General features: G+C 54.2%; 78 protein-coding genes and 1 pseudogene (2 of these 79 running past the window's edge). 36 read left to right on the top strand and 43 right to left on the bottom strand.

Going from position 1 to position 115,343, the window contains the following annotated elements:
* Together R3C20_17280 and R3C20_17275 are read left to right on the top strand one after the other, a co-directional pair.
* Nucleotides 1-2,272: the 3' portion of an NPCBM/NEW2 domain-containing protein gene (locus R3C20_17280; protein ID MEZ6042259.1), read on the top strand. Its footprint begins 1,169 nt before the window's first position; 2,272 of the gene's 3,441 nt are visible here — the last part of the coding sequence; its start codon lies beyond the left edge, outside the window; its stop codon occupies nt 2,270-2,272.
* A gap of 125 nt (nt 2,273-2,397) precedes the next feature.
* The gene (locus R3C20_17275) at nt 2,398-3,351 is read left to right on the top strand and encodes an ABC transporter ATP-binding protein (GenBank protein ID MEZ6042258.1); all 954 of its coding nucleotides are present in this window, start codon (nt 2,398-2,400) and stop codon (nt 3,349-3,351) included.
* On the opposite strand, the gene hflX is transcribed toward R3C20_17275, so the two are convergent.
* Nucleotides 3,348-4,778, bottom strand: a complete 1,431-nt coding sequence (gene hflX, locus R3C20_17270) for a GTPase HflX (GenBank protein ID MEZ6042257.1) — start codon at nt 4,776-4,778, stop codon at nt 3,348-3,350. The genes R3C20_17275 and hflX overlap by 4 nt on opposite strands.
* Before the next feature lie 332 nt (nt 4,779-5,110).
* Here hflX and R3C20_17265 point away from each other — a divergent pair, with 332 nt between their 5' ends.
* Nucleotides 5,111-5,509 (top strand): GlsB/YeaQ/YmgE family stress response membrane protein, encoded by a 399-nt coding sequence (locus tag R3C20_17265; GenBank protein MEZ6042256.1) that lies wholly within the window; start codon nt 5,111-5,113, stop codon nt 5,507-5,509.
* A gap of 184 nt (nt 5,510-5,693) precedes the next feature.
* Here R3C20_17265 and R3C20_17260 read toward each other — a convergent pair whose 3' ends face one another.
* From R3C20_17260 to R3C20_17225, 8 genes are all read right to left on the bottom strand, one after another.
* Nucleotides 5,694-6,773, bottom strand: coding sequence for a hypothetical protein (locus R3C20_17260; protein ID MEZ6042255.1), 1,080 nt, complete (start codon nt 6,771-6,773; stop codon nt 5,694-5,696).
* 15 nt (nt 6,774-6,788) lie between these two features.
* Nucleotides 6,789-6,947 carry a hypothetical protein gene (locus tag R3C20_17255; protein MEZ6042254.1) on the bottom strand — a complete coding sequence of 53 codons (159 nt, stop codon included), beginning with the start codon at nt 6,945-6,947 and terminating at the stop codon, nt 6,789-6,791.
* 765 nt (nt 6,948-7,712) lie between these two features.
* Entirely contained in the window at nt 7,713-8,453 is a 741-nt protein-coding gene (locus tag R3C20_17250; protein MEZ6042253.1) for a DUF2071 domain-containing protein, read from the bottom strand.
* Nucleotides 8,454-8,813: 360 nt separating this feature from the next.
* Entirely contained in the window at nt 8,814-10,202 is a 1,389-nt protein-coding gene (locus R3C20_17245) for a DUF1501 domain-containing protein (protein ID MEZ6042252.1), read from the bottom strand.
* Between the two features lie 390 nt (nt 10,203-10,592).
* The gene (locus R3C20_17240; protein ID MEZ6042251.1) at nt 10,593-10,925 is read right to left on the bottom strand and encodes a hypothetical protein; all 333 of its coding nucleotides are present in this window, start codon (nt 10,923-10,925) and stop codon (nt 10,593-10,595) included.
* A gap of 473 nt (nt 10,926-11,398) precedes the next feature.
* Nucleotides 11,399-11,788 carry a hypothetical protein gene (locus R3C20_17235; protein MEZ6042250.1) on the bottom strand — a complete coding sequence of 130 codons (390 nt, stop codon included), beginning with the start codon at nt 11,786-11,788 and terminating at the stop codon, nt 11,399-11,401.
* Nucleotides 11,789-12,406: 618 nt separating this feature from the next.
* Nucleotides 12,407-12,928, bottom strand: a complete 522-nt coding sequence (locus R3C20_17230; GenBank protein ID MEZ6042249.1) for a hypothetical protein — start codon at nt 12,926-12,928, stop codon at nt 12,407-12,409.
* A 185-nt stretch (nt 12,929-13,113) separates the two neighbouring features.
* Nucleotides 13,114-15,219, bottom strand: coding sequence for a redoxin domain-containing protein (locus R3C20_17225; GenBank protein MEZ6042248.1), 2,106 nt, complete (start codon nt 15,217-15,219; stop codon nt 13,114-13,116).
* 225 nt (nt 15,220-15,444) lie between these two features.
* On the opposite strand from R3C20_17225, the gene R3C20_17220 reads away from it, so the two are divergent.
* The gene (locus tag R3C20_17220; GenBank protein MEZ6042247.1) at nt 15,445-19,602 is read left to right on the top strand and encodes a mechanosensitive ion channel; all 4,158 of its coding nucleotides are present in this window, start codon (nt 15,445-15,447) and stop codon (nt 19,600-19,602) included.
* 356 nt (nt 19,603-19,958) lie between these two features.
* On the opposite strand, the gene R3C20_17215 is transcribed toward R3C20_17220, so the two are convergent.
* Nucleotides 19,959-23,510 (bottom strand): PAS domain S-box protein, encoded by a 3,552-nt coding sequence (locus R3C20_17215; GenBank protein ID MEZ6042246.1) that lies wholly within the window; start codon nt 23,508-23,510, stop codon nt 19,959-19,961.
* 254 nt (nt 23,511-23,764) lie between these two features.
* On the opposite strand from R3C20_17215, the gene R3C20_17210 reads away from it, so the two are divergent.
* Nucleotides 23,765-24,982, top strand: a complete 1,218-nt coding sequence (locus tag R3C20_17210) for an argininosuccinate synthase (GenBank protein ID MEZ6042245.1) — start codon at nt 23,765-23,767, stop codon at nt 24,980-24,982.
* Between the two features lie 475 nt (nt 24,983-25,457).
* Nucleotides 25,458-27,422: a hypothetical protein gene (locus R3C20_17205; GenBank protein ID MEZ6042244.1), complete on the top strand. Its 1,965-nt coding sequence runs from the start codon at nt 25,458-25,460 to the stop codon at nt 27,420-27,422.
* A gap of 233 nt (nt 27,423-27,655) precedes the next feature.
* Here the strand turns inward: R3C20_17205 and R3C20_17200 are convergent, their stop codons facing one another.
* On the bottom strand, nt 27,656-27,910 hold the full coding sequence (locus R3C20_17200; protein ID MEZ6042243.1) for an HAD-IA family hydrolase: 255 nt from the start codon (nt 27,908-27,910) through the stop codon (nt 27,656-27,658).
* Nucleotides 27,911-28,382: 472 nt separating this feature from the next.
* On the bottom strand, nt 28,383-29,519 hold the full coding sequence (locus R3C20_17195; GenBank protein MEZ6042242.1) for a TIGR03364 family FAD-dependent oxidoreductase: 1,137 nt from the start codon (nt 29,517-29,519) through the stop codon (nt 28,383-28,385).
* Nucleotides 29,520-29,769: 250 nt separating this feature from the next.
* Here R3C20_17195 and R3C20_17190 point away from each other — a divergent pair, with 250 nt between their 5' ends.
* Together R3C20_17190 and R3C20_17185 are read left to right on the top strand one after the other, a co-directional pair.
* Complete coding sequence (locus tag R3C20_17190) at nt 29,770-31,056, top strand: DUF5690 family protein (protein ID MEZ6042241.1); 1,287 nt, start codon at nt 29,770-29,772, stop codon at nt 31,054-31,056.
* Between the two features lie 153 nt (nt 31,057-31,209).
* Nucleotides 31,210-31,704 (top strand): annotated as a pseudogene (locus R3C20_17185) (alcohol dehydrogenase catalytic domain-containing protein).
* 680 nt (nt 31,705-32,384) lie between these two features.
* Here the strand turns inward: R3C20_17185 and R3C20_17180 are convergent.
* Both R3C20_17180 and R3C20_17175 read right to left on the bottom strand, forming a co-directional pair.
* The gene (locus R3C20_17180; GenBank protein MEZ6042240.1) at nt 32,385-33,773 is read right to left on the bottom strand and encodes a DUF4339 domain-containing protein; all 1,389 of its coding nucleotides are present in this window, start codon (nt 33,771-33,773) and stop codon (nt 32,385-32,387) included.
* Between the two features lie 206 nt (nt 33,774-33,979).
* A complete protein-coding gene (locus R3C20_17175) occupies nt 33,980-34,528 on the bottom strand; it encodes an HD domain-containing protein (protein MEZ6042239.1) in 549 nt (182 codons plus the stop codon).
* A 431-nt stretch (nt 34,529-34,959) separates the two neighbouring features.
* On the opposite strand from R3C20_17175, the gene R3C20_17170 reads away from it, so the two are divergent.
* From R3C20_17170 to R3C20_17135, 8 genes are all read left to right on the top strand, one after another.
* Nucleotides 34,960-36,141: a protein arginine kinase gene (locus R3C20_17170; protein ID MEZ6042238.1), complete on the top strand. Its 1,182-nt coding sequence runs from the start codon at nt 34,960-34,962 to the stop codon at nt 36,139-36,141.
* Between the two features lie 134 nt (nt 36,142-36,275).
* The gene (locus tag R3C20_17165; protein MEZ6042237.1) at nt 36,276-38,372 is read left to right on the top strand and encodes a UvrD-helicase domain-containing protein; all 2,097 of its coding nucleotides are present in this window, start codon (nt 36,276-36,278) and stop codon (nt 38,370-38,372) included.
* Nucleotides 38,373-38,723: 351 nt separating this feature from the next.
* Nucleotides 38,724-41,813, top strand: coding sequence for a hypothetical protein (locus R3C20_17160; GenBank protein MEZ6042236.1), 3,090 nt, complete (start codon nt 38,724-38,726; stop codon nt 41,811-41,813).
* 350 nt (nt 41,814-42,163) lie between these two features.
* Nucleotides 42,164-44,077: a molecular chaperone HtpG gene (gene htpG / locus R3C20_17155; GenBank protein ID MEZ6042235.1), complete on the top strand. Its 1,914-nt coding sequence runs from the start codon at nt 42,164-42,166 to the stop codon at nt 44,075-44,077.
* 363 nt (nt 44,078-44,440) lie between these two features.
* Nucleotides 44,441-45,889, top strand: a complete 1,449-nt coding sequence (locus R3C20_17150; GenBank protein MEZ6042234.1) for a Gfo/Idh/MocA family oxidoreductase — start codon at nt 44,441-44,443, stop codon at nt 45,887-45,889.
* 245 nt (nt 45,890-46,134) lie between these two features.
* The gene (gene metK / locus R3C20_17145) at nt 46,135-47,274 is read left to right on the top strand and encodes a methionine adenosyltransferase (GenBank protein MEZ6042233.1); all 1,140 of its coding nucleotides are present in this window, start codon (nt 46,135-46,137) and stop codon (nt 47,272-47,274) included.
* A 505-nt stretch (nt 47,275-47,779) separates the two neighbouring features.
* On the top strand, nt 47,780-49,180 hold the full coding sequence (locus R3C20_17140) for an aspartate aminotransferase family protein (protein ID MEZ6042232.1): 1,401 nt from the start codon (nt 47,780-47,782) through the stop codon (nt 49,178-49,180).
* 56 nt (nt 49,181-49,236) lie between these two features.
* Nucleotides 49,237-50,691: a PhoPQ-activated protein PqaA family protein gene (locus R3C20_17135; GenBank protein MEZ6042231.1), complete on the top strand. Its 1,455-nt coding sequence runs from the start codon at nt 49,237-49,239 to the stop codon at nt 50,689-50,691.
* 143 nt (nt 50,692-50,834) lie between these two features.
* Here the strand turns inward: R3C20_17135 and R3C20_17130 are convergent, their stop codons facing one another.
* Both R3C20_17130 and R3C20_17125 read right to left on the bottom strand, forming a co-directional pair.
* Nucleotides 50,835-52,304, bottom strand: coding sequence for an aldehyde dehydrogenase family protein (locus tag R3C20_17130; protein MEZ6042230.1), 1,470 nt, complete (start codon nt 52,302-52,304; stop codon nt 50,835-50,837).
* A 165-nt stretch (nt 52,305-52,469) separates the two neighbouring features.
* On the bottom strand, nt 52,470-53,624 hold the full coding sequence (locus tag R3C20_17125) for a GDSL-type esterase/lipase family protein (protein ID MEZ6042229.1): 1,155 nt from the start codon (nt 53,622-53,624) through the stop codon (nt 52,470-52,472).
* A 256-nt stretch (nt 53,625-53,880) separates the two neighbouring features.
* Here R3C20_17125 and R3C20_17120 point away from each other — a divergent pair, with 256 nt between their 5' ends.
* From R3C20_17120 to R3C20_17110, 3 genes are all read left to right on the top strand, one after another.
* The gene (locus tag R3C20_17120; protein ID MEZ6042228.1) at nt 53,881-57,522 is read left to right on the top strand and encodes a DUF5682 family protein; all 3,642 of its coding nucleotides are present in this window, start codon (nt 53,881-53,883) and stop codon (nt 57,520-57,522) included.
* On the top strand, nt 57,519-59,363 hold the full coding sequence (locus R3C20_17115; GenBank protein ID MEZ6042227.1) for a hypothetical protein: 1,845 nt from the start codon (nt 57,519-57,521) through the stop codon (nt 59,361-59,363). Before R3C20_17120 ends, R3C20_17115 begins: the two co-directional genes overlap by 4 nt.
* Before the next feature lie 568 nt (nt 59,364-59,931).
* Nucleotides 59,932-60,681 carry a DUF374 domain-containing protein gene (locus R3C20_17110; GenBank protein ID MEZ6042226.1) on the top strand — a complete coding sequence of 250 codons (750 nt, stop codon included), beginning with the start codon at nt 59,932-59,934 and terminating at the stop codon, nt 60,679-60,681.
* 103 nt (nt 60,682-60,784) lie between these two features.
* On the opposite strand, the gene R3C20_17105 is transcribed toward R3C20_17110, so the two are convergent.
* Nucleotides 60,785-61,384, bottom strand: coding sequence for an isochorismatase family protein (locus R3C20_17105; GenBank protein MEZ6042225.1), 600 nt, complete (start codon nt 61,382-61,384; stop codon nt 60,785-60,787).
* Between the two features lie 339 nt (nt 61,385-61,723).
* On the opposite strand from R3C20_17105, the gene R3C20_17100 reads away from it, so the two are divergent.
* A complete protein-coding gene (locus R3C20_17100) occupies nt 61,724-62,413 on the top strand; it encodes a hypothetical protein (GenBank protein MEZ6042224.1) in 690 nt (229 codons plus the stop codon).
* A 17-nt stretch (nt 62,414-62,430) separates the two neighbouring features.
* Here R3C20_17100 and R3C20_17095 read toward each other — a convergent pair whose 3' ends face one another.
* Nucleotides 62,431-63,333, bottom strand: coding sequence for an alpha/beta hydrolase (locus tag R3C20_17095; protein MEZ6042223.1), 903 nt, complete (start codon nt 63,331-63,333; stop codon nt 62,431-62,433).
* Between the two features lie 256 nt (nt 63,334-63,589).
* Between R3C20_17095 and R3C20_17090 the strand changes: the two genes are divergently transcribed.
* Both R3C20_17090 and R3C20_17085 read left to right on the top strand, forming a co-directional pair.
* A complete protein-coding gene (locus R3C20_17090; protein ID MEZ6042222.1) occupies nt 63,590-64,684 on the top strand; it encodes a 3-deoxy-7-phosphoheptulonate synthase in 1,095 nt (364 codons plus the stop codon).
* 84 nt (nt 64,685-64,768) lie between these two features.
* Nucleotides 64,769-67,837, top strand: coding sequence for a c-type cytochrome (locus R3C20_17085; protein ID MEZ6042221.1), 3,069 nt, complete (start codon nt 64,769-64,771; stop codon nt 67,835-67,837).
* 364 nt (nt 67,838-68,201) lie between these two features.
* Here R3C20_17085 and R3C20_17080 read toward each other — a convergent pair whose 3' ends face one another.
* The 3 genes from R3C20_17080 to R3C20_17070 all read right to left on the bottom strand — a co-directional run bounded on the left by R3C20_17080 (nt 68,202) and on the right by R3C20_17070 (nt 71,138).
* Nucleotides 68,202-69,050 (bottom strand): hypothetical protein, encoded by an 849-nt coding sequence (locus tag R3C20_17080; GenBank protein MEZ6042220.1) that lies wholly within the window; start codon nt 69,048-69,050, stop codon nt 68,202-68,204.
* A 203-nt stretch (nt 69,051-69,253) separates the two neighbouring features.
* A complete protein-coding gene (locus tag R3C20_17075; protein ID MEZ6042219.1) occupies nt 69,254-70,147 on the bottom strand; it encodes a hypothetical protein in 894 nt (297 codons plus the stop codon).
* A gap of 145 nt (nt 70,148-70,292) precedes the next feature.
* On the bottom strand, nt 70,293-71,138 hold the full coding sequence (locus R3C20_17070; protein MEZ6042218.1) for a hypothetical protein: 846 nt from the start codon (nt 71,136-71,138) through the stop codon (nt 70,293-70,295).
* A gap of 877 nt (nt 71,139-72,015) precedes the next feature.
* On the opposite strand from R3C20_17070, the gene R3C20_17065 reads away from it, so the two are divergent.
* Nucleotides 72,016-73,668: an arylsulfatase gene (locus tag R3C20_17065; GenBank protein MEZ6042217.1), complete on the top strand. Its 1,653-nt coding sequence runs from the start codon at nt 72,016-72,018 to the stop codon at nt 73,666-73,668.
* Nucleotides 73,669-74,018: 350 nt separating this feature from the next.
* Here R3C20_17065 and R3C20_17060 read toward each other — a convergent pair whose 3' ends face one another.
* On the bottom strand, nt 74,019-74,945 hold the full coding sequence (locus R3C20_17060) for a sugar phosphate isomerase/epimerase family protein (GenBank protein ID MEZ6042216.1): 927 nt from the start codon (nt 74,943-74,945) through the stop codon (nt 74,019-74,021).
* A 410-nt stretch (nt 74,946-75,355) separates the two neighbouring features.
* On the opposite strand from R3C20_17060, the gene R3C20_17055 reads away from it, so the two are divergent.
* From R3C20_17055 to R3C20_17030, 6 genes are all read left to right on the top strand, one after another.
* Nucleotides 75,356-75,658 carry a histidine triad nucleotide-binding protein gene (locus R3C20_17055; protein MEZ6042215.1) on the top strand — a complete coding sequence of 101 codons (303 nt, stop codon included), beginning with the start codon at nt 75,356-75,358 and terminating at the stop codon, nt 75,656-75,658.
* 146 nt (nt 75,659-75,804) lie between these two features.
* Nucleotides 75,805-76,851, top strand: a complete 1,047-nt coding sequence (locus R3C20_17050) for a DUF3500 domain-containing protein (protein ID MEZ6042214.1) — start codon at nt 75,805-75,807, stop codon at nt 76,849-76,851.
* Nucleotides 76,852-76,926: 75 nt separating this feature from the next.
* Nucleotides 76,927-77,886, top strand: a complete 960-nt coding sequence (locus tag R3C20_17045; GenBank protein ID MEZ6042213.1) for a sugar ABC transporter substrate-binding protein — start codon at nt 76,927-76,929, stop codon at nt 77,884-77,886.
* Between the two features lie 22 nt (nt 77,887-77,908).
* Nucleotides 77,909-79,336: an FAD-binding oxidoreductase gene (locus R3C20_17040; protein ID MEZ6042212.1), complete on the top strand. Its 1,428-nt coding sequence runs from the start codon at nt 77,909-77,911 to the stop codon at nt 79,334-79,336.
* Nucleotides 79,333-80,676, top strand: a complete 1,344-nt coding sequence (locus R3C20_17035; GenBank protein MEZ6042211.1) for a heterodisulfide reductase-related iron-sulfur binding cluster — start codon at nt 79,333-79,335, stop codon at nt 80,674-80,676. Before R3C20_17040 ends, R3C20_17035 begins: the two co-directional genes overlap by 4 nt.
* 51 nt (nt 80,677-80,727) lie before the next feature.
* Nucleotides 80,728-81,282, top strand: a complete 555-nt coding sequence (locus tag R3C20_17030; GenBank protein ID MEZ6042210.1) for a TIGR00730 family Rossman fold protein — start codon at nt 80,728-80,730, stop codon at nt 81,280-81,282.
* Between the two features lie 106 nt (nt 81,283-81,388).
* On the opposite strand, the gene R3C20_17025 is transcribed toward R3C20_17030, so the two are convergent.
* The 18 genes from R3C20_17025 to R3C20_16940 all read right to left on the bottom strand — a co-directional run bounded on the left by R3C20_17025 (nt 81,389) and on the right by R3C20_16940 (nt 103,962).
* Entirely contained in the window at nt 81,389-82,522 is a 1,134-nt protein-coding gene (locus tag R3C20_17025) for a redoxin domain-containing protein (GenBank protein MEZ6042209.1), read from the bottom strand.
* Between the two features lie 179 nt (nt 82,523-82,701).
* On the bottom strand, nt 82,702-84,471 hold the full coding sequence (locus tag R3C20_17020) for a DUF6798 domain-containing protein (protein ID MEZ6042208.1): 1,770 nt from the start codon (nt 84,469-84,471) through the stop codon (nt 82,702-82,704).
* Entirely contained in the window at nt 84,452-85,261 is an 810-nt protein-coding gene (locus R3C20_17015; protein ID MEZ6042207.1) for a polyphosphate kinase 2 family protein, read from the bottom strand. The genes R3C20_17020 and R3C20_17015 overlap by 20 nt, the downstream gene beginning before the upstream one ends.
* A 64-nt stretch (nt 85,262-85,325) precedes the next feature.
* Nucleotides 85,326-86,327 (bottom strand): 6-bladed beta-propeller, encoded by a 1,002-nt coding sequence (locus tag R3C20_17010; GenBank protein ID MEZ6042206.1) that lies wholly within the window; start codon nt 86,325-86,327, stop codon nt 85,326-85,328.
* A gap of 303 nt (nt 86,328-86,630) precedes the next feature.
* Nucleotides 86,631-87,401 (bottom strand): SDR family NAD(P)-dependent oxidoreductase, encoded by a 771-nt coding sequence (locus R3C20_17005; protein ID MEZ6042205.1) that lies wholly within the window; start codon nt 87,399-87,401, stop codon nt 86,631-86,633.
* Between the two features lie 156 nt (nt 87,402-87,557).
* Nucleotides 87,558-88,403, bottom strand: a complete 846-nt coding sequence (locus tag R3C20_17000) for an RNA polymerase sigma factor RpoD/SigA (protein ID MEZ6042204.1) — start codon at nt 88,401-88,403, stop codon at nt 87,558-87,560.
* A 357-nt stretch (nt 88,404-88,760) separates the two neighbouring features.
* Entirely contained in the window at nt 88,761-90,374 is a 1,614-nt protein-coding gene (groL, locus tag R3C20_16995; GenBank protein ID MEZ6042203.1) for a chaperonin GroEL, read from the bottom strand.
* A 57-nt stretch (nt 90,375-90,431) separates the two neighbouring features.
* Nucleotides 90,432-90,743: a co-chaperone GroES gene (groES, locus tag R3C20_16990; GenBank protein MEZ6042202.1), complete on the bottom strand. Its 312-nt coding sequence runs from the start codon at nt 90,741-90,743 to the stop codon at nt 90,432-90,434.
* A 330-nt stretch (nt 90,744-91,073) separates the two neighbouring features.
* Complete coding sequence (locus tag R3C20_16985; protein MEZ6042201.1) at nt 91,074-91,994, bottom strand: glutaminyl-peptide cyclotransferase; 921 nt, start codon at nt 91,992-91,994, stop codon at nt 91,074-91,076.
* Nucleotides 91,963-92,565, bottom strand: a complete 603-nt coding sequence (locus tag R3C20_16980) for a hypothetical protein (protein MEZ6042200.1) — start codon at nt 92,563-92,565, stop codon at nt 91,963-91,965. The genes R3C20_16985 and R3C20_16980 overlap by 32 nt, the downstream gene beginning before the upstream one ends.
* Before the next feature lie 353 nt (nt 92,566-92,918).
* Nucleotides 92,919-94,556: a type II secretion system protein GspK gene (locus R3C20_16975; GenBank protein MEZ6042199.1), complete on the bottom strand. Its 1,638-nt coding sequence runs from the start codon at nt 94,554-94,556 to the stop codon at nt 92,919-92,921.
* Nucleotides 94,553-95,458, bottom strand: a complete 906-nt coding sequence (locus tag R3C20_16970; GenBank protein ID MEZ6042198.1) for a prepilin-type N-terminal cleavage/methylation domain-containing protein — start codon at nt 95,456-95,458, stop codon at nt 94,553-94,555. Before R3C20_16970 ends, R3C20_16975 begins: the two co-directional genes overlap by 4 nt.
* Nucleotides 95,455-95,961 (bottom strand): hypothetical protein, encoded by a 507-nt coding sequence (locus R3C20_16965; GenBank protein MEZ6042197.1) that lies wholly within the window; start codon nt 95,959-95,961, stop codon nt 95,455-95,457. Before R3C20_16965 ends, R3C20_16970 begins: the two co-directional genes overlap by 4 nt.
* Nucleotides 95,958-96,566, bottom strand: a complete 609-nt coding sequence (locus R3C20_16960) for a prepilin-type N-terminal cleavage/methylation domain-containing protein (protein ID MEZ6042196.1) — start codon at nt 96,564-96,566, stop codon at nt 95,958-95,960. The genes R3C20_16965 and R3C20_16960 overlap by 4 nt, the downstream gene beginning before the upstream one ends.
* A gap of 146 nt (nt 96,567-96,712) precedes the next feature.
* Nucleotides 96,713-97,198, bottom strand: a complete 486-nt coding sequence (locus R3C20_16955) for a type II secretion system protein GspG (protein MEZ6042195.1) — start codon at nt 97,196-97,198, stop codon at nt 96,713-96,715.
* 316 nt (nt 97,199-97,514) lie between these two features.
* The gene (locus tag R3C20_16950) at nt 97,515-98,723 is read right to left on the bottom strand and encodes a type II secretion system F family protein (GenBank protein ID MEZ6042194.1); all 1,209 of its coding nucleotides are present in this window, start codon (nt 98,721-98,723) and stop codon (nt 97,515-97,517) included.
* Between the two features lie 88 nt (nt 98,724-98,811).
* Nucleotides 98,812-100,497, bottom strand: coding sequence for a GspE/PulE family protein (locus R3C20_16945; protein ID MEZ6042193.1), 1,686 nt, complete (start codon nt 100,495-100,497; stop codon nt 98,812-98,814).
* Between the two features lie 81 nt (nt 100,498-100,578).
* Nucleotides 100,579-103,962 (bottom strand): secretin N-terminal domain-containing protein, encoded by a 3,384-nt coding sequence (locus R3C20_16940; GenBank protein ID MEZ6042192.1) that lies wholly within the window; start codon nt 103,960-103,962, stop codon nt 100,579-100,581.
* Between the two features lie 385 nt (nt 103,963-104,347).
* Between R3C20_16940 and R3C20_16935 the strand changes: the two genes are divergently transcribed.
* The 7 genes from R3C20_16935 to R3C20_16905 all read left to right on the top strand — a co-directional run bounded on the left by R3C20_16935 (nt 104,348) and on the right by R3C20_16905 (nt 112,644).
* Nucleotides 104,348-105,490 carry a hypothetical protein gene (locus R3C20_16935; GenBank protein ID MEZ6042191.1) on the top strand — a complete coding sequence of 381 codons (1,143 nt, stop codon included), beginning with the start codon at nt 104,348-104,350 and terminating at the stop codon, nt 105,488-105,490.
* Nucleotides 105,491-105,694: 204 nt separating this feature from the next.
* Nucleotides 105,695-106,711, top strand: coding sequence for a hypothetical protein (locus tag R3C20_16930; protein MEZ6042190.1), 1,017 nt, complete (start codon nt 105,695-105,697; stop codon nt 106,709-106,711).
* A gap of 253 nt (nt 106,712-106,964) precedes the next feature.
* A complete protein-coding gene (locus R3C20_16925; GenBank protein MEZ6042189.1) occupies nt 106,965-107,570 on the top strand; it encodes a 5-formyltetrahydrofolate cyclo-ligase in 606 nt (201 codons plus the stop codon).
* 74 nt (nt 107,571-107,644) lie between these two features.
* Entirely contained in the window at nt 107,645-108,571 is a 927-nt protein-coding gene (fhcD, locus tag R3C20_16920) for a formylmethanofuran--tetrahydromethanopterin N-formyltransferase (protein MEZ6042188.1), read from the top strand.
* A gap of 218 nt (nt 108,572-108,789) precedes the next feature.
* Nucleotides 108,790-111,141 (top strand): DUF1343 domain-containing protein, encoded by a 2,352-nt coding sequence (locus R3C20_16915; GenBank protein MEZ6042187.1) that lies wholly within the window; start codon nt 108,790-108,792, stop codon nt 111,139-111,141.
* A gap of 153 nt (nt 111,142-111,294) precedes the next feature.
* A complete protein-coding gene (locus tag R3C20_16910; protein ID MEZ6042186.1) occupies nt 111,295-111,789 on the top strand; it encodes a hypothetical protein in 495 nt (164 codons plus the stop codon).
* Between the two features lie 144 nt (nt 111,790-111,933).
* The gene (locus R3C20_16905) at nt 111,934-112,644 is read left to right on the top strand and encodes an FKBP-type peptidyl-prolyl cis-trans isomerase (GenBank protein ID MEZ6042185.1); all 711 of its coding nucleotides are present in this window, start codon (nt 111,934-111,936) and stop codon (nt 112,642-112,644) included.
* Between the two features lie 154 nt (nt 112,645-112,798).
* Here R3C20_16905 and bioD read toward each other — a convergent pair whose 3' ends face one another.
* The 3 genes from bioD to R3C20_16890 all read right to left on the bottom strand — a co-directional run.
* Complete coding sequence (bioD, locus tag R3C20_16900) at nt 112,799-113,542, bottom strand: dethiobiotin synthase (protein ID MEZ6042184.1); 744 nt, start codon at nt 113,540-113,542, stop codon at nt 112,799-112,801.
* Nucleotides 113,539-114,009: a hypothetical protein gene (locus tag R3C20_16895; protein ID MEZ6042183.1), complete on the bottom strand. Its 471-nt coding sequence runs from the start codon at nt 114,007-114,009 to the stop codon at nt 113,539-113,541. The genes bioD and R3C20_16895 overlap by 4 nt, the downstream gene beginning before the upstream one ends.
* An 80-nt stretch (nt 114,010-114,089) precedes the next feature.
* Nucleotides 114,090-115,343, bottom strand: partial view of a CAP domain-containing protein gene (locus tag R3C20_16890; GenBank protein ID MEZ6042182.1) — the 3' portion only. Its footprint extends 720 nt past the window's final position; only the last 1,254 of its 1,974 coding nucleotides appear in the window; its start codon lies beyond the right edge, outside the window; the stop codon is at nt 114,090-114,092.

The following is a 115,343-nucleotide window of genomic DNA, read 5'->3' as shown; positions in this document are numbered from 1 at the left end:
AGGAGTTCGAATCAACTACGTGATGGAGTACGGCAACTACGGATACAAGGATGAGATCTCAGGCGCCGGCTGGCGTGAAGCTCGAACCAATCTGGAGAAGGAAATTCCACTTCAACACTGGCACCTGAATGATCCGGGTGTCGTACCGAACCTGTTGCAAACCGGAGCAGGATCACCGACCGGCATGATTTGTTATGAAGGCGACAGACTCCCCGAACGATTCATCAACCAGCTCATCCATTGCGACGCTGGTCCAAATGTCGTCCGCAGCTATTCGGTAAACAGCAATGGTGCCGGGTACTCGGCCAGCGTCAATGATATTCTCGTCGGGACTCGGGATCAGTGGTTCCGGCCGTCTGACGTTTGCGTCGCTCCTGATGGCAGCCTGATCGTAGCCGATTGGTATGATCCCGGTGTCGGTGGCCATCGACAGGGCGATGTGACTCGCGGTCGACTGTTCCGTGTCTCACTTCCCGGGCAGCCCTACTCCGTTCCAAAGCATGACTTCAGCACAGTCGAGGGTGCCGCTCGGGCGTTGAAGAGCCCCAATGTTGCGACTCGATTTTTGGCATTCACAAAACTAAAGGAATCTGGTGTCGCAGCTGAATCAACATTGCTGAAAATGTTCCAGTCCGATCCCAACACTCGGTTCCGAGCCAGAGCATTGTGGCTCCTTGGTCAAATTGCTGACCGCACCCAAAAGTACGTCGACCTTGCCATCGCCGACGACGAGAGCGACATTCGTATCGTCGGCCTTCGACTCGCCCGCCGAACGGGCATGCCCGTTTTGCCTCTGATTGCAAAACTCGCTGACGACTCATCGGCGCAGGTACGAAGAGAATGTGCGGTTGCTCTTCGCAACGAGAAAAGCTCGCCAGAGAAGACGAAGCTGTGGGTGGCACTCGCTGGCGGCTACGATGGAACGGACCGTTGGTACCTCGAATCTCTTGGCATTTCTTTGACAACAGAGCAGGAATGGAATTCTGCGTTGCCGTCACTTCAGAAGTCAGCCCCTTCCGAAGTATTTCTTGACCTCGTCTGGCGTGGCAGAGGTAAGGTCGCTGCCGGCCTGAAGATGGCTGCCATCACCGATCTTGCAAAGCGGGATTCCCTCGACACCGCTCACGAAAACTTATTGCGATACTTTCGTTCACTCGATTTCGACAGCCGTGAAGTCGTTTCGGGGCTCTGTCTGAAGCTCCTTCAGCCAGACAGGATCCGGTCTTACCCGCCAACGACGTCCGAAATGATCATTGCAGAGTCATTAGCTCGATTGTCAGGCACCGATGCAGAATCGAGCGATGCAAAATCCGCGTTAGCAACTGTGTTGAAACAGACCATCGGTACCTCACAATTTGTTCGACTCGTGGAAAGATTTCAAAGTCAGCAACATTACGCGGAATTGCTTCAACTGGCTCGACGACATCCTGCGGAACAGATCGGCGTGGAAGCCATCTCCGCCCTGCTGAGTCTGAAACAATGGCAGCTCATCAATGAGGCACTGCGAGGTGAAAACACCGAAGCAGCAATCGCAACAGCAGAAGCCATGGGTAATACGCAAAGTGGAGCCATCAGCGGACCTTTGCTTGCCGTCATCAGAAACGATCAGGTCAACATTGAGGTGCGTCGTGCGTGCGTTCGCGCCGCGGCAAAGGTGAACAACGCGGCGATGGAACTCGTCAAGTCTGTTGAAGAAGACACCATCGATCCGGAATTGACACAAGCCATAGCCGCAGCGTTGCATGCGTCACCATCTCGAAACGCGCGGGAGCAGGCTCAACGATTGTTTCCATTACCACCATCAAAAGATGATAAACCAACTCCACCTGTCAGCGAGCTCATTCAGATGCGTGGGGACGCACAGAACGGCCGACTGGTGTTCTTTACCACTGGCACTTGCCACAAATGCCATGTTGTGGATGGAATGGGACGTGAGATCGGCCCGAATCTCTCGGAAATTGGCAGCAAACTCAGCCGCGAGGCGATGTTCGAATCCGTCCTGTTTCCAAGTGCCGGCATCAGCCACAACTACGAAGCCTGGACTGCTGTGTTGACATCCGGCACCACGGTTTCGGGATTATTGACGAGCACTACTGATAACTCGATCAGCATTAAGGGGGATGATGCGATTATCAGAACATTCAAACGTTCAGAAATTGAAGAGTTAGTGAAGCAAAAATCCTCGCTAATGCCCTCCGATTTGCAGAAGATTATCTCTGCTCAGGAACTGGCCGACCTCGTGGAATTCATGCAGACATTGAAGAAGAAATAGTCAGATAAGTTCGGAAGGGCGAAGCAATCGACACGCCGCCAGCGGGCCAGGTGACTGGTGCTGGTTGGCTTCGCCCTTCCGAACGGTTTCTTCCGGTCTTCCCCCTTTCAGGTCACCAATTACTAATGCCGTCTCTTCTCGAAGTGCATCAACTTCACAAGACCTATGGCGATCGCAGAGTCGTTGATGGGCTCTCTTTCAGCGTCAACGCGGGTGAAGCGTTCGGATTGCTCGGCCCCAATGGAGCCGGTAAGTCAACGACAATGATGATGATTGCAGGCGTCCTCGATGCCGATTCCGGGACCGTCACGCTTAACAACCGTCAGATGCTTCGCAATGATCTGGAATCACGCAGACCACTGGGAGTCGTACCGCAGGATCTTGCCATCTATTCCGACCTGACCGCGCGTGAGAATCTCTCGTTCTTCGCACAGCTGTATGGGCTTCGCGGTGAAACTCTGCGCGAACGTGTGGACGAAGCTTTAGAACGAGTGGGACTCACAGGTCGTGCCGACGATTATGCCGGAACGTTTTCCGGAGGTATGAAAAGACGCCTGAACTTTGCCGCTGCCATTATGCATCGTCCAATGCTTCTGGTACTCGATGAGCCAACTGTGGGTGTGGACCCGCAGAGCCGTGCTCATCTGCTGGATTGCGTACGACATCTGCAACAGAACGGAACTGCGGTCATCTACGCCAGTCACTACATGGAAGAAGTTGAGGCCGTTTGCGCACGGGCAGCAATCATCGACCACGGCAAACTTCTGGCGTGCGACACCATCGACAGACTGCTGCTGCAGATCCCGTTTGAAGTTGAACTCCGGCTCACCCAACCCATCATACCCGATGAGCTCGGGCTGGCGTCGAATGTCATTGCCGAAACCGGAATCGACGGTTCTGACGCCATCTTAAGAGTGCGGACATCTGATACATTTTCAGAAACTGCGCTCCACACGGAGGTCACAAACCTGCTGAAAAGCCTTGCCGATCATTCTGTCACTGTGCGGTCCATCCGAACACTGGAACCGAATCTGGAACGGCTGTTTCTGAATCTCACGGGCAGTCGACTTCGCGATTAATGTTCTTCACCGGATGAAGTCAGAGGGTCGCTTGACACGACAGCGGCCTCGGCGTGAGCGTTACGCTGCCTGAGGAATTCCTCGAATTCGTCTGCAGCAACTTCGATGACAGCTTCACCATCGATCACCAGTTGTTCCACATCGTTTTTGGGCATCACTCTGACGAATGGTCGAGGAATCTGACATTCAATTTTTACGCGTGCAGCCGATTCATCCGTGTATGTGCGGGTACTTTCTGTTGCGTGCTGCGACAGCCACGCGAAGAGTTTCCCGTTACCGCTACCCGTTTCAAAACTGACGGTGCAAAATCCCCCGGAAAGCCGTTCCGCGACAACCGCAGCCAGTCGGTCCGTGCCAGCCCCCGTCGCAGCGCTGATTGTAACCGTATCGACGTAGTGCCGACGCAGCACATCCACAAGCGATTGATCTTCGATTCGATCCACCTTGTTTAATACCAGCAAGACATTCGAACATTCAATCCCGATCTCTTTCAGCACCTGATAAACGGTGTGAATTTGCCGTTCCGCCTCCGGGTTACTTGCATCCACGATATGCAGCAATAGGTCCGTATGGCGAGCCTCTTCCAAAGTTGATCGGAACGATGCGACAAGATGGTGTGGCAGATTGCGAACGAAACCAACCGTATCGCTAAGCAACACTTCCCCGAAGCCAGGCAGGCTCCAACGTCGGGTTCGGGTATCCAGCGTTGCGAACAACTTGTCTTCAACAAGGACATCCGCGCCCGTCAGCTGCCGCATCAGTGTACTCTTGCCAGCATTGGTATACCCCACCAGCGAGACCGTCGGCAGATCGCGGCGCAATGAGACAGTTCGCTCCCTGCGCTGCTCAACCTCTCTCAACTTACGTTTCAGTTCTGAGATTCGTTTATCGACCAGTCGACGGTCTGTTTCCAGCTGCTTTTCGCCCGGACCACGGCCCGCGCCAAGACCACCAGTGCCACCGCCGCCAATGCGTTCAAGGTGAGTCCACATGCGTTTCAGGCGAGTGCGAAAGTACATCAGTTGAGCAAGTTCGACCTGCAGCATCGCTTCGTGCGTTTGCGCATGGGTTGCAAAAATGTCCAGGATCACTTCACTGCGGTCAACAATTGGTTTTTCCAGCGCCTGCTCAAGGGCACGGCCCTGAGACGGAGTCAGGTTGTTGTCGAAGATCACAACCTGAGCATCCGTGGCTTCAACCAGTTGCTTCAGCTCCTCCAGTTTCCCTGTGCCGACACAATGTGAGGTATGAGGAGTATCGCGCATCTGCACCATTTCCCCTACGACCTCAACGCCCGCGGTCTTGACGAGACCGCGAAGCTCTTCAAGAGCGTCCTCCCGAGTGAAGCCTTCATCGGGCGAGAAAACTCCGACCAGGATGGCCTTCTGGCTCGAAACGCTCAATTCTTCTCGTTTGGGATCGCCCAAGATAGTGCCTTTACAAATGTGTTCTTCTGTCATCCGAAGCCGAACGGACTTCAATGAGTCGTCGCCGACAACCGCATTTTCGCAAGCCAGCGCAGGAATGAGAAGCCTGAATTCTCGACACGCGGGACTTACTGTCGGTTCGATGGGATCGCCAGAACCGGCTCAAATCATAGAACCGAAAATGCCGACACCTTGGTAGGGGACCAGAATTCCGTTCAGGGTTCCTGTTGCGCGCAAAGAAAAACAGGCAATCCCCGGCAAGCCGACACCCGAACTGGCTGGATTCGCCGAACCGCCAGCGTCGTCTCATGGATGTACTCGGAGCCAAATCTATGTCCGAAGTCGATATGATGGAGATCATTCGTTCAAGCCTGAACGAACTGCTTCGTTGGGTGGGCTTTGGGACGCTCACGGGGTTAGCTGCGAAGGCCGTCATGCCTGGACGCGATCCCGGCGGCGCAGTCGCGACGATGCTGATGGGGATTGGAGGCAGTGTCATCGGCTGTGGCACGGTCCTGTTTTTCTTCCGTGACGCGTCAATTGATCCCATCAGCGGCAAGGGTTTCTTCGCCGCGGTGTTTGGAGCATTCACCCTGTTGTTCTTCTACCGATTACTTGCAGGCTCATTCTTCACCGAAACCAGTGGAGCCGAAGACAAAGATCTGCACAAAGCACGCAAGAGGACACGGCGACGAAAACTGGTTGACGAAATCGTCAGAGATGCAGCCTGAGCTGAAGATTCGAAGATTCCTTCTTAGCTTAGAAGCCTGTTGAAACACGGGACTGGCTCGAGCGGAAGACATGAAAACACGACGTTTTTGCAGCCGTCCAGCGTGCCTGTCCTGATTCTTCAACGGACAGTGAGGTGAGGTGAAGACGTCGAGTTACCTTTGCCGTCGTTCTTTCCACCGCCAGTCAGCTCATCATTTCATCGATTCGTTTTCGTTCTATCGCTGCAATGTTCTCGTATTCCCTGGCCTTTTCAGCGAGGCCACAACGGCGCGCTGCCGTTGCCCCCGCCTCCAGGCCAACGAGGGCAAGATTGCGACTTCGCTGAAACCAGCGGTCAGCCAGCCAGAAAGCGCGAGACGCGTCGGCTGCATCAGGATGCGAAATCGACAACTCGAATACCTCATGAACCACCATTCGGCCAAGGCCAACTCCTACCCAGTCTTCAAAGGTGGCCAGAGTCGCATCCAACTGCTCCGCGTTATTCAATGACAGGGAGAATTCACCAGCTTGTCGGTACAGGCTCACCAGGTCGCACAAAGCGGAAGCTCTGTCCCAGGAATTGTCGCTATGATCCAGGATGCGGGTTGCAATTTGTGCCGCCATTCCGAATTCGCCGATTCGAGCATACTCAAATTTCAATTGCTGCCATTTCGCACCTGAATCGGGTTCCTGTACATCCCACAATTCAAGACAGCGTTGTGCACGGTCCCGGTCGTCATACGCAAGGGCTCTTTCGTAGAGTGCAAGCAATTGTTCATCTTCCTCGGAATCCGGGTAATTCTCAATCATCGTCTGCCACCATACTTCAAGCTCGTCGCGGCCAACGGTGAAATCAAACGACTGCAATCGGATCCAGAGTTCCGGACGATTCGCCTGAAGATAGTCGGCTGTTTCGTCTCCGCCTGCAAAGAGCATGAATTCCAAAGGGAAACCGCAGACGGTATCGAAGTTCGCCAACTTTGCGCGAGCGAACAATGGAGTATCGCTTACATCGCGAAACCGCGCCAGAAGGAACGCCGCCAATGTCAGCGCATGTCCGCTTCCATGAAAGCTATCGTTTTCCGCCGCGATAATCTCGTTCGTAAACAGATACCGGAGCAGGTCAACATCCGATTCGCGACGGTCGTGCTGAAGCGCAAGAAGCACTTTCAGTCGGGCTCGTTCATTGTTGTCGAACGTTCCTCGCTCGTCTGTGCTGGAGGCGGCAAAAGCAACGCTCGCCCAGGAAGTCCGATCGATCCGTAGTTTCTCCAACTCGTCCATGATCTTCACATTCGATTAGTTTACACCTGACCGGATTGGACCCGCCGAGTTGATTTTCAGATTTGTTGCAGCATCCACGTCCACCATGATCGTCAACGGATGCAGAGCGGTGACATTGTCCGGGCCATAACGATTGCTCTCTCGCCGGGCGACTACGCTTCGGACGTCACTCATCTGGTTTATCCATGACTGACGAAGTCTACCAATCCCAGCGACGAAAAATCGCCATGGCCTCCGATCTCGAGCCGAGCAGCCTGTTGAAAAACGGAACTGGCTCGAGCAGGAGACCTGAAAACAAGACGGTTTCCAGTCGTCCTGCGTGCCTTTCCCGGTTTTTCAACGGACAGCTAGCGGCCCATCTTCCGATTACATGCACGCCGGCAATAGCACTATGAACTGGGCAATAAACAGTGCAGCCTCAGCAACGAAAGAATTGAAACGAACAGTCGCGGTAAGGTTCGCACGGAACAACTGTGCTGAAACGACGATCGGACACACCCACGATGCAATGGCGGACAGGACGAACAGGAAACCACAGTAATCCAGAAAGAATCGAGATAACGAGTGCGACACGAGAAGGCCTCGGTCTGCCAAAGTGAACATCAGGAAGATCACGACCGCGGCGAGATGGCATAGAATGGCCAGACGAATCAAGGTTGCAGGCTGACTCTTACCAGAATCCTGTGTAGCCGGTCTCTTATGTGGCGAATCGTCAGTCATGGCGGATGAAACCATATCCCCTCGTGACATAACAACTACAATCACCGGATTTGGGGCCAGCGACGTTGATTTCCGGTTCGGCCGCACAGAAACTCCGGTGTACAGCAACTCCGATGCATGCCTGTCGAAAAACGGGACTGGCTCGGGCAAAAGACCTGAAAACACGACTCTCTACAGCCGTCCAGCGTGCCTGTCCGGGTTCGTCAACGAACAGTTAAGTTAACCCCCGGTCTTCTCTGTACAGCACAGATCGGGGCGACCATGCCATTCGTGAGCAATATCCCGCATGAGCAGCGCGCAGTCAAATTCAACCGAGCCACGTGGGAATCGCGACTGATCCTCGAAGTAGCTGGATTGAATTCTGTCAATGTTCAGTGATTCAACCTGCCAATTCTCGCATTGCAATTCGATGCCATCAAATTTGCCGATGGTATTGGTGTCCGAGTATCCAAGTGCTCCCAGCTCAAAGAAGTCAGCGGCAGACTTGAGAGAAGCAAAAACGGAAGAGTCCGCGAACTTCGACGTGACGGAACCGGCAACATGCACCCTGGCGACTCCATCGTCACTTGCCATCGTCACAGAATAGTCATGGTCTTTTTCAACCACGGTGAATTTTGCACGGTGATGCACTCCGGGAAAGATTCTTCCACCGGCCAGGGAATTCAGCATTGAGTTGGTATCGCGTCGAGGAATGTAAACACCCTGCATTGTTTGACCGCTCGACTCCCATTCAACCGCAATTCGATGCGCCGCATTCTCCGAACCAATTCCCCACGGAATAGGGAGCAGTTTCGGTCGAACGCGTTTCAGGCGAATCAGGCAGATCCCACCGATCGCGTATCCATTGACGATTTTCGGCCGAAACGGCGCAGGCAACGCAGCTGACATACAGGCAGGATCAACGCGATAGTTTGCAAGAATGCGTCGGTCGATGATTCCGCTGATAGCTGGTAGACGCATTCAATTCTCCTGGGACCCTGCGACCCAATCTGCAGACTTCGGAATCGAAACAAACACCGGTGCGATCAATTGTTGTACAATTCATTTTGTCGCAGCTGGACTGCAACTGCCCGATTAGCGGAAGCTGAGTCTATACACTCGGGGTGTCAGTCCGGAAGCCATCACTGCGATTCTTTTTGCGGCCTGAAATTCCCGCGGATTTCTGAATCCAATCAGGGCACACACCAGCTGAGTATGAACTCGATCTGGAGGAGATTGACTAATGTGGCATGAGCCATGGTCTGCAATTCTCCGGAAACTGTTGGTTGAGGGATTCAACAAGACGAGGGCCGTGATGATCTTCGCAATTTGAAGTGGCCCCTACGCCGAATAGAGGGGGCTAATCACCTCGCCATTGAGCAGGTAATTGGGCCGCTGCAGCGGGTCCATTACAACAGCGCTGTGCGGAACACCCAGCGATTCAAAGATCGTCGTACAGACGTCAGCGGGGCTCCAGCCGCGCGTCACCGGATAGGCCGCATGCTCGTCCGTTTCGCCGATTGCCTGGCCGCCGCGCACTCCCGCCCCGGCAAACAGTCCCGAATACGCATGCGCCCAGTGGTCGCGACCGGGAATGCTCTGCCCCGGCAGCGTGGAGATTCTTGGCGTTCGACCGAACTCTCCCATCACGATCACCAGCGTCTGATCCAGCAGCCCGGTTCCGCTGAGATCATCCATCAGAGCTGCCAGACCCTGATCCAGCTGGGGCAGAAGTGTGTTCTTCAATCGACCCCAGTTATCAACGTGAGTATCCCATGTTTGAACGATGCCCATCGTCGCCTGCACGATAGGGACACCGGCTTCCACCAAACGTCTGGATAGCAACAACGACTGACCGAACTTATTGCGACCGTAGCGGTCACGGTCCGCATCAGACTCATTTTGGATTTCAAACGCATTGGCAATCCTTGCCGACGTTAATAAAGAGAATGCCACGTCCTGCTGTTCAGCGAACGCATTCAATCGATTGTCACCGGCCAGCACTGAACGATCTCGATTTAGTCGATCGAGCAACTGCTGCCGCGAACCAATTCGACCGGATGTCACGTCGCCTGGCAGCGTGAGCGAATCCACCTTAAAATCGGCCGCGTTTGGATCATGATTGATCTGCCACGGATCATGCCTCGCCCCCAGAAATCCGGCATGCTGTCCGGGCCAGGTGAGCGGACCTTCGATCATGTAATTCGGCAGGGAAACGCCCGTTGGAATACCGTCTGTTCGCGGCCGAATAAAATCGAGCGCCGCAGCGAAGTTCGGAAAGTCGTTCCGCGACTCCACGCGATCCAGATCACTTCCGCCGCGCGGAAGCGGTGTGGGTCGACCGGTTAAAGCCACGTGAGTTGCCAGCAGGTGATTGTGCTCCACGTGAGCCATCGTGCGAAGGACGCTCCATCGATCCATCTGAACAGCCAGTCGCGGCATGTGTTCACCAATGGAGACGCCGGGAATGGCAGTATCGATCGCGGAAAACTCCCCCCGAATTTCTGCGGGAGCATTCGGCTTCGGATCCCACATGTCCAGCTGACTTGGCCCGCCGCTGAGCATCACGATTAAAACGGACTTCGCTCGCTGCCCAGCACTTTTGCGAGAACCTGATTCATTTGCATCAACTGTCTGATCAACCGCCATAGGCAGACTGCACGCCGCGACTCCGCCGGAAACCACCTGCAGCATCCGACGGCGATTGATGAAGAACTCGGGTAACGCCATCAGCAAAACTCCATCACAGTCAACCAGAATGACTCGATCATAATACAAGCATCAAGCGTATGCCGGAATCCACGCCGTGTCCACGGTAGTTTTATGCACCCGACCTTGTCAGCGGGTTCAAAACAGTCGCAGGTAGGCAGATTGTCTGCAGTCGGCATGGTTTCAGTGGACGACCGACTTTAGCGAGCGATGGCCCAGGCTTCGTTGAGGATGTCGGCGAACTTTTCCGGGACGGGAACGGCGGTGCGGGTGCCGTGAGGGTCGGCCAGGGACTCCAGGTGGGGACGCAGCCAGGCGGCAGCAACGGAGTCGCGGAGGTCGAGGGCGGTGCGGGCGGGAGCCAGTCTACAGCTCCCGTGCATGTGATGGTTCGTCGATCTTCATTGAGTGTCATCTTACTGTACCCGACTGTCCGTGCCGGTAGTCAGCCCCCAGCGAAGCAATATACGATGATACAATGCGATGCGCCGATTGTGCCTGCTCATCAGCGACAAAGTTAACGACACGCAATTCGTGGTTCGTCAGATACTCGTAAAATGGATAAAGCTCGTCGTCGGTGTCGGTTTCTTCTGTTGTCGGCAGTGGTAAAAATCCATCCGGCTCGACATCTGCAATGGCACTCACGTCGCATTGTTGCGCAGCCGTCAGTGAATTCCACCAACGCAAGACGGCAGCAAACTCGTCTGCGGGTAAGGAATCGCGCAAACCATCAGGCAGATTCATCTGAACCCTCTTTGGCTGAGGAGTGTAGGTGTCGGCACGGCATCTAACGGCAAACTCCGAAGTACACGGGTATCACGGTATCAACATGCCTGAGGGGGTGTCAATTTGAACGAACTCGTCATGGGTGCAGGTCTTAGGACCTCTCCGAGTGAGATGGAGGAATTGGCAAACAGCAGTGGCCTGAGAAGGAGTGACGCTCAGTGGCCAAAATGGGGCACGCCAATCCGCATTTCTATTTGATGGTGCCCGGCGGTGGCTTGACATGGCACGGCAAGTGCAAGTCGCCGGGGCCCGGATTCCGTGCTCCGGTGCATCTGTTGTCGAAACGGCTCCGAATGCCCAACAGCGTACCGCATCACCGCGTTGTCGTCTGCAGCGCACCAGCTTCAGAACCGCAGCGCATACAACTTACGTGCGTATCAACGTTAGGTGAACCTTTTTGGCGAAATAGATCCGAAGACCAGAGAAAGCCTCTATTTTCCGGGATACGCCTCGACGGCTTTATTCAGACGAGTCGACACGACAACAAACGCAACTGGCAGAATAAACAATAAGAAATTACCCAACACAAAGGCCAGAAATCCAGAAGCGAATGCGAGAAAGAAATTCAGAGGGCGAAGAATTTGAATCAGGATCAGCTGCTTTGTAATTGCCAGCAGCCCCATTAAGAACAGGATGCCGGAACACCCGAGCAATCCGGTGAAAATCTGACGGTGCCGATCGGGATCAGAGGGGGCTTTGTCCATGAAATAAATGGCGCTGCCGAGTCCTGCAACTATGACCGCCAAACCCATAAAAAAGCCCGTAATTTCGACGGCATGGCTATCGAACTCCTGAAAAGCTGCAGGATGGGACTCGCGCAATGAACGCTTGCGTTTTTTGGGGTTCGTTGGCGATTCGGATTCTGAGTACTCGTCGTAGTCGTAGCTACTGAATTCATTGAGAATTTGATCGTCGTATGGGTCTGGCGCGGGTTCTCGGCGCGGAGCCCTGTGCTTTAACGGTTGCGAGGGCTCTCTTCGACGCCGGGAAGGATTTGCGGAGTTAGCTGGCGCTCTGAGAATGTGGCCGCAACTATTGCATTTGAATCGCTTGCCAGCCAGGTCGTCGCGGATACGAAGAGTCCTGGTGCATTGGCCACAAGTAACTGATATGGGCATACGGAAGGCTTGGTTGAAGGGGCCGGTAAACGCGACGGAATCAGATACACTTTGCGAGCTTCGCATGAGTGCGAAGTGCGAGCCCGGAGTCAGCAGTCCAGGGACACTTCAGCAGACAGAACCCGAGTTTGACTCAAGGCATCGTCAACAAGTGCAAATCCATACAGAACAGTATTCGCCCACTGATCGGCAAGCTAACAGTAGACGAGCTAACAGGCAACGAGAAACAGAGGCCTGACAAACACCAGAAGACGTCGTGACCACAGCAACCGTTGCGATGGCGCTGCACATCTCCAGTGCATCCTATTGCTATGTGATTCGTTACTGCGAGCCATCCTTCAGGCCGGGAGAGTCGCTTTGAGATGGTTCGATTGGCACTTTCCGGATCGTTACGACGTGGTCAACATTCACCCAGGTTCTGCTCGTTTCGATCTCGACAGATGCACGAGCCCGTAACTGTTCAAGACGGGCCCTCCCGTCCTCGGTAGACTGCAGCGCGGCGATCGACTGCGGAGTCAGCGATGCCATTGCGACCCGTTTGGCATTCCACTTCGTTGCATCATCGATCTCTTTCGGATGCTCGACAAGAACCCATGAGCCACCAGCCCTGGACACGATGGTGAACACCTCAATGGCCAGTTGCTTCGTACGACGACCGCCGTTTCGCTCAGCCTGGTCGGTCCCCACGGAAATACGAACCGACTTTTCAAATGGTGACGGCCCTGCAAACTTCATCACATAGTCCTGCCCGGGCTGAAGAAATGCGGGGATACCTGAGCTTTCCCCGCGCACGGGCCCCGTTAACAGAAGACTAATGAGCAGACAGAAACTGCCATTTCGCATGCGAGAATCTCCGATCCGTTGGTCAAAGCATTACGACCGCAATCATCCGGCAGGAGAGAGCGACATTTGTAGTGGGTGTGGCATGGCCACCAACTCGATGTGCAATGCATTGTTATGTCGCTCTCCGGGCTATTCAAGCGTGTCCATCCATGCAGTTGAAACAGAGCCTGACGGTACGACGTGCGTTACAGTTTCTTGTCTGCAAGTTCTCGCAATTCCTCTCTGGTGGCACGCTGGTCACCATCCAGATCAAATCGCCAGAACTGATTGCGCAGGGCGATTGGAGCTTCTTTGCGATCAACGACTCCATCGTTGTTAGCGTCCAGGCGGGCGAAGAAGTCATCCACGAACTTCCGGACCCGTTCCTCATGCCGCTGTTCAGGCTCGTTCCCAGACGATTCAGGCATTGACGGCTTGCGTTCTGTTCCAGTGACTCTGGTTTCTTCTTCGCTGCCGGATGCCCTGGGTGCAATCGGTTCAGCGACTTCCAGAAACACCACCGCCATTTCTTCCCAGGTCTGGTCTCCCCAGTTCACCCATTCGTCCGGGTCCGGATTGAATGGATTTTGGGCCGAGTTGTCGAAAGTTGCTTCAAAGTGAATGCCATCAAGATCTTCAATTGGAAGAGGTGGCTGAAGGACGTAGTTATGTTGCCAGTTAAAGTCATACTCCGGAACGCTCAGCAATGGTTCACGAATTCCATTCCGTTCAGCTGTGAGGACGAAACTCTTGCCCCGGACATGCATATGAGGTGCGACAGCAATCAGTTGGCCCTGTTTTGGCATCCACCGCACTTTGCCAGTGACTTTGTGATTTGCGGCACGAGGAGGAATCTCGAACTCCTGATCAATACCGATCAGGGTGATCAGTTGATGCGTAACCCTGGAAGCATCGCAAAACTGAATCGCCAGCTTCGTCAGATCCTCTTGTGGAGATCCATTAGCGGTATAGTGCATCTGGAAGACGAGTTTTGATCCCGCTGGAATTCGGCGGGCGAATCCGGGTGGCATGTCAACCAGACGCTGTCCCGGCACATAGGCCGTCAACCAGCCAATGCCCCGGAATTCGCTGCCGTCCGGCGGGCGAATGAACACAATTGCGTGATGCACGACGGATCGATTCCCGGGAATGATCTGAGCGGCAGTCACCCACTTGTCTTCTTCAAATCCGGGGTCAACAACAAAATACTGGTACTCAATTGTTCCTTCTGCTGCGACAGAATAAGGGCGATTTCGCATGGCGACTTCGAAATCAGGTTTATCATCCAATTGCCATCCGGATTCTCGTTGCTGCCGCTGGGGCATATCCGCCTGGTCCCCCTCTGGCATCCCCTGTGCGATCCAGTCTCGTAACACCTGCCGATCGCGTTCCGGCATATGGCGAGCATTTGCGAAATGTCCAATCTCCGGGTCAGCGTTCCACGGAGGCATCCGCCCGTTGTCGATGACCTCAAGTGACGTTTCGGCCCAGCCAACAGCATCCTCGTAATTATCCAGTGAGAACGGCCCGATTTCTCCACTGCGATGACACTCAATGCAGTGCTGTTCGAAGACTCGAATCACCTGATTACAGAACGTGACAGAGTGTTCCGATACCACCGGAGGCAGCGTCATTGTTCGTACGCGACCAATCAGACATCCGGACACTTCGGTTTGCGGAACGCTGACCGGCTTGCGTGCGATGGCTTCATCAAGTGCCTCCTGCAGATCCAGACGAGTAGGCGCGTTGCGACTCACTCCCGGTTCGTACTGGTCATCGACACGTCCCCGATAAAGGATTTCAAGGCTGGAATTCAGGAGATAGACTTCCGGAGTTCGTTTGGCTTCGTACGCATCCGCAACAAGGTTGTTGATATCACGAACGAGCGGGAAGCTCAGCGAGTGTTCCATCAGATACGCGCGAATATCAGCTGCCGAGTCCTGCCGATTGCTGATGACCCCAACAATGCGAACTCCCTTCGCAGCATAAGTTGCCGCCAGACTATTCAAACGCCCGGTATAGAGCTTCGCCAACGGACACTCAGTGCCCAGAAAGCAAACGACGGTAAATTCTGAATCCGACGACGGCTGCACGGAAACACTTTCGCCGTCCACGGTTTTCAGGGTGAACGCGAGCCCAGAGGAAACTGGTCTCCCGAATTCTGTTCGAGGATCAGCGGCTGAGCCGTCCGTTGCAGAAACACGTACCGCCGCGGCGACTTCGGAGGTCTCGTCAGCGCGGACGGAGCAGGTCGACGTCAGGGCGATGCTTGTCATAACCACCGCAACGCCTAGCATCAGAATGGATTTCATAGTCACTCATCCGTGGATTTGGAAACTGCCGGGTGGTGAACGTTGATCACGCCGACGGTCACTGTTTTGACTCACCTGCGAAGCCCCTGCCACCTGAGCAGGCGGCAACATCTGCCGGTAGCCGCCATTCGAACCAATTGGGCCAGGGTGCGTCGTCTTAAACTGGTACACCGTATTGAAAGCCCTGTTGTAACAAACAGCCAGACATCGTAGACATCGTTTATCATGATTCACAGGCATAAAACACCGGACGTTTTCAGCCAGCCATGCGCAGGCACAGCAGGAAGCATTCATCGGACGATGGGAATTCTGGCGATTCGCTGCGCCACAGGCATTGTTGGAATGCTTCTGGTCGGTTTTCCTTCCAGCCCGCTGACTGCCGATGATTCCACCCCACAATTGCGGTGGAACATTCCCGTTGAGGCCGCGAGCGACCAGACGTCGCTGGCTGATGCGGATTCCGGATCGGAGTTTTCATTCCGGAAAAACCTCGCCGGGAATCCTTTTGATACGGATAAGGCGTCTTCGGATAGTTTCGGAGACTTCCGACTTCTGGGAGGCAACCCCGAAGCAGGGCAGTCTATCCAAAGAGTGTCTCTGATCTTATTGAGCATTCAGGCGGAGCCGGGGTCGCAGCTGGCGTCACCGCCCGATTCAAAGGCTCCCACGGAGACGGTTGACCAGCCTCCCGGAAATGTGATGTTGCTGAACACGCCCCCTCCTTCGCCAAGACGAGTTCCGGCAGAGGGTCAGACGGAGAGACCCGGCAATCGCGTGGCTGCCAGGCGACAGGCGGATGAAGGCCGGGGGACTCAGGAGCGATCCGGACAGGCTCAGCCGGACGAGGTCCTGCGACCGGTTCCATCGCCAACAACTCCCGGTCGGGCTGCTGACCCGCCACAGGCTCCAGCAACAGGTCAAACGCCGTCTCCCGTTACGACGGGCGATACAACGCCGGAGATTCAGGTGACGCCGCCGCTAACGGCAGAAGTTGTAGCCAGTCGCCGTACTGCGATGGAGCAACGCACGGATCTTTCTGAAGAAGTGAAATTACAGGCCCTGAAGAATTATCAGCAGGCCATTGAACTACTGTCCCAGAAAGCCGACGCCGACAAGCGTTATGCCGAACAGAAAAACCAGAAAGAGACCGGACCTGCGCTCATCGCAGACGTCAAAGCTCAGCTGGAACAGCCAGCGATCCGACCGGAGCCTGATTTCCCTCCCGATTCCAGCGTAGCCGAACTCGACCAGTTGCGTCTGGCTGATGAAGAATTGGCTTCCGAAGCCAGACGAGGGCTGGAAGAGTGGGAAACGAAGGCGAAGATCCGCGCCGAACGGCGACCTCAGATGCCCGCTCTGATCGAATCAACCCGCAAGTCCCTGGAGGAAGCAGAGAAAGCATTTCGCAGCCCCGCTCCGGAAGGTGAAAATCCGGTCCTGACTCAGTCCCGACAGACTCAGCAGGAAGCGATGGTGATGCTGTTGAAGTCACAACTGGAACAATATCGTGTCGAACAAATGCGATACGAAGCCCTGAATGAACTGTTTCCACTGCAAAGAGACCTGTTGCTTCGCAACCGGAATGCCTACGAGAAGCGGCTTGAGAGCTGGAAGGCAATCCTGACAGAGGCCCGTCGTGAAGAGACCGCCCGGCAGGCGCGAGAAGCACGTGAGAAACTTCAGAATGCCCATCCTCGATTACGGAGCCTGGCCGAACGGAATGCAGAACTGGTTGCACGTCGGCGTGCACTGCAGGAATTCCTGACAGAAAAATCGACCGACCTGACTGCCATCTCCGGCAAGCTGACCTCCGTCGAGGAGCAATTTGAAAACGTCAATAAGAAGAACCGCGTTCGACTAACCACGGCGCTCGGGGTCTTGCTGCGTAATCAGAGAAATCAGCTGCCTGACGCTGATGACTACTACGACATACGGCTTGAAGCCGAAGAGGATCTCGTTCGGCTGCAAACCGAACAAATGCAGCTGACGGACGAACGAAACGATCTGGGAGATATTGAAACACAAGTGAGCGCTGTTTTGGCAGATCAAACCAATCTCGCCGGGACAATCGAACAGCAACAGGTTTCCACCGATGGTTTCGCCAGTGAAGACCTGCGTCAGATGGCGTATGAATTGCTGACCGATCGTCGTAAATATCTGGATGATCTGCTTGCGGACTACTCCACGGGGCTGCAGACGCTGGGTGAAACGGACGTCGCATGTCGCCGCCTTGAATCATTAATTCAGCAGTTTGAAGCTTACATCGACGAACGAGTTCTCTGGATACGAAGTGCCAGCGCAGTGGGTATCGGTTTCCCGGCGAAAACAATCGAGACAGCACGCAGCTTCATCTGGCATCCCGAGTGGGTGCCGCTGATAATGTTTATCATCAGCGACGCTCAGGAATCATGGATCGAATACGCCTTGCTGCTGGCCGTGCTGGGGGTTCTGGTGGGATTTCGACGGCGGATGAAATCCACGATCGCAACGCTGGGCGTGACAGCCCAGAAGCAGACCGGCTCCGGCATTCCTCAGACGCTGCTTGCGACACTATTAACAATCATCATGGCATCCGTCTGGTCCGTGATTCTCTGGTTCATCGGCTGGCGGCTGGGCAAATGCGATCTGGATCTGGCTTCGGCGATGTCGGACGCCTTTCAGTTTGCCGCCCGGTGGCTCTGGAACGTGAACTCGTTTCGGGGACTTTGTCGGCAGAACGGTGTCGCACAATCGTTTCTGGAATGGCCCGAATCGATTGTTCAGAGCCTGAAACGCAATTTACTGCTTTATATCGCAGGAGCATTGCCGCTTGCGTTTATTGTTGTGGCATCCGACAAGGTCGATCAGGGGACCGCTTCAGATTCGGTCGGCCGCCTTGCATTTGTTTTGTATTCCCTCCTGCTGGCTACAATCCTTCGACGGCTTGTCAATCCAAACGGGTCTGTGATTGGAGACTTGCTGCGTTCGCGACCTGGTTCACTCATGTACCGGCTTCGGTGGTTATGGTACCCGGTCGCCATCGGCGCACCGCTTTGTCTGGCTGTTCTGGCCCTCATGGGCTACCAGTACACGGCCGAAGAATTAATGATGCGTCTGCAGATGACGATCGGGCTTTCGATTGTTCTGCTGATAATATACACCATGATGATGCAGTGGATGCTGGCGGCTCGTAGAGATCTCGCGATGAAACAGGCCAAAGCCAAACGAGCCGCTGCCATTGCCGCTCGGGAGAGCGAATCCGAAAACAGTGCCGGTACAACGCTGCCGCCCATTGAAGAACCCCACATCGACCTCAGCACCGTCAATCAGCAAATGCTTCGCCTTGTGCGAGCCACGCTGATCGTTATTTTCTTCGGATCGTCCTGGGCCATCTGGGGACAGGTTCTGCCCGCCCTTCAGGTCTTCAGCCGCTTCGAGCTGTGGCAGGTGGTTGTGGAATTCAGCGAAACAATCGACGACGGTGTTTCCACACCAACCGTTCAGGAAATATCCCGTGTCGAGAGCATTACTCTTGGACACATGCTGCTCGCCGTGATCGCCCTGATTGGTGCCGTCGTCGCAGGACGGAACGTGCCAGGGCTGCTGGAACTGGCTGTACTGCAGCGACTTCCAATTGACCAGGGTGGCCGGCATGCAATCACAACGCTTTGCCGTTATATCATCATGCTGTCCGGGATCATCTTTGCCAGCAACACAATCGGAGTCAGCTGGGGAAGCGTGCAGTGGTTGGTTGCAGCGTTGACGGTTGGTCTTGGCTTTGGCCTTCAGGAGATTTTCGCCAACTTCGTGTCGGGGTTGATTATCCTCTTCGAACGCCCCGTTCGAATTGGCGACGTTGTGACGATTGACGGAGTCAGTGGATGCGTCACTCGAATTCATATTCGAGCGACGACAATTACAGACTGGGACCGCAAAGAATACATCGTTCCCAACCGCGAGTTCGTTACAGGAAAACTGCTGAACTGGACTTTGTCGGACAAGACCAACCGCATTGTGATTAACGTGGGTATTGCCTACGGAAGCGACACTGAGCAGGCACTTGCTTTGTTGCTGAAAGTCGCAGAAGACCATCCCTTGATTTTGAGTGACCCTCCCCCCGTGGTTGCATTTGAGGGGTTTGGCGACAGCTGTCTGAATCTGGTACTGCGGTGTTTTCTCCCAAACCTCGACCAGCGATTAGCTGTGATTTCTCAGCTGCACGTGGATATCGATCGTGCGTACCGCGCTGCGGACATTGAGATGGCGTTCCCACAACGCGATCTCCACATCCGATCCTTACCAGCGGGACTTGAAGCTGCAATTGCCGCTCGAACGGCCAGGCCTGTCATCGATATTCAAACGGCCGCTTCAGACTCAGTACCGGAAGATAAGCCTCAGACTTAGCTGTCCGTAGAAAAACCGGGACAGGCACGCAGGACGACTGGAAACCATCGTGTTTCAAGGTCTCCTGGCTGGCAAAAGCTGCATTCGAGAATTGCCTTCGATGATTGAAGGCTCAGAGAACGTACGCTTGGAGAGTGATTCGCGTTGGATAACAATAGAACAGCGGCACGCTGATCTTGTCGTCGAGGGCTGAGAAAGAGCATCCGCTCGATGACAAAGGGTGCACGGACTTCTGCTATCCGAACGAAGCGAAGCAGCCTTCGGCCCCACAGCTGCACCATACACAGGTCTATGCAATACACAAGTCTATGCAATGTGAAGGTCAACGCCGGTCACGAATTCTCATCAAGGTGCGTTTACCCTGGACCGCTTGATTCTGCCCGGTTCAGTGCAAGCCGAATGGCCGCGGCCAGGGTCTGAATCTCAAATGGTTTTGGAATTACGGGGATATCGTCGTGTAGAAATTCGCTGCCGGGTGGTAAGTCAGGCAGGTAGCCGGACATGAGCAGGCAGGGAAGATCCGAGCGAAATCTTCGCAGACTTGAGATCAGTTGCCTGCCGCTCATTTCCGGCATCATCATGTCAGTAATGACAAGTCGGATTTCTCCCTCATACATTTCGAATCGCCGGATTGCTTCTGTTGGTCGAGAAGCGGTGAGCACGGTGTATCCCAGTTGTTGAAGAAATATGCGTCCGATTTGCAGCACAGCCTGCTCATCTTCCACCAGCAGAACAATTCCTTTGATCTGCTTCGCTGGCAAAGATTCCTGCGGAGGCGTTTCTCTGATCGCTGTACCCTGACAGCGCGGGAAAAACACCCTGATGGAAGTCCCCGTTTTCTGGTCACTGATCGCTTCAATGACTCCTTCATTCTGCTGCACAATCCCGAAGACAGTTGCCAAACCAAGTCCGGTTCCTTCGCCGAGTGGTTTTGTCGTATAAAACGGTTCGAACAGTCTTTGCATACCTTCTTCATCGATTCCGCATCCATCGTCACTGACGGATAACAGCACCCATTCCCCGGGATTCAGTAGGGCACCGTTCTGCAGCACTCTGGGTTCACGGACAACGCAGTTCTGCGTCGCAATGGCAATCGTCCCGTTGCCGTCAATCGCATCCCTTGAATTGACAAGCAAATTGCTGAGGACCTGATCGATCTGAACGGGGTCGATATGAATATCCCAAAGCCCGGGCGACGGCTGCCAGGACAAGAGGATGCCGTCCGGAAGAAGTCGCTTCAGCATTTGCAGAATGGATGTCACGGACTGATTAAGTTTCAGAACTCTGGGCGATGCATTTTGCCTTCTGGCAAAGGTCAGTAGTTGTCGTGTCAGATCGGCGGAACGCTGTCCGGCCGACTGAATTGCGTTCAGGTGTTCGCGTAATTCGACTGAAAGGCTGTCACGAAGCAGCAGCATTTCGCAATGACCAAGCATGACAGCAAGCATGTTGTTAAAGTCATGGGCAACTCCTCCTGCAAGACGACCAACAGATTCCATTTTCTGGGCGTGCAGCAACTGCGCCTGGAGTGCAGTTTTTTCATTGGACGCAGCAACTCGTTCGGTGATATCGAGGATTGTGCCTCTCACGTAAACAACTTTGCCGTCGAAATCGGTGGATGCGACCCCTTCAATTGCGAGCCATTTGACGGGGCCGTCGGCAGGATTTGTTCGGATATCGATCTCGCAGGTCAGGCCCGGGGTCTGACATACTTTCAGATAGGTCTCGGTGATCAAATTCCTGTCTTCAGGGTGGGCGAGTTCTTCGATGAATCGTTCAAGCGTGGGTTGAAATGAATCATCACGTCGTAACATGCGATAGATTTCTTCGGACCACTCCACCTTTCCCGTCTTTACGTCCAGCAGCCAATAGCCAAGTCCCGCTCGCCGACTCGCTTCCCTCAATCGGCTCTCACTGTTCAATAGTTTTTCATTTTCCGCTGCCGCTGAAACCGCAATCGTGGCCAGCTGAATCAGTTCGTTCAGCAATTCATGGTCGAATTTACCAGCCAACAGCGAGTGAGTGCTGCAGATTGTGAAACAGCAATCTGTCGGAGCGTTCGTGGCAGACACAGGCAGCGACAGGCTGTGCGAGATGTTGTTGTCTCGTAGATAAGCAGCCATTGGTCCCCAGAGAGGGTCGCCTTCAATGCCGTCTGCCGCACTTCGGCGACCGTTGACAAAGACGTCGCCCCATATCCTGTTGTCGCAGTTTGCCGGCACATCGTTCAGTGTCTCGGCAAGTCCGTCCGGCCACCCGAAACTACTGGTGACAATCAATCTGTTTGTTACCGAGTTTCGAGTCAGAACCATCACCCAGCGTGCGAGCAATTGCTCGTGGATTGTCTTTGAAATTTCTTCAAGGATCCCCTGAGATGGCTGCCCGGAGATAATGAGCTCAAGAATACGATTCTTGCATTTAATGAACCTTTCCGCCCAGATGATTTTCGTCACTTCCTGGAAGGTGCCGTACAGACGATACGGCTTGCCTTCATGATCTTCACGTTCCCCCTGAGCTCGCACCCAGATGCGTCTTCCTTTCGCTGTGACTAACGGCAACTCCAGACAAAATGGAGTGCCTGTTACCTGCAGCATTTCCACAGCGGACGCGATTTGCCCCCTTGCCTCGACCGTGTAGAAGTCAATTGCGGTGGACAATGTCGGAACATAGTCCTCGTCGACTTCATGTATGCGCCGAGTCTGTTCGGTCCATTCAAGAAAACCGGAATCCAGATTCAGCTGCCAGCCTCCGACCCCGGCAACACGACCTGTTAATGCGAGAAACGCCTTGGCTTCTCTTAATGACGCCTCCAGCGCTTCCTGTTCGCGGCGGCGGCGGCGAGCGTCGATCAACTGAGCAATCGTTTTCAGTAGAGGTTCAATAAAGTCGACGATTTCCGCATCGTAGCCTTCGATTCGATTCGCCAGGCCCAACAGCCCCTTTACCTCGCCTCCTGTCCAGACAGGAATGCCAGCGTAGGTCAAGAGCCCGGCACTGACCTGATCCTGTTGGGGCTTCGGGAAATCCGGCGGGGCGACATTCCAGAAGCAGGCTTCGCGGTTTCTTATGCAGCAATCAAAAACTGCCGACACGTTACCGAACGGCCAGATGTTCCCGTCTCCGGAATTCGGATGCGTTCCTGCGTCAGCAGCTGCTCCTGATGCGGCGATTTCCAGTTGGTGATGTCCCGATTCATCCGCTCGGTTCAATTCTGCAATGAATCCGTGCTGGCTTTGAGTCAGTCCCAGCAGATGCTCCAGAAGATGCTCCAGAAGCGTCCTGAAAGCGTTGTCATCATGATCGCTGTCAATGAACCTGGATTGAACATCACTGATTGACTGCAGCAGCAGATGGTCGACAGACAGCTTTGACTCTGCCCTGCGCCGCACAGTGATGTCTGTTTGAATTGACAGATAGCCAACAAATCGATTCGAAGGGTCGAACACGGGCTTCGAATCTATCGCCACCCAGTATGGTTCCCCATTTTTTCGGTAGTTCAACACTTCTTCGTTGACCGGAAGGCGATGTTCTGCCTTCTGTCGAATTGCCGCAACAGCGGCCAAATCCGTTGCCGGGCCATGCAGCCGATACCAGATCGGGTGCCCAAGCAGATCCGAAGCCTCCCAGCCGCAAAGCTCCTCAAACGCGCGATTCAGCCAGACCACTCGGTCAAGTTCGTCGGTAATAATCGTTGGGAAGGTGGTCGACGTGTCAACCACCTTCAGAAACGACTGCTGAAAGAGCACCTCTACAACCTGCGAACTGGAGCACTCGGCAGGCGACAAAATCGACTCAGACTGAAATGCGATTTCTTCAGCATCCAATGCAGCCATTGGGTGGTCTGTCTGCCGCATTTGTTTGTCCCCGGAGTGGAAGGACAATTTCGACAATGGCTTGCGATCAGTCATGGTTCCAATACCGGTGTACAACAGCCCCGTGCCCGGGAGATCGTGACATGGGTCCGGGTTAGCCTAAGGTCAAAAGAGTAGCACACGTGTCCATGATGCAATAGTCCGCGGAAGGCGATGAACTGCCGACGCGGAATCACAATTCTGAAATCTGGTTTTTCAGAGCTCCTTGGTGGCGACGGAATCATGGCCGGGTACCATTCGGCACATAGAAGGTTTCCTCAACCAAACAACCACTACCGGAGAAGTAAGTCGTGGCTGAATCTGTAGTTTTGGCATATAGCGGTGGACTCGACACGTCTGTGCTGGTGGGTTGGCTGCAGGACAAAGGCTACGATGTGCACTGTCTGTACGTCGAACTTGGACAACCTTGCGAAGACCGAGCAGCAATCCTGCAGAAGGCTCTTGACATAGGGGCCAAGTCTTCAGAACTGGTCGATGCACGGGAAGAAATGTGCCGCGAAATCGCTTTTCCAACGCTTCAGTGGCAGGCAAAGTATGAGAATATCTATCTGCTGGGCACTTCAATCGCCCGCCCACTGATATCCAAGGTCTGCCTGCAGCGGGCTCGAGAAGTTGGCGCAGTGGCTTTTGTTCACGGAGCAACCGGCAAGGGAAACGATCAGTGTCGATTCCAGCTCGCCGCTGAAGCACTCGACCCAACCGTGAAAATCATTGCTCCATGGCGCATGGAAGAATTCCGCAATGCCTTCCCGGGGCGAACAGAGATGCTGCAGTACTGCGCTGCCAAAAACATCCCGGTAAAAGCGAGTGCAAGTAAGCCCTACTCCAGTGATGAAAATTGCCTGCACATCAGCTACGAAGCCGGAGATCTGGAAGATCCAACAGTTGACGGCGAGACCGTGATTGACTTTGGCATGACTGTGTCACCGCAGCAAGCCCCCGACAAAGAGGAGGCTGTGTCCATCAGCTTTGAAGCCGGAATTCCGGTCGCCGTGAATGGTGAAACACTCTCGGCTGCGAAGCTCGTCGAAGCGTTAAACACAATTGGCGGTCGAAATGGTGTGGGCCGGATCGATATCATCGAAAACAGATTTGTTGGCATGAAGAGTCGAGGTGTCTATGAGGCTCCCGGAATGACACTGCTGTACGCGGCCCATCGTGCCATTGAACAAATGACCATGGACCGTGACCTGACGCACTTGCGCGACCAGATGAGCCCCGTTGTGGCGGAAATGGTGTACTACGGGCACTGGTATTGTGCGAAGATGGATGCATTGCTGGCTTTCATTCGTGAAGCACAACAGCCAGTGACCGGCGAAGTCAGGCTCACTCTCTATAAAGGAAATATCCGCGTCAGCAGCCGAACATCGCCCAATAGCCTCTATAACGCAGAAATTGCGAGCATGGAGAAAGGCGGCGATTACAATCAGACAGACGCCGAGGGATTCCTCCGGATTATGGGTCTTCCATATCGCGTGCAGGGCTCTGTGCGACCGCGAAGCTACTAGCAATAGTCGCTGCAGGAGCCATCAGTTCCATGCAGCTCTCACAACAGGATCCGCCCGTCATTCCGTAAGGTGAACTCGAACTGCGCGGCAGATTTTAGAGAGACTTGCGGCGGCTGGCGAATTTTGTACCAATTCTGGCGGGCGTGTCCGCCGCCTCGATCGGTGAAACTCGAGACTCAGGGCGAGTCAGGGGCATTTGCGCTGAATAAGAAGAATTGGGGTTCGGCAGAAACAGGCAGCTGCGTCGGATCCCCAATCTCCTCAATCGCGTCGCAAACGATCACTCCCCGGCGAACTGGCCTTGTTGCAAAAACACTTGCTGAGTTAGAACTTACACTGCGTTTTTCTGCGGCGCGAGATGAATGTCTTTGTGAGACCCTCGTCCCTACCGGCGGCAATTCGCTGCCTCTCGACATCCAATGGATTTGGATGAGCATGGATCGGCTTTGTTTCGAAGAATGGAATCCTGACAGGCATGTGGTGTGACCGCTGCCAATCCGAAGTCACTCCCGTTTCGACCGTACATGGATCGCTGCAGCGATGTTCCAACTGCGGTGTGGTCCTGCACGCTCCTTTGGTCGACGATTCGATTCGAAAAGCGAGAGAGATACTCGATCGCTGGAAGTCCAGTGATATTCTGGATCAAATCCATTCTACCGAGGCCCTGCCTCCTCTGGTCTGGGCAAGTAAAACGTCTCGATCTGACATCGATCAACCCGTTCGAGTGGATCGTCATTCCGAATCCAGCACTCCTGAACCGGACGTTCACTCTCCGCCGGACAGAATCCCCCATACCGGAGACGGTCGCTCGAAAACTCTGATCGCCTCCCTCGATAATACAACGGCATCAGCTAAAGACCACGTCAGCCCTGCAACGTCGGGCGGAGCTGAATCATCACAGGTGACTATCGCACAAGACATTGAAACTCACTCGGGGCAGCAGCACGAGAACTGGGTTGCCCGAACTTCGAATGGTCATATGGGGCCGTCACCCGAAACCGTTTCCGATCCGCATGACGGACGACACGCAAAACTCGATCGAAAGATTCAGGAAACCAGCACATCACACGGAGATCATTCGAACCAAATTCATGGCGACGAACCCGCGATAACCCGCCAGTCCGGGGGACCCATTGCCGAGCCGATCGCGGCTCTGCACCGCAATCATCCACTCATGCCACCGCCCTGGCTGACAACGACGGTTGATGTTTCCGCGACGGATGACTACGAGTATGAAGGGGGCGATGTCTCTCCGGAAAGCAATTCAGTACCTCCGGAGAAGCAGGCCTCGGAAGTTGCCGAGGATTCATCCTGTGAAGAGCCAGTCGTTGCCTGCGAGCGGACCGACGATCGTCGAGAGCCGGAATTCGACCGAAGTGAACACAGTGTCCCCGCATTTGAAGCTGAAGGCGTTTCCGGCCCAACGGTCCTGGACAATCCCGATAGAACACCGACTTCGCAGAATTCGCATTTCGTGAGGTACGATCAGGCTGAAAAGACGACTCAGACTGCCGAGCCGGATCGATCCGAACGTTCCATAAAGGTGTCAGCAACTGCTGCTCAAGATGAATCGGTTGTCTCTGGATTCATCACCGAAGAATCACCGTTTCCGGCAGTAATCGCAGCTCCGGAATCGACGAAAAGAATTATCAAGCGTCCCGCACGCCAGCCGCAGGGAAAACGGCCCTCGGTGAAACGCCTTCCAGGACAGTTTGTCTCGTCTAATAAGTTATCAGGACCGGTGAACGTGAGCCGAAAATATCGATTAGATCAGCCCGGTGGAGATGCCGAACGCTCCGGAAGCCCCGTCAAACCGCCGTACTCATTCACCGAGCAGCCTGACGGCTCGGAGCGTCAGGAAACGGACGAGACCGCATCGCCAGTCTCAAACTCGCCGACGTCTGCGTCCGCCAGGCGATTTCGAATTGACGCGGCCGAAACGCCTCAGGACGTATTGCAGACAGATGGATCTCGAACACGAACCCACACTCGCCCGAAGCACAGATTGATCGACGAGGCACATGGCAGCATGCCGCGCGGCCCGCATTTTCAGATAACATCTCCAAAGCGCAGCAATCTGACATCGATGACAGGGCAGTTCCTCGCTTACCTGGGAGTGCTTGGGTTAACGATCGGTACGGCGATGGTCATCTACGGCCACTTTGGCGGGATTGCAGAATACACTCCCACAGGCTGGCTGGTGACAACCGTCGCTCAGATGCTGTTATTCCTGGGAGTGATCAACCTTGTCTCTGGCGGCATTGAGCAAAACAACGATGATGTCTCTCGCCGGATCAACCATCTCGGCGAACAGCTGCTTCGCATCGAACAAGTGACCGAAGAAGTGCTGCGAGGACCAAAGATTTCTCCGAAACGCTACATGAATCCTGACGAATCCTACGAGCAGACGGGCAACCGGGCTACAGTAGACTCCGAGTAACTTCCTGGGTAGCGTTGCGCGCAATCACTCACCGTTGACATAGCCACAGGGGCTGCACTGGTGAAGACAACGCCGGGAACCAGCCTTCAGGCAATGTCAGCAGGATTGATCTTCTCAACAGCGTAGGGATGTCCGCGACGGATCGAACCACAAAGTGGGCTCCGGAAGCCATGAAAGCGGATTCAACCGACTGCAGACGAGAATCGAGTTCGCCTGCGGGCAATTGAAGTACCTCATCCTCTGAAAGCCCCAGTGGCATTCCCCGTTAAAGATACGGCCACAGTAATCATCCCTGCATTTAATCCCGCCTCGATTCCGACACGAGTGTCGTCGACGACCGTGATGGCGTTCATGGGATAGACATCCAGCAGCTGGGCTGCTTTAAGATTGGACCAGGGCGCCGGCCTGCCTGCCGGGACATCGTCCGAACAAACGACAACATCGGGCGAATAATTCTGCGACGCTGCGATGGGAATGACGACCTCCATGAGCTTCGCGTGTAGCCTGTTGAGGATCCAATCCTGATACCGCTTTCCCGCAGGGACTGAATGGTATCGGCCACGCCGGTGATAACATCGGAATGGTCAGCCAGAATTTGTTTTTGCAGCGATAGAAATTCAGAATACATCACATCTACATACATCACATCCACGTCAGCATCTGTCGGCGGATGGTCATGTACCTGCTGCCATAGTTCAGAGACGCGTTCCAGATTGGCGACAAGGGAAATATGCTCCTTCCTGGCACGCGGCGTCGGACCGCGAGCTTCCGGCAATTTGAATACCGCGGCGTTTGAAGACCTCAATAAAAACCTGAGTCGGTGCGCGGCTTCCGTAATCAACCGTCGTACCAGCCCAGTCAAACAGCACGGCCTTAATTTTCTGATGGAGTATCGTCACGGGTTTATTCTCTTTGAAAATGTTTGACGATTCTGTTGCGTGGTTGAGGGGCCGATGGATGTCAGGACGTCCAGCGTTTCCATTGCTGTTCTGCGAGACCAAACGCCATCGTCATTCCTGCTCCTCCGGTGCCGGTGACAATATGCACGCCGGGCATCGGACTCGATTCGAAGACGGGGGCCTTCGAATACCTGGCGTAAATACCGTGCCAGTGTTCAGCAATCGTCCAGTCGGGAAGACGCAGAATCTTTTTCAGTTCCCGCAGGATCAGGTTATCGATCAATGTCTTGTCAAAGGCGTCGATGTTCGCATCATACTCGTGGGAATCGCCCAGTATAATTTCACCATGGTTGTTCTGTGATGCCATGACGTGGATGCCAAACAAATCCAGTTCCGGAGTTTCATCAGCAATCCGCTGCTTTAGTCCCGGAAGGCCGTCACAAACATCGAAATTTTGATAATGCCGCAACGTCAGGCCGCTGGCAAGATGTGGTCCCAACTTCCACTCTGTTTCGTAACCGCGAACACTCATCATCTGCAGTTTGCAGAGTCTCAAACCCGCTTGCTGCAGAACTTCAGGAAACAGGACCTGCAGTTCAGCACCACAACAAACGATCACCCGGTCGAATTCATTCCTAAGTCCGTTCGAAGCGACAACGGATACTGCTGACTCACTGCATTCAATGTGACGGACATACGTGTTGAAGTGAAAAGCGACATGAAGTTGTTCCCGCAGGAATTCAGGAAGGGTTCGAGTTGCTTCACGAGGATTCACGCATAACTCGGCCGGACTAAACAGGCCGCCCAGCAGTCCTTCCGGATTTGCTGCAGGTGTATTGCAGTGAACCTGCTGCGGCGTCAGCAGCTCGCATTCGATGCCCAGTGAATCTGCTTTTGAGGCGAATTCCTGCAGCACTGCCCACTCGTCATCTCGGTGCGCAAGGTGAATCGAACCGCAGGAGTTCACCCAGATACCAGCCTTCTCAGCGGCCGATAACCAGCGAGCGCGGCTGATACTTGCGGTCTCGTAACATGCTCCCGCAGGCTGCCCAATAGGCCAAACCATTCCAAAATTGCGGATCGATGCTCCGCTGGCCCGTGTGTTCCGTTCGAACACAGTGACGCGACAGCCGCGTTCTGCAGCAGACCATGCATGTGCCAGCCCGACAATTCCCGCACCTACGATTGCAACTCGCATTGGATTCCTGAACGTATCTCTATGCCCGTCCGACGACACTGCTGAATCGCCCGGGAAACTCATCGAACCTTAACGGGAACATCACTGGCAGACAGTATACTTGCAACGCGCGGCGTGCGTCGCCCGACAATGAAGAAGTTTGCGTTAATTCCAGAGTGGACGATGCTTCATGCAAGGCAGTCTGTCATCAGAACCAAATCATTCGGTCAGTGGGTTACGTGGCAGAAACCTTTGGGCGCTGTGGGCTGTCATGTCTGCGTTTGGCACCTATTTCTGCATGTATGCCTTCCGAAAACCGTTTACTTCGGCAGGATTTGAATCCACCGTGGTTTCAGGAACGTCGTTCAAATCATTGCTTGTGACTTCGCAGATTCTGGGATACACCATATCTAAGTTCATCGGCATCAAAGTGGTTTCGGAAATGGCCCCGGAACGACGAGCTCGCATGCTGTTGTTGTTGATTGGCCTTGCCGAACTTTCGCTGGTGATGTTTGCAGTAGTACCGCCACCATGGAATGCCGTCTTCATGTTCCTGAATGGAATTCCACTGGGCATGGTATTTGGACTGGTGCTAGGATTTCTGGAGGGACGCAGGATCACAGAGGCCCTGTCCGCCGGACTTTGTGCCAGTTTCATTCTGGCCGACGGCGCTACAAAGTCTGTCGGCGCATGGTTACTGGAAAAGGGAGTGAGCGAGTTCTGGATGCCAGCCGCCGCGGGAGGCTTGTTTGTGCTTCCGCTTTGCTTGTGTGTCTCCATGCTGGCCAGAACACCTGTCCCATCCTCTGCCGATATTGCGGAACGGTCCGAACGCGTACAGATGAATCGTGACGATCGCTGGCTGTTAATGCGACGTTTCGGCCCGGGACTTGCGATGTTGGTACTGATGTATTTGCTGGTGACGATTCTGCGCAGTATTCGCGCCGACTTTGCACGGGAAATCTGGGAAGGGCTCGGGGAGCCTGCGGCGCCGGCAACATTCACGACCTCAGAGATGTTTGTCGCCTTTGGCGTGATGGCCGTTAATGGCGGGCTTGTGTTTGTCCATAACAATCGCAGGGCATTCTTCATCGCTTTGGGGACCTGCCTGCTTGGCTTGATATTAATCGCCGCAGCACTGCTTGGGCGTGAGATGATGGGCGGTATGGGAGCGTTTCCATACATGGTCCTTGTTGGACTGGGACTCTACCTGCCGTATGTTGCAGTGCATACGACCATATTCGAACGCCTGCTGGCCATGACTCGAGAACGCGGCAACGTTGGGTTCCTCATGTATCTTGCGGATTCAACAGGTTACCTGGGCTACGTTGGTTGTATGCTGGCCCGTGGTGCTCTGAGCCAGCAGGGGAATTTTCTGCCGTTCTTTGAAACAGTATGCTGGTTTACTTGTGGTGTTTCTTTTGTCTGCGTGTTGCTCAGCGGTCGATACTTTGGATCGCACCAAACGATTCGCAACACTATGTTCCCGGCGAAACATTCCGGGGCTGAACAGTCAACCGTTACCACGGCATCCACAAATGACGCAGCGACTGGCTGAATGACCGCAATGATAACGACTGGCTTGCCCCCTCTTCACGACAGGATTTCAGCCGATCCATGAACACCACCTCACTGGCCGCTGTCTACGACGGAATCTCCGACAACATTTTCCTGTAGCATCTGGTCGTGCCATCTCTGAAATCCGAGGCAGGTGCTGATCAAAGTTGAAGGTTGTACTCTGTGCGGCAGCGATATTCATAGTATTGGCGGTCGTCGATCGGTCCCCGTACCGACGGTCCCTGGTCACGAGATTGTCGGACATGTCCTCGACTGGGGAGCAGACTTCGCTCCCTCTGACGTCACAGGAAGATCACTAAAGATCTGAGATCGAGTGGCATCGGCGGTTGTTGCCAATTGCGGGGAGTGCTTTGACTGCCAGCGGAACCTGCCGCAGAAATGCAGTAACGCAGTGAAATACGGCCACGAAGCATTTCGCCTCGGAATGGAATTGCTGGGGGGACTTGCCAAATACTGCCTGCTGACCACTGGAACGGCCATCGTTCGTCTGCCGGAAGATTTGCCGCTGGAAGTCATTTGCCCGGCCAGTTGCGCGATGGCCACCATCGCATCTGCTTTGGAGAACCATCAGGTCGCGGATCGGGTTGTTCTGGTCTCGGGGGCAGGTCTGTTGGGTTTGACGGCGTGAGCGATGGCGTCTATGCGCTGAGCTGCAACGATTATTGCCATTGATCCTCAAGCAGAGCGTCGGGCAAAAGCACTGGAATTTGGCGCCACGCACGCAATATCGCCTGAAGAAGCGCCCGATCTGATCCCCCCCGTCACTGATGGATACGGTGCCGATTTGGGCATTGAGCTATCCGGTGCGGCGACTGTATTTCAGTTATTGCTGGCATCCCAGCGAATGGGCGGCTGCCTGACACTTGTGGGAACTGTTTTTCCGGGAGACCCTGTTTCACTGCCGATGGAGCGTATTGTTAGAAGAAATCTGACGCTCCAGGGGATCCACAATTATGCTCCTCGACATCTTCAACAGGCTGTTGATTTCCTAACGACTGCCCGTGATCGATTCCCGTTTCGGGAAGTGGTGCGGCATTGTTACCCACTACAGGACATAAAGCAGGCCGTTGCAGCAGCAAAAATGTCCTGCAATGTCAGAGTTGGCGTGAAGCCCTGAACGTTTCAAAGCCACTCCCTGGTTTCCAAAAACAGCACCAGGGCAACGCATTCAGATATGACGACGGACTAGCCTGCGTGCCTGTCCTGGTTCTTCAACGGACAGTTAAGATTTGATTTGGACTTTCATGCCGGCTTTGATGCAGATCACTGCTGACTTCCGTCGACCGGAACATGAGGCCGATAGGTACGCTAACCACGAATCTGCTCCATCAGCGTCTTCAGCTGGGTGGAGAATTGGGTGATCTTTGCGGCATCTTTAATCGGATGACTGTCGGCAATGTCCAGAAGTAGTTGAGCCGCTTTGATAACGGATGCATCAGTGCCCGCATCTTGTTTCGACATCAACGGTTTAATTCGCCCCTGAACCGTGCCGGTAAATTCCACCCAGTCGATTTGCGCGACGGGATTGGGTAACGCATTGAACTCCATATAGCAGGCAATAACCGATGATTCAGCAGTCGGACCGGTCGAACCGCCACCAAAACTGGGCAACGACACCCAACCCATCATAAACGCCAGAATCAAGCCACTCACACCCAGCAATGCAGCACCGATGCCAAGGGTTTTGCCATCCGGAAGCTGAAAAGACGGAGCAGTTCTCCCGGGTGCAGGTGGAACCGGGATTGCAACTTCGCGCGGCATTGTCTGCGTTGGACTCAGGGCGGAGATCGCTGGCGAAGTCGGATTTGAAGCAGGTCTCGAATCGATTTCCCTTGGTGAACCTGCAGCAGTTGTTACGGGTGCGGCCGCAACCCTGGCTTCGTTCTGTCCCGGCCGTGGAGCCTTTGCGGTTGCATCCGGTGCAAAGACTTCGTCGTAGATCTCCTGCATGATGGGATCATATTTCGGCTTTGGCGGCCTCTTTGATTTCTTTCGGGAAGGTTGTGCTGATGTCCGGACTCTTGTCGGGGCCGATTCTGCGACGGCCTTTTGGGTAACCGCTTTCCTCGGGACGGCCTTGTCCCTGGGGGCATCAGCAAGCGCCGATGAAACGCCCCGGGCAACTGGCGTTGCATCCACCTGGTTTACACTTCGCGTGGGCGGCTCTGTTGGGGCCGTTGACAGATAACGCTGCAGGAGCGGCATTTTTTCAATTGGTTGCCATGCGCCGTCTTTGCCGACGCGAACCAAATCTTCTCCGCCCACCTGTTGATCGGCAATCATTTCTCCGAGATCTGGCCGGGAAACCGGACCAAGGATTTCTCCAAAGACCTGCACGTAGTACTGGATTTCTGCAGCGGATTTTGCCTGGACAGAAGTCAACTCGACTACAGAGCCCAGGTCTGCCACTGCATGAAACTGCTGCGACAGATCGTTTACAGGAATCGTTGAAGGACCCGGTTCAAGCTGAATATCGTCGAGACTCTCTGCCAGTTGCAGATCCAGCGAATGGTCGGTTGCCCTCGGCGCAGAGTTGTGATCAGCAACCTGATGGATGGTCTGCCAGTCGGTTGAATTCTCAGCACATACACGATCGGACGTAGCCAGAATACCCGTTTCGACTAACTCCTGAACTTGCGCCCAGTCTACGGGACCGAAGGATTCGCCCATCAAATTATAGAACCAGCGCGATGTCATGAATCTTCGCCTTCGATGACAGCTTCCGGGGCTGGCAGCACGTCGGTCGGCTGCATCCAGGGCAGCACCGCCTGCTCGAGTGCGCCTGTCTGCAAGTGTCAGAGACGCATGTGAAGAAAATGCAAAATTCGTGTTAATTCTTGCATCAACTCAAAGCAAGGCGGATGTTTGGTCGGCCGGTCAGGGTCCGGGAATGAACGGCTGTGTCATCGCATGTATTTCGCTATCAGAGCACGATAGTGGCTCAGATCCGCGGTTTGCATTTCGGGTACTTTTGCCATGTCGTCGTAGCGACGAACCCGGACAGCCTGCTGATAGTGCGGCAAACGTTCGAATTCTGTTGCTTCCAGGTTTGACATGGGACCTCCCTGCAAATTCAGACTGAGCTTTGATGACGGAGACAATCCTTCTGAGTAACCAGGATCCTGCCAGCACAGATAACGCTTGGCGGCAACGTGAAGGCGAATGGGGTCGACAATCTCCTTCGGAAAATGACTCTCAAGCAGGGTTGCTCCCAGCTCTTCATGTCGCGCATCAACTCCCTGACCGGCAATTTCCTCGCCCAGATCGTGCAGCATATGACCAAAGTCGTGCAGCAGGCAGGAGAGCACCACGCCTTCCGGCTCACCAAACTGCCCGGCAAATTCAGCGGCCTGAAGGGCGTGTTGCAGTTCAGACACCTCTTCGCCATAGTGGCGATTCCCTCGCTCGTGAAAAACTCTCAGAATGTCATCGACGTCAGTAATCTGAAACATGTCTTTCTCAGCCAGTGAGTAGGTGTGGAAATCCTCTGTCATTCTGACGAAACGCACCTTCAAGAGCCACCGCTTTGGTTGATTTGATAGTCTGTTAAAGAATGGGACTGGCTCGAGCAGGAGACCTGAGAACACGACGGTTGCATCCGTCCAGCGTGCCTGTCCCAATTTTTCATCGGACTGTTAGCGTTAAGTTAAGTTGAGGACGCTTTAGAATCCGGATTCCCCCCTCGACAGGTGCTGTCGAAGGCAAGCGCCTTGCCGGCAACGATTTCGGGAACGCATGGGATAGGCGTGACGAACTGCACAATGGGAATTTTGCAGGGAAATTGCGTGCCTGGATGAGCTGAAATCCTTCGACAATGCGTTTCAGAATCTCTCAAATTCCGTCGATTCTTCCCCACTTTCTCTGGCTATGAAAACGGTCTACAATGCGTCGCCGCATCATGTCTGCGACGCATGAATTTGAACGAATCTTCCGCATTTCGCGGAAAGCTTGTGTCTATCGAAGGAATATCTCGTTGAGTTCGGATGACTCTTCTAATGGGTTTTGCCTGACAGAGCTCTCACGTACCAGTGGTGAATGGCTTCGCGGGGATGGTCCAGAATCAGATATCGTAATTTCGTGCCGCGTTCGACTGGCAAGAAACATAGCGGGGTTTCCATTTATCAACCGGATGTCTCCGGATGCGCGAAATCAGGTGGTGGAACTTGTCCGCGGGATTGCCAAAACGTCACCAGACGGGCAGCCAATGCGGTTTCTGAACGTAGAAACCATGTCGACCCTTGATTGCCAGCTGTTGATGGAACGGCAGTTGATCAGTCGCGAGTTGTCCCGGGGTGATGGTGCGCGAGGTGTTATTATTTCGCCGGGCGAACGCCACAGCATCATGATCAACGAAGAGGACCATCTGAGGATCCAGGTACTGCAAAGTGGCCTTGCGCTGGAGGAGTGCTGGCAGGAATGTGACGCCCTCGACGATCAGATTGAAGCGGGACTGTCGTATGCCTTTCACGAGCAATTCGGTTACCTGACAGCCTGTCCGACGAACGTGGGAACGGGCATCCGCGTCAGCGTGATGCTTCATCTTCCGGCATTACGGTTGACGCGTGAAATTCAGAAAGTCAATCAGGCTGCCCAGAAGATCAATCTTGCGGTGAGAGGTTTGTATGGAGAAGGCAGCCAGGCGATGGGCGACTTCTATCAGATTTCCAATCAGATCACTCTGGGCCGCAGTGAAAATGAACTGATGGACAACGTCATGGAGGTCGTCAATCACATTATCAGCTGGGAACGCCGCGTTCGGGATTTGCTTCTGAAGGATAACCGCGGCAGCTTGCACGATCAGGTGGCAAGAGCCTTTGGCGTTTTAACGAGTGCTCGTTCCATCAGTTCGGAAGAAACAATGCATCTGCTTTCGAGCATTCGCATGGGGTTGCGTCTGGGACTGATTGACAATCTGGACATGGCCACGGTGAATGAGCTTTTTGTTCACACACAACCGGCACATCTTCAGAAACTGCACGGCGAAACGCTGGAATCGAATGAACGCAATCTCGCCCGGGCAACGTGCCTTCGCCGAAGACTGATCGATTCGTCGCTTGGATCATGAGTTGTTCCACTGTCCGACTTCCGGCGAATGAAGTCGACGCTCGATGGCGGGCGCGCCGGATGGATGGAAAGTCGCATTTCGATTGCATTGATTGTTGGCTAATACACCGCAATTTCGCACATTATTAGTTTCTCATGTTGAACCTGTCCGGACTGAATGCCCCGCAGAGGGAAGCCGTTTCGATCGTTTCCGGCCCGTTGCTGGTACTGGCGGGTGCGGGTACCGGTAAGACGCGTGTCATCACCTACCGGATGGCAAACCTTATCCAGCATGGCATCCGACCGGATCGGATACTGTCGGTGACGTTCACCAACAAAGCCGCAAAGGAAATGCGTGAACGCGCGCTGAAACTGCTGAACCGCGGCTCAAAGCAACGTCCGGTAGTTTCTACGTTTCACTCATACTGCGTTCGTGTTCTGCGTGAAGAAATTGAAGCGCTGGGTTATCCCAAGGGATTTGTCATCTACGACCGTGGGGATCAGGAATCTGCTGCACGAACCGCGTTAAGGGACATTCGGGTTGGCGACGGTGCGATGCGACCAGGCGACCTGCTGAATCGCATCAGTCGATGGAAAATGATGGGGGTTGTCGAATCCGAGGCCAGCAATCATGTGGAAGCGGACTTCGACTTTCTGGCGGCGATGGCCTATCGTCGCTATCAGAAACAACTTCGCGCGAGCGGTGCAGTGGACTTCGACGACCTGCTGCTCCTGACCGTTCGACTTTTTGAAGAACATCCGGGTGTCCTTCGCCGCCAGCAGGCGAAATTCGACCATGTGCAGATCGACGAATACCAGGACACGAACGGCGTGCAGTTTAAGCTGGTCGAGAACCTGGTCAGTGGCCACCGGAATATCTGTGTTGTCGGTGATGATGACCAGTCCATCTATGGATGGCGCGGGGCCGAAGTCGAGCACATCATCAATTTTTCGAATCACTTTCCCGGGACACGCACTGTACGGCTGGAGAATAATTATCGGTGCACGGATCAGATCCTGAACTGCGCGAATCGACTGGTGAAACACAATCGGCAGCGTCACGACAAGACTCTGATTCCTCACAAGAAGTCAGGGACTCCCGTAAGAATCATGGTTTTTGATGACGAAACTGCGGAAGCTGAAAACGTCGTGCGCGAAATCGCATACCTCACCACCGAACTGGGCGTGATGCCGCGACAGGTGGCCATACTGTTCCGCACCAACGAACAGCCCCGCATCTTCGAGCAGGAACTGCGCAGGTTGAAAGTTCCCTACATGCTGGTGGGGGGCCAGTCATTTTTTGATCGTCGGGAGATTCGAGATCTGCTCGCGTATTTGAAAGCCATCTGTTACCCACGGGACGAAGTCTCGCTGCTGCGCATTATCAACACACCGACGCGTGGTATCGGTGCGGGAACCGTTGAGAAGATCATTCAGATGGCCGTCAAAAAAGGAGTGCCGTTCTGGGAGGTACTTCCGGAGGCCCAGGCGGCCGGCATTATTCCGACGAAGACAATGACGGCACTACATGGATTCCGCAATCTGCTGCAGCGGTACGCCCAGCAAATGGCGATGCAGCCGAAGGACGCGGCTGACATCATTCGGCGTCTGTTGAAAGAGATTAATTACGAAGCCGAGATCGCAAAACAGTACAAAGAGGAAACGCAACAGGAAACACGCAGGAATATTCTGGAAGAATTCATCAACAGTATCGGGCAATACGTTGAGAAAGAACCGGATCCCACACTTGGGGGGTTTCTGGAAACAACCGCTTTGATGGACCGCGATGAGCAGAATGACAAAGACGAAAAACTTTCGGACAATTCCGTCCGTCTCATGACGCTGCATTCCGCAAAGGGTTTGGAGTTCCCCCGGGTCTACCTCGTGGGTATGGAAGAGGGCATTCTGCCTCACAAGCGAAGTATTGAAAGTGATCTCGAGAAAGACATTGCCGAAGAACGACGTCTCGCTTATGTGGGTGTTACCCGGGCCATGGACCACCTGACGCTCACACGCGCGGGATCGCGCATGAAATGGGGCAAGCGGCGCGAATCTGTGTGTTCACGCTTCCTGTTTGAGATGCAAAAGGATCCGGGGGCTGAGCTTCAGGAAGAGCGAATTGGGGAAGATGAGCAGCGGCCCAGTCTGGTTCCGATGAAACCAGCTGTTCCAGGAACTGCAACGGCACCGGGTTTCGCACAGAACCCGCGTTCTCAGCCCTCGTCAAACGAATTTGACGCGCCGCCATTTTGATGTCTGCGGATCCCCTGCCGTTACCCGTTGCTGAAAGAAGGCCCACGACGCCCCAGCGAATCGATCGTCCCGTGGCAGCCTGAGATAATGACCCTGGTGAACGGATCTTTATCGCTTTCATCCTGCTTTCAACCGGCTGTCGAAGGCGTTTTGCGCGAATCCTGGCAATTTGCAGGGTTTCGACAGTACACACTGTCCATGACTTGCGGCAGTACGTAAGGTATCCCATTCGTTCGGGGCCACGATCGCGATGCAACTGTGCTGGACTCCAAGGGCCGTAGATAAAGTTGAATATTCACCTCCGGAACTGTCGCTGAAAAACTTGCGCTATCGTCATGAAAAGGTTTGCCAATGTTGTTGAATACGTTTCTGTCACGTTTTCGAAATCGCCCCGTCAATCGTCGTCGCCGTTCGTCAATGGCAGCATTAAACGAGGCTCTGGAGACGCGAGCATTGCTCGCTGCTTCCTTTGGATTCGACTACACAACCGTCGCGAGTGACCTGCACCCAACGGAACGTTTTTTTGGTGACACCGATCCAAACAACGCACCGTTCACCATCATTCGATATGGTTTTGGTGAAGTCACTTCGCTGGTCGGGCTTCCGGCAACTTCTGCTGTGACCGGCATCCCGGGCAATCTGACCTTCGATTTTGGAAGTTCCGATGTGAACAATCCAGTCGAAGTGCTGACGCTGTCCACGTTTGACAATGGATTAAGCGACGGCATCGCCAACGAGATCTATACGCCTGACGGCGTGAATGATGACCCGACAATCACCGTTTACAACAATGGCACGGCCATCGCAACGGGTAGTCTGCTGCGGGTTTATCTGGACATTGACACGAACGGTACTTCCACGTCAACTGCTGCCAATCCCAGCCGTTTTCAGCTCACGGCTCCCGTCGGCCCTGATTCAACAATTTATGACGAATTGTTAGCAGCGACGAACGGGACGGGCATTGTTGATTTCACCTTGTCTGCGTTTAACTACACGGGGCCCTGGGCCGGTGTCGGTGATGCAGAGATCTTCAGCTCCACTGGATCAACAACAAATCTGATTGACCCGCCAGCTGTGACGGATGATCACGGCAACGATACGGGCAGCGCAACTTTCTGGGACCGAACCGGTGCCGTTTCCGGAGAGTTCGAAGCAGCCCTGTCAGATAGTGAAGACTATTTTGCTGTCGAACTGGAGACCGGTCGGCAGTATACGTTTCAGGCGGATGACGGGGATGAGCAATCCGACAATCTGACCATCATTTATGTTCTTGATTCCTCAGGAGACATCCTGGCCGAGGGGGATTGGCTTGCGGATACGTGGTCGACTCAGGTCACGGTATCGACGTCTTATACAGGCACCTATTACATCCAGGCGTTCAACGCCAGTTCGACCTTTGGAAGCTATTCCATCACACAGATTGCTGACGTCGCGGTCACCGGTGATGATCACGGAAACGGGTTGTCATCGAGCGACGCGACAGAATGGGATCGCACATCCCCCATTGCCGGCAACATCGAAGTCACCGAGGACCAGGATTGGTTCGCAGTAGATCTTTCGCAGAGTAAGGAGTACACGTTTCGGACGAATGCCGGGACGCTGCTCGATACGATTCTGTCGGTTTACGACAGTAGTTTCTCACTGCTTGACGATAATGACGACGCCAATAACGGTGAGAACGGCGAACTGTATTCTGAGTTGGTGTTTACACCGCCCGCATCAGGAAGGTACTACCTGGTGGTCGAAGGATATGGCAATAGTGAGCCGCTATTTGAAGAAACATTTCGCGTTGGCAGCTACACACTTGAGCAGGTCAGCCAGACCAATCTGGTGCCGGATCGTCCGGTGCTGACCGGAGCAAACCCGACAACGACGACGAATTTGCGTCCCACGATCACATGGGACTCTGCTCTGAATGCGGCAGAATACGACGTCTTTATCTCAAATACGCTGACGCCGCAAACGCCCGTCTTTCGAATGCGAACCAGTGAAACGAGTCTGACCCCGAATATCGATCTTGGGATTGGACGTTTCAGAGTCTGGGTTCAGGGGATTTCGGATGCCAACGTTCGCGGACCCTGGAGTATTCCACAAGGGTTGCGAATCAATACCGCGGCGTCCATTTCAAACACGCCCGAGCAGTACTATGCCAGCAGCTCAATGCCAACCTTCACGTGGGACGAACTGCCGGGGGCGTTGAACTACGAAATCTGGGTAAATAATCAAACGTCCGGCACGCCCGAAGTCATCCACACAACCACCGGGACAAACAGCTTCACTCCTGGATCCAATTTGGAAGTCGGTGTTTACCGATACTGGGTTCGAGGCATCAGCAGCGACGGTTTTTACGGCGGCTGGTCCTCATTTGCTCAGATTTATGTGGGTCCGGCTGCGGTCAGTCCCATTTACCCCACATTCGAAGTTGCACCAACATTTGAATGGACGTCCGTTGCTGGTGTAAGTTCCTACGACTTCTGGCTCCAGCGAAATTCTTCGGTCATCGCAAATCCGACGGAACTCTCCGGCACAACGTGGTCACCCGTTTCTGACCTCGGTCCCGGGACCTATCACTGGTGGGTCCGTCCAAATCTGACAGCTGGTGGCAAAGGGCTCTGGAGCAATCGGCAGACATTTAACGTCGGCGGCATCCCCCAAATCGACACTCCCATTCCGTTGCAGAATCTAACGACCGTCACGTGGACACCGGTCACGGGTGCTGCCAGCTACGACTTCTATTACCGATCAGATGTCAACGGCGAGACATTGATCAGTCAATTCAACACCGCAGCCACAAGTGCGCTCTTTACTACGAGCGACATTGGGATTTATACATTCTGGGTGCGGGCTAAAGACGGAAATGGAGTCAACAGTGGCTGGAGTCATGCGGCAAGTCTCACCGTTCCGAACCTCATACCAGTCATCAATACGCCGATTCAGGTCAATTCCCAGACGACCATTTCATGGGCGCCGGTGGCCGGGGTGGCAGAGTATGAGTTCCGGGTCCGCAGGCAATTTGAGGGGGGAACCTTCGATGACGAATGGCGAACGACTGAAACCTCAGTGGTGATACCCACAACATTACCTGGCGCATATCGAGTTTGGGTACGTTCGATTACTTCGGAAGGATTTGTAACCGCTTATAGTACTCACGAATCTTTCGACGTAGCCGCAGTTTCGAAGACTGTTGAGCTTGAAGAATTACTCGTCAGTTTGTCGCCCAATCTCCGCGAACAAAGTCGACTCATTCGGGAGGAGGCTAAGGAATTGGCATCGTTGAATTCCCCCGAACCCACCGATGCTGCCGACCGTCCTGATCCGGAATCTGGCACAACCACTGGCAATCCCCTGGCCAGGTTACAAGCTGACCAGGCTGAGCCGGACGAAGTGATTCAGGACTGCTTTGCCGCCAGCATCCATCAGTTGCTGGAGATGCTGGACTAGTCATAGGCCTCTTTTCGGGAATCCATCATCGGTCCTTTCCGGTGTTCCGAGAATGGACAGGCTGATTGTGGTGCTCACACTTAACGACGGCGTTCCCCGCCTGAAATCGGGGGACGCCGTTTTTCTTTTTGTTGCGGTCTTCGCAATCCGACAGTTGCGATTCGGCGGCTGGCGAACGTCATTCCGCCGGCACTCGCTGAGAACACTGCCGTCTGCAGGGCAACGGTTCGGCGGCAGCCTGCCAAAATGACTGGCACGTGCATTGCTACATTGTGGCAGCACCGGTTTTCGGTTCGTCCGGGCTCACGCCGGGGATCTACCAAATCTCGAACAAAGTCAGGTGTTTGGAAATGACGGAACAAGCGGAGAAGACGCAGTACTCGTTTCAGGCAGAGATCAAACAACTTCTGCATTTGCTCTCACATTCGCTGTATCAGAATCGTGAGATCACAATTCGTGAACTTGTCAGCAATGCTTCGGACGCTCTGGACAAGTTTCGATATTTGACACTTACGTCCGACGTCACGGGTGACGCATCTGACCTTCGAGTTGTACTGGACCCGGACAAAGAGGCCCGAGTACTGACGATCCGTGACAACGGTGTCGGTATGACACGCGACGAACTGACACAAAACCTCGGGACAATTGCTCGCAGCGGATCACTCGACTTCCTGAGGAACGCACAACAGACGGAATCGAAAGATTCCAGTCTGCATTTGATTGGTCAGTTCGGCGTTGGTTTCTACTCGGCGTTCATGCTGGCAGATCGCGTGGAAGTCATTACACGCAGTCACAAGGAGGAGAATGGCTGGGTCTGGGAATCTACCGGCGACGGAAGTTACACAATCACCGAAGCAACAGAACCTGTCGAACGCGGGACTTCGATCCGACTTCATTTGAAGAAGGATCTCGATGAGTACACCGATCCGATTCGCCTGAAGTACATCCTCCGGAAGTACTCAACATTCGTGCCGCATGCCATCTATGTGCAGGACGAACATATCAACAACCAGCCACCGATCTGGGTGGAGCCCAGGAACAGCCTTACGGAAGAGCAGTATCAGAATTTTTATGAATATCTGACGCACTTTCCGGGTCAAAAACCGCTTTGGCACCTGCATCTGTCGGCGGATTCGCCATTTCAGTTCCACAGCATTCTTTACAGCCCGGAAACCAATCTCGAAAAGATGGGTTTTGGTCGTTCCGATCATGGGCTCCATTTGTGCGCGAAGCGAATTCTGGTTCAGAATGACAACCGTGATTTGCTTCCGGACTATCTGCGATTCCTCCGGGGAATTGTAGATTCGGCCGATTTGCCGTTGAATGTTTCTCGCGAAGCGCTGCAGGACAATACGGTCTTCCGCAAGATGCAGAAGGTCATCACAAAGAAGGTTCTGGACCACCTCGACTCTTTCGCCGAAGAGGATGCCGACAAATATCAGACGTTCTATCGAGAATTCGGAATGATTCTCCGGGAGGGTGTCGGATCGGACTTTGACAACCGGGACCGACTGGCAAAACTGCTTCGATTTGCATCCACGCATTCGACAGATTCCGGCAAGCTTGTTTCACTGCAGGAATACTGCGATCGAGCTCCGGAAGAACAAAAGCAGATCTATTTCGTGACCGGGACAGATGCGACGAGTGTCCTTCGGGATCCGAACCTGGAAATCTTCCGCTCCAGAAATCTTGAGGTACTTCTGCTCACAGATCCAGCGGATGAATACATTCTGTCCACATTGAATTCATTCGCGGAACGAGATCTGGTGTCCGTCGATTCGGCCGATCTGAAACTTCCGGAAAAGAAGGCGGCGGACGGCGAAGATCAGTCGGAGGAAGGAAGCAAAGAAAGCACCGAGGTGCCTTCCGGGTTTGACCGTCTGATTGAAATCCTGAAGGAATCGCTTGGTGAACAGGTACAGGATGTTCGAAAATCCGAACGGCTCACCGAAAGTGACTGCTGCCTGGTTAATGCTCAGGGATCGATGAGCACCACAATGCAGCGAGTGCTTCGGATGAACACACCCGAATTTGAGATGGCCAAAATGATCCTGGAAGTGAATCCAAATTCCTCCCTGATCAGGCGTTTGTCTGAAATTGCAGTGAACTCTGATAATGCTGAATTCATCAGGGAATGTGGCCGCCAGCTGCACGCCAACGCAATGATCATGGCGGGACTGGCTCCTAACGGCAACGAGATGGCTTCACGGCTGCAATCATTCATGTTGCAATTGGCGCAGAGTCGCAGTTCGATTACCACATGATGTACACAGCATCAACATGACGCATCAGCCCATTGATCTGCCTGGCTCTTGCAAAACGCCTCGTAAACTACGAGGCGTTTTTTGTTCCTTTCGGGGAGCCTGCGAACGCTTAAATTTCGGGCATTATCACCATCGCTCCGTTGATGTCCCGGGGGCTTTCGTCCGTGCTTTGATGCATCCCCCCGGATGTATTGGCTGAAATGAGCCTGGCCGCCCGAATATTGACCGGCTCGGCTTGACCGACGGGCGTCGTATTGTTCGGATTCGCACTTGTTCTTCGGATTGACGCTCCGGGCCAACCGAGCAAATTGCGATTCGATCACAGAATTACCCCAGGATCATTGACACGGGAGCAAATCCTACATGAGTTCCACCAGTCGACGAGGTTTTCTGGCAAGCGCAGCAGCTTCTGCCGCGGCGTTTTCGTTTCCTTCCGCGGCACGGGCTGTGTCCGCTGTTGATGAAATCAACATCGGGTTCATCAGCTGCGGAGGCCGCGCGAATGAACATATGGGAGCGTTCTCAAGCATTGCCGGAATCACCGTCGGAGGGCTCTGCGATCCGGATGAAGGACGCGTTGGAAAGGCGGGGGAACGATTCCCCAGGGCTCGGCTCTATCAGGATCTCAGGAAATTGCTTGACGACGATTCGGTAGATGCAGTTGTCATTGCAACTTGCAATCACTGGCATTGTCTGGCGGCGATCTGGGCGATGCAGGCCGGTAAGGATGTGTATGTGGAAAAACCACTTTCGCACAGCCAGTGGGAAGGGCAGCAGACGGTTAATGCCGCTCGCAAGTATAATCGGGTCTGTCAGGTCGGAACGCAGCAGCGTTCGGATCCAATGCAGGCGCAGATTAAGGCGTTCCTTCATGAGGAGAAAGCTCTGGGGAATCTTGTATCTGCCCGAGTGAATCGATACGGAGTGCGCGGGCCCATCGGAAAGAGAGATACGCCGCTGCCAATTGACAAATCGGTCGATTATGACCTGTGGCTCGGCCCCGCCCAGGACCGTCCAATCTTCCGAGACAAGCTTCAGTACGACTGGCACTGGGACTGGAATACCGGTTCCGGTGAAATGGGGAACTGGGGCGTGCATGTTCTTGATGATGTTCGTAATAACGTCTTTCTGGACAAAGTCACGGTGCCGAAGCGAATTCTCGGCGGTGGCGGACGTATGGTCTGGAACGATGCCGGCGAGTCGCCGAATGTGCATTTCGTCTATTTTGACACCGGAGTAATACCTGTCGTCATCGGGCTGACGAACCTTCCCGCAGGGCCAAAAGAGCGGAAGTCTCCGAAATGTCCCGGGCCGGGCAGTGGCTATGTCGTGTACTGCGAAGGTGGCCGTTTCGAGGGACAACGCGGGGCAGGCGTAGCGTTCGATCAGAATGGCAAAGAGATCCGCCGATTCAAAGGCAACAGCGGGAATGGAATTCACCAGCAGAATTTCATTGATTCTGTGCGCAGTCGGGATACTTCATCGCTGAATACGGATGTTCAAATTGGTCACCATTCGACTGGGTGGTGTAATCTTGCAAACATCGCATTCCAGACAGGTTCTGCCTGGAATGCGGAAAACGCGGCGTCGGTGACGGGCGACCACGGCGTTTGGGGAAGTTTGCTGGAGGAAATGAAAGAGCATCTCGGGGCCTACAACCTGAGTTTTGCTGACAAGGGAATTCGGCTCAGTCCAATGCTGAATCTGGATATCGCGTCAGAACGGTTCGTGGGTGAACACGCCGAAGCAGCCAACGCGCTTCTGAAGCGACAGTACCGTGAGCCGTATGTCGTCCCTGAAATCACGGTTTGATTGAGCGAAATACGGGAATTCCGGCACCAGCAGTGTTTCGTATCCAGGACACTGTTGTTGCCGGTTTCCGGCTGCTCTAGACTTCGCGGCTTGTATGGCATTGGGTCCACGAGGATGCGGTGCCGTACAAGCTAAGTTCATCGCGAATTTGCTGTCAAACCGGCGGTCGTGGAAGATGATGCACGCACGGTGCGAGTATCCGTTTTGTCAGACTCTCATTTCAGTCAGGTCAGGTGCTTCGGAAGATGGCCAACTACTTCTTCACTAGTGAATCCGTCAGTATGGGACATCCGGACAAGGTCTCCGATCAGGTATCGGACGGCATTCTGGATGCTTTGCTCGAACAGGATCCGATGTCTCGCGTCGCCTGTGAGACCCTTTGCACGACGGATCTGGTTGTCCTGGCCGGCGAAATCACCACGCAGGCGAAAGTCGATTACGTGGGTGTTGCCCGCAAGGTCATTCGCGAAATCGGTTATACGAGTGACGATATTGGCTTCAATGCAGATACCTGTCGTGTCTTTCTGGCACTCCACAGCCAAAGCGGTGACATCGCACAGGGCGTGGACCGAGACGGAGCGGGCGACCAGGGACTGATGTTTGGCTATGCCTGCAATCAGACTGAAGAGTTAATGCCGCTTCCGATTGCCTATTCGCACCGCATCATCAATAAGCTGGCGCAGGTCAGACTTGATGGTGAAGTAAACTGGTTGCGTCCGGACAGCAAGAGTCAGGTGACCGTGGAATATGACGGCGCAAAACCTGTTCGAATCGATGCCATTGTTGTCAGTACACAGCACACGGACGACGTGACTCAGGAACAAATTGCCGAATACATCAGGAACAGCATCATTGGCCAGTGCATTCCGGCGGAACTCATCGACGCAAACACAAAGTATCACATCAATCCTACCGGCCGATTTGTGATTGGTGGACCTCATGGCGATACAGGACTGACCGGCCGAAAGATCATCGTTGATACCTACGGTGGCTGGGGGCGTCACGGTGGCGGTGCCTTCTCCGGTAAGGACGCAACCAAGGTGGATCGCTCTGCGGCATACATGGGGCGATACGTTGCAAAGAATATTGTTGCCGCAGGACTTGCCGACGAATGTGAAGTTCAGCTCGCTTACGCGATTGGCGTTGCTGCTCCCGTGAGCGTTCGCGTTGACACCTTCGGTACAGCAAAGGTTTGCGAACAAAAGCTCGGAGAGGTGGTTCAGCAGATCTTCCCATTGAATCCACAGGGAATTATTAATCACCTGCAGCTGCGTCGTCCGATTTTCCGACACACGGCCCATGGCGGTCATTTCGGACGCAGCGAGCCAGAATTTACCTGGGAAGCAACCGATAAAGCAGATGAGTTGAAGAAGGCATTTGCTTAGCAGCCTGTTGAAAGACGGGACTGGCTCGAGCAGGAAACCTGAAAACACGATGGTTTCCATTCCGCCTGCATGCCTGTCCCGGACTTTTCAACGGACAGATAACAGCCTGATCCAGTGGATGACTCGGCCACCAAAAAAGTGGCCGAGTTTTTTGTGCACCCAGCGGGCCGTGTTCACTCGGGATGATGATTCCCGCCGACCGAAATTCAGGGTCGAGGAAATGTCCCACACCATGGACCTCTGGCGACACACCAGCAATCGCCGTCGGTCTACCAGGGAGGTTCGCTGCGGCCCGGACTGAAACCTTCTGTTGAAAGGCTTCCCGCCTCAAGTATCCGTTCGCCAGAACCATCGCCTGTTTTGGGGGGGGCGCTGGCAATATGCCGGAGTCTACAATTGGGGGCCGCCGATGAACTTCAGCGTGCCGTTGACTGTCACAGTGAAGCGGCGTTCGCAATAATCCACTATCAGATAATTCTGTCTCTGTAGAAGGTCATTTTCCGCTATGGCTCCGGCAACTCAACCCTCACCCATCCATTTCGAAAACGAACCCGTTTCCAACGAAGTCCGCGACCATATTGCCGCCGGTGAGCCGCATTCTCTTCGCACCTACACGCCCACACAGGCGGTGCTCGCCAAATCGGCTGGAATCTTTCACTGGACACCCGAAGGACGCCGTTTGTACGACTTCACCAGTGGTGTGCTGGTTGCAAATCTCGGCCATAACCCAAAGCGATGGCTGAAGCGATTTGTAGAGTATCTTGGCTGGACGCCGGACATGTTGTCTTCTGATGAAGATGGCTTCGCTCAGGCAGTCTCAATGACGGCATACAACGCAATTACTCAATTGGAGTCTGAAGCCACGCAGCGTCTTCTGGCAAATCTGCAGGCAAGTTGCGGCGGCAATCGATTGCAGTCGGTGATATGGGCTGCATCCGGTTCAGAAGCGGTCCAGAAAGCTCTGTGGGCATGCATGAAGAATGATCCATCCCGTGATGGGATACTTGCCACACGTTATGGATTTCACGGAAAAAAGGGACTCTCAGGAGCTGTGACCGGCTGCGAAACAGATCCGGATCGGGACCCTCGAGTGCGTTTCATCACTTTTCCGCGTGACGAATGTTCCGACATCGAATCACCAGCGAAGCCTTTCGATCCAGCGCCGTATCGAGAGGAACTGGAGCGTATCTGGAAGGAATCAAACGGGACAATCGGTTGTTTGATCACCGAGCCGTATCTTGGCGGCGGCGGAAGCTTTCACCCGCCGGCCGCGTACCTGCAGTTGCTGCAGTCCTTTTGTCGCGAACATGACATCCTGTTTATCCTGGATGAGGTTCAGGCCAACTTTGGTCGGACAGGTCGCATGTACGCCTTCGAAGCTTATGGACTGGAACCAGATTTCGTGTGCCTTGGAAAAGGTTTGGGAAATGGTGTGCCAGTCAGCGCGGCTGTCGGCCGTCGCGACGTCTGCGAGAAGATGGGTTACGGAGCGACCTCGGACACGTGGAGCGCGAACCCGATTTCTTCAGCCGCTGTTATCGCAACTCTGGACGAATTTGAATCCAGCACGATCCTCGAACGCACTCGTCATCTCCATACCATTTTCCGGGATGGACTGTGCCAGTTGAAAAAGACCGGAGCCATTGTCAACGTGCGTGGCGAAGGTATGGTGTTCGGCATTGAATGTGGGGCGGTCGGTAAACTCAGTCCCGGCGAAGTTGCCAATGCCATTGTGGAAAGAGCCTACCGTGGCGTAGAGAATGGCGACGGCATCCATTTGCTTGGCCCATTGGCCGGTTGTGTTCTTCGAGTCAGTCCACCGATGTGCATGTCAGATGAAGATGCGGGGCAATCCTTATCATTGCTCCATCAGTTCGTGCAGGACGTGGCAAATAGTCACCAATAGACTGCCCGCAGCCCGCACATTTATTTGATCTCCTCCCTCTGGAAGGCTGTTGTTCTATGAATTGTCCTGAGAGTCCTTATCCCTCAAAACAAACACGACAAACTTCCACAGTGGCTGCTGCTGTGTTACTGGCCACGGTGACGCTGCAGGTATCGATCGCTGCTCAGGAGATTTCCGGTTCTCCTCAGACACCTGGATCACTCAGCGCAGTGACATCCAGCGCCGTGGCACCTGTTGCGAACCTCACAGTAGCCGCAGTCACGCCCGAAGAGGCCGCCGCATCAGCCATCCACAATTATGTTCAGCGCGATGAACCAGAGTTTGCATGGAAGATCGCACGCACTCACCAGAAAAACGGTGCGACCATCACTGAACTGCGAGTGACATCACAACGCTGGCAGGACATTCTCTGGGAACACGCGGTCGAAGTCTATCAGCCAGCAAAGCTTGAATACCCCGAACATGTGTTGCTGTTTGTGACCGGGGGAAGTCAGCCGCCGAAGGATCTTTCGGAGAAAGACGCAGAAATGGGTCTGCAGATGGCTGCGGTTTCCGGAATGCGGGTGGCCGTGTTGCATCAGGTGCCCAATCAACCTTTGCTTGGGAATCGTGTTGAAGACGACCTGATCACTGAGACTTGGCTGAGGTACCTGAAAACAGGCGACGAATCATGGCCGTTACTTTTCGCGATGGTGAAGAGTGCCGTAAAGACAATGGACGCCGTTCAGGAGTTCACAGCGCAGGATGGCAAGAAACCTGTTTCTTCATTCATCATTACCGGGGCCTCAAAACGCGGCTGGACGAGTTGGTTGACGCCCGTCGCAGATAAACGCGTCGTTGCTACTGCTCCGATTGTCATTGACGTGCTGAACTTTCGAGCACAGATGAAACACCAGATTGACACCTGGGGCAAGTACAGCGAACAGATCATCGACTACACGAGCAAGGGCTTAATTGTAGAGGGGGAAGAGAACGATCGCGAGAGACAACTTCGCCTGATGATGGATCCGTATAGTTACCGGGAAACACTAACCCTGCCAAAGCTGCTTGTTAATGGCACAAATGATCCCTACTGGGTTGTGGATGCGATGAAGCTGTACTGGGATGACCTGAAAGGTCCCCGCTATGCTTTGTTTCTGCCGAATGATGGACACGGACTGGAGAATGGCCGCCGCAAGGCTCTGACGACCATTTCAATTTACGCTCGAATGAACGCCGCAAAGATGACGCTGCCTGAGCTCGATTGGGAATTCGGACGAGATGGCGAGACCCGATCCGTTCGCGTTCATTCTTCACAGCCCCCCACGTCGGCACATCTGTGGTCTGCACAGTCGGCAGATCTTGACTTTCGCGATGAAAAATGGAGCGAGGTCAAGATGTCAGAAAGTGACGGGGCCATCGTGGGTTCTGTTATCGGCAAGGAAGGCAAGCACGTCGCGATGTATGCCGAATTGATCTTTGAAGTCGCAGGCGTGCCATACTCCCTGTGCACCCTTGTCGAACGCAACTGATCACCAGCAACTGAGGAGCCAGCTGGTCCGGACAGTCATGACAAACGCCCCGAAAGGTTGCCGTTGTAAGCGGCATCCTGCGGGGCGTTTTCGTTGAACTGTTCTGTCGAGACGTTTCTTGACGGAAAACTTCTATTAGGTCCTTACAGGCTGACGGTCACGGTTTTAAGTTCTGTGTAATTCGCCAGACCTGCTTCACCGAGCTCCCGGCCGATGCCGCTCATCTTAAACCCTCCGAACGGAGCGGCTGCATCAAACACATCGTAGCAGTTGACCCAGACGGTGCCGGCACGCAGGCTGGCAGCGACGCGGTGTGCCTTCTGAACGTCTTTTGTCCAGACGGCAGCGGCAAGTCCGAAATTGGTATCGTTGGCTCGACTGACCACTTCAGGAAGGTCGCTGAACTTCAGGATACTCATCACTGGCCCAAAGATTTCTTCCCGCGCGATGGCCATGCTGTCCTGGACATTTGTAAAGATCGTCGGCCGAACGAAATAGCCGCGTTTGCCGTACCGTTCGCCACCGGTAACGCAGTCCGCTCCCTCACTTTGTCCCTTCTGAATGTAGCTCATGATTTTATCAAACTGCGCCTGATCCACCTGAGGGCCCTGAGTTGTTTCACTGTCGAACGGATTTCCCAGCACCCGGCTGCCTGCACGAGCCACCATCTTTTCCACAAATTCATCGTGAACAGAATCTTCCACATAGAGTCGGCTGCCAGCGCAGCAGCACTGTCCCTGGTTGAAGAATAAGCCGAACTCTGCACCGGCAATCGCTGCATCCAGATCGGCATCCGCGAAGACAATATTCGGACTCTTCCCGCCAAGTTCGAAAGTGATTCTCTTGAGCGTGTCAGCCGCATTCTTCATGATGATTTTTGCCGTGGTACCTTCACCGGTAAACGCAATCTTGTCGACCTCCGGATGGGCAACAAGTGCTGCGCCCGCGGTAGGACCATATCCCGGAACCACGTTGATGACACCCGGCGGAAAACCGGCTGCCAGGGCCAGTTCCGCAAGACGCAGGCAGGTGAGCGGTGTCTGTTCGGCGGGTTTCATCACGATGGTATTGCCCGCTGCCAGCGCTGGCCCCCATTTCCAGGCGGTCATCAGCAGAGGGAAATTCCAGGGAATAATCTGACCGCAAACCCCAATCGGCTCTCGACGCGTATAGCAGAAATAGTCACCTCGAACGGGGATTGTGCTGCCGTGAATCTTGTCTGCCCATCCGGCGTAATATCTCAGACAGTCAATAACCAATGGCAGATCCGCCGTTCGCGAATCATTGATGGGCTTCCCGTTGTCAAGTGTTTCGAGAGCCGCCAGTTCGTCGATATGTCGTTCGGCCAGATCGGCCAGTTTGTGTAACAACTGCCCGCGATCCCGTGCATCCATTCGTGACCATGGGCCATTTTCAAATGCTGATCTTGCGGCGTGCACTGCCAGATTCACATCAGCGGCGTCACCTTCGGCAACTTCGCAGATGACCTCTTCGGTCGCCGGATTCACCGTGGGGAACGTCTTGCCGCTGACGGAGGGTCGAAATTCATCTCCAATCAGGATGCCAGTCTGGCGAATGGCCGGTGGCGTAACAGAGACGGTAGTCGATGTCATTGAAGGCTCCTTTGTTGTCGGCTGAATCAGAAACAGATGCACACTGTGGAATTATGTCACGCAGAGTTTCGATTTACGATTCAATCGGGTTGAAACCACGCTTCCGCAAGGGTTCGCAGGGCAGGTTTTTGCTCGCGAAAATGCGGTTGGCTGGTCACCTGAAAATCAATGATCATCCGATCGCAGTACTTTGACTGCGTTTTGCTCCATCTCCTGATGAAGTCGATTGGCAAGCAGAGTTCGACCTTCATCAGACAGATGGATCGCGTCTGCCAGGAACAGATCCTGCTTGTCGAGTTCATCAAACATAGCTGCTGCATCAATCAGAGTTGCGTTGCATTCAATTGCGGTCGCTCGAACGATCTCATTGTACGATTCATGCAGTGGTTGCACTTCCGACAAGTCGCTCACTTCGCCGGCATCTAACAGGTACTCCGGTACAAGAATGTCCAGCGCGTGGGGAGCTGTAATCATCCAGCAGTCTGCACCACAACGGCGACACGCTTCGCTGATGGCAATCAGATTGCGTCGATATTGTTCCGGGGGCACGCGGGCAGGACGAACGGCCGAACGCAGGTCGTCGGCTGCACCGGATCTTTGGCTGAAAATCGATGCTGCCAGTTGATACACGCGAGATTCGTTCGCCAGCTTCAGCAGTTGATTGATGCTCTCGGAATGACTGGATTGTAAATGATCCGGAACACCCCTCGAAAGCCAGTGATCATTCCAGCCAAAATAAGCAGTCACGATGTCAGGAGACCACTGATGAACCACCGTTTCCATCAGCGCACGCCCCTGCCACGACGAATACCCCAGACAGGACGCGTTAATAATCTCCACATGATCTTCGGATGAATCAGCGGTTGTCTCCCCGTCAATTCGGGACGAATCGGACACATTTCTTTGTGCGGCATCCTGGAGTTTCTGCCAGCGTTCCGGGTACGGTTCCGGACCGAAATGTGTGCACGAATCCCCCAGGCAAACCACACGAACACTGTTTTCAGGTTTGATGACGTCAAAGTCCGGACCAGGGAAACCCAACGAATTATGCCCCTCCGTGGATGGCCGAGGCTTCCAAAACAGGATCGGGTCACGGATCAGGAATGGCTCTTCCGAATGATTGTTGAATTCATCAATCGGGAATGTAAACGTCATCCTTTCCAGATCGGTTTCGTATCGAAAATCCATGAATCGCAAACAGGACTCCATGACCGAAAAGAAAAACGCGACGGTTGCGGCGGAGTAAAGGATTTTGCGCCGCGTCGAGAGTCTTGCCACGGATCGCTGTGTCCCCCGTGGCGTGTTGTAAGATGCAGTCATTTCGAAACCGATTTCCGTTTCCGAAGGGATGTGTTGAACTGGCGAACACATTGCTTTTTCGCGAACGATTGCTGCCAGACACAGGCTGCGAGTCTGCGGTCAATAAAGTTTTACGGCATCCCTGCCATATGGCCAGTGTATGACCGGCTGTGGCTGCCATCGGCGCGGATATTTGGCAAGAATCCATCTGCCGCAGGGGTCGCCTGTTCAAATGCCAATCCGCAAGTGTCCAGAACTTCAAGTGATATCCAGGAACATGCAATCACGTATAACTGATTTTGACTGCGAACGGATGCTGGACGAGCTGAGTACTTGCCAGGCACCATTTCTGATCGGTGTGCGTCACCATTCCGCGGCCATGGCTCGAATCATTCCGCAGCTGCTTGATGAATTCCAGCCGGAGCGGATTCTGCTGGAACTGCCGGGCGAGTTTTCTGAATGGCTTCCCTGGCTTTCTCACAAGGAGACTCAGGGCCCCGTTGCGCTAGCTGGATGCCGCGACGATGGGGGAGATTTATTCTTCTATCCGTTTGTTGATTTCTCTCCTGAAATGGCGGCGATCCGATGGGCTTCCGCCCATGGAGTGCCAGTGGACGCCTTTGATCTACCCATTGATGAACGTGTTCCCGGCCTGTCACGCAATCACGAGGAACAACCGGGAGAAGTCGATTCGCCGTCCGAAGACGCCGGCCCCGATCGTTACCACGAAGCAACGTTTTCGGGAGCCGCCCCGAATTCCGACAGAGACTTACTTCAAAAGTTGATGGATCGACATGAAGTCACGGACACCGGACAGCTCTGGGATCGGCTGGTTGAATCACCAGCTGTCACGTCGGCCCCCGAACAAATTCGTCGGGCCGGACTGTTGTTTGGGTGGGCCACCCGTTGGAGCAATGGCCCGCCTTCCGAATATGACCGGCTGCGTGAAGCGTGGATGCGAAGCTGTATTCAGATGGCAGGCGAACAACGTTGCGCGGCAGTCATCGGGGCCTTTCATGCAGCGGCATTGCTGCCAGTACCAAAGCTCTGGACATCGCGCGCGGGAGACCCTTCGATAAACTCGAAGACCGACCAATCGACGTCCGATCGGAAAGGAAAGATTGCAACCTCGCTGATTCCCTACACGTTCGAGCAGCTCGATGAACGTTCCGGATATCCGGCTGGAATTCGTGATCCGATGTGGCATCAGCGTGTATTTGAAGCCGGAAGCATAGAAGACATCGACCATGCGGCGGTCGATCTGATTGTCGGCGTTTGCCGCGAGTTGCGCAACAGCGGACATCCAATGAACGCCGCAGACGCGAAAGAAGTCGTCCGAATCAGCCGCGATCTGGCGCGGGTTCGGAGGTTGAAAACACCCGGACGCCAGGAGGTCGTGGAAGCGATGCAACTGTGCCTGACACAGGGTCAGCTCTACGGAGCAGGGCGTGCAGTGGCAGCCGCCTTGCAAGCGGTCTTTGTAGGAAGCCGAATGGGTCAGTTGCCGGCCGACATGCCGCGTTGTGGCCTTGCTCCGCATATCGAACAGATCCTCAAGACACTCAATCTGCCGGGCCCCGAATCGATCACGCAGGAAAAACGAATGCGTCTGGATCCGCTTCGAAGTGCTCTGGATCGTGCGCGAGAGGTCGTTTTTCGCCAGTTGCTGGTGTGCCGGATTCCCTATGCCGAACCTGAAGATGACGGTGGATTTGGAGACCGGGAAAGTCTGACAACGGTTTGGACACTGAAGTGGCAGAATTCGACGGCCGCGATGATTTCCCTGTCGTCAGCTCGAGGAACAACATTGCGACAGGCAGCCGAAGGAATCCTCCGTCAATCGCTGCTGGAACCACAGTCTGAATGGGGGATGACGCAACTGGAGACGTTTAGTCAGGCTGCCACATGCGGCCTGGGCGAATTGGTTCGAACGGGGCTTGACTGGATTCACGGCAGTTTCTCCGATTCAGCGACGTTACCTGAACTCACGAAAGCCATGTCTCTGATCGATCGCATTCGAAGCGGACACATTCCCGGACTTCCTCATCCAAACGCGGCGTTCAGGACGGATTTTTGTCAGGCCTTCGCGGTGCCGCAATCCGTAACGACCAGTGCATTACTGCAGGCCGCTCTGACGCGACTGGATGGATTGATCGGAAGCGAACAGGTCGAAGACGCTCGTGCGTTACTGGATCTTGTGCTCTGGTTTCAACAACAGGACGCTGTTGTTTCGACATCTCTGGAGGCGTCACGGCTGCTCTGGACTCTCAGGCAGTTCATGGATGCTGGCTCTGGTCTGATGCACGGAACCAGCGCGGCAGCGCTCCTGATACTGAATCAGTTGAAGAAAGAGCAGTTCCAGTCACTCACGGCAAGTTGGCTGGACGCCGCAACCAGCTCTGAAAGTCGCAGACTTCTTTCGATGCGTCTGACGGGAATGCTGCCCGTTGCGTTGCCCCGAATTCAAAGCGACATCGAATGTCTTGCAGGAATTGACGAGAGAATTGACTCCTTCGATGACAATGAATTTCTGCAGCGCACACCCGCATTGCGACGCGGCTTCCAGGTGCTGAGTCCCGCCGCGCGCAGGGGAGTACTCCGCCAGATCCAGGATCTGCATCCAGAATGCGATTCACGTACGATTTCATCGTCCGGGTCGTCTGAGGTGTTGGATCCGGCGACGCAGCAAATGTGGTTTGAAGCAGATCAGGCCGCCGGGCAGATGTTGCTGAGCCTCATGCCGGATTTGGAGTTGTCGGATGATTTGACACAAATGGAATCCCAGTCCGACCTCTCAGTGATCGCGCGGCAGAGCCACTCTCAGCTGAATACTCTCGAACGCTGGAAACTGATTCTTGGAACCCCGCCAGATCCTCAGAATCGAGCCGCATGTTCGGCCGCGCGTGCTTTGGATGAAATCTATGGGCAAGGCTCCGGCGAAGGCGCGCGGGGAGGACTTAGTGATCGCGGCGGCAACGAAGATGCTTATCCGGGGGTGCGGGAATGGGCTGAAGAGCTGGAGGAACTTTTTGGCAGCGATATTCGTGAAGAAGTCCTGGGAGAAGCCATAGAAGGTGGCCGCACAGCTGCCATCACCGTACTGAATGAAGAAAACGTCCGTCCATCGATTGAGCTTCTTCAAACTGTCCTGTCGATGAAAGGCGGCCTTCCGGATTCGCAAACCGAAAAACTGCGCCGGATCGCCAGGAAGATCACTGACCAGCTTGCCAGAGCGCTGGCGAACCGAATGGCACCGGCATTGACAGGGCTTTCCACACCGAGGCCAACGCGGCGGCCGTCGCCTCGCCTTGATCTGCGTCGCACGATTCTTGCGAATCTGCATACAGCTCGCATTTCGGACGACGGCAGGGCACAGCTTGCACCTGAGAAATTCTACTTCCGAACCCCGGTCCGAAAGTCGATGGATTGGCACATTGTCTTCGTGGTGGACGTATCAGGTTCGATGGAGCAGTCCGTCATCTACAGCGCTTTGACTGCCGCCATCTTTTCAGCATTGCCGGCGGTCAGTGTCAGCTTTCTTGCGTTCAGCACCCAGGTCATTGATTTCACGGACCATGTGGAGGATCCGTTAGGGATGCTTCTGGAAGTTCAGATCGGGGGAGGCACGCATATCTGGAAGGGACTGCGCGCTGCACGAGAGAAGATACGTGTGCCAAAACGGACGTTGGTTCTGTTGGTGACCGACTTCGAAGAAGGTGGTTCAGTCGGAGCATTGCTCAACGAAGTGCGAGCTTTGGTTGATACCGGGGCGATACCACTGGGACTTGCCGCATTGTCCGACGAAGGAAAACCGCGGTATCACACCGGCATTGCCGCACAAATTGTTTCGTGTGGAATGCCGGTCGCGGCACTCAGTCCCACTGAGCTCGCCAGGTGGGTGGGAGAAAAGATACGATGACTGATCGCCCTTCTATTTTGCCCGGAATACTCGCCGAGTTCATCGCGGCTGCTCCGTCACGGCTGCAGAAGCGAATCGACGCCAACCCGGAGGCCGCCAATGACTTTGCCTGGACGAGGACCGATGACATCTGGTTCGTTGCAGCCGGGGAAGAAAAGGTTCAACTGAAGTCGCAGTTGATCCAATCACTGGATGACGTGGAATGCACCTGCCTGCTGGGCCCCCGTTGTTTCCATGTCCTTGCGTCGCTCAGCCTTCTGAGGATAAGTGATACCGTAGACGTTCCGGATGTGGAAAACGCTTCGCAGGAACCTGAATTCGGCATTGTGAAAGAGGTATCCACGGATTCGTTGGAGGGGCCGCCTGAGGCGGAAAGTCTCTCCGAATCACAGTCGTTTGCTGCACGGGATATGATGAAACAATGCAGCGATATCCTGGCAGCCGGGTTGAGAGCCGCAGGGAGTGTCCTGCAGTCGCGTTTGCTGCGATGTATTCACGAATGCCGTGCCGAAGGGCTGCACCGGTTGGCTGCTGCCGGCCTGCGTGTGATGCATAACATTCGGCAGGTTCGCACAAATGCCGATACCTTTGATTCAAATCTGGCAGCCCAGGACCTGACCGAAGCACTGGAAGTGGCATGGCTGCTGATCCAGAATCCCGCAGATCCGCCTTCATCGACACTGGGTGTTGCCCGCCGTCGATATACGCCCGTTACCAGCCTGAAACTACATGGTCTGTGTTGCGAAGCTGTGATAACTCGCAGTGGATATGCTGGTGTCGTTACATGGATGATGGCTGACGATGGATGGATCTGCACCGTGAGCGATGTTCAGCCGGGTGACGTATCCCGAATTCCTCAGGCATGGCGATCGGGCGTTTCTGTCGCCGGACTCGCGATGTCACATCGGGAATTATCCCAGCGCTGCCTGCTGGTATCGAAGGCGACGAGATCTTCGGATGGTCGACTCGGCGGTGCAGATTCCGCACGGGCAGTAGCGATTGAAGGGCAGGGATGGGAAGCTGCTCCTGTCAGGAGAGCCTTCGAAGTTCCTCTCACGCAGCAAATTCAACGTTGCTTCTCTTGTCTGACGGTTCCCGAGCTGGAACGAAAAGCGGGATATGACCTTCTATTCGTGCAGGGCGTTGTGGCAGGTGCTGCCGATGCCTCGCTGCTACTTGAGCTGCATGGTCAACCTCGCAGCCTCCTACAATTGGATATCCCGATCGAGAGTGACAGCATGCCAGGGCGAAGCAATCTTACTCTGCTGGCCCGAGCTCCGGGTCTGGCCCTGAGATGCATCGCTCGGCTGAATCCTGCCCATCCTGGGCACGCGACATTACTGGCGATTGCTCCTGCACCCATGGAGTCCACGGTTGCGGAAATGCCGCAGGCTCAGGCGCCCGCCTTATGCCTGCCCGAAGAGTTTCGCTTCTGCGCATCAACGGGCCTCGATCAACTTTCACGAAGTCATCTTTCGTCAGCAGAACGACACCCGGTTGAGGTTCAAACGCCGACAGCACGAATGCAGGATCCTGAGGATGTACTTCAGCGATGGCTGAATGCGATTGCACTGGGGGGCCGTCATGCGATTCCCACAGGCACCGTCACTTCTGTCGTCAGAGATGCTGCGGCCCTCCGCCGCCAGTTCCGGCCAACTGCCGCTTTGCTGTTGCATTCTCTGGCAAAGACGGCCATCAGTTCGTCAACGGACCTGAATGGTATACGTTTCCCCGACAATGCGGAAAATCTGGGGCAATACTGGCTGGCAGCATCTGTTGCCGCAAGAACCACAAGTCAGCACATCCAACAGGCACAATGGCTGGTAATTGCCGACGGATAAAACAGAAACGGTCTCCTCCGTAATCCACGAAGGAGACCGCTTCAAGTAAATGCTCGCCAATAAATAACGGCAGGAGAACGGACAAACATCTCCATATGAATAACGCGAGCACTTGTCCGGAACCTCCGGACGGGATGAAAACCGTCTGTCCCACCGAAGCGAAACAAACGAATTAACCACAGATGGGGCACAGAAAGGGGGAAGCAGATCAGAAAGAGATCCGCGTCCGTGAGACAGAAGTCTGAATTTGCAAGGTATGTGCCAGAACGGCCTCCCAAAGCAATTTTCCGTCGTTCGGCTTGAAAATACACGATTTCTTCACAATTACAAGGCGAATCGATGTTCCGAAGAAACACAAAAAAAATTTGACCGGGCAGTTTCTGTGGCCTGACTGATGAATTCTGCAGGCCTGTGTACTGATCTGCAGCACCAGACATATTCAGATGACTTGCGTTCTTGTGGGTCATTTCATCAGCCGCTGAGCGAGAAACGCCTTTGGCATCCGGAAGTGAATTGGCTATTCTTCTCACATGATCAGTCACCGAAGGAACGCAGACTGGGGTTTGCCGTGAAAGTTCGAAATCGCTTCCTGAATATTGCTTTGTCTTACGTCGCGACATTTCTGTTGCGGTTGCTGTTTCTGACAGTGCGAGTTGACCACCGGGCCGTGGATCCGGACGCGACTCCCTACATTCGTCCTCCCGGCAAAACACGGTTCACTTTTTGCCTTTGGCATGATGTGATCGCCGTCGCAGTCTTCGCAAGACGCACATGGAACCTGAGCGGACTGATCAGTCGCCACACCGATGGTAGCTATCTTGCGGATTCGTGTCGCATCGCCGGCATTCATCCGGTGCGGGGGTCTGCGAGTCGTGGGGGAGCAGAAGCAGTTGCAGAGTTGCTGGAACTGACACACCTACATGTGGCGATGACGCCGGATGGACCACGGGGGCCGAGAAGAAAGCTCAAGGAAGGGATCATTTTTATCGGGTCGCGATCCAGGCGTCCCGTCGTCCCCACCGCAATTGCCGGCACAAATGCCTGGTCAGTCAAGGGAAGCTGGACAGATCTCCTGATCCCGAAACCGTTTTCGACAGTGTATTTGTTCGCCGGGAAGCCCATCAACATTCCTCACGACCTGGATCGATCAGAATTCGGAACATACACTGAGATGCTGCAATTGGAAATGGAACGAATGGATTCCATCGCAAAGCGGGTCATTGCAGGCGACATGGCAGCCGCAGATGAATTGCCGGATCGTCCACTGTTTCCGCATGAGACGGCCGAATGGTCCGGACCGTTTCAAAACGCAGCATAAGATCCTGGATAGTGAAGCTGGCGCCCCAACAATGTCCAGGCCACAGCCGCGCTGCCTGCCCGCCATATACGCACAGGCTCAGTGAGCGCAACCGGCCAGTGTTTCATGACTTTAGCTGGTTAAATTCCTTGCGTCTCTCGTCGAAATTGCGGATCAATCGACTCACCGATTTGAACTCTGAAGCGGCCGCAGTACGACACCATTCAAACACGACGGACTCTGTCGTTGTTACGATGCACCCCGCCGACCGCATGCGCTGCAGAGCCATTGCATGGTCGGCTTCATTACGACTGGCGGTGGCGTCCGCAACAACGAAAACAATTGAGCCCTTCGTTCGAAGTTCGATGGCCGTCTGGAGAACACAAATGTGGGTTTCGATACCACACAGGATGAACTGAAATTCGCTGGAGTGTCCATGGATGGAAGGTAATCCAGAGACAGCATTCGCTCCGCTGAATTCAACCTTGTCAACGTATTCTGCGCCAACTGCCGCCTCTTGAATCACATCGACCGTTGCACCCAACCCTTTGGGATATTGTTGCGTGACAATTCTGGGGATGTTCATCAGAGATGCAGCGGAAAGGAGCGTCTCTGTTGCATTGAGAATTCCGGGTACCGCGGGGATCGCCGGAATCAATTTTTGCTGGAGGTCAATCACGATCAGGCAGCTGCTGTTTCGCTCCATAAGAATGCTGTTTTTCACCGGTTTTCCTTCAGTTTTCAGAGAAAACGTGTTCGCAATCGTGACGAAATCTCAGGTTGTCTGCTGGCTGTTGGAGTGAATTTGTCGGCGAGGTCGACAGATCAGAGAGAGGTCACTTTGGAGAATCTTCCCTGCACGGATTCAGAATGTGCGGATCCTTGCTGTGGGCGGGCGAGTTTAACAGTTGAGCTGGCAGCCGGTGGGAGTGTTCCAAAACTGGACTCTCACTTGTCATGATAGAAAATTAACGATAGGCTGTTCGGTTGTGCAGTAAACGAGTCGGCAGGCCTATCCTTCCTTTGGTCCGCCTATCCTTCCTTTGGTCCGAGGAGATGCACCGTGGGTGATGAACTCTTCCGTGTCGTCTTGCCGACGGGTGATACCTCGAAACCTTATTCGAGGCAACAGATCGCGAACGCCTATAACGGCCGCAGGATTCCGGAATCGTCCAGCGTCAAGACGAAGGACGGTATGGTTGCCATTACCGAGTTCCTCGGAGAATTGATTGATCCTGTTGCAACAGAACAGCAACGAGCGTTCGCCAAAAGCCTTGGCATTGATGTCACCGACGACATTACCAGATCACAGATCAGCCTTCTGATCGGTCAGGCGATCGCGAAGCGGGAGCGCGACGAAGCCAAAGCGGAATGCTCGAACGATACGGTCGAAATTCCTTCGATGACTCCCACGGCGCATGACTTTCCTTCGATCAGCGAGTCCACGCGAGAACAGATTCGACAAGAGCTTCTGGCAGAAATGCGTCTGAAGGGGGAGATTCCGCTTTCCGAAGCCAGTATCGAGGATGTTGCCCGCCACTTTAACGACGTCAAGTGTCGTAACACCGTGATCATCACTTCGGAGAACAATGCTTTTGAGCAGCTGATCGCCGCAGCCGATTCCGGTGAACCAAAGGATTGTATCGGTGCCATGGTTTCGTTTGGGTTGCCCGTCGGAATGCCAAAACGCGACTTACGTGATCTGCTGATCGCAGTCATGTGGGGCCTGGATCTGGAACGCGCGGCTTCCTGAACGGGCACGCGTGCAGTTCAATTCTCCAGCAGCCTGCTGTCTTTCATCCATTCCACCAGGCGCATCGGCCAGTCTCCGGCCGCAGTGGTGGAATCTGGACGGTAGCCGAATCCATGGCCCGCATTCGAATAGATGTGAAGTTCGAAGGGAACGTTGGCCGCCTTGTATCTGAGGTAGAGTTCGGCCATCCCAATCGCGATGTCGTCGCGGTCTTTGGCACCAAACGCGACAAACGCTGGCGGCATTCCGGTGGCAACTGTAAATCGGCTGGAACTGCCAGGATAAATCAACGCCTGAAAATCGGGGCGCGACCCGGATCGTTCGATTGGATCCGAGGCAGAATGATCTCCATCATCTGATTCCATAGCAGCCAGCGCCGCCAGTTCTCCGCCCGCAGAGAAACCAAGAACGCCAATTCGATCCTTGCGAATCGACCAGCCTTCGGCATTGTGTCGTACGTAGCGAATGGCTCGACGGATATCAGCCATCGCGTGCTCGTCCACGCTGTAAGACGATCCTTCCTCACGGGCCAGTCGGTAACGAAGGACAAACGCCGCGATGCCTTTGTCGGCGAACCATTCGGCAAGGCTATCGCCTTCGTGCCCAAGACAAAGAACGCGGTGCCCGCCTCCGGGAGCAATAATAATCGCGGTGCCGGTGGCCTTCCCGGCGGCGGGTAAGAACGGAGTGATTGACGGATGATGCACGTTTGAAACATTGCATCGTCCATCTGCGCGGTCTTCCTTTTCAGGTTCTGCCATTCGCTGCAGCGATCCCGCAGCCCCCTGCGGCCACAAGTAGATTCGGCTGGATTCGTGCGTAAACGCAGCGTTCTTTTGGAATCCTGCGGCATGCGGGAGGGCCATTATCAGGCAGACGATTGTCGAAAGGCGTAAGAAGAATGCGGAGGTATGACGCATCGCGTGACCTTTGCTGCAGCAGAATTTGTTTTTGTCGGGAACCTGTAAACGCGGGAATCGAGCGATTGATTGCAATACAAACATGCCTGATACTGCGTCCGGCGCACCTGGCCAGTTGCCGGACGCGCTCATACGGCTGCTCAGCAGACAATGTCGAAGAGCGTTCGTCAAGGAGACGGAGAAACTCCGCAAACGAAGTAGGGGCATTTTTCGCCCTCGTATTTTTCAACAACTCTAATTCTGTAATCAACATTCAATGAATACCCCGACACCACCGTCGTCCACCCGTCCAATTCAGGATGCCAACATCGTTGGAACTCAGCCATTGATCGCCCCTGAAGAGCTGGAACGGGAGTTTCCCCTGACGAGCGAAGTTCGGGATCATGTGGTCCGCAGCCGGGCTCGCATTGAAGACATCCTGCGAGGAAACGACCGACGGGTGATTGCAATTGTTGGTCCCTGCTCAATTCACAATACAGCGCAGGCTCTCGAATACGCCAGAAAACTGAAAACGCTTGCGGATGAGGTTCAGGATCGCATCGTTGTAGTGATGCGAGTCTACTTTGAGAAACCTCGCACCACTGTTGGCTGGAAGGGGCTGATCAACGATCCACATTTGAACGATACGTTCGATATCGACACCGGATTGCGGCGCGCCCGGCAGATTCTTCTGGACATCAATGCGGTAGGACTGCCAACCGCCACTGAGATGCTTGAACCGATTACGCCGCAGTACATTGCAGACCTGATCACGCTGGCATCCATTGGCGCCCGGACTACAGAATCGCCGACCCATCGCCAAATGGCCAGCGGACTTTCCATGCCTGTCGGATTCAAAAACAGTACGGAAGGAAGTCTCGAGGTTGCAATAAACGCCATGAAAGCTGCTCGTGCGCCGCATTCTTTTCTGGGTATCAATCATGATGGAAAGACATGCATCATGAGTACCCGCGGGAACGAACTGGGGCACCTGATTCTGCGAGGCGGGCGAACAGGACCGAATTATTCGGCAGAGCATCTGGCAGAAGCGAGTCGTCTGCTTCAGAAGGCCAGCCTGCCTCCTCGTTTCGTTGTTGACTGCAGTCACGCAAACAGCAACAAGGACTACCGGCGCCAACCAGTGGTTTGGGACGAAGTTATTCAGCAGCGAGCTGAAGGAAACGACGAAATTGTTGGGTTGATGGTGGAAAGCAATCTGGTCGAAGGGCAACAGTCTCTTGGAGATGACCCGACACAATTGCAGTACGGTGTCAGCATCACAGACGGATGTATCAGCATCGAACGCACCGGTGAAATGCTTCGTTCAGCCTGGCAGAAACTAGCCAATGCGGTTCAGACCAGGGTGGTCTGAGAATCGGTCCATTGCTTTTTCAGGGTCCGGGATATGGCGCACGGGAATAGATCGACTGGTTCGGTGGCGACGTTTGCAGTTGGGATGAATGAGACGTCAATTTGTCGCGTTCTGATTTTGATGACCCTGGCAACTCCCTGGATGAGCTTGTTTGCCGATGAACAGGCCGTGAGGTTCCCTGTACCGATCAATACGCAGGCTCCCGGAGAACACCCCCCTTCCCCCCGAGAAATGCTGAAGCTGTTCGAGGTCCCCGAAGGTTTCGTTGTCAAGCTGTTTGCCGGTGAACCTGATGTTCAGCAACCGGTGAGCTTTGATTTTGACGACAAAGGCCGAATCTGGGTCGCAGAAAACTACACCTACAGTGCCCATGGAAAAATCGATCCAACGCTCCGGGATCGAATTGTTATCCTTCATGACACTGACAGTGATGGAGAGCACGATCAGAGGAAGGTCTTCTGGGATCGCGGCTCCATGCTCACGAGTCTGACATGGGGATTCGGTGGACTCTGGATTCTGAATGATGGCACATTGTCCTTCATCCCCGACAGGAACGGCGACGACATTCCGGACAGCGAACCTGTCGTGATGCTGAATGGCTGGACGAAAAATGCAGGGCACAATTTTGTCAGTGGATTAATGTGGGGGCCGGATGGATGGCTGTACGGTCGACACGGAATCACAGACTCATCCTCTCCCGGCACTCCGGATACACCCGAATCGGAACGCCAGGTAATCAATTGCGGTATTTGGCGGTTTCACCCGCAAAGGCACACGTTCGAAGTCGTCTGTAACGGGACAACCAATCCGTGGGGGCTGGACTACAACGTCGACGGACAATTCTTCTTCACAAACAATGTCATTGGCCATCTTTGGCATGTGGTCCCCGGCGCACACTATGAACGCATGTTTGGACAGGACTTCAATCCCCACCTCTACGAGTTAATGGGACAAACCGCTGATCATTACCACTGGGATCATTCCGGAAACTGGACAGAAAGTCGGGATGGTAAGGCAGATGATCTGGGCGGCGGACACAGCCATTGCGGTGGCCTGATCTATCAGGGAGAGAACCTGCCGGAACGATTCCGTGGGTGCATGTTCATGTGCAATACGCATGGACGCTGCATCAATGCCGATTCGCTCGAACGCCAAGGCAGTGGATACGTGGCCCACCACACACCGAATCTACTAAAGGTGAATTCGCCATGGTTCCGTGGAGTCGAGCTGAGATCGGGGCCGGATGGTTGTCTCTATGTCAGTGACTGGTCGGATAATGGAGAGTGTCATGATCATGATGGTGTGCACCGAACCAGCGGTCGAATCTATCGCATTTCATTTGGGGATGTACGAGTAAAAGCTCCATCAGACCTTTCAGGTGCCGATCTGCAGCAGCTGACAAACGAAGCTATCCATGGGACGCACTGGATGAGCCGAAGAGCCCGTCGGCATTTGCAGGAACGCAATATCCTGCACGATGCTCGCCCCGGATCAGAACATCGCGGCGACATGATCACAGTTCATCGCGCGGCAGAAGCAGTACTTGCATCAAACGCTGAGTCGCGAGATGCGAAACTACGCTCGCTCTGGCTGCTGGAATCTCTGGACGGCTTGTCGTTGCGAGTCCTTGCGAAGGTTCTGGAATCCAACGATGAGGCCTTGATTGCATGGACAATACCGCGCGCCGTGGAACATCGCCATCTTCAGTCGCCTCCCGTTGATCCGTCCCGGGCCTTTGATTCGACAGATCCTGGACAGGCGGCTCCACTGCTGGAGTTATGCAGAAACACCAATTCCGGCCTGGTGCTGCTCAGTATCGCTTCTTCATTACAGAAGCTTGACGGTCGCACTCGCCTCATGGTGGCTAAGGAACTCATCCAACGACTGCATGAATTCGGTGACCAGAACCTGCTGTTGATGACCTGGTACGGGTTGGTCAATGAAGTATCACCAGCCGCGTTACTTTATGTCCTGTCTGGCCAGAACGCACCCCCGAAACTGCTGCAGTTCGTCGCACGGCGAGTTGTGCAGTTGCCCGGTCAGTCGGGTGCAGTCACATCACAATTGCTGGCGCCATATGGCCCGGCACAGACAGACGCAGGCCGCATTGCGGTCCTGACCGGAATGCTGGAAGGTTTGCGAGGTCAGCATAAGCCGACGGCTCCTCCGACATGGGCTTCGGACCAGAAGCAGCTGCAGCTTTCTGCCAACCCTGCTGTCGTGCAGCTCGCGAAACAACTCGCCGTTTTATACGGGGACGGCGCTGCTATTGCGGACCTGCGACACCTGATTGCTGATCGTAATGGAGATCACGCGGCTCGCTCGCAGGCGATTAAGGCCCTTGCAGAATCGTCGGACGCCCAGTCGTTGCCAGTGCTTATCGGTCTGTTGAACGACCGTGCGGTCTACGTTGACGTCGCAAAGGCACTCGCGGCGTTTGACGACGAACGAGTCCCCGTGGCGTTGCTCCGACATTGGAAGAATCTTCGTCACGGAGCCAGGGAAGCCGCGATGGATACACTCTGTAGTCGAAAGTCCTACGCGCTGCGACTGGGGCAGGCTTTGACTCGCGGCGAGGTGTCTTCAGAAGATCTTACGGCCGCGCATGTGCGACAGCTGAATACATTTCAGGACGACGCACTGGCGGCCATCCTGGCAGAAAAGTGGGGAGTGATTAACGAGTCATCCGAAGCAAAAGCAGCGGCGATCGCGAACTGGAAGGCTCGGCTCACTCCCGATTTCCTGGCAGATGCCAGCTACGACGAAGGCGCGGCCTTGTTCCGAAAGACCTGCGCAGCATGCCACCGGCTCTATGGTGAAGGAGGCCAGATTGGCCCGGACCTGACAGGTTCCAATCGAGGCAATCTCGATTACCTTCTGGGCAACATCGTCGACCCAAGTGCTGAGGTACCGAAGCAATTCACGGTATCTGTCATTGCTTTGACATCCGGACGCGTGCTCACGGGGGTCGTTGTCGCAGAGACGGAGCAGTCCATCGGTGTTCAGACCGACAAAGAACTGATGATGATCCCCCGCAAGGATATCGAAGAACGCAACACAACGACCAAATCACTTATGCCAGATGGGCTGCTCGATACGCTGAGCGAGCAGCAGGTGCGTGATCTTGTTGCATTCATTAGGCAAAAGCGTTGAGTGGAAGAACGGAAGATCGCGAAAGCTCTTCGCATCGGGTGTCTGATGAAATGCAACGACTCGATGGCGCCGAAGACACCATCGAGTCGAAGGGAGAAGGGATCTGCTGCCTCAAAGTGTGACAACAGGTCTTGTCAGGCGTTGCATTTTCTGGCAGAGTTGAAGGAGGGCTCTGCCCGTCTTGCAACAGCAGGTGAGTCCGGCGGGCATTCGCTGATCATCGAACGCCGAACGACGGCTTGGTACTTTGTCAACATTCCGATTGGGAACTGTCGGATGCAGAATCCACAAGGAGCATCCTGCCGTCTCACTGATCAATCGAAACTGCCGGTGATGACCGCTCTGTCAGCTCTCATGCAGACGATTAGTCGAACAGTTCCGTCAATGAACTCAGGCGGAACCATTTCCGTGCACCATTGTCTGCCACCTGTGGACGAACGATCTGTGGGCGGCTGACCTGCGGCTGGAAAGCCACTTGAGGTTGGTGGACAACATGCTGAGGCTGCCAGCTGACGGCGTGAACGTTGTGTCCGCTCGCATAGTGATGGCAGGCCCCTGTGGGACATACGCCGCTCTGGCATCCACCGGAAGGGCATACGCGAGCATGGTAATGAGACGGAATCGGAGTCGCAGGAATCATCCCCGGCCGAGTCTGCCAGGTGGGCACGATTCCGTAGGAGTACCCCAGTTGCGTGGTGTCCGTCGGCTGATAAACCTGTGGATAACCACCGACAAATCCACCGCCCGGGCTCCCGTAGAAAGCCTGTGGATAGTAGCTGCCGTACCATGTTCGATCGCGATTGACCGGCATGCGGGCTGGTGGTGCCCATCCGGCGTCAGGAAAGGCCTTCGTCCCGCAGCACCTTGCAATGCAGGAGCTGCCCAGGCATCCAAAGCCATGACCCGAACGACATCCACCCAGCTGGCAGTTGCCAGAGAGGCAGTTTCCATTGAACATGCCGTTGCATGCTCCTGTGTTACAGCCACCCCAGTGACCGCTGTATCCGATGCAATTGTCGTTGCATGTCGCTCCGCAGGCATTCAGCCCGCAGCCTTCGCCGCAGGTATCACCGCAACCGTTGAAGGTGACGGCAGGGGCAGCACATTCCGGTGCGCCGCATTCTGTGTGGCTCACCTGCTGAATCTGGGCATTGGCGACTGAACCGACGGCCAGTCCGGCCAGGGCCAGTAGTGATAATGACAATCGTTTCATGAGTTCCTTCTCCGACGAAGCGAGGGTTTTATGCTTCGGAACGTGGACCAATTTGTTGATGGATGCGATGCAGGTGCGGCTGCATCACTTCCTCGCTCCGGTGCGGCGGAGCCAGACTGAGAACAGGTAGTTTGAATGAGTTCGGTGGTAAGCCGAACTCAATTCATCACAATTCGAACCAACTCAAAGAACGTCAGTTGGAATCAGAAGTTACCGGGATGAAGATATTCATGAGCACGTCGAAGCGTCTCACCCGGCGTATGCAGGTGGCGAGCGGCCGGAGCAACTGCCCCCGATGGCCACGTCTGATGGTGTAGTGGTTGAGCAGAAGTTGCGGGGTTATAGTTTGAAATCTGTGTCAGACGGCTTGAAGGTACCCCCCAGCTGTAGTTGTATTGCTGGTGAACGTTTGGAGCGAGAGGCACCGTCATCGGAATTCCGTAGCCCTGAGCCGCATACATCTGACCGTCGCGAGAGTCTGCGTAGCCGGGCTGATCGGCGTAAGTAATGTTGTACTTGCCAACCGGTGGACACCCCTTGCCACAACATCCGGATGGAATCATCCATCCGAACAGATGATCCGCAAGACGTGCATTCTTGTTACGGAAGCTCATGGCATGTCCACGCCACACATCCCGTACTGCACTTCCTGTACTGGGGCATGCTTTCTTTGGAAACAGCGTAATCATACGCTGCTGGTAACCGGGGCCGTAGTAGCACTGGCCACCATCGCAGCTGCAGGCACTGCCGCAGAATTCTCCGCAGCCATCACCGCAACCTCCACAGGGATCGCATGGCTGATAGCCGCAGCTATCACCGCACGCCCCCATCATACCGCAGGACATTTCCGGCAGGGCGCAGCCCGGGCCGGGAGTGACACATCCTGCATACTGTCCGTACTCAGGCACGGGAGTCAGGTCCGGTGCGTAAGCGGCCTGCTGGAATCCAGCAGGCACGTGGTCTGATTGTCGAATCATTCCGGCACTGCCACGATCAGAGAGTCGGACAACGCCATCTTCAGCGTGGGCAAATCCGGAAACGATCAGCACGCAGACAGCCGCTGTGCTCCGGATCAGATTGCAGCTTATAGGTTTCATTTCAATGGTACCTGCAACTGTTGAGGATCAACGAAAAACGGTAAAGCGACCCGGCTGACGTTCAGCCATCCGGCCTCGCGATCGCAGCTGTTCGAAGCAGCAATCAATGAGGCGTCCTGTCGCTCCGAAGTGACAGCAACGTCGTTTAGCGTCGTGGCGGTCGCTTGTAGAAGGAGAACGGACTGATAGATGACTTGTAGTTGACTTCTACGGTCGTGCCCTGAAGCTTCCAGTCCTCGTGTGACCAGACTCCAAAAGGCGTAACCATCCAACCGCCATTAACTTTGTAGTAATAGGGGGGATACATCGCGCGGTACTTGTGTTCGTACAGCATCTCGTGTGGGTGGAACGCCTGATTAGGAATCAGCGTTCCGCCGATCTGGTGCGGAATCCCTGGCACAGGTGCCGGGTAGAGCGACGCGCCCGTCATTGGGTACTGACCACTTGGCACATTGCCACTGACCATGCCCTGGTTCATGATTACCGGGCCAGCCATTCCGGAGTTGGAAATCGGGGTGAAGGGCGCGGCCGACGTTGCATACACAGGAACCGGAGCATTGAATTGCTGCCAGTTGTCAGATGGATGCACTGGTACCGGACTCGTTACTGTCGTGCTTGCCGAAGCAGTCGCACTAAAGTACTGAGGGCCACTGACGGCATCCATATTGGGAACAACCGGAGCCTGTTCGATTGGAACCGGTCGCGGCGATGCGTCTTCGGCAGCGACGACTTCTTCATCGGGCTGATTCGATGTCTGCCGAATCTGCACCTGAGCCGCCTGACGTTCTGCATCCTCAACTACGGCGTGCGTGATGCCTGCCGGAGCTGAATTCATAGTTGCCTTACCTGTTGACGCAACTGGTTTCTGACGAAGCCAGTTGAGTATACCGGGCCGATGTGCGCTGTCCTGATTGCGCGCTGCATCGTCGGCTGTTACGCTGCCGGCGCAAACGACGCCCATCATCAGCGCTGCAAATCCCCTGCGTAGCATTTGAGCCCCCTCCATGAGATTCGCGATCGCTTAAACGACCGCGACTGGCGATGCCCCACTTCGGTGCGGGACATCCAGACATTCAAAAAAACTGAGTCAGCCGAAATCACAAACCGATTGCGGCCTGTTTCCCATCGCCTGCCAGAATTCTTCGTTGCTGTTCACAACCCCAGCCACATTGAGCCGCGTGTGCCACATGTGGCTGTTGTTCCGATTAGAACGGTAGTTCCTGACACTCTTGTTGTTCGACCAATAACAATCAGAGGGATGAATCAATCACTACCAGTATCACCACCGAAACCCTTGGCAGCACTGTTGCCTCCCTTCAATCTTTGCTGACCATAAAAGTCGCACATAAACTACCCATACTAACATTCAGCCGCCGCTGCGATGGTTTGGTTGGGAGGTCGAGAGCGAAGCGGGCCGTTTCAGACGCAGCAGATCGCTCGTCGGGTGCGGGCAATTGTCAGCGGATCCTCAGTCTTTGCAGACGGTGCGAGAAATTACCGGGCATCCCACGACCCACGTCAATAATGTCGTGATGTTGTGCTTCGTTGAAAGGAGGCTGAACATCACCCGGAATGACGGGTCCGCAAGTTCCTGAACGACCTTCGCCCAAATGGACGCCAACAATGATGGAGTTCCTGATCGCAGGGAAGCTTGACTGCCCAGCGAAATCAGTTCTGGTGATTTGATACCGATGGTGACCAGCGTGCCTCGTCCGCAAGCCGGGCACTCGTCCCTGAGAATGCAACGATTCTCTCCGCTGCCGAATCGTCTCCCATTCTGGCTGAGACCCGCTATCCTGCTGCAAACGCAAGTAAGCCCGGCGTCTGCTGACACGGCGTTGCAGGTGGTGCTGGCACGAGGGTTTCAGATGTCGATTGTTATCAGTGCGGATAAAAATCCGGTAGGAACGCCGATTCCAAAGGTCTTCCTTGGCATTCTGTTTTGCTCAATTGCCTCGTATCAACCAGAAGGCGTCGCAGGAGGATCCCAGCGGTTGCCGAATATCGTCATCATTTATGCGGACGATCTCGGCTATGGCGATGTTTCGATCTACAACCCGCAAGCGGCATATTCAACGCCGCGTCTTGATCAGATGGCGCGTGAAGGGATGCGATTTGTCGACGCTCACAGCCCCTCTACAATCTGTTCGCCTTCACGCTATGGACTGTTTTCAGGCAATCTGGTCTGTCGCACCGGGAGACGGTCAACGGCCTTTGAAGGGCCCGGAGGACCCAGCTATCTCGCTCCCGATCAGTTAACGCTTGGTCAGATGCTGCAGAACCAGGGATACCGGACAGGAGTGTTTGGCAAGTGGCATCTGGGCCTGACGTGGCTTGACGAAAACGGGCGGCAGCTGGGAGGTGGTTTCGAGAACTCTCTGCTGATTGATTACGAACGCAGCACGCCGCTGATCGATGGCCCCAACAATCGAGGGTTTGACGAATCATTTGTTACTCCCAACTGCCCGACAACCGACCCATTGTATGTCTACATCGAAAATGGACAGGTCCCGGTCCCGGCCACATTTCGTCACAAGCGTGACCGGCTACCGAACCCCGGAGGCAAGTGGCGATGGGATAATGACGAAGGATGGATGGCGGACGGCTACCAATTTGTGGACGCGGATTTGTTGTTCTATGAAAAGGTAGTTACTTTCATTCGCGAACATCGGCGTCGATATGCCGATCAGCCATTCTTTGCGGTTTTGTCCACTCAGATCTCCCATGCTCCTGTGTTGCCGGCTGCTGAGTTCGCTGGCGCAACTCAGGCGGGCCCCAGGGGCGATTTCATTCGTGAACTGGACACTCTGACGGGGCGACTACTGGATGAAATTGCTCGCCAGGGCATCGATGAAGACACGCTGATCATTTTCAATTCGGACAATGGCCCGGAGACGATGCATACCGTATGGATGCGAAAAGACCATCAACATGACGCGGCCGGTGGATTTCGCGGCATGAAACGCGACGGTTGGGAGGGCGGACACCGCGTTCCACTCATCGTTCGATGGCCGGGCCGGATTCCGGCAAACCGCGTCTCGCAGCAACTCATCAACACCACAGACATTTTTGCCACGCTGGCATCTGTCGTCGGTTTTGCACTACCGGACGAGGTGGCGGTGGACAGCTTCGATATGCTGCCCGTCCTGCTGGGCATTCATAGCGAAGAGGTTTCAATTCGGTCTCACATGTTGACCCAGAGTTTTCGTGGGGAATTTCAGCTACGTCAGGGAGCCTGGAAATATCTGGATCACAAAGGCTCGGGTGGCAATGATTATTCGCAGGGCCTGCTGAAGGAATTCGCACTTGTCGAATCTGAACCTGATGCGGACGGTCAATTGTACAACCTGTCGCACGACGCTGGCGAAACGACAAACCTTTATTTCAAAGAGTCTGCCCAGCGCCAGCAGATGCAGTTGCTGCTTCAACAACTGATCTCTGAGACCGGCCGCTCAGCGCCCAGGAATCGCCAACCCTTGAAACTCCCTGGCGACAGCAAAAACAGAAAGGGGATCGACTAATTCCTTGTTCGGTTTTCCACGGGACATACACATCAATGGCATCTGCTGGCCAACAGGGTCACTTAACCACGAACAGTGCATTCAGCTGTTGAGTCGTGGCCCGCACGAAAAAACGGCTCTCTCGCAACCAATTAGGATCGACGGGTGCGACAATTGAGAACATCATTCACACCCCGACGATCGCGTGAGTTGGCGGCGTGAGTCAGCAACCCGTTGAAGATCCGCATGAAACGTAACCCGAAGCGTCAGTAAGGTACGTTATCACAGGAATTTGCAGTAAGGCGATCCGTCGCTGTCGCATTGTGTACCGCTATTCAAAGGGTCGCTGGCTGCTGAAACTCTCCTGCCTGTTAAGCCATCAGATCCTGCAGCTGTCGCAAATAAACCGGGATTGTTTCATGGGGCGGTTCTGACTCTTCGTATTCGAACGCAACGTAACCTCGGTATCCCGACTTCTTGAGGATGTCGACGATCCGAGGCAAATCAGCAGGCTGTTTTGGGCCACCGTCGGGAGCAATCGCAACCTTGATTTGTGCATTCACTGCCCACGGTGCAATTTTTTCGAGATCTCGATAAGGATCATCTGTCCGGAAGTTGCCGCTGTCAAAGTTCACACCAAACCAGGGGCTGTCCTTCACTTTGTCGATAATCTTCATCATCTGATCGGGAGTCGATGTAATACCACCATGGTTTTCCATCGCGAGAAAGACGCCTTTGGCAGCCGCATACTCCAGTGACTCATTGATTCCCGCGGCACACCTTTCGATGGCTGCGTCTTCAGAATCACCTTTGGGGACTTTTCCGGCGAAAATGCGAATGCACGGTGCCCCCATGATGGCGGCATAGTCGATCCATTCGCGGCATTCTGCCAATTGATTCTGTCGGGCTTCACCTTCGGGCAGACAGAAGTCATTTCCGATCGCTGTGCCGGAAATTGCCAGACCCAGTCGATGCGTTAGTTGTCTGACGCTCAGTAGATACTCCGACGTGACATCCTTCGGAAAATAGTAGCCTGTCAGTTCCGTCGCCCCCAGCCCCTGTTCAGCGCAGTAATGAATAAAGTCTTCCAGCTTCATTTTCGCCGCAGCGATCTGATCAGCCGTACCTCGTCGCGGCAGCAGTTTGTTGAAAGAGTACGCAGCCAGACTCAGTTTGAGCAGTGGCGCTCCGGTTCGAACGGGTGGCTCTGCAGCCGAGATCCCCCTGGAATTGATTCCGGACTGCACGGCGGTGGCTGCAATGGCGGCTGCCAGAAATTCTCTGCGGTTAAAAGTCATTGTGAGGGCTCTCTGTCGAAGGTGGGTTTGGGGAATCGCTTCTCGGTTGGTCTCTGTCCAAAGTTTCCACGAATACACGTGCCGGCGGCTGCCTGATTCTGAAGGCCCGAACCGTATTCCATCAGCCGGTTATCTGAGGCCATCCAGACGGGTTCAGTAATGTGCCTCGATCCACCCGAGGACGTTGTCGCGTCAGAATGTGCTCGGCAATGATAAGCCGCATTTTGAGATTCCGCCACTGCCCGGATGCAGTAAGAGATGCACAACGTTCTGGCGGTTGTTCCTCCCTGTCGGTCTGATAACATCCCGGGCATCTTCGGGCGGGCCAATCTTCAAAGACGGTCGCCCCCTGTTCAATCTCTGTCGAGGGTTCTTCGTGACCATATTTACCAAGATCATCAACCGAAGACATTCCCGCGGATATCGTCTACGAAGACGAACACTGTCTCGCTTTTCGTGACGTAAATCCTCAGGCTCCCGTCCACGTGCTTTTGATCCCCAGGGAGCCTGTCGAATCACTGGACGGATTGCAGGAGAAGCACCGGGAGCTGGCAGGGCATTTGCTCCTGAAAGTTCCTGAAATTGCGGCTCACCTGGGATTATCGGGAGGGTACCGCACTGTCATCAACACAGGTGCCCATGGTGGCCAGACTGTCTTTCATCTGCATATTCACATCCTCGGCGGACGTGACCTTGCATGGCCACCTGGCTAGACTCCGGCTTGGTCGTTAACAGCTGAAACCGACGTGAAACTCCGATTTGCCTTCGTCGCACTGCGGAAACAATTCGCAGATTCAGGCAACGGCGTTCCATCCCGCTCTTTCCACCCCGCGTTCACTTCAGTCTTGATCGGAATTCCATGATTTCATCCCGCCAGATTCGTTTCGCTCTTTCCTTGATGGCAGCCTTCGCAGTTGCCTCCGCATCCACGAACGTCTACGCAGAAGAATCGCCTGCGAACACTGCTCCTGGCATTGCCATGCAAGAAGCGGCGACGCGACTGTTGGAGTCGCTGGATTACAGCCAGAAGGCAAAGATTCAGTACAGTTACGATTCTGAAGAACGCCTGAACTGGCATTTCATTCCGCGTGAAAGAAACGGGGTTAGTCTGCGTGAATTGAACGGAGCAACGAGGTCAGCGGCGGACAGCCTTGTCAGTTCGGGACTGTCGGCAGCAGGTTACGCGAAGACCCTTCAGGTTCGAAGTCTGGAGGAAGTTCTGTATCTGTTCGAAGGTGGAGAGGAAGACTACCGCCGTGAACGCCGACACCCCCACAAATACTTCATCACGATTTTTGGTACCCCAACCAGCAAAGGTATCTGGGGATGGCGTTTCGAAGGACACCACCTTTCGCTGAACTTCAGCATCAGAGAAGGGCAAATTGTCAGCAGCACCCCCGAGTTTTTCGGAGCAAACCCGGGCCTGATCGATGCCGGACCGGGGCGCAGTCTCCGAGTACTCGGTCGGCGGGAAGACATTGCAAGAGAAATCCTGAAGGCGTGCACCAGTGAACAGCATAAATTGATGTTCATCGATGCGAAAGCTCCTGACGATATTCGCGGTGGTGGGGTCGCTCAGCCGGTTGTCACCGAAGCTGTCGGGCTTCGATTCGCAGACATGTCCGTTGAACAACAGGGCCTACTCAAACAGTTGATAGGTGAATACCTCACGGCGATGCCGGCGACTGTCGTCCGTGAGCGTATGAAAGCGATCAACGATCATGGTATGGATGACATTACAATTGCATGGTGGGGTGGATCCGAACTGAATCAACCGCACCATTATGTTGTCCAGGGGGCCAGCTTCATCATTGAATACAACAACACGCAAAATGAAGCAAACCACGTGCATGCCATTTGGCGCAATACGGGCGGTGACTTCAATTTGCCAGCCAGCGGTAAATGACGCCAACTGATCCGGCGGTTGATTTTGCAGTCGCCGGCTATTCTTTATGTCCCCCGCCCGTCTGCGAGCTATGCAATGATTTCAAGAATTTCAGCACTCCTGTTGTGCTCGCTCTTTGTCGGTTGCTCTGGCGGTTCAACGGGCAACTCCGGTGAAACCGGCACCCGTTCAGAAACGGTGAAGCCTCGCATTGCTCTGATTATGAAATCACTGGCCAACGAGTTCTTTTCGACGATGTCCAGAGGCGCCGTCGATCATCAGAAGGACTCCGGCGAATACGAATTGATCGTCAACGGCATCAACGACGAAACGGATTTGAGTGGTCAGGTTTCGCTCGTTGAACAAATGATGGCTCAGCAGGTAGACGCCATCGTCATCGCTCCGGCAGACTCCAAAGCGCTGGTGCCAGTGCTGAAGAGAGCCCTGGACGAAGGTATTGTGGTGATCAATATCGATAACAAGCTCGACGCCGATGTACTTGAACAATCGGGAATCCAGATTCCATTCGTTGGTCCAAACAACAGGGCTGGCGCGAAACAGGTGGGCGATTTCCTCGCCACCCAGCTTCAGTCTGGTGATGAAGTTGCCATCCTGGAGGGAATCACGACCAGCTTCAATGGACAGCAACGGAAACTGGGATTTCAGGATGCGATGACTGAGGCGGGGATGAAAATTGTCGATTCACAATCCGCGCAGTGGGAGATGACTGTTGCCGATCAGGTGACATCGTCCATTCTTACGGCTCATCCACAAATCAAAGCCATTCTTGCCTGCAACGACAGCATGGCCGTTGGTGCGATGGCGGCCATTCGCAGCGCGGGCAGGGATGATGTCAAGGTGGTTGGGTTCGACAATATTTCCGCTGTAAAATCATCGCTGGCTAACGGCAACATGACCGCCACCGCTGATCAGCACGGTGATCAGTTGGCGGTATTCGGTATCGAATATGCCCTGCAGGCCTTGATGGATGGCACGACTGAATTGATCGATCGAGAAACACCCGTCGATCTGATCACCGTAAACGCCATTCACTAAACGAACATGATCCAACGCACGCATGCCAACGAGTAACAACAATAGTCAAGCCGGCAATTCGCTGGATTCTCAGCACTTGACGCCTGCGCAACCAGCAGGCGTACCTTCCGCGCGATGGCACGCCAGTTCCACCCGTGACGTCGTGAAGATCGTGCAGTCTGCAATAGCAAACCGTCAACGAATTATCGTTCTCGGTAATGCTTCTGAGGCTCGGGATTGCGACAGCACCGGCGGACGGCAGGATCCGGGAAGTGTTGGCACCAGCGGCGTTTTATGTCTCGACAGTATGAATAAGGTGATCGATTATCCGGCCCGGGACATGACGATTACCGTCGAGGCAGGTATGACGGCCGGTCAGCTGCAGCAGATCCTTTCAACAGAAAATCAGCAGCTGCCTGTTGAGTTTGCATCAAGCGAGCAGACAATTGGCTCTCTGGTTTCGTCTGACACCTCCGGCCCAAGTCGTTTCGGCTATGGCACCCTGCGGGATTATGTCATCGGCATCGAAGCCGTCGATGGACAGGGACGGACGTTTCAAGCCGGTGGACGTGTTGTCAAGAACGTTGCGGGGTATGATTTTTGCCGATTGATGACGGGCTCTCGTGGTCAGCTTGGAATCCTGACACACGTGACCTTCAAGCTCAAACCACTTCCTGAACATTCACGCATTCTGGTCTTTGGATTCAATCGTCTGACCGATGTGGAATCGAGCCTGAATCGTTTGAACCTGTCAGCCGCCACTCCCGTCATTCTGGATGTTATGAATCGCCGTGCGTCCACTGCATTACTGAGACGCAGCCTCTTCGATGGAAAATTGCCAACGGACGCCGTCGACTGCAACTTCTTTATCGTCTGCTGTGTCGAAGGCTCCATTCCGGTCTGTGAGTTTCAGATTGAATCTCTCTGCGATGAATTGCACGATGATGCTTCGTGGAAATGGATCGAGCCACCGTATTCCGGTCGGTCTCAGATCGCAGGGGCGTATTGTCAGACTTCCATGTCACTTCAACAGCCGACACCGAATACAGAATGGCAATTCAAACTTACGACGCTTCCATCTCGTGTCGTCTCGTCGATCAGCATGCTTGAGAATCACGCCTGTATGGTGTTCGGACGGGCCGGGAACGGTGTCTTGTACTTCCGACGAGACAGACTAACCGCGCATCAGTCCCAGGATGCTGACGTTGCCAATTTTGAGTCGCCGGAAAACGCGGTGGCACAGTCCTGGTCCACTATTGAGCACACGGATCCCGGACTCCCGGAACCGGACATCGTTGCAGCGTTGTCTGCTGTTGTTGAGGATGAAATTGGTTCTGTCACAGCTCTGAAAGCCGCGAATTCACCGCGGAGCGTCAAAGGCGCGCAATCAAAGCGGGTGTCCGAATTACTGCGAAAGACGTTCGATCCACATGGTCTTTTTGTCCAGCCAGCAGCAGAAAGTGCTTCATGACAGCCACGTCCCGAACAGATTCCCCGCTGCCTGTCATCGGCCAGTCTATACCCTATGAACGTTTTCTGGATTGCGTGCATTGTGGTTTGTGTACGTCCGCGTGTCCCACGTACGTTGAAACGGGAGATGAGAATAACAGTCCACGAGGTCGAATCTATCTGATGCGGTCAGTTGTCGATGGACGGCTTCCACTAACCGAAAAGGTACAACATCATCTCGACCTTTGTCTCGATTGCCGCAGTTGCGAAACGGCATGTCCATCGGGGGTTCAGTACGGACGTTTGATCGAACCATTCCGAGTTGAAACGCTTCAGAAGGAAGAAAGCCAGGGCACGGCATCCACCGGTGACTGGTTTCATCGCTACATTCTGCATGGAATTTTTCCCGATCGAAAAAAGACCGCCAGAGCACTCGCTCCGGCTCGCTGGATGCAGAAACTGGGTGTCGATCGATTCGCGAGGGCGACAGGTCTGACCCGTCTGTTGCCGGAACGTCTTCGAACGATGCAGGAACAACTGCCGGTTCTTAAGACTCCTTTGCCGGAATTACCAACATTCCTGCCGGCGATTGGCAGGAAGAGGGCGGATGTGGCATTGTTTCTTGGTTGTGTTGCGGATGCCATGTTCAGGCACGTGCACTGGGCAACTGCGAGAGTACTGCAGCACAATGGATGCGATGTTTTTATACCGGAACAGCAAACCTGCTGCGGTGCGATTCATTATCACAGCGGGGCCGCAGAGCCCGCCCTTGAGCGGATGACTCAGAACCGAGCCTCGTTCAAGCTTTCCATGATTGATGCCATCATTGTTAATGTGGCTGGCTGTGGTGCAATGTTGAAGGACTACGATCACATTGCTCAGGAGATGTCCGGGCATGCTGGTGAGCATCCGGAATCGTCCGAATTCTGTTCAAAAGTAAAGGATATCAGCGAATTCCTGATGGAGCTTGGCCCTGTCCATCCGGCTGGTGAGATTGATGCGGTAGTTGCAATGCAGGACGCCTGCCATCTGCAGCATGCTCAGCGTATCGTCAAACAGCCTGCGGACCTGCTGCGAATGATTCCGGGGATTCGACTGAGGTCAATCGCAGAAGCCGAACTCTGTTGTGGCGCTGCAGGAACCTACAACCTGACGCAGCCGGAAATGGCCGATCGGCTTGGTCGACGTAAGGTAGAGCATCTGCTGGAAGTGCAGCCCGATGTCATTGCTTCTGCCAACGCTGGCTGCTCACTGCAGTTACAGGCAAAACTGCGACAGGCCGGTAAAGAAGTCCCGGTGCTGCACCCCATTGAGTTGCTCGACTTGAGCTATCGATCCCTCCCTTTGTCGGCAGCTCATTGACGGTCGCTACAACGCCGCTGCGATTCACCCGATCACAACATCAGGAGACGGATGACTTTGGCAAGAATTTGCGTATTTTGTGGTTCTCGTTCAGGCGCGATTCCCGATTACGCTCTGGCCGCGCATGCTGTCGGACGTCATCTTGCAGAACAACAGCATACTCTTGTTTACGGCGGCGGAAGCACGGGCATCATGGGAGCTATCGCCGACAGTGTGCTGGAGAACCATGGGCAGATCATCGGAGTGATCCCTGAACATCTGGCACGCGTCGAATTGATGCATGCGCGCGTTGCGGATATGCGAGTCACTCGGGATATGCACGAACGCAAGGCCATCATGCATCAGTTGGCCGATGCCTACATTACTTTGCCCGGTGGTTACGGCACCCTGGAAGAATTATTCGAAACGGTCACCTGGGCTCAATTGGAACTTCATCAACGTCCGGTCGCCCTCATCAATCTCAACGGCGTCTATGACGGACTACTAACACAGCTGAACCGTATGATTCATGATGGATTTCTTTCGACGCAATGTCTCGAACTTCTCACCGTGACGACCAGCGTCGAAGAACTCATTGCATGGATCGATGCATTACCATGTCAGTAAAGAAGCGGACGACGGATACGACCTGAGCTGAAGAAATGAACTTCGAATGGCTCTGCTCGTTCCAGCCCGGGTAGTTTCTCAATTCATTGTTGGCCGAGTTTCCAACCTATTTCTCCGAGAGCGCGAGATCTACGACCTGTTCGATGGTCTTATCGCCGGTCGCTCCCTGCCAGTTGAGTTCGCCCTGCCACCAGTGTCGGATGTAACCTCGCTTGTCGACCACATAAACCGTTGGCCACATGGTGTTGCCCCAGGCTTTCCAGTTCTCCGACTCCAGGTCGACCATGATTGGAAACTCCAGGCCTTTCTCCTTCGCAGCCCTGGCAACAGAATTTGGATCCCGTTCTGCAGTTGTCTCAGGCGTTTGAATTCCGATAAGCACGACACCTTTTTGCTGAAGGTCTTTGTGCCAGCGTTTGTAGATCTCGAAATTTGCGTGGCAGTTGTGGCACTGGAACGCGTAGAAATGCACCAACACCACTTTGCCACGCAGACTCTTCAGCGTCTGCGGCGATGAATTAATCCAGTCCGACACAGAATGAAATTCCGGGGCGATCGGGAAAATGCGTTTCAGAGAACTCGTGTTGAATGGTTCTCCCAAAAGGATCCACAGTTGATTGTTCTGCTCCTTTGTGAGGACGGTTTCCAGTGCCTTTTGCTCAGCTCTCATTGCCGATTCCAGGTTCCTGGTCAAATCTTCAGCCAGCACCCCGGAGGATGATCGCTGGGCAGCTTGCGCATCGATGGTTGCTTGCGCAAGCTTCACAAGTTTCTGCACCTGAGAATCCTTGATGGCAAGCTTCTTTCGAACATCATTCCGAAGCAGCATTCGCACACTCTGGGCCTGCATTTCCAGTTGGCTGATCCTCTTTATCTGCTCAGAATCGACGTTTTGCCGGAGCCATGCTACGGCCTGAATTTCGAGACGGTCGACAATCGGGATCATTTGATCGTCCGGCAACAACCTTGCAGGAAACCAGACTTTATCGAGTTCCTCCAACTTTGCTTCAAGAGCAGAAACCTGAGATTTACTCAGCTTTAGTTCGTCCTGCACTTCCTGAGCATGCAGCAGCGGAAGCAAACGGCGAGGGATCATGGCTGAGTATTCGCCGTAGTGATCTGCCTCAGAAGAAGGCCCGTCAGACGGCTGTGGCTGTGCGGAAGCCTCTGGACACATCAGCACAATCATGATGAAGGCAAAAACGATACATCGCAGCGAGGTGACTATTTGATTTCGCACGTATCAGCTCCTCAAAACCCCGGGGACGGACGGCAGGACTGGGTTTATTGTAGAATCCGAACTGCCAGCTTCTACCCGTTGCATCCGACAATTTCGCGCCGAATGGTCAAGTGGAATCCCCGACGTTCCGTGTGCCCGCGCCTCGTCGCAGCGAATGTGTGAGACTGCTGGTGCACTGGCTATCGAGGAACTTCGTAAACACCCCATTCGCCGGCAGCGAATACAGGCTGCTGTTCGAACGGCCCAAAGGTCCGCGTGACGACATAATCACAATCGGTCTGAGATCGCAGGGACTGCATGTCCTGATGATCGTAAAGTCCATCGAGCGAACTTCGGTATGTCCACCCATTCAGATACCAAAGTCGACGATTCCATTCCAGAATCCCTGACGCATCCTGAGGGCAGTCTTTGTAGGTGACAAACTCTGCCCGTTGCGCGAGCCACTTAAAGGCAAACGATTCCCGTGGCGTGAGGATCAGGCTTTCCGGCGGCGTATGTTCGCGTATCCAGAAACAGACGTCTCTCCAGTCCAGGTATTGTCGAATGGTGTACCCCGCCGGAGCGACAGATCGTAAATTGAAAAGCACGGCAATCGAGATGATTCCGGCAATTGCGCGACCAGCCTTCAGTCGGTTCAGTCGCTGCAACCTTGCCGTTGCTTCCGCCGAACTCAATTGCAGCGTAAATCGATTTTGCAGCCAAACCGAGATGCTGAGTGCAACCAGAATTGGCATCATTCCGTCGAAGAGTCGAAATGGGTAAAACTTAAGCAGGGCGGCACGCCATTCCCATCCGTCGAGTTCTTTCGCGGGAACGGTATGCCAGCCTATGGCGATGCCAGCCAGGGCGATCATTCCCGAAGCCACCAATAATCTCTCCAGAATCTGCATGCTGGCTTCGCAGGTGGGTCTCGTCGTCACTGTTGTTGTAGCGGGCGTTGTTTCTGCGCGACGACGTTGCACTTGCCGCAGCCATCGCAGATACACCAATGCACTACAGACCAGAGCTGCAAAGGCCCATTGTGAAACAGAAAATGCGCTGGGGTCCATATGGTGGCTCAGTCGCCAGAAAACCTGAATGAACTCCGCAATTGCTTTGTCGTCAGGATCGACGTTGGTCTCTATCAACAGCCTCAGAGCCGGTACAACTCCGGCCAGGCTGATGACGGAGTATGGGAGCAGCATTAGAGTCGAATCCGCCGCGAATGCAGATACACGGCTTGAAAATGCTGTCTGCGGCACGCTGGCTGGGAGGACAAGCCACGGTCGAGATTCTGTCGGCACGCATTTTTCGACGTCCTGTGTGGAGTCGTTCAGGCCGCGGACAGGCAGAAAGCAACCTGTGAACTGCACCATTCCGAATGCCGTGACTCCCCAAATCCCGACCACCGGATGTAAAGCCGTCGCCAGCCCTGCATAGATTCCGGCAAAGACTGCATCCCGGTAACTGCCTTTCTGAAGGCACGTCATCCATCGCGCTGCTGCCAGAAGAAATAGTCCCCATGCCGGGACTTTGGATTCAAATCCGCCGAGTATCCATTCACCGGAAAAACTGCCCAGGCTCGCAACAACCGCATAAAGAGCGCTGGATCCAAACACGAACGCAGCTCGCAGGCGAAGTGTTTGAGCCAGTCTGCACCATCCCCATGCAACCAATGCAAGAGAGACGAAACGGCCGAACAAGGCCACCAGCCAGAACGGCATCACTTTGGTCAGAGGCCCAACGATCACGTAGAAACAAAAGTGACTGTTGTGGGATGCCAGAAAGAAATCGCGTTCGCACCATGAAGGATCGGCGAAGGATCTTGCCTTGCAAAGATAGTGAGGTTCATTGACGCCGGGGATAAATGACTGGGCCAGTGAACAGAAAACGAACAACAGCCAGACCAAAAAAACCTGATGTCCGCCGAGCACTCTCAGCCAACCCGGTCTAGTCGTCGATTCGGACATCACTTAAGTCTTCAGCGATCGGATATTGCGGATTCATGTCTCGCAGCGTGTCGACAATGATCTTTGTCACCGCCCAGTTTCTATACCAGTTCTGATCGGCGGGAATAACATACCACGGAGATTTCTCCGTTGAGCATTTTTCAAGCATGTCTTCGAATGCTTTCCGGTAGTCATCCCAGTGTGCCCGCTTAGCCAGATCTTCGCGGTCGAATTTCCAGTTTTTTCCAGGATCGTCCAGCCGCTCCTGAAATCGCTGCTTCTGTTCCTTCTTTGCAATGTGCAGGAAGAACTTGATGACTCTCGTCCCGGTGTCATTCAGGTGTTTTTCGAACTGATTGATGATCTCATACCGCGGTTCCCATACGGATTCGGGCACAATATCATGAACCCGAACGACGAGAACATCTTCGTAGTGAGACCGATTGAAGATCCCGATATGTCCCCTGGACGGAACTGCCTTGTGAACCCGCCACAGAAAATCGCGTGACAATTCTTCGTCGGTCGGTTTCTTAAACGAAGTCACCACGACACCCTGCGGATTCACCCCGCGCGTTACCGCGCGGATGGTGCCGTCCTTGCCTCCTGCATCCATAGCCTGAAAAACAATCAGCAGTTTTTGTCTGGATTCAGCGTAGAGTCGCTCCTGCAACTCCACAAACTCCTCACGCAAAACCTCAAACTCCTGCTCGCATGTTTCACGATCATCGCAAACATCTTTGCCGTCCGTCTCTGTTTTTTTCAGGTCGACTTTCTGTCCTGGCCTGATGCGATGTTGTTCTGGACTATCCATTGCCATCCTGCACCCGTGATCCATGCGATAAAGGTCTGACTGAGAACGTTCACTGAGCCCGTGCTTAACGATGCACCCGAACCAGCTTCATAATTCGGCCCGACACGTTCCAGTCCTGAACGTACAAATTGCCATCTTTGTCCCAGAACGAACCATGAGTTCCACTGAAGATTCCTTCAATCCACTGGTCCTGTGGTACGTTAAAACTTCCCCCCAGCTTTGCATCGGGATTGTGGCCAAGTACGGCAATGATGGTGTTCCTGCCATTCAGGATTACAACACGTCCATGCAGGTCGGGGACTGAAACAAATTCGCCCTGAATTGCCACAGAAGTCGGCATTCCAAGACCGGTGATCACCTCTTCGATATAGTTGCCGTCAAGATCATAGTGGAGCAATCGACCTTTTGGCTGATGATTTCGGTCGCATATCAGGAGCCGTGCTGGTTCATAACGTGTGTCCAGTGTCATGCCGTGTGCCGTATTAAACTGCTTCAGATCATTACCTTTTTCACCGAAGTGCATCAGGTATTTTCCTGACTTATCAAACTTGAACACATGGTTACTTGCGTAACCGTCCGAAAGAAAAATGTCACCATTCGGTGCAACCGTGATTGCAGTCGGATTGAATTTTTTAAGATTCAAACCAGATTCTTCGGGAAACGGTAGTTTCAGAACAATGTCGCCGGTTTCTGCACTGAACTTGATCCCTTCAGCGTTTGCGTTACGGGCTCCGTAGATGAATTCCCCGTCTTCCTCGGCTCGAATTTCCATGTCGTGGATATTGGAATACTCGTTCCCCACGAACCGCCGAACTAACTGCCCATCCGGTGAAAATACGAAGACTCCCAGTTGTGAACTGGTGTAGATGTTGCTCGCTTTGTCGATAACGACACTACCGTGAGTTGGGCCGATCTGAGACTTTCCATTTTCATCAAGCCCCCATCCCGGGACTGTGTCGAAAGTCATGTCACCCGCCCCCATACGGACCGCCGCAGCCGGTTCCGCAGCGTGAAGAGCTGTGGCCACATTCAGGAGGACGACGCCTGCTATCGCAAGAGATTTCATTGTTGGTTCTCGATTCAGGAAACGATCAAACAGCCATCAGAGTCGTCAACGAAAGCGACGGACTCAGCGCATGAGACTTCGAATGGTGACCAGATCATCGTGAATTGCAACACTGCACACGCTTCAATGCCTGGTGAGGAGGGCAAAGAGGCCCGTCCATCGCTGCTGACATCCAAATGGGTTTACGGAGATTTGGTGGCTGAGCCCACAGATCAATCATGTCGCCGTTATGGCTGTCCGTCGTCGGCATTCTCATCTCATTGCCGGTTTGCGGTGAACAGGCTGTTCGATCCGGCGGAATTATCAGAGTTCTTCGCCGCCAGACACGTGAAGGATTTCGCCGGTAATGAATTGCGAATCCAGCAGGAAGTTGATTGCGGCACAAAGGTCGCCCGGAGAACCGGTCTTCCGGAGTGGAATTGAGCCGATCGCGCGCTGTTGGTGCCAATTCGTGCGATCCTCTGGCGGAAGAATGGCACCGGGAGCGATCGCATTCACATATACACGCGGTGCCAGCTGAAGCGCCAGAGATTTTGTAATACTCACCATGGCAGCTTTGGTGGCAGTATAGATCAGGTGACTCTGCTCCGGCCTCAATGCTCTCCAGTCCAGAATGTTGATGATGTGGCCGGTTTCGCCTTCACCCAGATGCTTCATGAACTGCTGGATCAGAAACACCGGGGCGAGCATGTTGACGTTCACGTGAAGGTTACAGTGATACACATCAAGCCATGGCAGTGCACGATCCTGAAAGACGGCGGCACTGTTGATGAGTACCGACGCAGGTCCAAGTTTGTCCGCGGCTTCCATCACGGCGATGGCCGCCTTTCGTGGCTCACGCAGATCGGCGGCGACGGCGATTGCCTGTCCACCATCATTCTTGATGCGATTGACCAGAGAATCCGCTTCAACCTTCGAAGTGCCATGGTGAACCACCACTCCGAGACCGCGGTTGGCCATGGCCAGTGCAATTTCCCGCCCCACGCGGCGAGCGGCTCCGGTCACAATGGCAACAGAAGGCTGTTCACCTGGAACAGATTCTTCTACTGGTCCATTCGGAGTTTCGTCTTTCATGAGTGATCTCGACTTCGCAACTCTGATTACCGGCAGATAACGTGACCGACAGGCAACGATGGTACGCCATCCGGCGCGTGAAAAAGCCCGACCGTATTGGGCCGGGCTGAGATCATCGCTGCAGAGGACTGCAGGAAACCAGTTTTGCCGGCGATTTTACATTTCGCCGCTCAGGCTTCGATAAAGCTTGCGAAGAGCTTCACTTTCGATCTGACGAACTCGTTCTCGCGTCAGTCCCAGTGATTCGCCAATTTCCTTCAGCGTTCGAGGCTCACTGTCATCCAGACCAAATCGCATCCGCAGAATCGTCGCTTCGCGGGGATCCATTTCGTCCAGTAGTCGAAAGACATGAATGAGATTGTCTGAATTGATGAGTTCATCTTCGGGACCGCGAACGCGATCGTCCGGGACGATTTCACCCAGAGACAGTCCACCTTCATCCTGCTCCGACTGTGGAGAAGCGTTGTACAGGGTAATTGCCTTCTTGACAATTCGCAGCTTCTTTTTCGGAATCCCCATTTCACGGGCGATGTCTTCTGCTGTCGGTGTACGGTTCATTTCTTCAGCCAGCTTGGCCGATGCGCGACGCCACTTCGACAGCAATTCGACCATATAAGCCGGAATGCGGATCGTCTTGGCCGAGTTGACCAGCGCGCGTTTGATGGATTGTTTAATCCAGTAGCTGGCGTACGTACTGAAACGTGTGTTCATGTTGGGGTCAAAGCCCTCAACAGCACGCAGCAATCCAAGGTTGCCCTCTTCGATCAGATCCTGCAGAGGTAACCCTTTACCGGCATAACCACGAGCAATGTTCACGACGAGTCGAAGGTTGGCCCGAACCATTCGATCACGTGCCGCCGCGTCACCCGCTGAAATGCGATTCGAGAGTTCTTTCTCGTCGTCAGCAGTTAGTAATGCGGTTTCGTTGATTTCGCGGAGATATGTCTCCAGTGGCGTCTGTAGTCGCGAACTGCTGCGTTTCTTTCGAGTCGTTTGTGTCATGAAAAATCGGCCTGATTGAGTAATCTGCTAAAGAAACAAGCGGCTGCGATAGTTATCGACGGCCCGTCAAATCAGATTCAGACTCAAATCGGCAGAAGATGCCGATGCGCATTGTTGGCACAGAATGGCCCGACGATTCGCAAACAACCCGAGAACCGGACTATCCCCGCGGTTCAGCATGACCGGGGAAAGTCATGTATTGATGACGCCCCAAACCAGGAAGGAACGGTTTGCCTCCGAAATACAGGCAAGTTGTCCCGTTTTTGCCCACATGTGGCCCAAAAAAGAAAGCCTCGACGTTTCTCGACGCCGAGGCTTCCAGTGATGCAGCAGATCCGCTGTTATCGGTCGTACCGATTAGTACATGTCATCGGCCACTGCGGACTTCTTCTTGTCATCCTTTGGCTTTTCAGCAATCAGAGCATCGCTGGTCAGCAGCAGGGTCGAAACACTCGCAGCGTTCTGCAGGGCCGTTCGCGTGACCTTGGTTGGGTCAATGACCCCAGCCTTGACCATGTCTTCGAACTTGTCCGTTGCTGCGTTATAGCCGAAATTGCCTTCGCCGTTGGCAACCTTCTCACAAATTACTCCACCGTCAACGCCAGCGTTGTTTGCAATCTGGGTCAGCGGTGCTCGGCAGGCTCGCAGGATAATGTCATAGCCAACCTTTTCATCATGGCTGAGCTTTCCTGGTTTGACTGCAGTTGAGGCACGCAGAATTGCTACTCCGCCGCCCGGAAGAATTCCTTCTTCCACAGCAGCACGAGTCGCATGCAATGCATCTTCAACGCGAGCCTTCTTTTCCTTCATTTCGCTTTCAGTGGCGGCACCGACATTGACCTGAGCCACACCACCAGCCAGCTTCGCGATTCGCTCTTCCAGCTTTTCGCGATCGTAGTCACTGGTGCTGTTTTCCAGTTCTCGTCGGATCTGCTCAATACGAGCCTTGATGTCAGCCTTCTTGCCGCCACCTTCGATGATCGTGGTGTTGTCTTTGTCCACTACGATCTTGCGAGCTGTTCCGAGGTCGGTCAGTTCGATGTTCTCGAGCTTCACGCCAAGGTCTTCGAAGATCGCCGTTCCGCCGACCATGATCGCGATGTCCTGCAACATGGCTTTGCGACGGTCGCCATAGCCCGGTGCCTTCACGGCGGCGATCTTGAACGTCCCTCGCAACTTGTTGATGACAAGAGTCGCCAGAGCTTCCCCTTCGACGTCCTCAGCGATGATCAGCAGAGGCTTGCCGGAATTAACGACCTTTTCCAGCACTGGAACAAGGTCTTTAATGTTGGAAACCTTCTTCTCGTGGATCAGTACGTAGGCATCTTCCAGGACGCATTCCATACCTTCGGAGTCTGTCACGAAGTAAGGTGACAGGTAACCGCGATCGAATTGCAAACCTTCGACAACCTCGAAGGTTGTGTGCAGGCTCTTACCTTCTTCAACGGTGATAACACCGTCTTTGCCAACCTGTGCCATCGCATCTGAAAGGATCTGGCCGATTTCAGAGTCGCCGTTGGCTGCCACAGTCCCAACCTGAGCAATCGACTTCGGGCTTCGGCATTCCACAGCCATACCACGAAGCTGATCGATAATGTCGCTGACAGCTTTTTCCATTCCCCGCTTCATTTCCAGCGGACTGACGCCTGCAACAACGGCTTTCAGACCTTCGTTGTAGATCGCTTCAGCCATCACGGTCGCGGTTGTCGTTCCGTCCCCCGCAACATCGCTGGTCTTGCTCGCAACTTCGCGAACCATTCGAGCGCCCATATCTTCGAACTTGTCAGCAAGTTCGACTTCACGAGCAACAGTTACACCGTCCTTGGTGACCGTCGGTGAACCAAAGCTCTTTTCGATAATGACGTTTCGTCCACGAGGGCCGAGTGTAACCTTGACAGCGCGGGCCAGCTTGCTGACACCGCGACGCATGGCTTCCTGAGCTTCCTGATCAAAGGCAATCATCTTTGCCATATTCGTTGTCTCCAGAAATCCGAATTCAAATGCAGATTCAAATGTTTATGTGAGTGTTCAGATAGTCGCCAGAATGTCGCTTTCGCGCATCAGGAGAAACGTCTGGTCGCCGAGAATGATTTCGTCTCCGGCGTAGGAACTAAAGATAACGCGATCGCCTTCTTTGACGGCCAAAGCGACACGTTCACCCTTGTCGTTCACATGACCATCGCCGACAGCAACGACTTCACCACGCTGAGGTTTACCCTGAGCAGAATCCGGCAGGACGATCCCGCCAGCGGTCTTTGCTTCCGCCTCGGCTCGCTTCAGCACCACGCGGTCACCTAAAGGCACGATGCGGGTGCCGCCTGAAGAAGCCTTCTTCGCCATGATTTTCTCCTGACCTGTACAACAACTGAAAAGTTTGTTTCAAACCGTCGGCTGCGTCCGAAAAACGCATATCAGCCAACTTTGCAGAGTTAGAACCACAGCGGACCGCGGGTAGCTAATTACGTGCCACAATACTCAATTACCGCGTAAATCGATTCCAGCAAGGAAGTTACGGCGATGCACATTTGCGTGATTGCAACGCCAGCCCTGAGAATAACCCTTCCACCTGCCGTTTTGACAACTTGCCGACGCTGACCATCGGTTTGCGGTATTGATAACGCCTGCAGGACAGGCTACGGATCTCGGACAGGCGTAGTAACGTGACCGGGTTTACTTATTCAAACCAGGCACAGAGATCTCGTACAGGGTTGGCCAGTGTTTGCCGGTGATGAACAGGCGGCGGGCATTCGAATCCCAGGCAATGCCGTTCAATACGGCTTCCCGGTTAAAGCGAATCGACTTCGGCTTGAACCCGGACAGGTCCAGCCAACCAACGACATTGCCACTCTGAGGATCAATCCGGGCGATCTGATCCTGATACCAGATATTGGCAAAGATCTGACCGTCGACAAACTCCAGTTCGTTCAGGTTCCTGACTGATCGCCGACCATTTCTGACCGTAATTTTTCGGGTCATCCTGAATGTGACAGGATCGACAAACCTCAATTCTGCACTGCCATCACTGATAATCAGGTGCCTGCCATCCTGAGTGATTCCCCAGCCTTCGCGTAGAGTTGGGTCGATATCGGAGTACTTGAGATAGGCCTTGCGTTCAAGCGTTTTAGCGTCATACAGCAGCAGGTACCCGTTTTGCCATGTCAGTTGAATGACCTTATCCTGCCAGACGGTCACCCCTTCACCGAAAATCTCGTTCTCCATTGCCACGTCGATATCGGCAATTCCACTTTCAACGGAGACGGACCGCAAACGCGAATGTTTGTACTGGCCGGTACCTTCAATCAACTTCCCATCGTAAAAGACCAGTCCCTGACAAAATGACTGAGAGTCATGCGGGAACGACTTCACAACGCCTGGACGCACCGTAGGGACGGATTGCGCAGCGTGGGGCGAAGGAAGAGGTTGCAGGAAAACGAAGCCTGCCGCTGTAACAACGACCAGAAGAACAGCGGCGGGCATATGTTTCTTCCCTGAAACAAACACGTTTGCTGGCGAGACAAAACTGCCACCAGCTGAAGTCGGTAACTCTCGTTTATCGCGACTACTTTTTGTCATCACCATGGTCGTGGTCATGGTCGTCCCCATGAGCCGCTTCGCCTTCTTTGTGGTCATGCTCGTCGTGATCATGGTCGTGGCCGTCGTGATCATGCTCGTCATGAGAATGAGCGTGGAACGATGGAGCGTACTCCTGACCACCAATTGTCACATGGAGGTGGCCGTCCAGCTGTTCCTCCGAAGTGATTTCTTTGGGAAGAGTTGTCCCCGATACGACGTATCGCGACGCGGATTCTTCAGTTTCTCCTTCAAGAGGCGATGCTTTCACCTCTAAACTGACCTCCTCGCCACCAACTTCAATTTCGAACTCTACGCCCGATGCAGCCACGGCCTGTCCCACCTCTGCACCGTAGAAGTACAGACTAATGTCTCGGGTTTCCTTGTCGAAAACCATTTCCAGATGGGCCGCATGAGCGTCCCCGATCTCAATGATGTGGCCACCATGCACGCCAGCGTGTTCGCCATGATCATGCATGTCCGTCGCAGCGCTCAACGGAGCCTCGGTGTACTCCTGAAACTCGTCAGAAGTCCCACCACATCCAACGGCAGCAACCAAAAATCCCACTTTGAAAAGCTGGGCAATCTTCACGTTTCTCATCCTTCGGGGCCAAACTTGCATCCTCGGTTCTACGACCTCCCCAATGGGAGTGTTCCCTGGATTGTAGGCATGGAAGTCACGGCGGGGAACTCAAGATGTCAAATCTTCCAGGGTTGCTCAGGACAACTGAAAGACAACACGCTGCAAACCACGATCGCACGGGAACAACAACAAGCTGGTCTGTATTACAAACTTGTCGAATTTCCTGGAGAGTTCTGAGTTCTACCGGAGCCCGCAAATGTCGGGCAAATCTGCTTGTGGCATTCCCGGACTCCCGGGACAACTGCGACGAATGAATTCGGTTCAGCCAGTTCAGAGTCGCCGGAAACGAACTTACGCGGAAGTCAGCGTGACAATTCCGCTCCGGGAGTCAGGTACGAAGGATGAAACCCTCGTCCCAGAGAAGTCAGATCCCGTTGAAAGATGATTCTGGGCGGGCTTTGGGTGGCGTCAATCATCGCTTCGAGTCGCGTATTCGGGCCGCCCTGATCATAGTGCCCAACCGCCTGAAATCGATAGATCCCGCCGCCGGTCGTCAACCACGGGCCCAATAACTGAAGCGTCTCAAGATCAACGATGCCTTCCGCCAGAATCCAGGCGGGCGTTGTTCGAACGGCCATCACATTTCTTGAAAATCCATCAGCTGAAATTTGCGGTCGCGCTGCAATGATGGCATCAGCGATTGATTCTGTCATACCCGGAATCGCCATCAGCACATGATGGGGTGCCGTGTTAATGTTCACGCGGCCATCGAAGTAAGCGTCGTCCACCCAGGTAAAGATCTGCTCCAGTTCTGCCATATCGATCAATACATTCTCAGACGTCCATGGGCTGATCAGTGTCGTCATTCCCCCATTGACAGTTGCCGGAATTTCCGCGTCGATCAGGTCGTAAATGGAGCGAAATGAGAAGCCTGCCACCTGCGTAAGATCGAGCCCCGCGCGAGTCACGCTTCCTTCCACTCCTCCGGTAACAGCCTTACCAACGGCGGTCGCCGCATCCTTCTGAGCAACGGTGAGGCTTGCCTGTGTCGCAGCACTGGCATTTTCATTCCCGAACAATCGATACGCAACAACGAACTGAGCCGCCTCTTCACCATAATCCGGCTCAATGGCATCGAACAATTCCGTCATTAATCCCTGATTCAGATTAATCCGTTCGGCTCCGTCCGGCATTGTGTTCAGTTCCCGACTGGAAACGGTGAAGTATTCTCGCCATCCAATATCCAGTTCGTCATCCTGGTCGTCGAGTGGAAGTGATGCCGCGCCGTCGTTTTCATTTGGGTCAAGCACTCCGTTTCTGTTGGCATCTTCACCGTAGAATAAGGCCGGGGTAACGCCCTGGATCTTTAGTAGCTCATCGATGGATTCCATTGGGCCGTTTCGGGCCGAATACGGGATCGCCAGCAATTCGTAGTCGGCGGATTCCGCGCCGCCCAGGCTTCGTTCGTCGTCGCTATCAATCCAGTCCACGATCGCTGCCGCAATATCTTCCGTCATTCCCGGAACATAGGATAACGCCAGATAGGGGTCCGTCGTTTCGTCCTCGTCGTCGACAAATTCGAGCAATCGGTTCAGATTGAATCGTGAGTTCTCGCTCAGCACGCCAAATCTCATGTTGGTACTGAGATTCGAACTGTCATTCGGTACAACAACAGAGAACCTTACCTGCCCCCTGGGCACAGGAGATTCTTCGAGCATAACGCCCTGAAACGTCTGCGGATCGTGGAACAAATCGACGGAGGAGGGATCAGCCTGATGCTCTGCAATTCTCATCGCGGCAAACTCGATCGCAGACTCAGCCATCATGCGAGCTTCGACATCGCGTCCGAACATCATCGACGCCTGATTTTCGACAAGCATAGTGCCAGTGAAGGTATAGGCCGCCAGCGTCAGCAATGAAACGACCACCGTCACAACGAGCAGAATAAACGCCCGCCGCGAGACCATGCGATTCCCACAGGAATAATCACTTCGCATCATAATCCTGCCTCCGCAACAAATGGCTCTGCAACGGGAACGGCCACCACCATCCTGTGAGTTGTTGGACCAGCGGCATACGGGTCGTCGGGCTTGCTGGCTACGTCGTCCTGATCGTTGGCGGTGATCAAAGTCAATGTAATTTCAATGGCGATGGGCATGCTGTTCAGTTGATTGCTGTCCCACTCTGTCTGCCACGTCAAACCATCAAAGTACTGGAACCGGATCGCGCTGGCTTCCGGTGCCAAAAGCTTTGCAGCGGAAATCTGACCGTTTTCATCGCCTTCCTGAATCGCAGTGCTCAGCCCGTAAAGGTCACCGGCCATACGAACCAGCCCCACTGGATCTGAACTGTTACCAGTGGAATACTGATCAGCAATCTGAGATGAAATCCCCCCCATTCCGCTTTGTGCGATAAAGTAGCGCACAATCATCAGGTCGCTGCTGCGATCAGAAAATGAAACCAGTTCCTGTGAGGAGACGTAATTCAATTCACGATCCGGACGGTTGATATACAACAACAAATCGGTCTCAGTGCCGACCAGGCCATTGGTATAACTTGTCATGGAGGATTCGAGATCGACAACTGTGGCTTCCTCAGATTCGTCCAGTGACTCCTCCTCACTTATTGAATCCTGCTCTTCAAAGACCACAGACTGGATATCTCTGGTGATTTGTCGAAGCAGGACGCGTGCAATCTGAACACGTTCGATATCGTCATGACTGTCGACCTGAAGGCGATAGTAGATCTGCATGGCGGAATAAATGCCCGCCATCAAAAGGGACACCAATCCAATCGCGATAATTGTTTCCAGCAAAGTGAACGCTTTTCGCGGTGCGAGGTGCAGATTCCTGTCCGGGTCGCATCTGCCCGACAAGGTTGCTGGCTTCGTCGGTGTCTTCATCCATCAGACTCCGAAGTTGAGAGAGCGGCGTCGATAAAGATCTGTGGATCTCGCATGTAGCGATGCAGACGAAACGAAGCCACAGCATCATCTCCGACAACGTACTTCACCTGCACTGTCACCTGCAGCAGGCCGGTCGTGCTGGTTGGCAGACTCTCAAGACTCCATTTCCAGGTACCCGATGCTTCATTATCCGGAAAAGTCTCGTCGGTGGCTGACGTCAACTCCTGTGCCCCGCAGAGGACTTCGGCCATCTTGGCTTCGCATCGCATAATGGCTTCAGCCTGAAGCCGCGACATCAATTCCGAATCCTGTCCAACCTTCAGCAACTGGAGAATAACGGCCAGAGAACTCATGAAAATCACGGTCGCGATCAAGACTTCGAGCAAAGTGATTCCACCGCGGCGTCCCACGTCACGACGTTTTTCAGTGGGCGTTTCAGGCGTGACCCATACTTCGCCACGAGGTCGCGTTTGGTATGCTGGACGGGTTAATCGCATCATTGCTGTGCCTCCTGATAAACAGGAGTCATTCGCACTGCACCGGTGAGTCCACGGACAGACAATTCGGATGTTCTGCCATCCGGATCCGTCACGCGAAACCTGCGATCTGTGGCACTGCCATCGAAACGAAAATAGATCGGCGATGACCAGCTTTTAGTTGCAAGAGTTCCAGCATCCGGAAGTCCGCCAAACCAAAGTGGCTCCAGTCGTTCTATGGTGTCCGATTCGTCCGGCATCGGCTGGATCAGGAGATCCTCGTCCAGCTGTCCCGACAGACGCATATACTCCGACGTTTCCGATCCCGTGCTCACTGAATTGGACGTCGAGGGTTCCTGCTCGGTGGGAAGAATGACGAAGAACTGCCCCTGAGGCTCGTAGCGAAACTGATAGTCGATGCCGGAATCGATGGCGTAAGTTCGAGCTTCGGAAAGAACTTCGCGAACCTGATCCGCCGCACTGTAGACTCGGTTGCCTTTCATGCGTTCGATCAGGTTTGGTGCAGCGAGGCCGGCAACAATCACAATCAACGCCATCACAATCATCAGCTCCATCAGGGAGAAGCCGGACGGCTGCAGAACGACGAGTTGGGATGCTTTTCTTTTCATTCCGCTGTGTCGATTGATGCTCTGATGGCCGCAGTTTCGATGGCACGTCCCGAGACATACGGAACCCGTGGCCACTTTGCCAGCGTTGGCAAATGTCACCACGGGTTCAGTCAGATCAGGCTGGCCAGATTCCGGCCGATTGAATCTTACTGGGCGGCACTTGTCGTCCAGTTGTTAATGTCGTCGCCACTGCCACCATCGTCCTGCTTATTCGGACCGAACGACCAGATCGCCGGCTTTGCAGCATTGGAGACTTTGCTGTGCCCTGTTCCGTCCCATTCATACCCGTAAAGATTACCCCATGGATCCAGAGGGATGTCTTCAAAATATGGCTTCAGTTGACGATCCCGATAAGGCTGTGGGGCCATAAACTCGTTCCACGCGTCCTGTCCGCTGCCAATATAATAGCTGGCGTCATGGTCAACTGCGTATCGCTTGGCAACATCTTCGAGAGACTTGATGTTGGCCTTTGCAACCTTGATCATGGCTTCGCCCTGACTGGTGACGAGGTTGGGAACAACCATGGCGGCAATGACCAGAATGATCGCCAGTACAATCAGCAGTTCTAAAAGCGTGAAGGCGCTGCGGCTTCTTTGCGGAGCCGCTGCACTTCGAATCGATGACTTCTTCATGACTCTCTAATCCGTTGTTTCCGAAGAAAATTGTTATTGGGCTCAGTCACGACGCGAATACAGAAATCCGACTCGACACTGAACGACTGAGGTAGGTTAGCCGGGGTGGGTAGGAGGTGAAATAACTTGTCCGGAGTGATAGCACTCTTTTTCAAACCCCGGACGCTACCGGGGATATCGTTCAGATCGCCAAATTCTTCGATTTTGTCTGTGATTTGTCGGAGTTACAGAACGAGATGCACCAAAAACCGGGTCATCTTTTCGACGCAGTGAATCAGCAAAAGGGAGGTGGCTTCACTCGAACGCGACACCTCAATCAGGCATTCTGGGACATGTTCAGAACCGGAAGAAGCAAAGCGGCAATTACGAAGGTCACGACAGCCGCCATGATCAGCAGGAGAATCGGTTCCAGCATACGAACAACCATATCAATCCTGCGGCTGGTACGTTTTTCCATGTTGTCCGCGACGCCAATCAGCACGTTCTCCAGATTGTTGGACTCTTCACCGACAGCGATCATCTCTACCAGTTCCCGCGAAAATTGCCCACTGGCTCGCAGCGGCACGGCCAGCGACTGACCACTACTTACATTGTCAGCGGCATTTCCAATCGCCTCCGCCAGAACAATGTTGCCGCTGGCATCTTTCGCAATGCGAAGTGACTGCAAAATTGGGACGCCATTTTTCAGAAGGGTTCCGAGCATGCGGCAGAAACGGGCAACGGCCAAACTCTGAAGAATCCCCCCCAGCCCGGGGAGCTTCAATTTCCAGCGATCCATATTGCGGCTGCCTTCTTCCGTCCCGCTGTAGACAATCAGCCCTGCAACGCTGCCGATCAGCACGATGGCCATTAGGATCCACCATTGCTGCAGGAAGTCGCTGATGGAAAGTAACGCCGTCGTAGCCCCTGGCAGCGTCCCTTTTTCTCGCATGGTCTTAAATATTTCAGCGAACTGCGGCACAAACCAAATCATCATGACGGAAACGATGGCCGAGCCAATTGTCATCAGGAATACCGGGTAGATCATCGCACCTGTGACCCGTCCGCGAAGCTCTTCCTGATGATCATTGAACATGGCAATTCGAGCGAGCACCTCCTCCAGGAATCCACCCTCTTCGCCAGCTTTTACCATACTGACTGTCAGATAGTTGAACGCTTTGGGATGACGCCGCATCGCGTCATTCAGCCGTGTTCCGTCCGCAACCTGCTCCCGAACATCCTGAATGACATATCGAAGCGATGGATTGGAAGTCTGGTCTTCCAGCAACTGCAGAGACCGCAGCAGGGGTACGCCGGAACGCAGCAGATCGGCCAGCTGGTTGTAAAAAACGGTCAGATGTCGAAGTCCGACGCGTTTACTTCCTGTCGCCGCCTGCTTCTTTGAACCTTCGGACAAACTGACTCGCACCGGAAACAGACTTCGGCCTGCCAGTGCAGTCAAAGCATCCTGTTCCGTTGAAGCCGACAGGGTCCCTGTTACCTGCTTCCCGGAGAGTTCTCGAGCGATATATTCAAAATCGGGCATGATTGTTCAGCAGAAACGCGTTTCGTCAGTTGATGTCCATCAATCCCACGTCCGAGTCCGGCCGCAGGTTAACCTGACCGGATGCAAGTCAGGCCACGATGTCCCCACGGGTAATTCGAACGACTTCATCAACGCTGGTGACGCCAGCCATGACTTGTTCCCATCCACTTGACCGAAGCGTCGTCATACCTGCAGTCAGGGCGTAGTCACGAATGTCAGTGCTACTGCGTTGTTCTGCACACATTCGCTGAATGGTGGGGTCAGTTCGAAGCAGTTCAAATACTCCAATTCGTCCGCTGTACCCTGTGTCACGACATTCCCGACACCCTGCAGGCTCGTAGACGAAGTCAGGTCGCGGCTCCGGGAAATCGACAGGGATGTCAACTTTGTCAATCGGAGTTTGTTTTCTGCAATGCGGACAGAGACGGCGCACGAGTCGCTGGGCCAGAACTCCTTCGACAGTGCTTGCCACCAGGTACGGTTCGACACCCATGTCCACAAGTCGAGTGAAAGCGCTGGGGGCATCGTTCGTATGCAGCGTACTGAAAACCAGATGCCCGGTGAGCGACGCCTGAATCGCACTCTGGGCTGTTTCGCCGTCTCGAATTTCCCCGATAAGCACCACGTCCGGGTCGTGTCGCAGTATGCTCCGGAGTGCAGCGGCAAACGTCAGCCCGATTCGGCTGTGCACCTGAATCTGGCTGATCCCATCCATGTGATATTCAACAGGATCTTCGACGGTAATAATTTTGGTCGCCGGGTCCTTGATCTCATTCAGAGCGCTGTAAAGCGTTGTTGACTTACCACTGCCGGTGGGTCCTGTTACCAGCACGATCCCGTGAGGCATATCGATCAGCTGCCGAAAAATCCCCATGCAGGTCGGCGGCATACCGACATTCTTGAGGTCGAATTTCATGCGAGCTTTGTCAAGCAGACGCATCACCACGCCTTCGCCGTGCAGCATAGGAATGATGGAAACACGCACATCCACTTCACGTCCGGCGACGCGAAGTTTGATTCGTCCGTCCTGAGGCAGGCGTTTCTCAGCGATGTTCAGGTGCGACATAATTTTGAGTCGCGTAACGATGGCCGAATAGAAATGAAAGATCTCCTGAGGGACAGGCTGGACCCGAAGCAGACCATCCATTCGGTAACGTACCCGGAGACCGTTTTCCTGCGGCTCGATATGGATATCGCTCGTCTGCTGTTTGACGGCTTCCATCAGCAGTTCATTGACCAGCCGTATGACAGACGGCGCCTGAGCACCTTCGGCCAGCTCGCCGAAATCTTCTTCGATTTCTTCGAGCAGTTCGATCCCTTCTTCGCTTCGTCGGCGCACCAGCTGGTTGATCGTATCTCCGCCGACCCCCAACAGTTCGTTGATCCGGTTGCCAAGTTCCCCGCTCCGCGTCAGCACAGGTTCCAGACGTAAACCTGTCACGGTGCTGAGCTCGTCGAGCCCCTCCAGACTCAGCGGATCCCCCGTTGCGACCACCACGTGGCCATTCTCTCTGTAAAGAGGCAGCAACGAATGTCGGTAGATTGAGGACGTCGGAAATGTGGCGAGCAACTCCGTGTCGATCTCCACATCTTTCAGGTCCACATATTCCATCCCGAATTCTTCCGCGGCGGCGCGAAGCACGGCATCTTCCGTTACCACACCCATCTTGATCAGCGCCTGATCAATGCGCACACCCGCCTGAGTTTCGCGAGCCAGACTAACCTGCTCCGGGGTGACCAGACCTTCTCGAATTAACAGCTGACCGAGATCCATGGTGATTTTTCAGATGGATTGTTGAAACGTTCGGAGAGTCATATTCGACAGACGAATATCGTGAATGCAACGGACTGTGGATCATCGACCTCCACGACCGCCAAAGCTAGGGAATCCGCCTCGCCCGCTGCTGCCACCAAAAGAGGGCCGTCCGCCCGTGCTTCCCCCCGATGGGCGACCGCTGGTGCCGCCACCGAATTGCTGCCGCATTCTCTCCTGCATCATCTGCTGAAAAGCATCCTGCTGGTTTGAGCTTCCGGGCGGACGTTCGCCATTGCCCGGTGAGCCCGAACTGGATGACGATCCACCGCTGGTGGAAGACGTTGTGCTGGCCGAGACGCGCGGAAAGAGGGAACTCAGTGACTGCTGAACAACAGCAGGGTCTGCGTTTTTCAGCGGCACGATTCGAATACTTCGGTTCGCGGCGTAGGCGGACTCATCCAGTCCATCCACGACTTGTTTCACCTGATTAAAAATCGATTCGCTGGAGGAGACAATCAATGTGCTCGTTTGCCGATCAACTCCGATGGTCATTCGCACTTGTGCGGCAGCCTCATTGCCTCGACCTCCGCCCCCACCCATTAACGCCGCAAACGGATTGTTCTGCTGCTGGCGACCAGCCGGGGCCTCTGTGTAGGTCTTGAAGACGTCATTTACAATTTTTGCGACTTCGTCGATATCGGCGTACTGGACGATGATTGAGCGTGGCTGCATGTCCCGAAGCGACTCTGGAATTTCATTGGAATCAAGCACTCGCAGCACTTGTTCCATTTCCTGAATGACCATTTCGGGGCCCGTAACAAAAAGGGAGTTGGAACGGATATCAGGAATGATACGCAGTGCCTGGGGAGAATTGCTCAACCCGGACAGCCCTGTCATGTTCGATACGGCATCGGTCACCGGCTGAAACATGGCTCCGAAGCTGAATCCGGAACTGGATGATGTGCTGGAGACGGACGTGTTCGGGAAGAGTTGCTCCAGCATCGCTGCTGTCTCTGTTGCGTCCGAAGCCTGCAAATAGAACACCGTCCAGGTGGTTCGATACGGGAGTGTCTGCTGCAGAATATCCATCATCGATTCCACACGATCCAGAGCCGCTTCATCGTTGGACATCAGAATCAACTCGTCACCGTTGACCAGAATCCGGATGTCTTCCCCAACGTATGGATTTGTCGTCTCCGGCTGAATTTCTCCCGCACTTGCGTTGTTCTGTACCTGTCCCGCATCCGTCTGCTGCAGTCCGGTGGCTACCCAGCCAGAACGTGGAGACCGGGACTGCATCGTCGTGGCATCCCCGTCCGGAGCAGCGTTGTTTGCCGGCGGTTCAGAGCCGGGGAGCGGGCCTGATGGAGTTTTCAGTTCCCGAATCGGTCCTGACTGTCGTGGGATCACAACACGAATTGTATTGGGTTCCGACGACTTCCATTGATTCTGCAGGAAGTCAAGAAACTCCTTCGGATCACGTCCCATCAGGCTATAGCGTCTGATCGGTCCACCGTCGCCCGCATTCCGCTGACCTGTACCGTCTTCGCCAAGCTGAGCAAGTACAGTTTTGATCTGTGTCACCTGCTCTGCTGAACCGCGAATAATCAAAACGCGAGTATAGAGGTCGGTTTCAATCGTTGGAGCGTCCGCTCCGTCACTGAGAAACAATGATCGCAGCGTCGCGGCCGCGGACAATGGGTCCATCTTCAACAACGGAATCACAGCGACCGATCCGGAACCACCACCCCCATCGAATTGTCGGATCCACTCTTCAATCTGTTCATGCTGCTTCGCGGTGGCCCAAATGTGAATGCGGCCCGCTCGACCGTCTTCGTTCACGACCACACCCGGCATCATGGCATCCAGACTCTTTGTGATCTCTCGGGCATCAACACCCGTCACGGAGTAGACTCGAAGATACGGTCCCGATGACCGAAACTGGGCCATCTCCGGATTCTCAGGAACGTCGATCGCCTTGATAATTTCTTCCACCAGCTTTTGCTGCTTTGCTGTACCGGTCACCATCAGACTGTTGGTCCGCGTGTCGGAATAGACCTGCAAAGCCAGTGTCGGGGCCGGTGTGCTCGAGGAGCGCGAGCGGCTTCGATCATCATTCGAAGCGCTGACATTCACGGCCCCCTGACGCATCCCGAACTGAGCCAGTAACATGAACTCCGCTTCTTCCGCTGGCAGATTTCGCAGCGAATACACCTTGAACAGGGCATCGTCGGGCCGGTCTTTCTCCATTGCATTCCGGATGAAACGCGTGATCCGACGCAAGTTGTCGCCAGCATCTGTAATGAACAACGTGCCTGTTTGAGTGAAAGCGGACATCTTGCCGATTGGCCCCAGCAAAGTTTCCACTTCCTGCGCCATGACTCCGACATCAACGTTGGAAACAGGTACTTCAATCCTGACGATCTCGTGATCTCCAACCTTTTCCAGTTCTTCCAGCGTCACATCCGGAACCAGCGTCGGAGGAATGCCACCTTTTCTTGCATCCAGACAGACCAGAAAACCATCCTTCAGGACGAGGGCGAATCCTTTACGCAGTAGGTATCCGTTCATGATATCCAGAGTCTCTCTGGCCGAATAAACGTTGTCGTCCTGATGGCTGAGCGTCCCAGGGGGAGTCACATTCAAATCGAGCGTGTACCCGGCCGCAGCAGCAAAGTCTTTCAGTACCTGTTCCCAGGGTGCGTAAGCGAAATTGAACCGGAATTTGTCCACAACGGTTCGCCCGTCGGACATTTCAACATCGGCACCAAAGCTCGACACCACCTGAGCTCCCTCCGGAGGTACATCGCCGACAACCGTGCCCGAAGTACCGGTTCCGCCAGCCCCCGGCGCAATCGTGCCCGGCGCAGAAGCAAGATTCGTCGAGGGCTTCGACTGATTCTCCCACTGGGTCTTCTGTTCCGGCGTCAATCCTGCAAGTATTTTAGTGGCCCAGTCCTGCTCGAACTTGTCTCGCTCTTCGTCGGTCGAACCCGAATTTCGAGAGGCCACCCGGCGTTCTTCAAGAAGTGTTGTGATCTGCGTTTTCTGTTCGTCGCTCAAACCAAGATCCTGAGCAACCCGCGAATCGCCCAGAGCCCGTATTCCAGCGCGGCTGATATAGGCGGCCCTCAGTGCTTTCCGCTGTGGATCCGTCAGCACGTCAGCAGCGCGTTCCTGAAACTTCACGCGTTCCACCGCCACCGCGGCATTCAGCTCTTCTCTGATTTTCGCCGCTTCCTCGGGAGGCTTGCCTTTCATGCGTTCCAGGTATGGAGCGAAGAACTCGGTACCGGGAGTTGCCCCCTTCTGTATCTCGGTCAGTTTCTCGACCTGCAATTCGGAAAGCCCCAGCTCCTGCCGCACTTCGTCGTTGCGAAGCAAATCAAGTTCCCCGGACGGTGTCCGCTGTGCAAATGATTCTGCCCCGGCGATGACTGTCGCGAGGAACACAAAAGCGGGTAGAAGACGGTAAGGGGTCATGTGTGCACTTCCGAGTCGATTTTGTCGTTGAAGACAAGTCTGGACCTGAATTTATGTTCAGATAACCATCAGATGAGAGGTCCGGCGGTCAATTATGACCTATCCCACACCCGAGGCGGAACAACAAACCTCAAACTCCGGCGACGATGTCCAGCAATTGCCGGTTACACCAATCATCCGTCGTAGATGCGGGGCCAACGAAGACTGAAACCCCTGCCGAAGTTTCAGGAGTCTTAAAACTTTGAAAAGTTGCCGGATCCTTGATAGTCTGCCGGGGTTCTAACCTCTGGCAGGTGATTTTGCGTCATTTGCCATCTTCGCTATTACTGTTTTTTTGATCACACCGTTATCCGATTGAAGCGATTGCTTCAGAGGGAATGGACAGATGTCGCGCTACTTTCTGATCCGAAACTTTGGGATTACGCTAAGCCTGGCGATTCTGCTTTGCCAGCTACAGCCACTCTCCGCACAGGACAGAGGTGATCGTGGACGTGATCGCGGTGACCGAGGCGGAGACCGGGGCAGCTATTCCGGTCGGCCCAGCTTTGGCGGCAGCTCTGGATTTGGAGGAGGCCCGCCGGGGTTTGGTGGTCCTCCGTCGTTTGGCTCGGGATCATCCGGGTTCGGCGGGCGGCCGAGTTTTGGTTCCGGTGGCCCTCCGAGTTTCGGTGGTTTTGGGGGAGGTCCTCCCAGTTTCGGCGGCTCGTCAGGGTTTGGCGGTCCACCAGGTTTTGGCGGCCCACCATCGTTTGGTGGAACTTCTGAGGATCGATCCAGCCGATTCGCAGCAATGATGGACCGCAATGGAAATGGAAAGATCGATCAGGAAGAGCTGGACCGAATGCCGTCTTTCGTCAAAGACATGATGAAAGCCAGGGGTGTTGATCTGAAGGCTGGCACGTCTATCAACGATCTTCGCAGCGGCATGACAAGCTCCTCAGGATCTGATCCGCGCAGTTCTTCCCGAAAACCAGCTCTGACGCCCTACAGACAGAGCGAGAAGAATAATTTCCAGATCGTTGAACTCCCATCAAAATACACAGAGCTGGACATCGACTTCGATGGGCAATTAGCCTTTCACGAGTGGATCGCCTCCATGCGTGAAGATATCGACCGGTTCGAGGAGATTGACGTGAATTCCGATGCGTTTCTGACCCCCGACGAACTGAATGAATACGAAACAGCGATGGCGCAATCGGAAGAGGAATTTCTGTACGCTTCGATCCAGAAGGATCGTTTGATCATCGTGAACGGTTCCGGCAGCTCGTCTGATTCTCGAGGTTCCAGAAGCTCCGGCAGTGACAGATCCTCTCGTTCTGATGGACGATCAGGCGGTTCTTCAAGCGACATGGCTGCAAGCTACTTCAGTCGGATGGACCGCAACCAGAACGGCCTGATCGACATGGATGAATGGGAGCAAAGTCGGCGGTTGCGACCAATGTTCGAACAGGCAGGCATTCGTATCGCCCCAATGCGTCAGGATGAATTTGTTCGAAATATGGAGAAAGCCTCAGCACAAGGACGGTAAGAATCGCCCAAACAACGTTTCGGACAAATAGCGAGACTCTGTTCGAATGATGCCCCAGGTCTGCTGCAGACCCTGGGGTTTCTTTTTGTGTTGAATCCTGATGAGACTGTTCATTTTTGCGTGATTTGATTGACGTCACGGGCTGACCAATCGATAATTCGCGGGGTTTCCAGGTTTGGAATTAGATTTGCTTAAAGCCTGTCCATGCTGAGATTCATCACTCTTCAAGTCGCAATCCTGCTTTCCGCCATCTCACAAGGGACGGTTGCGGATGAGTTTGCGGAGAGCGGGTTTGGAGCACTGGAGCAGCACGATCATCAGCCGATTCTGGTCCCGTCCCGCCCCGTCATCGAGCGCATACCCATTTCGGTGATCCGGCCTGTCGATATCAAGGTGGCCCCGGATGGGGCAATTTACGTTGCAGATTCTGACAGCGAATCTGTTTTTCGGATGCTCCCAGACCGAACGGTTGAACTGGCAGCAACGGGCCTGAGTGGTCTGTGCAGGCTTTCCATCGACGACGCTGGCACCACACTTGCGCTGACTGCGACAGCACAGCCTTCGCCAGCCACCCAGGATTCCCGGGACAGGCAGGCGACTGCAGACACCCGGGGTACCATCGTGCAGTTGACACGGTCTGGCGTGTTCGTGACCCTCCATTCGATCCCCTTCCGCCCTGTTGGCTTTTGCCGCAGCACGACGGGCAAAATTGCCGTAGTCGGTGGAGCATCTTGCCGACTGGGTATCTTTGACTCGCTCGGAGACTTCCGGGAACTACCAGGGTTGCCAGAACCTGCGATGGATGTGGCATTGAATGGTGCAGACCAATTTTATGTCCTGCTGCAGTCTGGACGAGTTGTCCGAATTGCCAGCAACGATGTTCTGCAGACTGTGGGCTTCGCCCCCGCGGCATCGTCTCGGCTCTACCGCATGCCCGAAGGCAGGATCGCAGTGCTGTCTTTCGATCAAAGTCGAGATGTCATCCGTGAAATCACGATGCATGCAGATGAATCCGGGCCTGTTCTCGCAGCAATACCGGAAGGCACTTCCGCGGTCGCCTTTGATCGTCTGGGCAACATGTCGCTCTGCAACCCCAATTTACGTGCGGTGACTCGAGTCACCTCGACATTCATGGTCGACTGTCCCCACTGCGAAAAGCCGATCAAAATGATCCTTTCGCCCAACAGGCTTCACGAACCGCAGAAGTCGAGATCTTTCTGAGTCAGCCCTGCCTGTTTCGCAGTAAGCCTGTTCGCACGGCGCGGTTTTGCAATCCTCACGAGATGCGCTTGATTCACTTCGGGAACCGTCGAAACTTCCGGAAGTCGGATCGATTCCTGAGAACCACGGAACGAATGCGTGAGCCGGTTGAACTGGCAGTGAGTGCGAAGTAAAAGCACGATTATTGACTGCATTTCTGGAGCAAACTGACCGTTTTGCACCATCTTCTTCTGCGGCGCACGAAAGAATTCAAATGTCGACCAACATCTCTGTCCAGAAACTCAAGGACGAAATGCGGAAGCAGGCTCACGCGAACCGCAATGCCCAGGAGAATAAGGATGAACTGAGCCGACGTATCGTCGGGGCATTCATGTCTCTGCCCGAGTATGCGGTTGCCAATACGGTCATGTTTTACATTGACGTTCGCAGCGAGGTTCGGACTCGCCATGACCTGGAATTGGCGCTTCAGTCAGGCAAGACGATTGTCGTGCCATGGTGCAATGCGGAAGGCGAGCTTGAACTGTTCCGTCTGATGAGTATGGATGAGCTCGAAGTCGGCATGTACAAGATTCTGGAACCACGTCAGGACCTTCGACATTTGCCCGAAAAACAAGTGAACGTCGAAGCGATTGATCTGATCATGGTGCCGGGAGTTGGGTTCGATCAGCGCGGCGCTCGAATGGGACACGGCAAGGGATACTACGACAAACTCCTCGAGCACGCTCGTCCAGATACGCCTCTGATCGCGCTGGCCTTTGAATGCCAGCTGTTTGAAGAAATCCCTGTGGCAGCGCACGACGTATTCATGGATGCAGTGATCACAGAGGACCGCGTAATTCGGGGCAAGGGCAGGAAGTAGAACTCTTCTCACAATTCCTACCGTCCCGGGAATTGCGTAACTCCTTTCCCTCGCTTTCGAAGCAGGCAACTTTTATGTCGGTCGAAGTTGAAGACACGTACGCAGAGGCGTTTCGCAGCCTCTTTGTGGAATTCATGATTACCGCTCGCGACCGCAAGTGGCTGGATCATGCGATCAACGCCGCGACCGGTCACGGTTCGTCTTCGATTATGTGCGAATGCGAAGCAGGAATCGACCGTTACATTGGACCGGGAGGAGACCAGACAGTTGCGACACCGGATGGACGCCCCGGCGCAATTTGTCAGCTGCATGTCCCTCGATTTCGGAAAGACCGGGTTGAGGCACTTGAGAAAACGCTGCTGGCTCGGGTTAGTCAAAATATCCTGACGTGCCCGACGACGCGATGCTTCTCCACCGATTCGGATGCACCGGCATATCGGCTGGGACGCAAACTGGCCTACTTCGGCGACGGGTTTGAACAGTTGGAAGATCGATTCGGACGCCGGATGTGGGTTGTTCCAACCATGGGGGGCGAATTCTGTATCGATCGTCGCTTCGCATACCGCGACGGTGTGATGGGCGGCAACCTCTGGTTCGTTGCGACATCTGAAGACGCGTCCCTTCGTGCCGCCGAACTTGCCGTCGATGCCTGCCTGACAGTTCCCGGTGTCATTACGCCATTCCCGGGAGGCGTCGCCGCAAGCGGTTCGAAAGCCGGAAGTCGGTACAAGTTTCTGTTTGCCAGCACGAACGACCCATTTTGCCCGACACTGATGGACCGGGAAGGCGTGCAGTCTCAACTGCCCCGAAATGCTGCCTCCGTGATGGAAATCATCATCAATGGCAAAGATCTGGCGACGGTCAGTGAAGCAACTCAGGCTGCGATTCGAGCGGCATCGACGGTTGACGGTGTCGTGAAGATTACGGCAGGCAACTACGGCGGCAGGCTGGGGAAAAGCTGGGTATGGCTGAAGCCCGAGAATCACAATGCAGACACATGATCCGCAAGGCGTCCGAGACATTCAGTCCCGAAATTGCACCGACTGATTGCTGTGACGCTTTTGCACGACGAGGCCGGAACTGTTAGACCACACCTGCGCCTGATGTTGACTCTGCCAGAATGGCCAGGGTCATCATGCGATTACCTCCTGCCGGATGCCCAACCATGCCAGTAAAATTCGACATTTTCTACTGCATCCCCTCATTGAATCTTCGAAGCATGGTTGCAGCAATTTTGCTGCTGGCGGGCATTGTTCCCTCCGCAGTGCAAGCCGATAAGCCGGGAGAATTAATCGCCGTCCTTCCGCGATTATCCCCGGAGCGCGCCGGGATGGATTCGGAACGCCTGAATGTCATCGCCGAAGTCGTCGAAGAGGGTCTGCGTCAGGAAAAAATGCCAGGGGCTGTTGTGCTGATTGGTCGCAGCCACGGGATTGTTTATCACCAAGCGTTTGGCGATCGTCAAATTGATCCCGTCGAAAATCCGATGCTGCCCGATACCGTTTTTGATCTGGCATCGCTGACAAAGCCGATTGCGACTGCAACCAGCGTCGCAATCTTGATGCAGCGTGGCATCGTGGATCCTGACGCAACCGTTGCCACCTATGAACCAGACTTTGCGCAGAATGGCAAGGAGTCGATTACGGTTCATCAGTTGCTGACGCATCAGTCAGGGCTCATACCGGATAATGCCATTGGCGACTACGCGATGGGGCCGGACGAGGCGTTTCGCCGAATCAATGCCCTGAAGCCGATTGCCGAGCCAGGTGAACGTTTCATTTACAGCGATGTCAATTTCATTATGTTGGGAGCGTTGGTGAAGAAACTCACAGGACAGAACGTCCATGAATTCTCACAACAGAACATCTTCCAGCCCCTGCGAATGGTTGAGACAGGTTACCTGCCGGGCGAAGCCCTGCGTGCACGCGCAGCGGTCACAGAAAAGCGGGACGACATCTGGATGCAGGGAGATGTACACGATCCGCGAGCTCATTTGCTGGGCGGGATCGCAGGGCACGCAGGGCTCTTCTCAACAGCCTCTGACCTCGCTCGGTACGCCACCATGATGCTCCGTGGCGGGGAGTTGGATGGCGTTCGAGTAATGAACCCGGAAACGATCAATCAGATGACCAGAGCCTACCCGGTCCCTGGCGGCTTTCGCGGTCTGGGATGGGATATTCGAACCGGGTATTCGTCGAACCGCGGCGACCTGATGTCGCATCGCGCTTTTGGCCATGGTGGCTTCACAGGTACGGGTATCTGGATTGACCCGGAGCGTGACCTGTACGTGATCTTCCTCAGCAATCGTGTGCACCCGAACGGAAAGGGATCGGTCAATCAGTTGATTGGTCGTGTGGGGACAATCGCAGCCGCGTCGATATTTCAGATTTCCAACGTCCCGACCGCACCGATTCGTGATGCCAGTCATTCGAATGTACTGAATGGAATCGACGTCCTTCAACGAGATGGCTTTCAACAATTGAGCGGCCGCAAAGTCGGCCTGATCACGAATCAAACAGGAATCAACCGGGAAGGCATGACGAGCGTTGAACTGCTCCACTCGGCCGAAAACGTGGCACTGGTGGCCTTGTTCAGTCCGGAGCATGGGCTGCAGGGAAAGCTGGACGTATCCAGCATCGCCGATGCCGTTGATGAATCGACGGGGTTAAAAGTCTTCAGTCTTTATGGCGATTCCAGGCGACCAACCGCTCAAAGCCTTCAGGGAATCGATACTCTTGTTTTTGACATCCAGGACATTGGATGTCGGTTCTACACCTACCCGTCCACAATGGGCAATGCAATGAAGGCAGCCGCAGAGCACGGGCTGCGGTTTGTTGTTCTGGATCGAGTCAATCCCTTGGGCGGAGTCGTTGTGGATGGCCCGCTCCTTGACAAAGGCAGTGAGTCGTTTGTGGGGTACCACACAATTCCCGTTCAGCACGGAATGACGCTGGGCGAATACGCATTGCTGTTAAAGACGGAATTAGAGATTGATGTTGATCTACAGGTTATAAAAGTCGAAGGATGGCGACGGAGCGAACTCTTCGACCGATGCGGGCTCACATGGATCAATCCATCGCCGAATATGCGAAACCTGAATCAGGCCGTGCTGTACCCCGGTATTGGATTGCTGGAAATGACGAACATCAGTGTCGGCAGGGGAACCGACACACCGTTTGAAGTGATTGGAGCCCCCTGGATCGACGGCAGAAAACTGGCGGCTCACCTGAACAATTCGGGGCTTCCCGGAATTCGCTTCGTTCCCACGACATTTACTCCAACGGCAAGCAAGTATCAGGGCGAATTGTGTCAGGGTGTCAGTTTGATTATCACGAATCGAAGCCAACTTCGGGCAGTGGAGACCGGCGTTGGCATCATGCTAACACTGCGATCGCTGTTCCCTGAAGCGTGGGAAACAAAGAATCTTAACCGACTGCTGTGCAATCAGGAGGTATTGACTTCGGTGCTGAATGGAGCATCGCTCGAAGCAGTCACTTCAACCTGGAAACGGGGCCTTAACGAATTTCAGAATCGCCGCGCTCGTATTCTGCTGTACGACGAGTCCAATTGAATTTGAATCCTTCGAACCCTTCCCATTCCGTACCCGACAAAGTGAAAGACTGTTTTCACTGCCTACAATTACGGATCTGACAGTTTCCAGCCGCAGAAATCGTTGGACTGTCCCTATAAATCATGACTTAATGGCTGAGGCGAAAAAGAAACCATGGACGTTGATATTCTGTCCGTCATATCCCGCTGGGCTCACGTTGGAACGGCTATTCTGCTGGTCGGGGGCACGTTTTTCATACGTTATGTCCTGCACCCCGCGCTCGATTCATCAACTCCGGAGCAAAACACCGCATTGATGGACCGAGTCCGAAATCGATGGAAACGGTTCGTCCACGGCGGCATCGCGTTGTTCCTCGCGAGTGGACTTTTCAACTACATGAAAGCAATTCCATCTCATAAGGGCGATGCGGCTTATCACGCACTTGTGGGGACGAAAATGATTCTTGCATTGGGTATCTTCTTTCTAGCATCCGCGCTGGTGGGTCGATCGAAAGGAACTCAGAAGTTTCGCGATCAGGCTCCCAAATGGACAGCGATCGTTGTGTTGCTTTCGTTTGTCATCGTAGCCATCAGCGGCCTTGTGAAGGTTCGCGGAGTGCCAGATAAGCCAGGTGCAACGGCCGTGGCCCAGGAAACTCCAGCTCCATAGTAGCCTCAAACTGTCGATGCGATTGAATTACGAATTCGAATCGTTCATTCTGTTCACTGGTTCTTTCCGTGGTAACGAATCGTCGTTTATCAGCGAACGATCGCTGGGCATCGTGGCATGGTCAGACTCACAGGATTTTTCAAAATGACATTAAAGACCGTATCACACTTGCTCGCAGCCATTCTTCTGGCAGCCGCACCATTCGCTAATGCTCAGGAAAAGGCGCCGAAACTGGATACCTCAATTGACAAAGTCAGCTTTCACATTGGAATGCAAATTGGCAATGATCTGAAACGACAGGGGCTCGAAGTCGCCAAACCTGAGCTGATTGCGGCTGGAATTGCAGCCTCGCTTGCCGGACAGAAGTCTCCCGTAGCCCAGGAAGAAATCCGCGCGGCATTCGAAGAAATCCAGAAGATTGTTGAAGCAAAACAGGCAGAGAAGGCCAAAGTCGTGCTTGAGGCTGGCGAGAAATTTCTTGCCGAAAACAAAGCAAAGCCAGGCGTGAAAACGACAAAGTCGGGTCTGCAGTACCTTGTGGTAAAGGAAGGAACAGGGGCAACACCCAAAGCCTCCAGTACCGTCACAACGCATTATCGAGGTACGTTTATCGATGGGAATAAGTTCGATTCTTCTTACGAAGGCGACGCGCCAACGGCCGCAGACCAGCCAGCGACATTTCCAGTGTCCGGCGTTATCAAAGGATGGACAGAAGCGCTGCAGTTGATGAAGGTCGGGGCAAAGTATCGACTGTTCATCCCAAGTGATCTTGCCTACGGCCCCGCTGGTCGCCCATCAATCCCGCCGCATTCAGTGTTGATTTTCGATCTGGAATTATTAAACGTCGAAGAGTAGCCCGATCTTCGGAACTCATACAAACTGACGCATGCTGAAACTCACCACTATTTCGCAGTGGTGAGTTTTTTTGTGCTGCATTGCCGGACGATTCGCAGGAAAACCGTATCGAAAACGCGTCGGGGCAACTTCCGCATGTTTCCTGATCACCCCGTCAGCTGAAGGCCATATGCCATTGCCAGTTCGGGGGCACGTTGGCAACGGGCATCAGTTCATGGCCTTGATAGCCGCACCCGAATATTGGCAGATCGCCAGCCCATCGGACAATGAGCCGAATACTCGATTGCGTGGTCATATCTGTGGATTGAATCCAGTCGACGCCATCCTCGGATGCCGATATGCCTTCGCCGGTGTTTGGTTGCGTGACCTGATTCAGAACTACGGCACGAATCTGCAATCCGCGCGAACGGGCGGCTTCAATCGTCAGCAGGGTGTGATTCACCATGCCCAGTCGGTTTGACGCAACAACGACAATCGGCAATTGGCATCGTTCAGCAAATCCGGCAACGGACAGGCTGTCCGTCAAAGGACACAACAACCCGCCAGCGCCTTCGATCAGCAGAAAATCGGCATAAGCCTGCCACGCAGAGCATCCCTCCACAAGCACAGATTCGTCTACGAATTCCCCCTCTGCCTTCGCGGATTCAGAGGGAGCAATTGAAGCGTGAAAACGTTGGGGACAGATCAGATCCAGCGGAATATCCGCCGAAAGTTCTGCCTGAATCGCGTCCAGATCGGGCCAGGTTCGCACACCATCACGACCAGGTTCTGAACCACTACAGACGGGCTTGTAAATTCCCGTACGCAGTCCGGACTGCCGCATTTGACGAGCCAGCAGGCACGTGGTGTAAGTTTTCCCGATGCTTGTGTCGGTGCCGGTGATCAGGAGTTTCTTCATTTAACGATGGGATCAGCCACGAGGCCCAGGGCGAGCAGAAAGTCTTCTGAAGATGTGTCCACAATTGACGTCGATGGATCACGAAACGCCCCGGGGTCGATGCCTCGAAGTTGGGTGACCTGCTGACGCTGCTCCTGACCTGTGGAGTGATTGATGGCCTCAATTAAATCCGGCTGTGCAAAAACCTGTTCAACAGTTTCATCAGCAGCCTCTGAAAGCCGTGATACCAACCGAGCTTCCAGCATTTCCAGTGTCCACTTTTCCAGCGCATCTTTCATCTGGCCATTGTCGGCATCAACAAGGTCGAAATCATACGAAGCTGACCAGCCTGTGCTGGCATTCGATGAATCGAACGCTCGAACCCACATTCGATAGTTTCCACTGCCTAGAGAAGTGGCAGGAGTAAACTGCGTCGCAGTCACGTTTGTCTCATGTATCACTCGCCCCGCACCGTTGAGACTGGACACCCAAAGTTCATATCGTGTTGCACCTGCGACCTGCGTCCACGAGAACAACGGAGTTCCAGAAGACTGTGAACTGGCCGGAGTCAATATCTTTGCTGCGATCCCGATCTCGAAGCGATATGGCGAGCTCCATGCGTATTTATTGTTGGAAGCATCAATGCCCTGAATCCATGCGACGTACGATCCGGCGGGAAGCGAAGACAATTCGAGACTGTTTGTGGCAATTCCCGTCTGATTGACAACCGCAGCCGTTCCCGTTGAGGGTTATTGACCCAGACGGCATATGTCGACATTCCGGGAATGGCATCCCAGTTGAGCGTTGGAGTTGATGTCACGCTCGCGGCGGTGACGTTAACGTTTTGGGCGGTCGGCGCAACGGTGATGGTTGTGCGAGGGCTCCAGTTTCCAACGTCGCCACGTGCTGTAAATCCGCGGACCCAGATGCCGTATTTACCAGGTTCAAATCCTGTCAGATCCACGGAAGTTCCGTTGACATGACTGTTGCGAAAATACGCACTCGTCGAAGTCGAGAGCTGATCAACCCAGACGTCGTAGTATGCTGCCCCGGGCAGAGCCTCCCACGAAACCGAGAAGTCAGGATCGGTTACTGTTCGATTTGCAGCTCCGGTAATGCTGGGCGGCGTTTTGACCCGCATCATTTTTGGAGTGCTCCACGCTGATGCCGCGTTAGAACTCGTGAAACCCCGCACCCAGATCCAGTACACGCCAATGCCAAGCTCCGTTGTCGGCGTGTAACTGTTCGTGGAGATGTTCGATACGTTAATGATTCCGTTTGTTGGCCCGGAAGCGTAGTTCGCCCATACTGCGTACCGGGTTGCGTTGTCCATCGCATTCCAGGTAATCGTGGGCATTGTAGAATTGGTATCGATGATTCCACCGGGGATGACAGGGACGGAAGCATCAGTGACAGTCAACGTCGTCGTCCGCGTTGCCAGACCGGCAGGAAAAGCAGAAATGGTGACCGTTTGATTTCCGTCAATCGATGTATCAGCGACGCCGGTTACGGTCACCTGAGCGCCGGCTTGGCCTGCAGGGATGGTTACTGACGCTGGCAGGGTCGCATCTGATGTGTCAGACGACGAGAGATTGATCAACAGTGGTGACGTTGTGGCTCCGCTTCTCGTTAACGTCAGGGTGGTACTGCCTGTTTCCGAAATCGTTGAAGCCCCAAGCGCAATGGTCACCGCTGCCGAAGTGGTCTCCGAGGCTTTGAAATCGACCTTTACGTTATTGCTGCCGACTGAGACCGCCTTTTGTCCGGTGAATTGCGTTCCGTTGGCTGTGTAGTTAATCACCACCGAATAGACGCCGGCGGG

The sequence above is a fragment of the Planctomycetaceae bacterium genome (assembly GCA_041398825.1).
Classification (GTDB): Bacteria; Planctomycetota; Planctomycetia; order Planctomycetales; family Planctomycetaceae; genus F1-80-MAGs062.
Note: the sequence above shows the minus strand (reverse complement) of the source record. Positions and strands in the feature narration are given on the sequence as shown.

What these genes read in the sequence shown, in the direction of transcription:
- R3C20_17275 (MEZ6042258.1), top strand. Translation starts at nt 2,398, where the DNA reads ATGCCGTCTCTTCTCGAAGTGCATCAACTTCACAAGACCTATGGCGAT.
- R3C20_17265 (MEZ6042256.1), top strand. Translation starts at nt 5,111, where the DNA reads ATGTCCGAAGTCGATATGATGGAGATCATTCGTTCAAGCCTGAACGAA.
- R3C20_17260 (MEZ6042255.1), bottom strand. Translation starts at nt 6,773, where the DNA reads ATGGACGAGTTGGAGAAACTACGGATCGATCGGACTTCCTGGGCGAGC.
- R3C20_17255 (MEZ6042254.1), bottom strand. Translation starts at nt 6,947, where the DNA reads ATGAGTGACGTCCGAAGCGTAGTCGCCCGGCGAGAGAGCAATCGTTAT.
- R3C20_17250 (MEZ6042253.1), bottom strand. Translation starts at nt 8,453, where the DNA reads ATGCGTCTACCAGCTATCAGCGGAATCATCGACCGACGCATTCTTGCA.
- R3C20_17245 (MEZ6042252.1), bottom strand. Translation starts at nt 10,202, where the DNA reads ATGGCGTTACCCGAGTTCTTCATCAATCGCCGTCGGATGCTGCAGGTG.
- R3C20_17240 (MEZ6042251.1), bottom strand. Translation starts at nt 10,925, where the DNA reads ATGAATCTGCCTGATGGTTTGCGCGATTCCTTACCCGCAGACGAGTTT.
- R3C20_17230 (MEZ6042249.1), bottom strand. Translation starts at nt 12,928, where the DNA reads ATGCGAAATGGCAGTTTCTGTCTGCTCATTAGTCTTCTGTTAACGGGG.
- R3C20_17225 (MEZ6042248.1), bottom strand. Translation starts at nt 15,219, where the DNA reads ATGAAATCCATTCTGATGCTAGGCGTTGCGGTGGTTATGACAAGCATC.
- R3C20_17220 (MEZ6042247.1), top strand. Translation starts at nt 15,445, where the DNA reads ATGATTCACAGGCATAAAACACCGGACGTTTTCAGCCAGCCATGCGCA.
- R3C20_17215 (MEZ6042246.1), bottom strand. Translation starts at nt 23,510, where the DNA reads ATGACTGATCGCAAGCCATTGTCGAAATTGTCCTTCCACTCCGGGGAC.
- R3C20_17205 (MEZ6042244.1), top strand. Translation starts at nt 25,458, where the DNA reads ATGTGGTGTGACCGCTGCCAATCCGAAGTCACTCCCGTTTCGACCGTA.
- R3C20_17200 (MEZ6042243.1), bottom strand. Translation starts at nt 27,910, where the DNA reads ATGGAGGTCGTCATTCCCATCGCAGCGTCGCAGAATTATTCGCCCGAT.
- R3C20_17195 (MEZ6042242.1), bottom strand. Translation starts at nt 29,519, where the DNA reads ATGCGAGTTGCAATCGTAGGTGCGGGAATTGTCGGGCTGGCACATGCA.
- R3C20_17190 (MEZ6042241.1), top strand. Translation starts at nt 29,770, where the DNA reads ATGTCTGCGTTTGGCACCTATTTCTGCATGTATGCCTTCCGAAAACCG.
- R3C20_17180 (MEZ6042240.1), bottom strand. Translation starts at nt 33,773, where the DNA reads ATGACATCGCGCTGGTTCTATAATTTGATGGGCGAATCCTTCGGTCCC.
- R3C20_17175 (MEZ6042239.1), bottom strand. Translation starts at nt 34,528, where the DNA reads ATGTTTCAGATTACTGACGTCGATGACATTCTGAGAGTTTTTCACGAG.
- R3C20_17170 (MEZ6042238.1), top strand. Translation starts at nt 34,960, where the DNA reads ATGCGTCGCCGCATCATGTCTGCGACGCATGAATTTGAACGAATCTTC.
- R3C20_17165 (MEZ6042237.1), top strand. Translation starts at nt 36,276, where the DNA reads ATGTTGAACCTGTCCGGACTGAATGCCCCGCAGAGGGAAGCCGTTTCG.
- R3C20_17160 (MEZ6042236.1), top strand. Translation starts at nt 38,724, where the DNA reads ATGTTGTTGAATACGTTTCTGTCACGTTTTCGAAATCGCCCCGTCAAT.
- htpG (MEZ6042235.1), top strand. Translation starts at nt 42,164, where the DNA reads ATGACGGAACAAGCGGAGAAGACGCAGTACTCGTTTCAGGCAGAGATC.
- R3C20_17150 (MEZ6042234.1), top strand. Translation starts at nt 44,441, where the DNA reads ATGAGTTCCACCAGTCGACGAGGTTTTCTGGCAAGCGCAGCAGCTTCT.
- metK (MEZ6042233.1), top strand. Translation starts at nt 46,135, where the DNA reads ATGGCCAACTACTTCTTCACTAGTGAATCCGTCAGTATGGGACATCCG.
- R3C20_17140 (MEZ6042232.1), top strand. Translation starts at nt 47,780, where the DNA reads ATGGCTCCGGCAACTCAACCCTCACCCATCCATTTCGAAAACGAACCC.
- R3C20_17135 (MEZ6042231.1), top strand. Translation starts at nt 49,237, where the DNA reads ATGAATTGTCCTGAGAGTCCTTATCCCTCAAAACAAACACGACAAACT.
- R3C20_17130 (MEZ6042230.1), bottom strand. Translation starts at nt 52,304, where the DNA reads ATGACATCGACTACCGTCTCTGTTACGCCACCGGCCATTCGCCAGACT.
- R3C20_17125 (MEZ6042229.1), bottom strand. Translation starts at nt 53,624, where the DNA reads ATGACTGCATCTTACAACACGCCACGGGGGACACAGCGATCCGTGGCA.
- R3C20_17120 (MEZ6042228.1), top strand. Translation starts at nt 53,881, where the DNA reads ATGCAATCACGTATAACTGATTTTGACTGCGAACGGATGCTGGACGAG.
- R3C20_17115 (MEZ6042227.1), top strand. Translation starts at nt 57,519, where the DNA reads ATGACTGATCGCCCTTCTATTTTGCCCGGAATACTCGCCGAGTTCATC.
- R3C20_17095 (MEZ6042223.1), bottom strand. Translation starts at nt 63,333, where the DNA reads ATGCGTCATACCTCCGCATTCTTCTTACGCCTTTCGACAATCGTCTGC.
- R3C20_17090 (MEZ6042222.1), top strand. Translation starts at nt 63,590, where the DNA reads ATGAATACCCCGACACCACCGTCGTCCACCCGTCCAATTCAGGATGCC.
- R3C20_17085 (MEZ6042221.1), top strand. Translation starts at nt 64,769, where the DNA reads ATGAATGAGACGTCAATTTGTCGCGTTCTGATTTTGATGACCCTGGCA.
- R3C20_17080 (MEZ6042220.1), bottom strand. Translation starts at nt 69,050, where the DNA reads ATGAAACGATTGTCATTATCACTACTGGCCCTGGCCGGACTGGCCGTC.
- R3C20_17075 (MEZ6042219.1), bottom strand. Translation starts at nt 70,147, where the DNA reads ATGAAACCTATAAGCTGCAATCTGATCCGGAGCACAGCGGCTGTCTGC.
- R3C20_17070 (MEZ6042218.1), bottom strand. Translation starts at nt 71,138, where the DNA reads ATGCTACGCAGGGGATTTGCAGCGCTGATGATGGGCGTCGTTTGCGCC.
- R3C20_17065 (MEZ6042217.1), top strand. Translation starts at nt 72,016, where the DNA reads ATGTCGATTGTTATCAGTGCGGATAAAAATCCGGTAGGAACGCCGATT.
- R3C20_17060 (MEZ6042216.1), bottom strand. Translation starts at nt 74,945, where the DNA reads ATGACTTTTAACCGCAGAGAATTTCTGGCAGCCGCCATTGCAGCCACC.
- R3C20_17050 (MEZ6042214.1), top strand. Translation starts at nt 75,805, where the DNA reads ATGATTTCATCCCGCCAGATTCGTTTCGCTCTTTCCTTGATGGCAGCC.
- R3C20_17045 (MEZ6042213.1), top strand. Translation starts at nt 76,927, where the DNA reads ATGATTTCAAGAATTTCAGCACTCCTGTTGTGCTCGCTCTTTGTCGGT.
- R3C20_17040 (MEZ6042212.1), top strand. Translation starts at nt 77,909, where the DNA reads ATGCCAACGAGTAACAACAATAGTCAAGCCGGCAATTCGCTGGATTCT.
- R3C20_17035 (MEZ6042211.1), top strand. Translation starts at nt 79,333, where the DNA reads ATGACAGCCACGTCCCGAACAGATTCCCCGCTGCCTGTCATCGGCCAG.
- R3C20_17030 (MEZ6042210.1), top strand. Translation starts at nt 80,728, where the DNA reads ATGACTTTGGCAAGAATTTGCGTATTTTGTGGTTCTCGTTCAGGCGCG.
- R3C20_17020 (MEZ6042208.1), bottom strand. Translation starts at nt 84,471, where the DNA reads ATGTCCGAATCGACGACTAGACCGGGTTGGCTGAGAGTGCTCGGCGGA.
- R3C20_17015 (MEZ6042207.1), bottom strand. Translation starts at nt 85,261, where the DNA reads ATGGATAGTCCAGAACAACATCGCATCAGGCCAGGACAGAAAGTCGAC.
- R3C20_17010 (MEZ6042206.1), bottom strand. Translation starts at nt 86,327, where the DNA reads ATGAAATCTCTTGCGATAGCAGGCGTCGTCCTCCTGAATGTGGCCACA.
- R3C20_17005 (MEZ6042205.1), bottom strand. Translation starts at nt 87,401, where the DNA reads ATGAAAGACGAAACTCCGAATGGACCAGTAGAAGAATCTGTTCCAGGT.
- R3C20_17000 (MEZ6042204.1), bottom strand. Translation starts at nt 88,403, where the DNA reads ATGACACAAACGACTCGAAAGAAACGCAGCAGTTCGCGACTACAGACG.
- groL (MEZ6042203.1), bottom strand. Translation starts at nt 90,374, where the DNA reads ATGGCAAAGATGATTGCCTTTGATCAGGAAGCTCAGGAAGCCATGCGT.
- groES (MEZ6042202.1), bottom strand. Translation starts at nt 90,743, where the DNA reads ATGGCGAAGAAGGCTTCTTCAGGCGGCACCCGCATCGTGCCTTTAGGT.
- R3C20_16985 (MEZ6042201.1), bottom strand. Translation starts at nt 91,994, where the DNA reads ATGACCACGACCATGGTGATGACAAAAAGTAGTCGCGATAAACGAGAG.
- R3C20_16975 (MEZ6042199.1), bottom strand. Translation starts at nt 94,556, where the DNA reads ATGATGCGAAGTGATTATTCCTGTGGGAATCGCATGGTCTCGCGGCGG.
- R3C20_16970 (MEZ6042198.1), bottom strand. Translation starts at nt 95,458, where the DNA reads ATGAAGACACCGACGAAGCCAGCAACCTTGTCGGGCAGATGCGACCCG.
- R3C20_16965 (MEZ6042197.1), bottom strand. Translation starts at nt 95,961, where the DNA reads ATGATGCGATTAACCCGTCCAGCATACCAAACGCGACCTCGTGGCGAA.
- R3C20_16960 (MEZ6042196.1), bottom strand. Translation starts at nt 96,566, where the DNA reads ATGAAAAGAAAAGCATCCCAACTCGTCGTTCTGCAGCCGTCCGGCTTC.
- R3C20_16955 (MEZ6042195.1), bottom strand. Translation starts at nt 97,198, where the DNA reads ATGAAGAAGTCATCGATTCGAAGTGCAGCGGCTCCGCAAAGAAGCCGC.
- R3C20_16950 (MEZ6042194.1), bottom strand. Translation starts at nt 98,723, where the DNA reads ATGCCCGATTTTGAATATATCGCTCGAGAACTCTCCGGGAAGCAGGTA.
- R3C20_16945 (MEZ6042193.1), bottom strand. Translation starts at nt 100,497, where the DNA reads ATGGATCTCGGTCAGCTGTTAATTCGAGAAGGTCTGGTCACCCCGGAG.
- R3C20_16940 (MEZ6042192.1), bottom strand. Translation starts at nt 103,962, where the DNA reads ATGACCCCTTACCGTCTTCTACCCGCTTTTGTGTTCCTCGCGACAGTC.
- R3C20_16935 (MEZ6042191.1), top strand. Translation starts at nt 104,348, where the DNA reads ATGTCGCGCTACTTTCTGATCCGAAACTTTGGGATTACGCTAAGCCTG.
- R3C20_16930 (MEZ6042190.1), top strand. Translation starts at nt 105,695, where the DNA reads ATGCTGAGATTCATCACTCTTCAAGTCGCAATCCTGCTTTCCGCCATC.
- R3C20_16925 (MEZ6042189.1), top strand. Translation starts at nt 106,965, where the DNA reads ATGTCGACCAACATCTCTGTCCAGAAACTCAAGGACGAAATGCGGAAG.
- fhcD (MEZ6042188.1), top strand. Translation starts at nt 107,645, where the DNA reads ATGTCGGTCGAAGTTGAAGACACGTACGCAGAGGCGTTTCGCAGCCTC.
- R3C20_16915 (MEZ6042187.1), top strand. Translation starts at nt 108,790, where the DNA reads ATGGTTGCAGCAATTTTGCTGCTGGCGGGCATTGTTCCCTCCGCAGTG.
- R3C20_16910 (MEZ6042186.1), top strand. Translation starts at nt 111,295, where the DNA reads ATGGACGTTGATATTCTGTCCGTCATATCCCGCTGGGCTCACGTTGGA.
- R3C20_16905 (MEZ6042185.1), top strand. Translation starts at nt 111,934, where the DNA reads ATGACATTAAAGACCGTATCACACTTGCTCGCAGCCATTCTTCTGGCA.
- bioD (MEZ6042184.1), bottom strand. Translation starts at nt 113,542, where the DNA reads ATGAAGAAACTCCTGATCACCGGCACCGACACAAGCATCGGGAAAACT.